The 81,980-nt window shown below is 38.6% G+C and carries 61 protein-coding genes, 4 pseudogenes and 2 riboswitches (1 of these 67 cut by a window edge); of the genes and pseudogenes, 8 read left to right on the top strand and 57 right to left on the bottom strand.

Features of this window, described 5'->3' with window-relative positions; translation table 11 throughout:
- From ACFPQ3_RS05395 to ACFPQ3_RS05270, 26 genes and pseudogenes are all read right to left on the bottom strand, one after another.
- Positions 1 to 430 (bottom strand): annotated as a pseudogene (locus ACFPQ3_RS05395) (transposase); the annotation flags it as partial.
- A gap of 91 nt (positions 431 to 521) precedes the next feature.
- On the bottom strand, positions 522 to 1,148 hold the full coding sequence (nth, locus tag ACFPQ3_RS05390; RefSeq protein ID WP_156805377.1) for an endonuclease III: 627 nt from the start codon (positions 1,146 to 1,148) through the stop codon (positions 522 to 524).
- 209 nt (positions 1,149 to 1,357) lie between these two features.
- Positions 1,358 to 2,707 carry a DUF1266 domain-containing protein gene (locus ACFPQ3_RS05385; RefSeq protein ID WP_156805378.1) on the bottom strand — a complete coding sequence of 450 codons (1,350 nt, stop codon included), beginning with the start codon at positions 2,705 to 2,707 and terminating at the stop codon, positions 1,358 to 1,360.
- 92 nt (positions 2,708 to 2,799) lie between these two features.
- Positions 2,800 to 3,642 carry an SDR family oxidoreductase gene (locus ACFPQ3_RS05380; RefSeq protein ID WP_156805379.1) on the bottom strand — a complete coding sequence of 281 codons (843 nt, stop codon included), beginning with the start codon at positions 3,640 to 3,642 and terminating at the stop codon, positions 2,800 to 2,802.
- A 9-nt stretch (positions 3,643 to 3,651) separates the two neighbouring features.
- Positions 3,652 to 4,173 carry a DinB family protein gene (locus ACFPQ3_RS05375; protein ID WP_156805380.1) on the bottom strand — a complete coding sequence of 174 codons (522 nt, stop codon included), beginning with the start codon at positions 4,171 to 4,173 and terminating at the stop codon, positions 3,652 to 3,654.
- An 11-nt stretch (positions 4,174 to 4,184) separates the two neighbouring features.
- Positions 4,185 to 5,711, bottom strand: a complete 1,527-nt coding sequence (locus ACFPQ3_RS05370; protein WP_156805381.1) for an ABC transporter permease/substrate-binding protein — start codon at positions 5,709 to 5,711, stop codon at positions 4,185 to 4,187.
- Positions 5,704 to 6,432 carry an ATP-binding cassette domain-containing protein gene (locus tag ACFPQ3_RS05365; protein WP_156805382.1) on the bottom strand — a complete coding sequence of 243 codons (729 nt, stop codon included), beginning with the start codon at positions 6,430 to 6,432 and terminating at the stop codon, positions 5,704 to 5,706. The genes ACFPQ3_RS05370 and ACFPQ3_RS05365 overlap by 8 nt, the downstream gene beginning before the upstream one ends.
- Entirely contained in the window at positions 6,419 to 6,880 is a 462-nt protein-coding gene (locus ACFPQ3_RS05360; protein ID WP_156805383.1) for a MarR family winged helix-turn-helix transcriptional regulator, read from the bottom strand. Before ACFPQ3_RS05360 ends, ACFPQ3_RS05365 begins: the two co-directional genes overlap by 14 nt.
- Positions 6,870 to 7,831 (bottom strand): annotated as a pseudogene (locus tag ACFPQ3_RS05355) (alcohol dehydrogenase catalytic domain-containing protein). Before ACFPQ3_RS05355 ends, ACFPQ3_RS05360 begins: the two are co-directional and overlap by 11 nt.
- Positions 7,832 to 7,969: 138 nt before the next feature.
- Positions 7,970 to 9,703 (bottom strand): phosphoenolpyruvate--protein phosphotransferase, encoded by a 1,734-nt coding sequence (ptsP, locus tag ACFPQ3_RS05350; RefSeq protein ID WP_156805521.1) that lies wholly within the window; start codon positions 9,701 to 9,703, stop codon positions 7,970 to 7,972.
- A 4-nt stretch (positions 9,704 to 9,707) separates the two neighbouring features.
- Positions 9,708 to 9,971: a phosphocarrier protein HPr gene (locus tag ACFPQ3_RS05345; RefSeq protein ID WP_156805384.1), complete on the bottom strand. Its 264-nt coding sequence runs from the start codon at positions 9,969 to 9,971 to the stop codon at positions 9,708 to 9,710.
- A 104-nt stretch (positions 9,972 to 10,075) separates the two neighbouring features.
- Positions 10,076 to 10,690 carry a YpmS family protein gene (locus ACFPQ3_RS05340; protein ID WP_156805385.1) on the bottom strand — a complete coding sequence of 205 codons (615 nt, stop codon included), beginning with the start codon at positions 10,688 to 10,690 and terminating at the stop codon, positions 10,076 to 10,078.
- Positions 10,665 to 11,504, bottom strand: a complete 840-nt coding sequence (locus ACFPQ3_RS05335) for an SGNH/GDSL hydrolase family protein (RefSeq protein ID WP_156805386.1) — start codon at positions 11,502 to 11,504, stop codon at positions 10,665 to 10,667. Before ACFPQ3_RS05335 ends, ACFPQ3_RS05340 begins: the two co-directional genes overlap by 26 nt.
- Complete coding sequence (locus ACFPQ3_RS05330; RefSeq protein ID WP_156805387.1) at positions 11,497 to 12,333, bottom strand: DegV family protein; 837 nt, start codon at positions 12,331 to 12,333, stop codon at positions 11,497 to 11,499. The genes ACFPQ3_RS05335 and ACFPQ3_RS05330 overlap by 8 nt, the downstream gene beginning before the upstream one ends.
- Positions 12,334 to 12,475: 142 nt before the next feature.
- Positions 12,476 to 14,140, bottom strand: a complete 1,665-nt coding sequence (recN, locus tag ACFPQ3_RS05325; protein WP_156805388.1) for a DNA repair protein RecN — start codon at positions 14,138 to 14,140, stop codon at positions 12,476 to 12,478.
- Between the two features lie 15 nt (positions 14,141 to 14,155).
- A complete protein-coding gene (locus ACFPQ3_RS05320; protein WP_156805389.1) occupies positions 14,156 to 14,602 on the bottom strand; it encodes an arginine repressor in 447 nt (148 codons plus the stop codon).
- Positions 14,589 to 15,416, bottom strand: coding sequence for a TlyA family RNA methyltransferase (locus tag ACFPQ3_RS05315; protein WP_156805390.1), 828 nt, complete (start codon positions 15,414 to 15,416; stop codon positions 14,589 to 14,591). Before ACFPQ3_RS05315 ends, ACFPQ3_RS05320 begins: the two co-directional genes overlap by 14 nt.
- On the bottom strand, positions 15,409 to 16,278 hold the full coding sequence (locus ACFPQ3_RS05310; protein ID WP_156805391.1) for a polyprenyl synthetase family protein: 870 nt from the start codon (positions 16,276 to 16,278) through the stop codon (positions 15,409 to 15,411). The genes ACFPQ3_RS05315 and ACFPQ3_RS05310 overlap by 8 nt, the downstream gene beginning before the upstream one ends.
- Positions 16,278 to 16,496: an exodeoxyribonuclease VII small subunit gene (locus ACFPQ3_RS05305; RefSeq protein ID WP_121834413.1), complete on the bottom strand. Its 219-nt coding sequence runs from the start codon at positions 16,494 to 16,496 to the stop codon at positions 16,278 to 16,280. The genes ACFPQ3_RS05310 and ACFPQ3_RS05305 overlap by 1 nt, the downstream gene beginning before the upstream one ends.
- A 148-nt stretch (positions 16,497 to 16,644) precedes the next feature.
- Positions 16,645 to 17,124 carry a GNAT family N-acetyltransferase gene (locus tag ACFPQ3_RS05300; RefSeq protein ID WP_156805392.1) on the bottom strand — a complete coding sequence of 160 codons (480 nt, stop codon included), beginning with the start codon at positions 17,122 to 17,124 and terminating at the stop codon, positions 16,645 to 16,647.
- Complete coding sequence (gene xseA, locus ACFPQ3_RS05295; protein ID WP_156805393.1) at positions 17,117 to 18,445, bottom strand: exodeoxyribonuclease VII large subunit; 1,329 nt, start codon at positions 18,443 to 18,445, stop codon at positions 17,117 to 17,119. The genes ACFPQ3_RS05300 and xseA overlap by 8 nt, the downstream gene beginning before the upstream one ends.
- Positions 18,446 to 18,811: 366 nt before the next feature.
- Positions 18,812 to 19,615: an MBL fold metallo-hydrolase gene (locus ACFPQ3_RS05290; protein ID WP_156805522.1), complete on the bottom strand. Its 804-nt coding sequence runs from the start codon at positions 19,613 to 19,615 to the stop codon at positions 18,812 to 18,814.
- The gene (gene vicK / locus ACFPQ3_RS05285; RefSeq protein ID WP_156805394.1) at positions 19,596 to 20,966 is read right to left on the bottom strand and encodes a cell wall metabolism sensor histidine kinase VicK; all 1,371 of its coding nucleotides are present in this window, start codon (positions 20,964 to 20,966) and stop codon (positions 19,596 to 19,598) included. Before vicK ends, ACFPQ3_RS05290 begins: the two co-directional genes overlap by 20 nt.
- On the bottom strand, positions 20,959 to 21,669 hold the full coding sequence (gene yycF, locus ACFPQ3_RS05280; RefSeq protein WP_156805395.1) for a response regulator YycF: 711 nt from the start codon (positions 21,667 to 21,669) through the stop codon (positions 20,959 to 20,961). Before yycF ends, vicK begins: the two co-directional genes overlap by 8 nt.
- A gap of 461 nt (positions 21,670 to 22,130) precedes the next feature.
- Positions 22,131 to 23,879: an ABC transporter ATP-binding protein gene (locus ACFPQ3_RS05275; RefSeq protein ID WP_156805396.1), complete on the bottom strand. Its 1,749-nt coding sequence runs from the start codon at positions 23,877 to 23,879 to the stop codon at positions 22,131 to 22,133.
- 10 nt (positions 23,880 to 23,889) lie between these two features.
- Complete coding sequence (locus ACFPQ3_RS05270; protein WP_156805397.1) at positions 23,890 to 25,614, bottom strand: ABC transporter ATP-binding protein; 1,725 nt, start codon at positions 25,612 to 25,614, stop codon at positions 23,890 to 23,892.
- A 519-nt stretch (positions 25,615 to 26,133) separates the two neighbouring features.
- On the opposite strand from ACFPQ3_RS05270, the pseudogene ACFPQ3_RS11815 reads away from it, so the two are divergent.
- A pseudogene (locus tag ACFPQ3_RS11815) lies at positions 26,134 to 26,580 on the top strand (transposase); the annotation flags it as partial.
- A 114-nt stretch (positions 26,581 to 26,694) separates the two neighbouring features.
- Here the strand turns inward: ACFPQ3_RS11815 and ACFPQ3_RS05260 are convergent.
- The 17 genes from ACFPQ3_RS05260 to ACFPQ3_RS05180 form a co-directional block, all read right to left on the bottom strand.
- Positions 26,695 to 27,432, bottom strand: a complete 738-nt coding sequence (locus tag ACFPQ3_RS05260) for a glucosaminidase domain-containing protein (RefSeq protein ID WP_232323170.1) — start codon at positions 27,430 to 27,432, stop codon at positions 26,695 to 26,697.
- Between the two features lie 120 nt (positions 27,433 to 27,552).
- Complete coding sequence (locus tag ACFPQ3_RS05255; RefSeq protein WP_156805398.1) at positions 27,553 to 28,167, bottom strand: TIGR01906 family membrane protein; 615 nt, start codon at positions 28,165 to 28,167, stop codon at positions 27,553 to 27,555.
- On the bottom strand, positions 28,157 to 28,930 hold the full coding sequence (locus tag ACFPQ3_RS05250; protein WP_156805399.1) for a TIGR01457 family HAD-type hydrolase: 774 nt from the start codon (positions 28,928 to 28,930) through the stop codon (positions 28,157 to 28,159). Before ACFPQ3_RS05250 ends, ACFPQ3_RS05255 begins: the two co-directional genes overlap by 11 nt.
- 10 nt (positions 28,931 to 28,940) lie before the next feature.
- Positions 28,941 to 29,393, bottom strand: a complete 453-nt coding sequence (locus ACFPQ3_RS05245; protein ID WP_156805400.1) for an 8-oxo-dGTP diphosphatase — start codon at positions 29,391 to 29,393, stop codon at positions 28,941 to 28,943.
- A 627-nt stretch (positions 29,394 to 30,020) separates the two neighbouring features.
- Positions 30,021 to 31,808, bottom strand: coding sequence for a glycoside hydrolase family 3 protein (locus ACFPQ3_RS05240; protein ID WP_156805401.1), 1,788 nt, complete (start codon positions 31,806 to 31,808; stop codon positions 30,021 to 30,023).
- Between the two features lie 9 nt (positions 31,809 to 31,817).
- Positions 31,818 to 32,621 carry an HAD family hydrolase gene (locus ACFPQ3_RS05235; RefSeq protein WP_156805402.1) on the bottom strand — a complete coding sequence of 268 codons (804 nt, stop codon included), beginning with the start codon at positions 32,619 to 32,621 and terminating at the stop codon, positions 31,818 to 31,820.
- 117 nt (positions 32,622 to 32,738) lie between these two features.
- On the bottom strand, positions 32,739 to 34,265 hold the full coding sequence (locus ACFPQ3_RS05230; protein WP_380433715.1) for a beta-glucuronidase: 1,527 nt from the start codon (positions 34,263 to 34,265) through the stop codon (positions 32,739 to 32,741).
- A 483-nt stretch (positions 34,266 to 34,748) separates the two neighbouring features.
- Complete coding sequence (locus ACFPQ3_RS05225; protein WP_156805403.1) at positions 34,749 to 35,588, bottom strand: SDR family oxidoreductase; 840 nt, start codon at positions 35,586 to 35,588, stop codon at positions 34,749 to 34,751.
- 16 nt (positions 35,589 to 35,604) lie between these two features.
- Positions 35,605 to 36,699, bottom strand: coding sequence for a mannonate dehydratase (locus ACFPQ3_RS05220; protein WP_156805404.1), 1,095 nt, complete (start codon positions 36,697 to 36,699; stop codon positions 35,605 to 35,607).
- Positions 36,700 to 36,746: 47 nt separating this feature from the next.
- Positions 36,747 to 38,144: a glucuronate isomerase gene (gene uxaC, locus ACFPQ3_RS05215; protein ID WP_156805405.1), complete on the bottom strand. Its 1,398-nt coding sequence runs from the start codon at positions 38,142 to 38,144 to the stop codon at positions 36,747 to 36,749.
- A gap of 4 nt (positions 38,145 to 38,148) precedes the next feature.
- The gene (locus ACFPQ3_RS05210) at positions 38,149 to 38,769 is read right to left on the bottom strand and encodes a bifunctional 4-hydroxy-2-oxoglutarate aldolase/2-dehydro-3-deoxy-phosphogluconate aldolase (RefSeq protein WP_121834282.1); all 621 of its coding nucleotides are present in this window, start codon (positions 38,767 to 38,769) and stop codon (positions 38,149 to 38,151) included.
- Positions 38,770 to 38,913: 144 nt separating this feature from the next.
- Positions 38,914 to 39,624 carry a FadR/GntR family transcriptional regulator gene (locus ACFPQ3_RS05205; RefSeq protein WP_156805406.1) on the bottom strand — a complete coding sequence of 237 codons (711 nt, stop codon included), beginning with the start codon at positions 39,622 to 39,624 and terminating at the stop codon, positions 38,914 to 38,916.
- A gap of 38 nt (positions 39,625 to 39,662) precedes the next feature.
- Positions 39,663 to 41,462, bottom strand: coding sequence for a beta-glucuronidase (uidA, locus tag ACFPQ3_RS05200; protein ID WP_156805407.1), 1,800 nt, complete (start codon positions 41,460 to 41,462; stop codon positions 39,663 to 39,665).
- Positions 41,463 to 41,471: 9 nt separating this feature from the next.
- Complete coding sequence (locus tag ACFPQ3_RS05195; RefSeq protein ID WP_156805408.1) at positions 41,472 to 42,503, bottom strand: sugar kinase; 1,032 nt, start codon at positions 42,501 to 42,503, stop codon at positions 41,472 to 41,474.
- 153 nt (positions 42,504 to 42,656) lie between these two features.
- The gene (locus ACFPQ3_RS05190; RefSeq protein ID WP_161980266.1) at positions 42,657 to 44,867 is read right to left on the bottom strand and encodes a glycoside hydrolase family 2 protein; all 2,211 of its coding nucleotides are present in this window, start codon (positions 44,865 to 44,867) and stop codon (positions 42,657 to 42,659) included.
- A 45-nt stretch (positions 44,868 to 44,912) separates the two neighbouring features.
- A complete protein-coding gene (locus ACFPQ3_RS05185) occupies positions 44,913 to 46,208 on the bottom strand; it encodes a carboxylesterase family protein (protein ID WP_156805410.1) in 1,296 nt (431 codons plus the stop codon).
- Positions 46,208 to 47,590 carry an MFS transporter gene (locus ACFPQ3_RS05180; protein WP_156805411.1) on the bottom strand — a complete coding sequence of 461 codons (1,383 nt, stop codon included), beginning with the start codon at positions 47,588 to 47,590 and terminating at the stop codon, positions 46,208 to 46,210. Before ACFPQ3_RS05180 ends, ACFPQ3_RS05185 begins: the two co-directional genes overlap by 1 nt.
- A 182-nt stretch (positions 47,591 to 47,772) precedes the next feature.
- Here ACFPQ3_RS05180 and ACFPQ3_RS05175 point away from each other — a divergent pair, with 182 nt between their 5' ends.
- Positions 47,773 to 48,921 (top strand): helix-turn-helix transcriptional regulator, encoded by a 1,149-nt coding sequence (locus tag ACFPQ3_RS05175; protein WP_156805412.1) that lies wholly within the window; start codon positions 47,773 to 47,775, stop codon positions 48,919 to 48,921.
- 43 nt (positions 48,922 to 48,964) lie between these two features.
- Here ACFPQ3_RS05175 and ACFPQ3_RS05170 read toward each other — a convergent pair whose 3' ends face one another.
- From ACFPQ3_RS05170 to ACFPQ3_RS05155, 4 genes are all read right to left on the bottom strand, one after another.
- Positions 48,965 to 50,518: an MFS transporter gene (locus ACFPQ3_RS05170; protein ID WP_156805413.1), complete on the bottom strand. Its 1,554-nt coding sequence runs from the start codon at positions 50,516 to 50,518 to the stop codon at positions 48,965 to 48,967.
- A gap of 443 nt (positions 50,519 to 50,961) precedes the next feature.
- A complete protein-coding gene (gene pcrA / locus ACFPQ3_RS05165) occupies positions 50,962 to 53,265 on the bottom strand; it encodes a DNA helicase PcrA (RefSeq protein WP_156805414.1) in 2,304 nt (767 codons plus the stop codon).
- 72 nt (positions 53,266 to 53,337) lie between these two features.
- The gene (locus ACFPQ3_RS05160; protein ID WP_156805415.1) at positions 53,338 to 54,090 is read right to left on the bottom strand and encodes a class I SAM-dependent methyltransferase; all 753 of its coding nucleotides are present in this window, start codon (positions 54,088 to 54,090) and stop codon (positions 53,338 to 53,340) included.
- Positions 54,091 to 54,205: 115 nt separating this feature from the next.
- A complete protein-coding gene (locus tag ACFPQ3_RS05155) occupies positions 54,206 to 55,522 on the bottom strand; it encodes an FAD-containing oxidoreductase (RefSeq protein ID WP_156805416.1) in 1,317 nt (438 codons plus the stop codon).
- 275 nt (positions 55,523 to 55,797) lie between these two features.
- Positions 55,798 to 55,892: riboswitch (glycine riboswitch) on the top strand.
- Positions 55,893 to 56,188: 296 nt separating this feature from the next.
- Here ACFPQ3_RS05155 and ACFPQ3_RS05150 point away from each other — a divergent pair.
- Both ACFPQ3_RS05150 and ACFPQ3_RS05145 read left to right on the top strand, forming a co-directional pair.
- The gene (locus ACFPQ3_RS05150; protein WP_156805417.1) at positions 56,189 to 57,541 is read left to right on the top strand and encodes an alanine/glycine:cation symporter family protein; all 1,353 of its coding nucleotides are present in this window, start codon (positions 56,189 to 56,191) and stop codon (positions 57,539 to 57,541) included.
- Between the two features lie 383 nt (positions 57,542 to 57,924).
- A complete protein-coding gene (locus ACFPQ3_RS05145; protein ID WP_156805418.1) occupies positions 57,925 to 59,115 on the top strand; it encodes a cation diffusion facilitator family transporter in 1,191 nt (396 codons plus the stop codon).
- Between the two features lie 313 nt (positions 59,116 to 59,428).
- Here ACFPQ3_RS05145 and pepF read toward each other — a convergent pair whose 3' ends face one another.
- Positions 59,429 to 61,231 (bottom strand): oligoendopeptidase F, encoded by a 1,803-nt coding sequence (pepF, locus tag ACFPQ3_RS05140; protein WP_156805419.1) that lies wholly within the window; start codon positions 61,229 to 61,231, stop codon positions 59,429 to 59,431.
- 312 nt (positions 61,232 to 61,543) lie between these two features.
- Here pepF and trmL point away from each other — a divergent pair, with 312 nt between their 5' ends.
- From trmL to ACFPQ3_RS05125, 3 genes are all read left to right on the top strand, one after another.
- Entirely contained in the window at positions 61,544 to 62,053 is a 510-nt protein-coding gene (gene trmL / locus ACFPQ3_RS05135; RefSeq protein WP_156805420.1) for a tRNA (uridine(34)/cytosine(34)/5-carboxymethylaminomethyluridine(34)-2'-O)-methyltransferase TrmL, read from the top strand.
- A 135-nt stretch (positions 62,054 to 62,188) separates the two neighbouring features.
- Positions 62,189 to 62,387: riboswitch (FMN riboswitch) on the top strand.
- A gap of 74 nt (positions 62,388 to 62,461) precedes the next feature.
- Positions 62,462 to 63,031 (top strand): ECF transporter S component, encoded by a 570-nt coding sequence (locus ACFPQ3_RS05130; protein WP_156805421.1) that lies wholly within the window; start codon positions 62,462 to 62,464, stop codon positions 63,029 to 63,031.
- 22 nt (positions 63,032 to 63,053) lie between these two features.
- Positions 63,054 to 63,704: a phosphatase PAP2 family protein gene (locus ACFPQ3_RS05125; RefSeq protein WP_156805422.1), complete on the top strand. Its 651-nt coding sequence runs from the start codon at positions 63,054 to 63,056 to the stop codon at positions 63,702 to 63,704.
- Positions 63,705 to 63,757: 53 nt separating this feature from the next.
- Here ACFPQ3_RS05125 and ACFPQ3_RS05120 read toward each other — a convergent pair whose 3' ends face one another.
- On the bottom strand, positions 63,758 to 70,354 hold the full coding sequence (locus ACFPQ3_RS05120; protein ID WP_156805423.1) for a pullulanase: 6,597 nt from the start codon (positions 70,352 to 70,354) through the stop codon (positions 63,758 to 63,760).
- Positions 70,355 to 70,543: 189 nt separating this feature from the next.
- Positions 70,544 to 71,446: an HAD family hydrolase gene (locus ACFPQ3_RS05115; protein ID WP_156805424.1), complete on the bottom strand. Its 903-nt coding sequence runs from the start codon at positions 71,444 to 71,446 to the stop codon at positions 70,544 to 70,546.
- Between the two features lie 162 nt (positions 71,447 to 71,608).
- Between ACFPQ3_RS05115 and lysS the strand changes: the two genes are divergently transcribed.
- Positions 71,609 to 73,099: a lysine--tRNA ligase gene (lysS, locus tag ACFPQ3_RS05110; protein WP_156805425.1), complete on the top strand. Its 1,491-nt coding sequence runs from the start codon at positions 71,609 to 71,611 to the stop codon at positions 73,097 to 73,099.
- A 669-nt stretch (positions 73,100 to 73,768) separates the two neighbouring features.
- On the opposite strand, the gene sstT is transcribed toward lysS, so the two are convergent.
- From sstT to ACFPQ3_RS05075, 7 genes and pseudogenes are all read right to left on the bottom strand, one after another.
- Positions 73,769 to 74,977, bottom strand: a complete 1,209-nt coding sequence (gene sstT, locus ACFPQ3_RS05105; RefSeq protein WP_156805426.1) for a serine/threonine transporter SstT — start codon at positions 74,975 to 74,977, stop codon at positions 73,769 to 73,771.
- Positions 74,978 to 75,798: 821 nt separating this feature from the next.
- Positions 75,799 to 77,040: a CapA family protein gene (locus ACFPQ3_RS05100; RefSeq protein ID WP_156805427.1), complete on the bottom strand. Its 1,242-nt coding sequence runs from the start codon at positions 77,038 to 77,040 to the stop codon at positions 75,799 to 75,801.
- Between the two features lie 153 nt (positions 77,041 to 77,193).
- Positions 77,194 to 79,617 (bottom strand): LD-carboxypeptidase LdcB/DacB, encoded by a 2,424-nt coding sequence (gene ldcB / locus ACFPQ3_RS05095; protein WP_156805428.1) that lies wholly within the window; start codon positions 79,615 to 79,617, stop codon positions 77,194 to 77,196.
- Between the two features lie 461 nt (positions 79,618 to 80,078).
- Positions 80,079 to 80,372: pseudogene (locus ACFPQ3_RS05090) on the bottom strand (helix-turn-helix domain-containing protein); the annotation flags it as partial.
- A 200-nt stretch (positions 80,373 to 80,572) separates the two neighbouring features.
- Positions 80,573 to 81,241, bottom strand: coding sequence for an ABC-2 family transporter permease (locus tag ACFPQ3_RS05085; RefSeq protein ID WP_156805429.1), 669 nt, complete (start codon positions 81,239 to 81,241; stop codon positions 80,573 to 80,575).
- Positions 81,219 to 81,956 (bottom strand): lantibiotic immunity ABC transporter MutE/EpiE family permease subunit, encoded by a 738-nt coding sequence (locus ACFPQ3_RS05080; protein WP_156805430.1) that lies wholly within the window; start codon positions 81,954 to 81,956, stop codon positions 81,219 to 81,221. Before ACFPQ3_RS05080 ends, ACFPQ3_RS05085 begins: the two co-directional genes overlap by 23 nt.
- 1 nt (position 81,957) lies before the next feature.
- Positions 81,958 to 81,980, bottom strand: the 3' portion of a protein-coding gene (locus ACFPQ3_RS05075) for an ATP-binding cassette domain-containing protein (RefSeq protein ID WP_156805431.1). 664 nt of this gene lie beyond the right edge of the window; only the last 23 of its 687 coding nucleotides appear in the window; its start codon lies off the right edge, out of view — the gene reads right to left on this strand; it ends in the stop codon at positions 81,958 to 81,960.

Raw genomic sequence — 81,980 nt, 5'->3', positions numbered from 1 at the left:
ATGAGTAATGGTGAAGTTGACAATCTCCACACGTTCTTCAAAAGTGGTTTTACGTCCCTGTTTCATACGACTTAATCCTTTACTAGTTGGTTTGATTTCTTTACCACTAGTATACCGTTTGTTTTAGCCACGTTTCGAGAACACTTCTAGAGGATAGTTGATACCTGTCACAAATAGTATACGTTGACCCTGTTCCATTAAGATAATCTTGTACGGCTTGTTCTTTGATTTCTTTTTAGTACCTCGTCCAAGTTTTACTTTCTCTTAGTCCTGCTATACCTAGCTGTTGGTATTTACGAACCCAAGTTCTAATGGTGGTATCACTAACGCCATATTCCCTTATTAAGCTTGAAATGGATTTCCCTTTTTCTAAATACAAGTTTACAATCTCTAGTTTTTCTTCTACTGATTTTGGACTTCTTTTTGACATACGAAAACTCCCCTTTTAGTTTCTAGTGAATTTTTATTTTTTTCACTGTCCACTATAAGGGGAGTATATCAGATATCTTAACCTCTTTTATTTATTTGGGAAAGTTATAAAGTTGTGGATATTCGTGACATTCTGGATTTTTGGGATGACAAATGGCACGCCCAAAGTAAATCATTGCTTGGTGCGCAGCCAACCATTTTTCAGGAGGTAAAATAGAGCACACATAATCTTCGACCTCACGAGGCGTCGCTGATTTTTTGACAATATCATGATGTTTGCAAATACGTTCGACGTGAGTATCAACCGCAAAAGCAGGGATACCAAAACCAACCGACATAACCACGTTGGCAGTCTTGCGTCCTACTCCTGCTAGACTTTCCAATTCTTGACGTGTTTGCGGAACCACACCACCAAAATCATTAACAAGTTGCTGAGCACATTTTTTCATAAACTTCGCCTTATTACGATAGAGTCCTAAGCGCGAAATGTACTGAGCAAGATCACTTTCAGAAGCTACTGCCATTTCCTCTGGCGTCGGAAAAGCTTCAAACAGAGCAGGCGTTACCTGATTGACAGCCTTATCTGTCGTCTGAGCTGATAAGAGTACAGCAATGACTAACTCAAAATGATTTTTAAAATCAAGGCTTGGTTCAGCATCAGGGAAAAGGGCAATAATTTCTTCGAGGACATGCCTCGCACGTTTCTTTGATAATACCATGTTTTTATTATATCAAAAAGCTCTACTATTGCTTAACATTATGATTTAATAAGACAAAAATATGATATTTGTGATAAACTCGATCTGTATTATAGCTCACTATTGCCGATTTATAAAGCTTTCTACCATTAGTTTTCTCTTATTTATGTTTAATAAAGTATCAAAACATCTAGTGTTCTCTTTTCAAATAATGGACTTTTCCCATTCCATTACTTTTTACCTGTAAATTCAAAAAGTCGTGTTGGAATCCCCGCGAGCACTTCTGTTAATTGCTGAGAGAGTTCTGTTTCTAAAGCCTTGCGTACCTTATTATCCATCTGGTTGAGTTCTTCCTCGGTCATGCCGATCAGCGTATAGTCTGGTGCCTTTAGGGTGTCAAACACTTTCTTACCGTTCAAGGTCATCGTCACCCCAAAATCAAGGTCAACTGTTGCTACCAATCTGACCTCTTTCCACGGAATTGGCACGGTCACCTTTTTAAACAAGAATTTTTTATCAATACGATACACTTCTTTTTCAGTCAACAAAACCTTGAGGCCTACGGTTCCATTAATCATACCAAAGATATTCTTATCATAAAGGTCTTTATAGTCTTCATAGCAGACCCAATACAATTGCGCTGCCTGTAGGCCGGTAAATTCTTTCGGCATCAGAAGGGAATCCTGCTCCCCCTTTTTCAACTTAAAAAGCCACTCCAGACCACTGTCCACAATCGGTTGCCACAAAACAGTTTCGGCCAACTGAGTAAGGTAATCATAACGGTCTAAATCCAAATCGGATGGCATAAAATTCAGTTTTGACATTTTTTCAACGAGTTCCTCTGAAAGCAGCTCAACATGGTCATAGCTGGAAGTATCTACCTGCTGAGCTTGCACCTCTGCACGGTCCTGATGGTAGTCCATACCCAAAAGCTCTGCTAAGAGTAGTCCTAACTTCTCCAATTGATGGTCTGGCCAAAATGTTGACTGCGCAAACACATTCATTGGGGCAATACAGTAACCATAAATCGCCATCACAAATTCTTCCTGAGTTGTCACCGTGAAAGATGGCTGAGCTACTTGGACCAATTTCCCAAGAACACATGACGCCAAATACTGCTCCCAGCTATCGTAGCTTGCCTGAATTCGTTCTGTCTGTTGGTCAAACAGCTCTTGAAATTCCGTCTCTGTAAGCAATTTTCCAGTGTAAGCCTTTGTCAACGTATCAATGATTCGGCAATCGTCAAATCCTTGAACCCCTCTGCCTTTTGTCATGTCAAACAATTTCTGATAAAGAGACTGTATGTGAGTATCTTCCACATTCGCAATAACCGCCTCAACATCAGAGAAATTCTGATACTTTCCTTCCTGCAAGTTTGTGACTTCTCTAAGTAGACTGTCTTTATCCACAATGTCAAAATTATTCCTTAGCCCTAATTTAATCATAGGACGAGTCACTACCGTAACACCTGACATAATCGCACTATAAAGCTCTTTTTCGATACGACGCTGACTAAGCTTCATCAAAAAATTATCCTCAAATCGGTAAGGAGCACACAATAAAACGTATTCCGATAACATATTTACCTCTTTCTCTAAGAAATTCGTTAACGCTTACATCATTCATTATACCAAAAATACAGAAACGGTTAATCATTTCTGTATCCTATTCGTTAATTCTCTTCTGATAATTTGGCTAAAAGCGTTTCTAAACGGGTTGCCGGACGTCCCAAGATACGCTCAATATCAGTTGAGACAACAGATAGCTCATCATTGGCAATGGCTGTATAAGTTGATACCCAGCTGTCGTACTCCCATTGCTCTGCTGGCCAGGCTTTTCGAGAGGCGTAGGCTTCGTCAACCGTTTCTTCGATGTAAGTAATCGGTTTTCCCCAGACTTTTCCAATTCGTTCTGCTATGTCGCCTAAAGTCAACGCTTCTGGTCCAGTCATGTCCAAAACCTGATTGTCATAATGTTCAGGATTTTGTAAAATAGCTAGCGCAACGCTTGCCACATCGTCTCGAACCACAGCCGATACCTTTCCGCTACCCGCAGGCCCCTTAATCTCCCCGTACTCACGCGCCAACTCCACAAAGAAATCCATGTAGAAATTATCCCGAATAAAGGTATAGGTAAACCCATTTTCTTTGATATAATCTTCCGTTGCGGCATGGTCACGAGCGAGCGTGAACGTGCTGTCTAAAGCAGCGTTAAAAAAGCTAGTATAGATAATATGGCGAACACCTGCTAGCTTAGCAGCATCAATGAAGGCCTTGTGTTCAGCCACGCGATGCTCTGATTCTCGCCCAGAAACCATAAAAAGAATATCGACACCAGTGAGCGCCTCCACCGTCACCTGACTCTGGTCATAATACGCTTCATAAATGCTTGTGTGTGGGAGCTTTTCCACTGCCTCTGGCCGGCGAGCTAGTAATCTAGCCTCTATCCCTGTCTCTGACAAGTCACGCGCCAATTGTCCGCCTAGTTTTCCTGTTACTCCTGTTAATGCAATCATTTGTCACTCCTAATCTGTCAACCCAAGTAAACGTCTCGCATAAAAGACTTGCCCAGAATGCATGGTAATGTCATCCAGTGTTGAAACCAGACGAACCCCACGAGTCACCGCAGGCGTCCAAGACTCATCAACAATATCAGAAAGACTATCTTCAGTCAAGCTATTAATATAAGCAACAGCTTGATCACGCGCAGCAGCAAAGTAATCAAAGAGATTATCAAAGCTATCAACTGTGATGGACTGGGCTTCTTCTAAAGTGTGAAGCCAGCTTGGCTTTTGCGTTTTGTTTTCTGGCAATTTTTCTTGCCAGCCTCGGTGATAAAGCCAGTCAGTTCCTGCTAATTCAGCAATCTGCACATCCAAAACCATAGCGGTGTGCCAAAGTAACCAAGTCATGGATTTTATTTGCGGTGCCATATTCGCTGCTGGAAAGGCGTTTGCCTGCTCGACTGTCACCCCTTCAAAAGCACGCTCAAAACGCTTGTAAGCACGGATAAGATCATCAATGAGTAAGTCTTTATAAGTTGTCATCGTCTTATCTCCTATTCTTTCACAAGTTCTTCGCCGACCAAGTAATCATGTGCGACATCTTTGGCTGACTTACCTTCGACATCAACTTGATAGTTCATGGCTGACATTTCCTCAGCTGTAATTTTTCCTGCCAGTTGATTAAGCATCTTCTCCAATTCTGGGTGTTTGTTGAGAAGTTTTTGGGACAATAGCGGAGCTCCCTGATAAGGTGGGAAAAGCTGTCTATCATCTTCTAAGACCACTAAGTCATATTGTTTGAGTTGACTGTCTGTCGAGTAAGCATCAATGAGATTGACATCTCCAGTCTGAATAGCTTGGTAACGTAGGCTCGGTTCCATCGTATTCACTGTAAAATCAAGCCCATAAAGCTTTTGTATGCCAAGATAACCATCCGCACGGTCCTTAAATTCTAAAGAGAAACCTGCCACCAGCTGATCTTGCACCTTAGTTAAATCTGAGATGGTTTTCAAACCATGTTCATCAGCAAAAGCGCGCGTTACAGCAAGGGCGTAAGTATTTTGATAAGCCATTGGTTTTAACATGACTAAGTTGTCCTGAGCTAAAATACCTTCACGCGCCACTTCGTAAACCTGTTCAGGATCTGTTGATACCTGAGGTGGATCGGTTAAGAGCGAGCCTGTTACAGTTCCTGTAAACTCAGGGTAAATATCAATTTGACCAGCTTTTAAGGCTTCATAAAGGAAACTCGTTTTTCCAAAGGATGGCTTCAACTCAACCGTCATGTCCGTCTCCTGTTCAATCAGCTCCTGATACATATTGATGAGAATTTCAGGCTCAGCACCGAGCTTTCCTGCAATCACAAGACGTTCACTTGCCATGCCACTCGTTTTAAGAATAGCTGGCGCATAGGAGCCTAAAAGTCCAACTAACATCAGACTGACGGTTACTAAAATAGTTCTCTGCTTTGCCTTTTCCAAAACCTTCAGCAACCAGTTAATGAGAACGGCTAAAACAGCAGAAGATAGCGCACCAATCAAAATGAGCGAGCTATTGTTACGGTCAATGCCTAGCATGATAAAGCTACCAAGCCCCCCTGCCCCTATGAGAGCTGCTAGAGTTGCGGTCCCGATAATCATCACCGCAGAGGTACGGATACCTGCCATAATGATGGGCATACTAATCGGAATGATAAAGGTTTTCAAGCGTTCCCAGCGGTTCATACCGAAAGCCGTCCCCGCCTCAATTAGGCTAGGGTCAATGCTATCAAGCGCTGTGATGCTACTCTGCATGATGGGAAAAAGAGCGTAAATAACAAGCGCCACGACTGCTGGTAAGGTACCAATCCCCATAAATGGAATAAATAATCCTAGCAATGCCAAAGAGGGGATGGTCTGAAAAATACCCGTGACTTGAAGAGCCAGCTCCGCTAAGCGTTTATTTTTGGAGAAAAAGATGGCTAGCGGTACAGCACAGATAATGGCCAACAAAAGGGACAGCAGAGAAATCTGCAAATGCTCGACGAGTGCCGTTGTCCAATCTCCAAAGCGATTCTGAAAAGTCGTTACCAAATCAGTCATGAGCCACACCTCCAAACAAGTCAACCACAAAATCATCTGTAGGTTCTTCCAAAATCGTTTTTGGACTGGCTAACTGAACGATTTCTCCTTGATTAAGTACCGCGATACGGTCCGCCAAAAGCAGGGCCTCCCTCACATCATGGGTGACAAAAATAGTCGTCATACCAAACTCTTGATGAAGTTCCTTGGTCAAACCCTGAAGTTGCTCACGACTAATTGGATCGAGAGCAGAAAAAGGTTCATCCATTAACAAATATTTGGGTTCGTGGATAATCGCACGTAAAATGCCAATCCGCTGTTGCTCTCCTCCAGATAGAGCATTTGGATAACGATGAAGATACTGCTCAGCAGGTAATCCCACCTTGTCCAGTAACTCAGCAGTTCGTTTAGCAATCTTCTCTTTGGACCAGCCTTTCATCTTGGGAATGACCGCAATATTCTCAGCCACGGTTAAATTAGGAAATAGGGCAATTTGTTGCAAGACATATCCCATTGAAAGCCGCAAGGCACGCAAATCTAACTGATTCTGAGCTTGCCCATCAATCATGATGCGACCTTCTGTCAGGTCAACTAAGCGATTCAGCAATTTTAATAAGGTTGTCTTTCCAGAACCCGATGGTCCTACCAAGACTAAAAATTCACCATCCGAAATCTCAAACGATTGTTTGTTGAGAACCGTCTTGGTTTCAAAGATTTTGGTCACCTCTTCAAAGGTTATCATATACCGTCTCCATTTCTCGTTTAAAAGCTGCATTATATTTGAGGGTTAAGCGCGCTAGCAGGTCCTGCTCATCAGTCGTCAAGGTCGCTGTCGCTTGTGTTTCCATCTGCGTTAACTTTTGGTAAATGGTTGTCGCAAAAACCTCACCTTCCTCCGTCAGACGAATCCATTTGTGTCGCTTATCATCTGGATTTTCCACCAATTCAACAAATCCTTTAGTCTTCCAAGATTTAATGGTAGCATTCACCACCTGCTTAGAAGAGTATGTTTTTTGTGTCAAGACTTTTTGTGTCACATACCGTCCGGTCATAGCAGGGTAGTTTTTCACCCAAAACAAAATCTGCATTGACTTCCACTGCAAGCCATACTGCCTCGCAAACCACTCATACAAGCTGTATTGTTCATCCATAGAACGCACATAAGCATTCAAAACTAGGTCATCCTTCATTTACAATCACCACTTTCCCAAAAGCCTGCGAACTCTCCAAGTAGTCGTGGGCTTTTCTAATCTCCTCAATCCTATAACATTTTTCTGGGCTAACATCAACCTGATAGGTCTCAAGAAAGTCAAATAAGCTCTGCCATTGCTCCCTCGACACATTCCCAGAATAAAAGGTGGTTAAATACCCATTATTTGCCAAATCAAACGTCGGGTCAAAGGATTCTAAAAACCACTGTCCTCCTAGAAGCCCTGTGCAACAAATAATCCCTGAATTGGCTAGGTGGCTAATGGAATCCTTAATCACGCTAGGACCGACCAATTCCAGAATCTTAGTAAAGGTTTTCTCAGTCTCTAATGTCCCATCGGTCTCCAGAATAACCCCATCATAGCCTACGGCTAAAAGCTGCGCTTCTTTGACGAGATGTCGTACCGAGCCATAGACGTTAAGATTAGGGTAAGCTGCTTTAACCAACTTGGTAAAACTGATTCCTACTCCGGAAGCTGCACCACGAACCAGCACAGTGTCATTTGAGGTCAACTGTAACTGTAACATAGAACCATAGGCTGTGTAAAAGGTCTCAGGAACCGCAGCAAATGAGGTCCAATCCAAGGCCGTTTCAATCGGAAAAATCTGTTCATTCGGTAAAAGAACATATTCCGCATAACTCCCATCAAAAGCACGTCCCATCTCGCCCATCGTGGACAGCACTTTCTGTCCCAAAGGCGCAATCGGTCCTCATCAGTCGTCTCTACAATTACACCGACACATTCAATACCAAGCACTCTCGGAAAAGTTACCCGAGGTGAATGCCCTTGCCGCGTAAAAATCTCAGAACGATTGACCCCAAACCCTTTGACTTGAATCAAAGACCACCCTTCTCTCACCTGAGGGATCGGTCTCTCCACAACTTCTAACACCTCGGAACCTCCGGGGCAATTAACCACAACTGCTTTCATCCTTATCTCCTAAATAGTCAAATCATTTTACTATTTGATAATCAGTATAGCACTCCTAAATGATTTGGTCAAATATTTTGACTAAAATCAGAATAAAAAAACTAGTCATTTTTAAAATAACTAGTTTTCCTTGTTCAATTAATCAAAATCGACATACTCTTTAGCAAGTTCAAGAACTTCTTCTGCTGTTGAGCATTCAGTAAGGGCACGATTTGCGTACTCTTGCATCTTAGCAGTGTCAAGTTTCTTCATCAAGCTACGTGTACGAAGAACTGATGTTGCTGACATAGAGAACTCATCAAGTCCCATTCCGACAAGAAGCGGAACAGCCTGTTGGTCACCAGCCATCTCACCACACATCCCAGCCCATTTACCTTCAGCGTGTGCTGCTTTGATCACATTGTTAATCAAACGAAGTATTGATGGGTTATATGGTTGATAGAGGTATGATACTTGTTCGTTCATACGGTCAGCAGCCATTGTGTACTGGATAAGGTCGTTTGTACCAATTGAGAAGAAGTCAACCTCTTTTGCAAATTGGTCAGCAAGCATCGCTGCTGCTGGGATTTCAATCATGATACCTACTTGGATATCATCCGCAACAGCTACACCTTCCGCCAACAAGTTTGCTTTTTCTTCATCGAAGACTTTCTTCGCTGCACGGAACTCAGTGAGTAATGCAACCATTGGGAACATGATACGAAGTTGACCATGAACTGAGGCACGAAGAAGAGCACGAATCTGTGTACGGAACATCGCATCACCAGTCTCAGAGATAGAAATACGAAGCGCACGGAAACCAAGGAATGGATTCATTTCGTGTGGCATGTCAAAGTATGGAAGTTCTTTATCACCACCGATATCCATTGTACGGACAACGACAGGTTTACCATTCATACCTTCAAGAACAGCCTTATATGCTTCATACTGTTCATCTTCTGTTGGGAAGTCTTGTGAATCCATGTAAAGGAATTCTGTACGGTAAAGACCTACGGCCTCAGCACCGTTATCATTAACTCCCTCAACATCTTTTGGTGTACCAATGTTTGCTGCTAATTCAAAATGCTTACCGTCAGCTGTAACTGTTTGAGCATCTTTAAGAAGCGCCCACTCAGCTTTTTGTTTAGCATACGCTTCACCAGCTGCTTTAAATTCTGCGATAATGTCATCTGATGGGTTGATAACAACTTCACCAGTAATACCGTTAACTGCTAGAACATCACCATCTTTTACAATTTCAGTAATATTGTTAGTTCCAAGTACTGCTGCAATTTCAAGCGTACGTGCCATGATTGCAGAGTGACTTGTACGTCCACCAATGTTTGTCACAAAGGCTTTTACAAATTTCTTATCCAATTGAGCAGTATCAGATGGAGTCAAGTCATGTGCAATGACAATTGATTCTTCATCGATAGTTGCTGGATTTGGAAGTTTTACACCAAGAAGATGTGCAAGAACACGTTTTGCTACATCACGGATATCAGCTGCACGCTCTTGCATGTATGGGTTGTCTTCCATGCCTTCAAAGATCGTGATAAACATATCAGTCACTTCTTTCAAACCAGTTTCTGCATTGGTTTGTTTTGCACGAATTGTTTCTTTAATTTGGCTAATCATCTCTGGGTCAGCCAATACCATGAGGTGAGCATCAAAAACTGCTGCTGCCTCTTCACCGAGCGTACCTACTGCTTTTTCACGGATAACAGAAAGCTCGTCTTGTGACGCTGCTAGAGCAGCATCTAGACGAGCTTCTTCCGCAGTTGTATCTTCAACTGTGATTGTCTCAAATGACAAGTCTGGTTGAACCAGTAGATATGCTTTAGCAACAGCAACACCATCAGATGCTGCGATTCCTTTAAGCATTTCTGTCATCATCTTAAGCCAATCCTTCTTTAGTCATTGTTTCTTCAATTGCTGCAAGTGCATCCGCTTCGTCCGCACCTTCAGCAGAGATAGTTACGTCTGCACCTTGACCAACACCAAGAGACATAACACCCATGATAGATTTAAGGTTTACTGATTTACCTTTGTAATCCAAAGTGATGTCTGATGCAAATTTGCTAGCTGTTTGAACAAGCAAAGTCGCTGGACGTGCGTGGATACCTGTTTCTGCAACAATGTGGAATTCTTTAGAAGCCATGTGGTTTCTCCTTTGTAGTTTTTGAATTTCTGAGTCATCCGTTGATAACCCTTACAATCGTTAATTATAGCATATTTGTAAGCTCTTTTCAAGTTTTGAGACAGTTATTTTCTATTTTTCTTGTAAATCTCGAAAGTAATAACGTCATTTTTCAAATCTATTTTTTTCGCCTTGACATAAATATTTTGAGAATTCTTGATTTTAGTCACATCAATTGTAATAAGAGAATTCTCAGTATCTACGGTCACTAATTCAGGAAATTTATAGGCTTTTTTCAAATATTTTAGCACTTCCCCTTCTGGCAACGAAAGAGTACCTGCTGAAAAAGAAGTTAATTTGAGTTGCACTGCTCCTTTTTCAGAAACATAAGGCTCGAAATAAATATATAACGGAACTTCATATCCTAAAAACGTATAGGATCCTTCAAAAAGCATAGTTGTTGAACTAGCATAAAATTCAAAGGTAAGGTTTTTAGCCTTTAAATCTGATAAATATGAAGCCAATGTTGTATTTAGTTGTTCTTTAGTTGTCGTGATTGTTCCGATACTAATACTTTTATCTTTAGACTTAGTCGAAACAGACTCCGTTATCGGTTCACGAACTTCAATCAAGCGACTTGCAATGACTGAGAATAGTGCAAACTGTGCTGATAGAAGCAAAATAAATGCCCATTTCCAACCGTTGATGCGTCTCTTATTTCCATTTTTTCTTTGTGTCACGTATTTCCTCCGTCACGGCTTCAGCCATCAGTTGATAACCGGTATTATTGGGATGAAAAAGATCATCAGCAAAAAGTGCATCATTGATAACAGTTGTTTGTTTTCCAGATGTTTGGACAATCCCTTCTTCCCCATTAATCCCCTTATAAAGTAGATCATTAATAGGTACAAAATAAACATTTCGGTATTCATTGGTAACTTTTTGAGTTGCCTTATTCCAATTCTCCACAACAGTTTGCATTTCAGTTACCTCAGGAAAATTGAGATAAAACGGATTATAAATACCTAAAATATAGATTGGAAGATTTTTATTATTTTCTCTAGCTAATTCAATAATCTCTCTCAGACGTTTTTGATAATCTTTAGATGGTTTTTTAAAAGTATCTACATCTAAATCAGCTAAATTTTTTCGAATGACAGCCATGACATCATTACCGCCAACTGTCAAGGTCATTAAGTCAGCTTTTTCCAAACTTTCTTTAATGTCTTTATCGTCTTTCATACGATTTAAAATCTGGTTACTCGTATTTCCTGCAACCCCATAATTATGACTATCAATCTCATAACCATAAGTAGCATTAAGGTTATTTCCAAGCAAGGGAATAAAACCTCCCTGACCTGTTGTATCACCTATCCCTTCAGTAAGTGAATCACCAACTGCAACATAAGAAAAGGTTTGAACTTTTTGAGATAAAAAATCTTTTTTGGTTAACCTACTATCTGATTTTGGAACGATCAGGTTAAAGAGAGCCAAGAAAAAGATATAAGCCATTAGAAATCCTATAACTCCCAACAAAAACCGTCGTTTATTCATAACGCACCATCACTGCAAATGCCCCTTCTCCAGTATGTGTCTGGATAATAGAACCTGTCTCTAATACTGAAATTTTTGACTCTTCAACCACTTCAAGAAGGCTACTTTTTAAAGTATTTGCAAGTTCCATCGTCCCGGAATATGAAATACCAATCTCTGCAATCTTACGATTTCCGATTTGTAATTTCCAACTATCTAACCATTTGCTAAAGGTTTTCGTCCCCCTCCCTTTAGAAATTGGCGTTAGTTCATGGTTTCTAAGTTCCATAACAACTTTTATATTTAATAACGAACTAAGCATGCCCGTAACACGACCAATACGGCCACCTTTAACTAGATTTTCCAACGTTGAAACACCAATAAAGAGCTCTGATTTAGTTCGAATTTCTTCAATTCGAGCTAAAATCGTTTCTAAATCAGCACCTGATTTAGCTAATCTAGCAGCTTCTACAACTTGAAACTTCATCGCTTGATCTGTGAATGTGGAGTCAATAATCGTGACAGGTGCTTCTGAAATAACGGCTCCTTGGCGAGAGGCTTCCATAGTGCCTGATAAAGCATGTGTCAAATGGATGGCAATAATATGCTCTGCTCCGCTTTTCACCAAATTATCATAGGTTTCTGAAAAAAGCCCCACTGAAGGTTGGCTTGTTTTCGGAAGATTTTTACTAATCTGCATCAAACGGCGAAACTTACCAACGTCTTTGAGTTCAGCATCAGAATACAAGATTCCATCAACCATAACTGACAAGGGAACAACCGTAATGCCAAGTTCTTCGACAAGTTCGGGCTCAATGGTTACAGAAGAATCTGTTAAAATTTTAATCATAGTATGTGATACCAAAAACGTGCACCGATTATTCTCATCAATCGTACACGTTATCCTTTTTTAATTTAATGTCCTTATTATAGCAAAATTGCTTTCAAAAATGGTAAGAAAGGTATGGATGCATTTATTCATTCACTCTCTTTTATTGATCATTTTTTAGCAATTCTCTAGCTTGACTTCGAGCGGCATCTGTAACATCGCTACCTGCTAACATTTTAGCGATTTCTTCCACACGTTCCTCGGTGCTAAGAAGTCGTACAGTTGAAACTGTTTTAGTCGTATCGCTCTGCTTTTCAATAAAGAACTGATAATCGGCAATAGCAATAACTTGTGGTAAATGTGAAATAGCCAGAACTTGACCATGTCGGCCAATTTTATGAATTTTTTGGGCAATAGCTTGCGCCACACGACCTGACACTCCGGTATCCACTTCATCAAAAACAATACTAGTCTTATCTTCTCTACGCGAAAAGGCTGATTTAATTGCTAACATGAGGCGAGATAATTCACCACCAGAAGCCACTTTAACCAATGGTTTAAAGCCTTCACCTGGATTTGTTGAAATATAAAATTCTACCGTCTCATTTCCTTCGCGGTTAAATTTACTTTTGGTAAATTTAACCTGAAATTCTGCTTTGTCCATATAAAGGTCTTTCAGCTCAGATTTGATTTCATCTTGTAAAACGACTGCTATTTGATGACGAGTTTGACTTAATTCAGTCGCTTTTTGCACCAATTTTTTTTCTAACGTTTTAAGGTCACGTTCCATATCATCCGACGACTGCCCCTGTCCTGTTAAATGATTGTACTCCGAACTGATATTGGCAAAATAGTCAAGAACATCATCAACTGAACCACCGTATTTTCTAGTAATACTATAAATAACATCTAAACGTTGCTCTATGACTTGCAAACGATTACCATCAAAATCTAAATCATCAATAATTCCACCTAAGCGCTTAGTCACTTCTTCCATGACATAGTACGCTTCAGAAAGACTGGTAGAAAGTTCTTTGTATTCTAAATCAAATTCTTCCAAACTCATTAAGTCATTCATTGCTGAACGCACATTAGATAGACTTGAAAAATCGTCATTGTCTAGCATAACAAAAGCATTTGTCAAAGTATCTGCAATATTTTTATGGTTAAGTAATTTATCACGTTCTTGATTAAGGGATACCTCTTCACCTGAAACGAGATTTGCAGCCTCTAGCTCAGCTAATTGAAATTCTAACATTTCAATTCGAGCCTTGTGTTCTTGTTCATTTTTTTGTTTGGTAGCAACAGCTTTACGAAGTATTCGATAATGGTCAAAGGTTTCCTGATACGATTTTTTCAAAGCAACAAACTCATCTTCTCCAAAAGCATCTAAGAGCCGACCATGAAGGGCAGGTCTCATCAATTCTTCTTGATCGTGTTGACCATGAATATCCACCAAATGTTGCCCAACCGCTTTCAGCGTTGTTAAATTAACCATTGAACCATTGATACGACTAACGCTCCGACCATTTTGCAAAATCTCACGACGAATAATAAGTTCATCAGTCACTTCAATGCCATTATCTTCCAAAATTTGTGTCAGCACAGCATTTTTTTCAACAGAAAATAATCCTTCAATCTCAGCCTTAGGAGCTCCGTAGCGAATAATATCAGTATTAGCACGCGCACCCAACATCAGATTCATCGCATCAATAATGATAGACTTCCCTGCTCCAGTTTCTCCCGTCAAGACCGTCATTCCTGTGTCAAAATTAAGAGAAATCTCTTCAATAATGGCAAAATTTTTAATGGCAATTTCTAATAGCATAGCCACTCCTGTTTGTTATGTCCAACGATTAATCCGTGATAATAAAGCTTCTGCAGTAGCCTCTGTCGGAGCTACGAGAAGCAAGCTGTCATCATCTGCAATTAAACTAAAAATTTGATCTGAGAACTCACTCACGATATGACGCTTCAAAAAGCGACTGTTCCCTGGAATAACATCGATATGTAACATATTTTTTAAGCGTGAGATTCCTACAATAATCGAAGAAATATTCAACGGTTGTGGTACGATAATTGCCGATTTATTTTTAGATAATCCGTAGATATAGCGACCTGATTTTGAAGGAACCTTAACTATACCAATTTCATTCATGTCACGAGAAATAGTTGCCTGGGTTGGCGTCAATCCTTCTTTTTTCAAATAATCTAACAATTCATTTTGAGTTTCAACTTCATGAGACAATATAATTTTTTTAATTAATTCTAAACGTTCATTTTTCTTCATTTTTTTCAAATTCCTTATGTGCTTTTTCAATGATTTGAGTAATGGCAGAGCTAACTAAATTATCAGCAACCGCCGCTTTTTCTAAATGTATTAAAAATTCAATATTACCATGACCACCCTGAATCGGTGAAAAATCTAGCTTCTTAGCTGTAAATCCATAATTCACAGCAAACTGTGTCACGGTTTCTAACACTTTTTTATGTATCGCTTGATCTTTGACGATACCATTTTTTCCAATTTGATCACGCCCTGCTTCAAACTGAGGTTTGATAAGAGCAACAACTTGACCACCATCTGCCAATACCTTATGAAGAGCTGGCAAAATCAAATTCAGTGAAATAAAACTAACATCTATTGAAGCAAAACTTGGTTGACCTTCTGTAAAGTCCGCTAGCTCAGCGTAACGAAAATTGTACTGCTCCATTGAACGTACTCTATCATCATTACGCAACTTCCAAGCCAGTTGGTTGGTTCCAACATCAACTGCATAAACCAGCTTAGCACCACTTTGAAGCATGACATCTGTAAATCCTCCAGTTGACGCGCCGATATCAATAGTCGTTAAATTTTCAACTGAAATGTCAAAAACTTCTAAAGCTTTTTCGAGTTTTAAACCACCTCTACTAACGTATTTTAGTTTTTCTCCTTTGAGTTTTAGCTCTATACCATCATCAATTTTTTCACCTGGCTTATCGTAACGTTCGCCATTAATGACATTAATGACAAGGCCTGCCATAACACCTCTTTTAGCCTGTTCTCTCGTTTCAAAAAGACCTTGTTTATACGCCAGTACATCCACACGTTCTTTAGCCATTTAAACGCAACCTTTCTATAACTTCCACGATTTTATGTGACTTGAATCCCTGTTCTTCTTGAAGTTTTTGAAAAATAGCTGTCGCTTTATCCAGAGAATCATTCAACACCTGATGAGATTGTTTCAAACCTAAAAGTGATGGATAAGTTGATTTTTCTGCAATCAAATCTTTTTGAGGCGTTTTACCAAGTTCTTCAAAAGTTGCAGTCACATCTAAAATATCATCACGTACTTGAAAAGCCAAACCAATAAGCTCACCAGCAACTCGTAAGTCAGAAACAGTAGCCTCTGATTGCTCTGCTATAATTCCTGCAGCCACGAAAGGAAAGGTAAGCAGTTTACCAGTCTTATTAGCATGAACCTTTTGGATCTCTTTCAACGTTAGCTCCGCTTCTTCCCCATTAATGTCTAGCATCTGTCCACCAACCATGCCATATGTTCCTGCGCTAAAAGATAGCTCTGAAATGACCTTTATTTTGATATCAGATGATAGATCGGTCTTTGCAACGAGACCAAAAGGATCCAAAAAGAGAGAATCACCTGCCAAGATAGCTGTGGCTTCATTAAACTTTTTATGATTAGTTAGTCTACCTCGACGGTAATCGTCATTATCCATCGCCGGTAAGTCATCATGAATCAACGAGCCTGTGTGAATCATCTCTAGTGCCGCTGCCACATCGAAATGACTATTGGTTAACTCAAGTCCAAATCCCTCTAAAATATCTAGTAGAATCATTGGACGAATACGTTTACCCCCAGCAGTCACCGAATAAAGAATACTCTCTATTAAATCAGCCGAAATTGTCTTTTGACTGTAATAGTAACGACGAATAGCTTGATCGATCTCATGCAACTTATCCATTAGGCATCAAATTCCTTTTCTGAGCCATCAGCCTGCATGACCTTGACCAAGGTTTTTTCAGCCTGAGCAAGCGTCTGTTGTAAATCCTTTGACAAGACCATTCCTTTTTGAAACTCGGCGATAGCCTCTTCCAAGGCGACATCACCATTTTCTAGCTTGGCCACAATAGCTTCTAATTCTTGTAAATTTTCTTCAAATGTTTTTTTCTTGCTTGGCATTATTTACAATCTCGGGTATTGTCAACAAAAATGAAATCCATAACACATCGCATTAAGCACATATGGTATTTCATCATTGAGAAACTTACCCATGTTCAGTTTAGATGACTAAACTGACATTTCCTTTCTAATAATTCTATCGAAATCCTTAATCATTATCTTTTTCCATAATGATTAAGTTTCCAAAGCGACCTGGAAAATCTTCCCGCAATCGTTTAAATCCTAACTTCTCATACATCGCTTGAGCTGGTATATTAGCCACATTGACAGCTAAAATAAGACTATCACACACCTTACCTAAAACGTCTTCAATAAAATCAAAAATCAGTAACATGGCTTGACTGCTGTAACCCTTACGACGGTATCTATCATCAATGGACAAGGCTCTTAAAAGCACTCGCTTAGCGCTGTCATATCCGTAAGTTTCCGGACCACCCTCAAAATGCAAGGTAAAATAACCCACAATCTGATTTTCATTAAGCACGATAACAGGTTGACGTGACGACTCCATGAAACAATCTTCAATTGCCTCTCTTGGATGAGCTGTAAAGGTCGTATCACAAAGCTGATAATCCGATAAGTCTCCATGACTATTGATATCATATCTTTCTAAATGAATCTTAGACAATATTAACAACCTCAACTTCTAGCTTCCCATCTTTCATGAAAACACTAAGTTTGTCGCCTTTATCAACGTTTTGGGTACTGGCGACAATCTGGTTATTTTTTTGGACCATAGCATAGCCACGCGCAATAATTCTATTGGTATCCAGTGACAAAAGCGCATCTTGTGCCTTTTCAAATCGAGATAACTTGCTATCGTACTGGTTGGTCATGTGAGACTTAAGAAGTCGTTCCTGAACAGCCAAGCGCTCATAATAAGTGGTGAGTCTACCTTTCAAGTCCACCGCCAATAAACGCTGGTTTATCAAAGCTGATTTCTGCTGAGCTTGGCTCAATTGATTTTCAGTTTTTGTGACTAATCTCGTCGTTAATTTATCCAATTTCTGCACATAGCCATCGTAAAGACGTTCTGGCTGTCTAAAAATAACAGAATTTGAAAGTTTAAACACACGCTCTTGATTAAATTGAATACGCCGTAGTGTCGCTTGATAAGCCCTATTTTGTCGCTCTGCAAGCCATGATACAATATCCGATTTTGTTACAGGGGTTGCTAGCTCGGCTGCTGCTGTTGGAGTAGCTGCTCTGCGATCGGCGACGAAGTCTGCCAAAGTCGTATCAGTCTCGTGACCCACAGAAGATATCACTGGCAATCTGGACTCAAAAATCGCTTGAACGACTATCTCTTCATTGAAAGACCAGAGATCTTCAATGGAGCCACCACCACGACCAACAATCAGCAAGTCAAGGTCACTTCGTTCATTTGCCTTAGCAATATTTGTTGCCACTTCATAGGCACTTCCCTCCCCTTGAACCTTGGTTGGAAAAAGTAAAATCTCAACACCTGGGAACCGTCTGCTTACTGTCGTAATGATATCTCGGATTACAGCACCACTTGGACTGGTAATGACACCAATTTTTTTGACAAATTGTGGCAGAGCTTGTTTATGGCGATCATCAAAATAGCCAGCTTCAGATAATTTTTTCTTGAGTTGCTCAAATTGAACAGCTAAAGCACCAACACCATCAGGCTCTGCCTTTTCAATAATAATGGAGTAAGAGCCGCTTGGCGGATAAAGCTCAATGCGACCAATAACATTGACTTTCATGCCTTCTTCAAGGTCAAAGCCAAGTTTTTTGTAAATGCCACCCCACATAGTCGCTTGAATAACTGCTCCCTCATCCTTGAGTGAAAAATACTGATGGTTAGGACGACGGCGAAAGTTTGAGACCTCTCCTGTCAGATAGACACGCTCTAAATAAGGGTCACGGTCAATTTTCATTTTAAGATACTTAGTCAAACTTGTAACCGATAAATAATCCGACAACTTTCTCCCTTTCTAATACATCTTTTTTTGATAATACTGGAGTCATCCATCATGCTATAGTTAACTTGTTACGCCTATTCTTTTCTGAACGTATCCCCTCTAATTATGGTAGGAAGTCATGTTGATCAGTTATGTTCTAGAATTACTTTTTAAATCATTGGACCTCAACTAGGATTTAAAAAGAGGTCGCTAAAAGACTAGGTAAAGCAAACTAACTAGGGCAACTAATTTAATATCTTAACAATTATACCAAAAATAGTCTAAAATAGTTATCTAGAAGTTGTTTTGTTTTTACGTTTTTTCTAATAAAAAGAGGATGGAATCTTAACTGCCCAATCCTCAATTAGTTATATCGTGTAAAAAAATCTAAATCTGAGTCAACGGAGTTGCTGTATCTGGAGAGGTCTCTAAAATTTTAACCGTACGTTCAACATCAATATCTGCCTGTGCAAGATTGTTTTTAACAGTCAGGTGAGCTAATTCTTTGATATTATTTTCTTTAGATAAATGTCCCAGATAAATTTTTTGCGTTCTGTTACCCAAACTATCAATCATAGCCTGTGCTCCAGCTTCATTTGATAAATGCCCATAATCTGATAAGATGCGCTGTTTTGTTGACCAAGGATAAGAGCCTGCTCTCAAAATTTCAATATCATGATTGGCTTCAATAAGATAGGCGTCAGCATTTTCAATAATCCCTGACATCCGATCAGAAACATAGCCAGTATCTGTCAACATGACAAAACTCTTATCATCTTTCATGAAACGGTAAAATTGCGGAGCTACAGCATCATGACTAACCGCAAAACTCTCGATATCTATATCGTCAAAAGTGAGCACCTTTCCTGTCTCAAAAATATGTTTTTGACTCACATCCAGTTTACCTAGCATCTTGTCCATAGCTTGCCAAGTCTTACTATTAGCATAAACGTCTAAATTGTATTTACGGGCTAAAACACCGACACCGTGGATATGATCTTTGTGCTCATGGGTAACCAAAATAGCATCTAAATCCTCTGGTTTTCGATCAATTTCATCAAGTAAACTCACAATTTTCTTACCAGATAGACCCGCATCAACTAAAATACGTTTCTTTGGGGTTTCTAAGTAAAAGGAATTCCCGCTAGAGCCTGAAGCAAGGATACTATACTTAAACCCCTTTTCCGTCAGCATTGTCTTCGTAATCCTCCCAATCATCTAATTCTAGAACTTCTTTGTCATAAGGCAAAACAATTGTAAAGGTTGAACCCTTACCTTCCTCACTTTTAGCCCAAATGAAACCTTGGTGCTGTTTCACAATCTCTTTAGCAATTGATAGGCCTAAGCCTGTTCCACCTTGTGCACGACTTCTGGCTTTATCAACTCGATAAAAGCGGTCAAAAATCATCGGCAAATCCTTTTTAGGAATTCCTAATCCTTGGTCTGTAATAGAAACGATTAACTGACTATCCGTGGTTTTCATACTCACCTTAATCTGCCCACCATCAGGTGAATACTTGATTGCATTATTTAAAATATTTTCAATGACCTGTGTCATTTTATCATTATCAATTTCCATCCAAACAGATGTCAAGGGATAGTCACGAACAATCTCAAAATTCTTATCAGATGTTGTGTGTTGACTTTTAACTTTATCAAAGCGATTCAAAATAGACGTCATAAAAGCTGTAAAATTTGTCATTTCTACTTCTAACTGCACCGCTCCATTATCAATACGAGAGAGGTTAAGAAGGTCGGTAATCATACGCATCATGCGATTAGTCTCGTCTAAGGATACTTTGATAAATTGCGGAGCAACATCATCTTTTAGAGCCCCTTCATCAAGAGCCTCTAAATACGATTTTACCGAAGTTAATGGCGTGCGCAACTCGTGACTAACATTTGATACAAAAAGACGACGTTCACGCTCTTCTTTTTCTTGTTCTGTAACGTCATGCAATACCACAACCAATCCTGAAATAAAACCGGACTCACGACGATTAAGGGCAAAGCGAAAACGTAAAGTGATGAATTCACCAAACTCATCACGTCGATTCACTAAAATATTAGGTGTTTTTGCAACTAAATCATGGTAAGAATAAGGATTATCACTGCCAAGGATATCCAAAATAGTCATTTTTAATGCTTGGTCCTTGGTCAAATTCAATTGCTTTTGGGCAGTCTCATTGATTGTAATAACGTTCCCACCACGATCTGTCGCTATAACCCCATCTGTCATATAAGCTAAAAGACTGGTCAATCGATCTTTTTCTTGCGATAAATTACCATGTGTTAGGCGTACCACCTCTGACAAATCACTAAGACTATTAGCTAAATCCTCTAAATCTGAATCAGCCTCAACCTCTAAAAGATCTGAGTAGTCTCCGTCAATCAGTGCATAAACGTTCTCAGTCAACTTCCGAATAACTTTGGATTGCCTATAATCACGGTAGGCGCCATAGAGAAGGTAGATGGCAGCAACTGCTAAAAGTAATAAAAGGAAACGTTCAAAAATGCCAAAATTATCTGTTAAATTAGTCATATGCTTTCATATAATAGCCGACACCTCGACGGGTTAGAATGTACTCTGGACGACTAGGAATATCCTCTATTTTTTCACGAAGACGTCGTACGGTTACGTCAACAGTACGCACATCTCCAAAATAATCGTAGCCCCAAACGGTCTCCAGAAGATGCTCTCGTGTCATAACTTGTCCAATATGAGTTGCCAAGTGAAATAATAATTCGAACTCACGGTGAGTTAACTCCAGTTCTTGACCACGCTTATGTGCCACATAGGCATCTGGTAAAATTTCTAGCTCACCAATTTTCAAGAGACTCGATTTTTCCGAAGCATTTTCATCAGCAATTGCCAATTCAATATTTTCTGTTCGACGTAGGTGAGCTTTTACACGTGCCAAAAGTTCTCGATTTGAAAATGGCTTTGTCACATAATCATCCGCCCCAATTTCAAGACCAATGACTTTATCAAACTCACTATCCTTCGCAGAAAGCATGATAATAGGAATATGACTTGTTTTACGCACTTCTTTGGCTACTTCAAGTCCATCCAGCTCTGGCAACATTAAGTCCAAAATAATTAAATCAGGATCTTCCGTTGCAAATTGTGTAAGGGCCTCTCGTCCATCAAAAGCCGTGACAACTTCATACCCCTCCTTTGATAAATTAAATTTAATGATGTCTGAAATTGGTTTTTCATCATCAACAATAAGAATTTTTTTCATTAGTTACATTGACCTTTCTTTTAGGTTTGTTCTCATATCTGCGACTATTATAGCAAATTTGTCCATAAATAGAAACTTTCCGCTTTGAATCAAAACAATGAATCAAATGATACTCATTAAAAATCAAAATTTGATAACTTAATTTACAATTTTTGGGGACAATTAGACTTATGTGGCAGGGACACAAGTGGCCTCCTAACGGAGTTCCATTGCTCATTTTCAAGCCTAAAATCTTGAAAATCCCCTCAACGACTGCTATATAGGGCCAATCGTCTTTTTACCAAAGCGGCACTGTTTGTAACACATTCCCTAGGCCTACTCTTATCGTTTTACATCACATGAGGTAAGGTACCTATTTTCAGATTTTGAAATGGATTCAGTATTATCATAGTATGGTTATCACTTCATAATCCAAAAAAGCAGATTCCAACGATAGAATCTGCTTCTATAAAATAAATGGATTAAACTGATACTCTTTGTTGGATTTTATGCATTTCGGCATAACGTCCACCTAATGCCAAGAGTTCTGCATGTGTTCCACGTTCAATAATCTGACCTGCATCCAAGACAAGAATTTGGTCTGCATTTTGAATGGTCGAAAGCCGGTGGGCGATAATAAAGGTTGTCCGCCCTTCTTTCACCACATCCATGGCACGCTGAATGATTTCTTCTGTCTCGGTATCAATGTGCGAGGTCGCTTCATCTAAGATTAAAATTTTAGGATCTGTAATCAAAGTTCTAGCAAAAGCAATCAACTGACGCTCTCCTGATGAGAAGGCGGAGCCTTTTTCAACTACTGGTTCATGGATACCTTTATCTAATCGCTCCACCATGTCTTTGGCTCCAACCTTTTCAAGACTGGTTAAAATCGCTTCATCAGATAACCCTTTATTTTCCATAGACACATTACTAGCAATGGTTCCTGTGAAAAGGTACGGGTCCTGCAACACAATCCCCATATAGCTCCTGAGACTTTCACGTGAAAAATGACGAATATCCTGTCCGTCAATCAGAACCTTTCCCTCTTGTGGGTCATAAAAACGATAGAGGAGATTCATGATAGACGATTTTCCTGAGCCTGTGTGTCCAACCAAGGCAACTGTCTCACCCGCCTTAACATGAATGGCAATATCACGAAGCACCGCTTTTCCTTCCTCATAAGCAAAGGTTACACGGTCAAAGACGACATCACCATCTTCAACAAATAGCTGAGCGTCACCATCTGCTTCTTCTTGTTCTTCCAATAAATCAAGGACACGGCGTCCTGTCTCAAGTGAACGATGGATGTTTGGTAGCTGTCTTACCAACATTCCCAACAAATCAAATAAGGTCGTGATATAGTTGATATAGACAAAGAGACGACCTGGGGTGACTCCTAGATTTCCACCTAAAAATTGATAGCCAACCACTGTTAGAACACCTGAAATCACCATGTACTTGGCAAATTCTGTCAAAGTCCAAGAAGCGGTTGAATTGATTAAATGCATGCGATTATCTGCCGCCAACATTTTCCCAGAAGTCTTGTTAAAATCTTCCAAAACCTTTTCTTCTTGGTGGTAAAGTTGAATGAGACTCGCTCCGTTCATCGTTTCGTTGACTTGGGTATTGACCTCACTTCTGGCATCATAAAAGTCCTTCATCGGTTTATTAGTTGCTCGCCCGTACAACACCTGTAACCCATAAAAAAGAGGAATTAAAATAAGCATGTAAAGACCGATTGTCACATCCAATCGAATTAAAATCACGTAAATGGCAATAATCCGAATGATATTAAGAAAAATCATGGTCAACAGATTGCTATAGAATTGATTGCGTAGCGTCTCGGTATCATTGACAATCCGTGTCGCGATTTTCCCAGCAGGCTTGTCATCAAAATAAGAAATCGGTAGCCGCTGCATTTTATCAAAAGCTTGATTACGCAAGTAAGCCGTCACTAAAAAGGCACAGCGACTAAAAATGTATCGATCAAAATAGTAAAGAAATAACGACAGCACTGTCAGACCAGTATAGAGACTCATGTACTTCATAAAAAGCGCTTGGTTGATAACCTTACCTTGGTCAAGAACTGTTAAACTACTATCAATGACTTGTTGCAAAACTAGGGGTGATAATTGACTGACTGCGGTTGCTAGCAAAAGCATAACAACACCAAGTGTAAAAAGACCTTTCACAACAGTTAATTGCTTCATTAAGTTTAATATTGTCTTCATTTTACACCTCCTATTCTGTTCCTTGTGCTTGCTGACGTTGGTATTGTTCAAAGTACCAGCCACCTAATTGAATAAGGTCATCAGGGGTCCCTTCTTCGACAATACGTCCATCATCCAAAACTAGAACCCAATCAGCATGTTGTATCGCAGATAGTCGGTGGGTAACGATAATATTTGTCTTACCAGCACGCTCTCTCTGGATATTTTGAATAATTTTCTTCTCCGTTCTGGCATCAACCGCTGATAACGAATCGTCTAATATCAAGAGTTCTGGGTCCTTGATAAAAGCACGCGCTAGGGAAATCCGTTGTTTCTGACCACCTGATATAGACACCCCACGTTCACCAATAGTTGTGGCTAGACCATTTGACATACGCTCCAAATCCTCTGTAAAGGCTGCGGTTTCAATAGCCTGATGAATAGTCATTTCGCCTGCATTTGTTTTTCCCATAGCAATGTTTTCACCAACAGAACGCGAAAAGAGGATGTGTTCCTGTGGCACATAGCCAATCAGACTCTCTACACTTTTCCGAGCGTACTCTGTGATTGCTCTGCCATTTAACCTAAAACCACTAGAACCAGCAGGGTACTGACGAAGAAACTGGCGCACAAGGGTTGTCTTACCTGATCCCGTCTTTCCGACAATCCCAAGGGTATGCCCTTTTTTAAGAGAAAAGCTGACGCTGTTAAGACTAGCATGTGTTGCCTGAGGATAGGTAAAACTGTAATCTTTAAAGTGAGCCACTTCAAAGGCTTGCGCTTCTAACTCACCATCCACTTCCATATCGTCACTGGTCTCAATCAAGCCCTGTAATTTCTCAAAAGAGGTCCGTCCCGTCTGGTAAACCAGAACAAGCTCTGAAAGCATAGAAATCGGTTCTGTCAATGAGACCGTATAAAGCTGCATCGCCAATACTTGACCAACCGTCATACTGCCGTCTGCGACAAATTGTGTTCCCAAAAGCAAGGTAATCAAAGTCGTTGCCCCAAACATGAGGGTATAGATAGGATTGTAAAGTGCCGTCACTCGCACCAAGCGATTTTCTCTGTCAACCAAATCCTGAGTTTTCTGACGAAAACGGGCAGCCTGCAAGTCCTTACGACTGTAAGCACGCATGACACGCACTCCTTCGATGGCCTCCACGACCTCATTACTGAGATTGGCCACAGCCTCACGATTATCATCAAAAAGGCTATCTGTTTTCCGACTGATAAAATAAATGACTGATGATAAGACAATGACTGGTAAGAGGGCAGCTAAAGTAATTTGCCAAGACATGGCAAACATGACTGGAATGATAAAAAGCAACATCCCTCCAGCATACAAGACCGTCATCAAACCATAGCCCACCAAATCCTGCAACATCTCCACATCAGACGAGAAGCGTGTCATCATATCACCTGAGCGAAATTTTTCATAAAATGGCGTCCGCATGGAAACCAATTTTTTAAAGGCATTTTGCTGCAAATCAAACTTAAATCGACTGGCCTGCTGAAAGATTTTCAAACTCCAAAAGAAGGCTGTCACATAACTTACCACTGTGGCTCCAACCAAAATCCCGATATTCAACCAAAGATTACTTTTTGTCAGACTCCCTGTCGTCATCAAATCAATCAATCGTTGAATAATCTGAGTCGGAACCACCAAACTGGCATCGTAAATAATCAAGACAAGACCTACTAAGACATATAGCCATTTGTGGTCTTTAATATATTTTCCAACTAATTTAAACATCCTATCTCCAAAAACATTTTTCTTTTTATAGACTAACTATTTTTCTAACCCAACAATTCTATATACTACATTTTCTCCACCTACATCATTTTTCTTTCTTCGTATTGGTTTCAGGACACACAAAAAACCTATGGACATACTCCTTCCATAGGCCTTTAGTCTTTTTTACAACAAAAAATAAACTAACGAGACTGACTAGAAAGGAGAGATTTATTAACTTTTTGTGTGAATACGTTGTTCATTGTTAAGTTCTCCTTTCATAAATATGTTATCAGTTTAGCATGAATTTATATTTTTGTAAAGATGGTTTTTATTTTTTTGACAAAATAAGACTAGGCAACTAGGCTAAATCGAATAATTACCATTTTTTATCATTCCATTCTGCCCGACCCCAATCAAATTCATTGTGACGAACACCATCATCTTCCCAATCTGCAAATAACTCCTGTATTGTTGTTGGCTTTTGAATGTCAGGAGTTAAACTAATTGATTTATCTTTTACAGATACAGAAAACTTTTGGCTATCATGCGACTAAAATCCATTATTATAGCTTGAAATTTTCAATTCTTGTCAGCGATAGTAGGTTTCCTATTGATTATGTTGTCACACCCGCATCTATTTATGATGGCGATGTTGCTTTGGAGCTACTTGAAAATAGCCTCTTTCCAATCATTTATGGAGATAAAGGCAGAGTTAGCAGACTGCGGTATCCAGTTAATTTCTCAACTCAGAAAAAACATGATGGGTTATTCATGGCTAGAAAATTATAAAATCAGTAGATTGAAGAAACCATCAGAGACCGTATTTTCTAGTTTAGAGCAGTTTGGAATTGAATCTTTACGTTGCCGAAACATTCAAGCGCTCAAATTTAAGACAGAGGCAATATTACTTATCTATTCTCTTTTGCTCAAAAGCAGTCATATTGATTTTGGGATCAGTCTAACTATTCCCTTGCTTACGCTTGATTAACTAGAACAACGGATATTAATAAGTTTTAGTGACTTCCAAAAGTGAGCTAGCTGAATTTCTAATTCAAAAAGAGAGTGACTTCCCACTCTCTTTTGGATTTATGTTATGTTTTATTGCGCTTGACCAATGTGAATCGCCCAAGCGTGATCAATATCAAGGGTTTCTTGAGTGGTGTATTGACGACGGTAGTTGTTCCATACTAAGCCACCAGCAACCACACTACTTTCACCATTTGACGCTTGCATAGTATCATATTGTGTCAGATTGTGCAGTTCAATAATAGCATTCAACTTGTTTGCATAACTTGTATCAGTCGCATAAGTTCCTGTTAGGGCTTGCGTTGCGTCAGCATAGCTCAATGTATTTGAACGCCACGCTCCACTAAAGTAATCTTGTTTGACAACACCAACATAATCCTGCAAGGATTCATGATAGCTTGGATAGCTACGGAAATGAGATAAAATCGTATAAGCATTTCCTGCACCATCATCTTCCCAAGTCTCCATTTGGACAGCTTGACCTTGGTAACTTCCTTTTATTCCAAAAAGATTGTGATGCGGAGAAGCACCTAACCCTGATAACCCATAGTTACTTTCATGAATCGCTTGCGCAATCATAACAGATGGGTATAAATCATTAGCATTTGCTAGTACTTGAGCTGAACCTGCGATAGAATCAATAAATTGTTGTCTATAGTCAACGACACCATATTCATTTGCCTCTGAGTTTTGAGTAAGACTCTTACCAAAAGCGAAAAGACACACGGCTAAAATACCTAATGTCAACGCCATGATTACTGGTACAGGGTCTTTCTTACTCGCCTTACGGGCTTTATTTTTTAAATACATTTTTTTCTCCTTATCGTCCATATTGGTATTATAAAACACCTTTCTCAAACAAACAAGACACTTAATGTTACAAATTAGAGACAAATGTTGACTAAATCAAGACAACTCAAATATAAAGGGTCAAAAATTAGTGATTTTCCGACACCAAAAATAGGTTCCTAACATGATGCCTTCATACAGCGCAAAAAAGAGGATGAAGCAATGCAAAAAGAACGTTTCTGGTAGAACCCAAATGATAGGGTCAGTTGCTGGATTGAAAAGCCATGAGCTATCTCCTGGGAACAGAACCTGATGAAACAGTGTAAAGAAATTCTCAAACCCAATCATCACTCCCATCAGACCAACAACTACTGGCACAAGTGCTGCTCCTAAAAAGACTTTTTGATGGAAAACTTTGTCTTTACCTTTGAAAAATAGCAGAGCAGGGACGATTGTCAATACCGCAATGATTTGAGCCAGATGAAAAAGCAGTTTCACATCTGCAAAGTGCTTGAGCCCACTCGCTGATGACGGAAAATCTGGCATAGCTAGCACCTGTGAAAAGGGACTAGTCAGATAAACCATAAGAACATTAAAATTATGCAACAGCTCTGCTTTAGTGATGATGACTTGATTCGTCAGTTTCATCCAATCAACTTCCAAGGGATAAAGGAGCCAGGCTCCGTAAATCGTCCCCAGCACTGCCATTGCCAAAAGCCAAATAACAGTAAGATAAGCGTAGAATCTAGTTTTCATCAAATGACCACTCCGCTAGGCTTTCTAAGACATGGGTCGGTGCAGTCGGTAAGGTCGGCACGTCTTCTTTTGCCGTAAACCCTGTCAAGACAAGGAGGGTATCAATGCCGTTTTGGATGCCAGCCATGATGTCTGTTAGGTAATTGTCACCAACCATAATGGCTTCTGCCTTTTCAACACCAAGACGAGCTAATGCTTTGTCCATAATGATGGCTTCTGGTTTTCCAATAATAGCTGGTTTGACACGGGTCGCTGCTTCAAGTAGAGCGATTAACGAACCCGCTCCCGGTAAAAGACCACGCTCTGTTGGAATATTGAGGTCAGGATTGGTACCAATAAAATGCGCCCCTTTTTGTATAGCGAGGGTCGCCGTTACAAATTTTTCATAATCAACTGACCAGTCCAGACCAACCACAACATAGGCTGGATTTTCAGTATCTTCTACAAAACCAGCTTCATAGATGGCTGATTTTAGCCCTTCTTCGCCGATGATATAGACGGTAGTACCCAGATTGGCATCTTTCATGTAATCAACCGTCGCTAGCGTCGCCGTATAAACCGTTTCAAGTGGTGTCTCAATCTCAAACTTGTCACGGAGCATGGCTTGCACCTGCTCTGGCGTACGCGTGGTATTATTGGTCACCAGCATGTAAGGAAGCTCACGCGCCTGCAAGTCACGGATAAACTGCTCCCCAGCAGGAATACGGTCACTCCCCTTATAAATCGTTCCATCTAAATCAATTAAATAACCTTTGTATGACACAGTTGCTCCTTTATAAATTTTTCCATTTCCAGTTGTCATTTTCAATATAATAATAATTCTCAGAAAGCGCCTCATCTTCAAAAATTGACAGCATCACATCGAAACCATCTGCCAACTGATACTGCTCCAATTCAGAACGTTTTACCCAGAAAACGTCACCTTCCTCAGAGGACTTAAGTTGTCCAGAAAAAGTATCCGTTTTGTACAAGAAAACAATATAACGATAACCTTCCGGCATGGTGAACTGCTGATGTCCACACAGTTTAAGATCAGAAACGACTAAACCCGTCTCTTCATAAACTTCACGGACTGTTGAAGCAACAAAAGACTCATTTGGTTCAATATGGCCTCCAGGAAAACAAATCCCTGGCCAATCATCCGATTTTCTAGCCATTACCAATATCTTATCATCATCGCTAACCATACACATATTAGCCAGAATCACACGTTCCTCTCTGGACATTCTTGCTCCTTTTTATCAATTACATAGATTTCTGTAGAACCATCCGCCCAACCAATAATGGTTGCTCTGGCTATTTTTCGCTTGTTCTTTTTAATGCGTTTTGTCATCTTAGTCAAATACCGTTTCCAAACGTGTTGATTCTACTACTGTACAGCTTCTATTTTGTAGTCATAACCGTTTGGCGTAGCAGTTTCTTAAAATGGTTACGAGTCAATTATACCATAAGAGCTAGAAACAACAAAGGTAGCTTGCTCTAACATCTAGGATACACAACACATGAAGAAAAGGCATGTACTCATTTTCTGACTACATACCTTTTTAAAATATTTTTACACTTTCGACATTTCAAGATGAATAATTCCCCGTTTTCATCATTAATTATAGCAAATATCGCTATAAAAGTTCCAGCCTAAGCTTAGAAAACGGAGAGTTATGGGAAATCAATACTTCTAAATTTCAACTTCTGTCTAATCTCAGATAATATTTTCCTTTGCTCCGACAATCAACTAAAAAACGAATAAATGATTAAAAGTTTTCAATATCTAGGTATCATCACTCGTTTTTTTACTATTATTTTTATCATTCATACCTTCTAAATAACTTTTCCAAAAAAAGCTTGTTAGAATATTATTTTCTCCAAATATGCGTGTCAATCAAGCCACAATAAGCATCAACTGGTGATACACCTGTAAAGTCGGATTCCCCCGATAATTTCTTAACTAAGGCTTCCATTGTACTTGGCATACCATCGTAAGCATTGATATAAGTTCCAACTTGTGGCATATCTGCAAGGGCAAATGGATGTTGCACTGAAACAACAATGGTTGGGACTTCGTGAACATAGAATGGCTGGTCTGGCGTTCCTTTAGCAGCTGGCCAAATGATACGCTGTGTTGTTCCACCAGAATTGACATCCACAAGGTTGATAATCAAATCATAGTTATCGGTGATTTGTGAAATAGGACGTTTAGACGCATAAACATTTTGAATGGCTGCCGGACGTTCTTCTTCTGGCAGTTTTTTGATGCGTTCTTCGGTATTTTCCCAGATAGAAACCTCATGTCCACGCGCTTCAAGAAACTCTTTAAGTGTATCTGATGCCCGTTTTTTACCTGAATTAATTAGGGCTCCAAAGCCACCTTTATAACCGTCCACTTCTACTAACAAGATACGTTTGTAGCGTTCTAGAGTCACTGGAAAAATACCTTCTTGTTTTGCTTTAACAAGCGTAATTGCTTTATCAGAAACCTCTGAAGCAATCGTCTTAGCTTCATCAGTACCAATCAATGCCAACGCTTCTTCCCTTGGAAGCATGATATCTTCACGACGACCTTCAAAGGTATGAAGCCCCAATTTTGCCTTGAGACCTAGTGTACGACGAAGAGCATCATGAAGGCGTTCATCTGTCAACAAACCATTTTCATAGCCTTCTTTCATCCACTGCAAATCTTCATCTGGATCATTAAAGAATAAGAAGAGGTCACAACCTGCTTCAATAGCTGTAGGCAATAGTTCGCGACGTGGTAAGGACGCCGTCATCCCAACCATGTGCGAGGCATCCGTAACGATTGCTCCATTGTAGCCTAACTCTCCACGCAAAAGTTCATCAAGAAGCGTTTTATTAAGCGAAGCAGGGAGCATATCATCCAAGTCACGTTCTGGGTGCATTTCCTTTTCAACATTAGGCAAGTGAATATGCCCAGCCATGATTCCTGGAAGTCCCGCTTCTGCCATTTCACCATAAATACGACCAAAGGTTTCCATCCATTCTGCTTTGGTCATCGGATTTGCCGCATAAGAAAGGTGATGATCACGCTCATCAATACCGTCACCTGGGAAATGTTTGGCAAACGGCATAATACCATGTTCCATGATACCACGCATGTATTCCTTAGAAAGTGTCAACACTTGTTCAACATCTGCCCCCCAAGTACGGTTAGCAATAATAGGATTACGCCAGTTTCGACTTAAATCCATAATCGGTGCAAACGACGCATTGCAGCCAACCGCTGAGGCTTCAAGCCCTGCAATACGACCAAGTTCGTAAGCGTACTTTGGATCGTTAGTAGCAGCAATTTTCACTTCATCACCAATTTTTGTACCATCTGTTATAGCACCATTACCACCAGACTCCGTGTTCGCTGCAATAAGCAATGGAATTTTTGACTTGGTTTGTAAAATGTAGTTTTGGTCCCAAATATCTGCCGCAGGTCCAGGTGCATAACGTACTGCCCCAATCTTATAGTCATTAAGCACACCCGTCAAATATTCTTCGGTACGTAATCCCCCCATGTTGACAAAAAGCTGACCAATTTTTTCATCCAAGGTCATATTAGCAATGGTTTCTTCCACCCATGCAATAGCTTTTTCATCTAAGTTATAAGGTTTTTTTGTTAAATCTACTAAATGTGTCATAATATTCTCCTATGCTAAATTATTCCAAAAATTAGAATGATACATTTCTTGGTCTACAGATGTCAATTTCCCTTCAGCAAAAGCATCTGCTACTTCATCAGCTAAAAGTTTCCAAGACTCAGCTTCTTTTCCAACAAGAATCGGATAAAACGCAACGCCATTTTGTTCAGCAGCCGCCAAATCTCCCGGAGAATCACCAATCATCATCATGCGACTCGGATCATACCCTTGATTGATGAGTTCAGCAATCACATCCTCTTTCTTACCTCGATCCTGACAATACAAATCATCTATATGGGGCATTAGGCCCTGTTCAACCCACTCTTCTTCAACTGCTTCCTTATTAGCTGAGCTAACCACAAAAACACGACCTAATGCGTGTAATTTTTGTAAGCCTGCAAGAGTTCCTTCAAATGCCAAAGCATCACCATCATAGGATTTGATTTGACGATTGACTTCATTAGACCATTCTAAAGCTTTTTCCAAATCATCTGACGGATTCTGAGCAAGCACTGCTTCTAAGCTAGCATTTGAGAGCGAACTCGTCGTCTCTACCCATTGTTTCAAGTGTTCAATATTTCCAACACCTGCAAATTCAAGCCCCATAACAAGTCCAACAAAACGGTTTACACCTCTCGTTTTAGAAAAAAGGTTAACGCGATCCCACTCTGTTAAAAAGACATCTCGCTCTTTCACCTTAAAAACATCCGCTGCAATCGGACCAAAAAAAAGCTGGTGCTTATAAGTCATGGTATCCATTGCACAACCATCAGAATCTACACAAAAAACAATAGTCTCTAATTTACTTGACATCAAATCCCTCCTAAACAAAATCATCTGATGATTTGATTATATCAAAACAAGAAAACGCTGTCAATATAAAACATTATATAAAAAAGGTTAAAAGTCATATGACCTTTAACCTGATATTTAAAGTATGATAAATGCACAAGAGGTTTTAGGGATAACAATTTCTCCAGCCTCCACTTTATTAGCTACAATTTCTGGTAATTGATTTTCTGATGTTAGTTCTAAAACCTTACCATTTAAAGTCATTCGCCTTGCACGTTTGTCCTTGTTCTCACCTTCTAGTAAATAAAGCTCTGCTTCTTTGTCCAGCTTAATAACCGTATCATTGACTTCTGAATTATTGACAATCAGATAAGCCTTACCTTGTCTACCATCTTTTCTCGAATGTGCAAAAACATGTGCCCCTTCTTGAATCTTAAAGCCGCTATCAAAAACTTCTGTTCCCATCAATCGGTTCCAAAGAAGAACAGCAAAATAGTTTGGACGAGGATCAAACACCTCACGAGCAAGGTAACCATAATCAGACGAAGCTAAAGTATTGTGGAAAATAACGCCATTTGCAAGAGTAGCAAAGCTACCTAATTCATTAAGAGTACGGAAAACATCTAAGAAAGTCGAAGCCCAAGTATTGCCACCACCACCAGCATCTCCAGATTCAGTGACCCACATTTCTGCATTAGGGACATATCTATCTCTTAAAGGAAGGTAGGTCCTACAAAAATCAGAAGCAACTTCTAAATAATCTTCAGTGAGTGCCTCCTCAGGTGACCAATGCCCACTAGGTATAACAGAAGCCAAACGTTCAGAAACACCATTGTAATAGTGGTATGAAAAGATATCGAGTGGTACTTGAGTCCCTTCCATCAAATCAGAGCAATTAACAATTTGTCGCGCAACTTGTTCAATACCACCTGCTCCTTGTTCATCTTTTTTACCAAAAACAACATTGTCTCCACCAGTAGTACTTGGACCGACCTTTAAACAATCTGGATAATTAACATCCAACCAACTAAAGAAAATATCTTGGTCACGGCGATAATGCTCCGCAGTGTACCCCTCTGGAAAACCTGTATCTTCCAACATATTAGGTTCATTAGCAAATTCAACAGCTTCGATAGGTACACCATAAGATTGGCTAAGCGAAAAGATTTTCTCAGCTTCCGCAGGATGCCAAGGTTCCTCTGTCGAATGTACTCCTGGACAATTAGCCATCGAAATCATGAGTCTGCCGTTGATGGATTTCACAAAATCAAGAACGCCAATCCACTGCTCTTTGGTTAAAACATTGAGATAGCCTTTCGGAACTTCCCCCTGATACTGCCCTTCAAAATCATAATAGGTTTTAGTAGACCAGGTACCAGAAACACGAACCCAAGCTTGTCCCAACTCCTTAGACAAATAGCGAAGCTTTTCATCATACAGATTAATTGGTGAATAAACCTGCATCAAATCCTTGTACATAGCTGCAATACCATCTTCTGATGGCTCTACGTAAAATTCTTCTTCGCCAGAAATCTGTTTATCAGAATAAGCTTTCCAAAATGTTCCACCTGTTACCTCTGCAAACTCAACATTATAAGAGACCAAGAGTGGGTTGATATCTCGAAGTTTTTTTAAACTGTCTGGCTTAAGTGCAATTATTTCCATTATGTAACCCCTTTTATTCTGTGTGATCATTTCGATTTTATTTAGTGATTTTTTTCCTAATGTGGTGTGGGAGCCCTTTGGAGGCGGGAAATTAAGTTAACAAAGTCAGTGTCAAGGCCTCCTACCGAGTTCCATTTCTTCTTGGCAATCCTAATTCTCCTCGCGCTCTCATTTTAAGCTCCGACTGAAAACTGTCCACTGGACATTTTCACTCTCTCGAACAATTAAAACTTAACCATTTTAGTGTTTTCACCATTACGGAAAGTGCTAGTTGTTGCGACTTCATCGCTCGTAAGGATTGCAGAAAATATAGTATATGATACATGATGAAGCAATCATATGTAAATGAGAAATAAAATGTAACTAATCTTAGGGTTGCTGACTATTTTTAAACTAAATGACTATATTGTAAAAAGAGCGAGAAAAACGACTGAACCTGTTCATTGTTATCTCCCGCTCTAACAGCGGATGAGTTACCCTAAATTACACCCCTGAATAAGCTGAGAAGCCTCCATCAATTGGCAGAACAACTCCATTCACGAAACTAGCAAGATTTTCATCAGCTAAGAAGAAGATTCCCCCAACCAATTCTTCTGCTTCTCCGAAACGTCCCATTGGTGTATTGCGCAAAATTTTCTCCGCACGGGCTGATGGTGTGCCATCTTCATTAAATAGCAGAGCGCGATTTTGATTACTTACTAAGAAACCTGGTGCAATGGCATTGCAACGAATACCAACTTGCGAGAAGTGAACCGCTAACCATTGGGTAAAGTTAGAAATTGCAGCTTTCGCTCCTGAATAAGCTGGAATTTTTGTCAATGGTGTGTAAGCATTCATACTTGAAATATTGATGATGTTTGCGCCAGGGCGGCCAACCATATCTTGCGCAAATACTTGTGTTGGTAAAAGCGTTCCAAGGTAATTGAGATTGAAAACAAATTCAATTCCAGACTTATCTAAATCAAAGAAAGTTTTGGTTCCTTCTGGCAAGTCTGTAGCATGAAATTCATTATCCGTTGTTGCTTTTGGATTATTTCCGCCAGCACCGTTGATCAGAATATCTGTAGGTCCGAGGTCTGCAAGCACAGCTTTACGCACTTCTTCCAAGTTTTCTTTCTCAAGAACGTTAGCTTTATAGGCTTTAGCTATACCTCCTTCAGCATTAATCTCATCTGCAAATTTTTGAGCTGCTTCTTGATTAAGGTCAAGCAGAGCAACTTTAGCGCCAGCTTTGGCAAATTCTTTAGCAAAGAAGCCACAAAGTACACCACCAGCTCCTGTTACAACAACGACCTTATCTTTAAATTCAATCACTTTAGACATAACATTCCCTTTCTTATTACTTATCACCTACAGTTTTGACACGGGTACCAAAATCTGGTGTCTTTCCAGCTGCACGCATATTTGCTTCATAAAGACCGTTGAAATACGTCGCTCCTAAGGCCCGGTCAAATAGACCATAACCTGGTGTCTTCGTTTGGTCCCCCCAGATACGACGACCATGGTCAGGTCTCAAGCTACCTTGCCAATCATAATCCACAAGTAACTTCACAATGGCATTCATGTCAATGTCACCTGCTTCAGACAAGTGCGCTGTTTCTTGGAATCCCCAATCTCCTGCAGTCACATTACGTGTGTGCATGAAGTTAATGCGGTTACGCTTCAATGCGTATTCTGTCATCGCAATCACATCATTTTTAGGATCAGAAGCATAAGAACCAACACACATGGTAATTCCGTTATTTTCAGAATCATAGATATCAAGGAAGCGTTCAACTGCCTCTTGACCAGTGATAATGCGTGGCAATCCAAAGATACCATACGGTGGATCATCTGGGTGAATCGCCATTTTAACACCTGCCGCCTCTGCAGTTGGCATAATCGCTTTAATGAAATAGTCTAAGTTTGACCAAAGATCTTCCTCAGAAATATTTTCGCGATAGTTTTCAATGATAGCTTTCATTTCTTCTTTTGAATAAGAAGAATCCCAACCTGGTAAATTCAAATCATCCGCAACAGGATCAACACCTTCTAAATCAGATTTTAAGAAAGCAAGTGACGTCGATCCATCTGGTAGGGGATGATTTAGGTCAGAACGTGTCCAGTCAAAAACTGGCATAAAGTTATAACAAACCACTGGAATCCCAGCTGCTCCAACATTTTTAATGGAGGTCTTGTAGTTTTCAATTAATTCGTCACGGTTAGGTTTACCTTGTTTTATATCCTCATGAACAGGGATAGATTCAATCACTGTAATTTCAAGACCGGCATCTTCTACCATCTTTTTAAGTTCGAGAATATTTTCCAATGGCCAAGCTTGACCAACTGGCACATCATAAACAGCTGTTACAATTCCTTGCATGCCAGGGATTGCTTTGATTTCCTCTAGGGTAACAGGATCTTTTTTCCCGTACCAACGAAATGACATTTTCATTTTTTAATCTCCAATTCTTTTTTCTCATTGATGTTCTATCATGAACATTATGCAAAATAAGCTACTGCATTGTGATATGAAATGTTCTTAGCTACTTGACCAAGCGCTTCATAGTCTTCTGGTACTTCCCCATCAACAATCCATTCACCTAGACAATTAGATAAAATGCGTCTGAAATAATCATGACGTTGATAAGATAAGAAGCTGCGCGAATCCGTCAACATACCAACAAAATTAGAAAGCATACCTTGCTCAGCTAATGCGTTCATCTGACTAATCATGCCAAGTTTGGTATCAGCAAACCACCAACCAGCACCAAATTGTAGATAACCAGGCACACCATCTTCATTAGCTTGGAAATTTTGAAGGGTGTTGGCAACCGCAATATTATAGGCTGGATTCAAGTTATACCAAATCATTTTTGGTAACGCTTCTTTTTGTACCAAGTCATCCAAAAGACGGTTCATACTGATAGCAAGTGCTGTCTGATCACCAAGCGAATCAACACCGACGTCTGCTCCAAGCTTATTGAAAATACCTGAGTGGTTATTGCGTAGCGCCCCAAAATGAACCTGAGTCACAAAGCCATATTGCTTATAAAGACGGCATAATTCTGCAAACACAGCTGTCTGCCATTGTTTGATTTCCAAAAGATTAGGCGTATCACCCGCTTTAACTTTTCCAAAAAGTTGATCCAATTCAGCTTTCGTCGCTGGCTCAAAAACAATTTCTGTAAAGCTGATATCACTTGCCTTACAACCATGTTCTGCAAAATAAGCGATTCGTTTTTCAAGCGCTCTGACAAAGGAGCTAAAATCAGTAATTTCAAGAGCTGTCTTATCACTGAGACGGTTAACAAAATTGACGAAATTACGATGTTCAATAAACGCTTCATCAGGTCGGAAGGTAGGAGCAACCACAGTTTCAAAACTACTATCTGCTGCCAATTTTTGGTGCCACTCCAAATCATCTAAGGGATGATCTGTCGTACCGATAAATGTAACTTTACTATCAGCGATAAGCTTACGTGGGCTAATTTGATGTTCCACCAAGTAATCATTCAACTGATGATAAAGTCTTTCAGCATTGCTTTCTGTCAAAGTCTCTTCAACGCCAAAAACATTTTTTAGCTCCATCGCTGACCAGTGATAAACAGGGTTCCCATAGGCTTTTTCAAGAGTACGGGCAAAGGCTTTGAATTTATCTAGCTTTGATGCAGAACCAGTAATTTCCTCTTCTGAAACACCATTAGCACGCATCAAGCGCCATTTATAATGATCTCCCCCCAACCAAAGGTCAACGATATTGTCATAAACCTTGTCTTCAAAAATCTCTTTTGGATCAAGGTGACAGTGGTAGTCAAAAATTGGTTGATCCTTAATTTGTTCATAAATTTTTTGTGCTGGCTCATTTTTGAGCATAAAATTACGATCATTAAAAGTCATACGATTATTCTCCTGCTGCTTCAATAAATGCTTTTGCTATCTCTGTGACACTTTCATAACCATCAGTAGCGACTTTGCTTGCAAGAGCAGATCCGATACCAACTGCACAAGCACCAGCTTTTTTCCAAGCAGCAATATTATCAATAGATACACCACCAGAAGGCATCAAATCCACTTGTGGAATTGGGCCATGAACATCCTTGATAAAACCAGGACCAAGTACCCCACCAGGGAATAGTTTGATAATCTGACATCCAGCTTCCATTGCTGAAACAATTTCAGTTACTGTCGCACAACCTGGGAAATAAAGGTTATCAGCTTTCTTTGCAACTTCTTGAATAGCTGGTGAAAAATGAGGACTGACTAAAAATTTCGCCCCTGCCGCTATCGCTTCTTGAGCTAACTCTGTGGTCATAACTGTACCAGCCCCCACAACAACATCATCCCTATCTGAAAATTCATCTGATAATTCACGGATGACTTTGGCAGCATTTGGAGTGGAGAATGTAATTTCAATGTTTCGAATACCACCTTTTATGGCATAACGAGAAATTTCTTTAGCGTCTTCCTCTGTCTTTCCGCGAACTACTGCAAAAAAGTAATTTTGTTTCAACGTTTCTAACATAACAACCTCCATTTGTAATCGTTATCATAGTTATATTATATAATTCATCAGATGATTTGTCAATGATAAAGCACTGCGTCAATCTGTTATTACTATAAAAAAAGAAGGTTGAGATATTTATATTGTCCCAACCTTTTCAATTTATTATCGACGCATGCCATGCAATGGAATATCCTTATTAAACCACTCAGCTAAGACTGTCTGTCGCACTTCTAAAATATGTCCCAGCATACTATCATATGCAGCGATAGGATGTCTCGTTTTAATAGCGTAAAGAATATTACGATGTGCTTTTAAACTAGAATCCTTCATCTGACGACTTGTATAATCTTCATTGATTAAATGAATGGACTCATTAATGACAGGCGATAAACTAGTCATCGCAATATTCCCACTCATTTCAGCTAACATAGTGTGGAATTTGACATCTAAGTCTAAATGAACTGGGTCACCCTTTTCAACAGCTTCTTCAATGGCAATAACCACTTTTTCAAGGTTTTCAATATCTTCATCAGTGGCAAATTGAGCTGCTCGCTCTGCAATTCTTGGCTCTAACAAATAACGCAATTCAAATAAATCTGTCGTTAATTTGACACGGTCTTTGACTAGCGAAAATCCTAGTGGATCCTCAGCAATCCCTTTTTTGCTACTAATATATGTCCCAGAACCTTGACGAACTTCTAAGATATTACGCCCAGCAAGCGCTCTAACTGCTTCACGAACGGTTGAGCGTCCTACTTCTAAAACTGTTGCTAGCTCGTATTCATTTGGAAGCTTTGTCCCAACTTCCAATTCATTGTCCACAATATATTTCCAAAGTCGTTCTGCTGCTTGTTCCACACGTGGTTTCGCCATAGTCTTTACCCCTCTATTAATTTCTTAATATTAGTATATCATTTTTTCTTTGAGAAATAGTGAGGAATCTCTGTCCAGCGTTTCTTAATGTCATGGACAATCATCTTAGGTTCACGATTACGTGAGAAAAGCCCTTTGTGATTCCCTTTGACACGGATTAACATCACATTGGTTTCAAAATCAGCAAAATTCCATACTTGCTCACCAATAAGATTAGGAATCGTATCAAAAACCTTGTGATTCATTTCGTAGTAGTCTCGTTGATATTCCTCTGTGTAAGGAATATCCCACATACTGTGCAATCCAGGAAGTGTGTCAGCACCGTATTCTGTGATAAGAATTGGTTTGTCTGGGTAAAGATTTTGCCACGTTTCTAATTCTTTTTGAAGTCCTAGCTCTGCTTTTTTCAAATCGCCATGAGCCACATACCAACCATAATAGCGATTTAAACAAACCACATCAACCAAATCTAGCACTTGGTCTTTATCAGGTGTAGCATTCATAATGTTGACCAAGGTAACAGGACGTTTTTGAGGGTCATTGTCACGATAGCGTTCAATTAATGGTTTGAAATAGTCACGCGCACCATCCTCATGGCTTGCAGGTTCATTTGCCACAACCCACATGACAACACAAGCGTGGTTTTTATCACGTGCCACCAGTTCATCAATCACTCGTTCGTGAGCTGCTTTAGTCTGCATCACTTCCCAAGTATTTTTTGGTTTTTCGCCATCTCCTAAAATATCCAAAGCAGCGCTGAAGTTTTGGAACAGTCCAACTGCTGGCACTTCATCAATCACCAAAACACCCATTCGGTCTGCCAAACGCATCATTTCTTCAGAATATGGATAATGAGAGGTACGGAAAGAATTGGCTCCCATTTCTTTGAGAAGGTTCAAGTCCATAAGGTTAGCTGCTTCGTTCAACCCACGGCCATTGATAAAAGTATCTTCATGTTTGCCAAAGCCTTTGAAATAAACTGGTTTTTCGTTGACCAAAAATTGTCCTTCAGCGACACGGACACTTCTAACCCCAAACGGTTCTGAATAGGTATCAACAAGCTCGCCACCTTTATAAACTTCTACCTGCGCCGTATAAAGATAGGCATCTAGAACTTCCCAAAGGCGGACATTTGGAATCACCGCTCTGCCATTTTCAGCAGTCGCAACAACATTTCTCTCTTCATCCAAAATCGTCACACGAACCTCATCAGCTGCTTCGGATGTTGCCACAGTTACAGCTACGTCAGCTGTTTGCAAATCGTTTGACAAAGTCGACACAATCACGATGTCTGAGATATGTGTTTTAGGACGTACCACTAATTTCACTGGTCGATGAATCCCAGCATAATTGAAGAAGTCAAAATTCTCTTTCACAACTTTTTTGACTGAACCATCTTCTTGCACTTCTTCAAAATAATTTCCGACTGGCAAGGTGGTATAGTTGAGCTCATTATTGGCACATACTGAGATTTTTAGCGTCTGCTCTTGATAATAATTTTCTGGAACAATGATTTCAAACGGTGTAAAACCACCTTCATGCTCTCCAAGAAATTCTCCATTGACATACACTTTGGCACGGTGAGTTACAGAACCAAAGCGTATCACTAATTCTTCGTCACGACTAACTTTTGGAATCTCAACTTCACGCTCATACCAAAAGTCTCCGATGTAGTTACGAATGTCCTTATCAACTGAAACATCATTAAATGAAGTCGGAACAACCATAACAGTTTCAGAACTGAGCTTTTCTTGAGGATTGTGGTCACCCAATTTAAAGTTCCAAACGCCGTTCAAATCATAAAGGTTGCGTGTTTTTGTTAATTGTGGGTATAGCATATATTTCTCCTAACGTTTAATATCCTGAGCCCCTTTTTTCATCAGTTGCTCAATATCCTTCTTGGTTACAATATTAATATCACCTTCAATAGTGTGTTTAAACTTAAAGCTTGCCATCGCAATATCCAAAACATCCTGCATTGGTACCTTTTCAATCAAGCCGTAGATAATGCCTGCAGTATAAGCATCTCCCGTCCCAACACGATCCAGACCTTGAATGGATTCACGATCTGTTTCATACAACGTTTCCATCTCGCCATCGTAAAGATAGGCTTTTAACACATACTCATTCGTTGCACCAATTTCACGCTCAGTAAAGGCGATTGTTTTCAACTCATAGCGTTTCGCCATTTCTTTTAGGACTAATAGCAGAGCTTCTCGATCACGATAAGGTCTTGTGAACCCTATCTCATCCTTTAAGTCTGTCCCTTTGTCAGTCAATAGCGAAATTGGCTCAAGTCCAATACAGACATCTGCTAAGGAAACCAGTTTAGACAACTCAACCCTAGCCTGTTCAAAAGACTCCCAAAGGCTTTCGCGATAGTTTAAATCAAAAGAAATTGGAATCCCCTTTGCCTTTGCACGCTCCATTAAAGCTAATGAAATTTTATAGATTTCAGGATTAAGAGCAACCGTTATCCCACTGACATGGAGCCACTCCATATCATCACAGATAGCATCTAAGTCATAATCTGATAATGTTGATTCATAAAATGAAGAGTATTTTCTATCGTAAAGAACACGACTAGAACGCAGTGAGAAACCTTTTTGATAGTAATATATCCCCAACCTCTCACCGGATTTGACCAGATGTTCTTGTCCAATCTGATGAGCAAAAAGAAAAGATTCTGCCATATGGCCAATGTCATTATCTGGAATCGCTGATATCATTGACACCTGATGACCTAGTTGTCCAAGTGTCGACAACACATTTAATTCTGACCCGCCAAATTGACAGTCAAAAGTCGTTGCCTGCGTCATCGTCTGATGTTGTGGAGGGGATAAACGAAGCATGATTTCCCCAAATGCTTTAATTTTCAAAAAGACACACCTCCAATTTTGAAAACGTTTTACATGTTATATTCTACAATTCATCTGATGATTTGTCAATTATTTGCTCATAAATTATACCAAAAAACACCTTCAAACGTTTAGCGTCGAAAGGTGTAGTTATTCTGTTAGAATGAAACTAAGTTATTTTTTTATCTTTTTCAGACCTTCATTAATTTTCTGAACATCTTCTTCTGAATAAGCTTCTCTCATATAAAAGATGACACGGTGCAAAGGCATATTTCCACCTCGTTCAATCATACTAGCAATATGTTTAGGCATTAATTTTTCTAATACTGACAGCGTTTCTGCATTGGATAATAAGACTGCTGTAGAGTCCATAATGGAATAAACATCTTCTGGGAAAAGCTTCTCCTTCTCCTCATCTGTTTCAAACCAATTTTGAACATTAACACCTGGATGAGCATCTTTATACGTGTATTCTTCAGGTAATTCTGTCACTTTTGTAAATACTGACCAGTCAGATACTGTACCAGCCGTTACCCTCACTGTAAGTTCTTGTTCAGTAAATGGAATTTCAATTGTAAAGACTCCAGTCTTGGAAGCGACAGAATAATGTTGTCCCATGACTTCAAAAATAATTTGCTTCTGATTTGAGTATGCTTTCAGTACCAGAACATCTCCTATACGTTTTGAAAAATCTTTTCCTGCTAGATGTACAAATGGCTGCTTAGCCCATTTGGCCTTGTAGTAATAAAATGCATCTTTCTTGTTCTGACGATCATAAGTCACTAGACCTTTCAAATTACGGTACTTAATACCACCTTCATCTCTATGACTACTTGAGAAATCAAACATATTCCAGATGAAACTTCCCCAAAGATAGTCACGCGCTTCAATTTGTGGGTAAACCGTCTCGTGATAAAGCGCCTGAAATTCTTCTGTGTAGTCTCGCACCTTTGGATCTAAGCTATGAAAGGCTTTATTTGCATCCACACCATATTCTGAAACTCCTAAAGCAACTGCTGGCAACTTCTCGTGACAATCGTCCAAAAAAGTGCCGTAATCTTGCATTTTGCCATAATACCAGCCAAAATAAATGTTATAACCAACCATTTTTGTAGTTTGATTTAAGGGACTTTCTGGTCTAACACTAAAAAGATTAGCCACAGTAAAGATACGCGTTTGGTCCAAGCTCTCAGCATAGGCTTTTACCTCTTCGACAAAAGGAGTCGCTACGTCATCCACAGTATAGATGGCAACTTCATTTTGCACACCCCAGAAACAAATACTTGGATGATTAGCATTTTGTAACAATAACTCAGCCATCTGCTGCTTAGCGTTAGCTTTAGCCTCCTCAGTAAAATGCACTTTCAGCAAAGGAATCTCAGCCCAGACAAGGTATCCCTCTTCATCTGACTTTTGATACACTTCTGTAGGATGCTGGTAGTGCGATAAACGGATTGCATTTGCGCCAATTTCTTTAATCAATTCAAAGTCACGAGTAATCTCCTCATCTGTTATTGCTGAATACACAACCGCACTATCGTTATGACGAGCAACCCCATTTAATCTCACTTTTTGATCATTCAGATAAAACCCAGATGACGAAGATAGCTGAACCTGTCTAAAACCGACTGACTTTGTGACACTATCCAAAATTGCTTCTGGGGTTTCATAAGTTACAGTAACGGTATACAGATACGGATTTTCAAGACCATTCCATAATATAGGATGATTGATTATCACATCAAGTTCTTCATTAAAAAACCAACTATCAACTATATTACCGTCTACATCTTGTAACACAGCTTTAAAATAACTCCCCGCTGGGGCATTTTTTATCACTTTAGGAGCTATCACAAGATGACCTTGTTCCAAAGAATCCTCTAGAGAGGTTTTGACAATAACACCATCGGTTCCAAAATAAGTCACATCAAAATAATCGTCTGTATCAAATTGTAGCCATTCGACACGGCGATGAATACCACCAAATACGGTAAAATCTCCCGCTGCTGGTGAAATCTCATCACTCACAATATTAGACACAAAAACCTCAAGAAGATTTTCCTCTTGCAAGTTATCTGTCGGTAAAGCCACTGTAAAAGCAGAATACCCACCTTCATGGTAACCTATTTTTTGACCATTAAATAAGACGGTCGCGATAAGACTAACTGCTTGGAAGCGGATGAAATGATACCCAGATGCCAAATCATCTTTCTGTAATACCGTTCTGTAATAACCATATCCCGTATTGTCACCACCCCCCTCTTCATACCACGTGTGAGGGATGGTAACACTTTGAGTAGTCACAGGCTGACTTTGATTGTCGTATTCTTTTTTTGATAGTCTATCAAACTGCCAGTTATCATTTAACAATGTTATCTTTCTCATGTCCCACCTAATTAAGAACCTGCAATTCATTACAGGTTCTTTAATTTACCTTTCTAACGTAGTGTAAGCTATCGTATAATCATCAATGATTAGTATTTTCTCATCATCACTGCCCCACTTAGGAAGCTCTGGAGAATTAGGATTACCCGTTGTCACAAATTGGATAATATATTTTTGTAACACATTTGAAATGTGATAATCCCACTCTGTAAATGGGCGCCAGCATTTTTCCAAATTGCCAATAGTATACCACAAATCACTCGAATGCCAAGTCCCTGCCTCATCACCTGGTAGGTTTCTAGCGAGATAAAATTGATATGCTGAGTTAGAAACCATCTGATTACGACGTTTTCTCCAAGAAGAAGCCATTTCAAGTAACGTATCCGATAACATATCATCCTTTGTTGTCCCAAGAAGGTAAGGAATATCAGTCTCAGCAAAGGCTGTCATCAATTCGTCTGAGCTATATGGAACCAGTTTCCTATCAATGCAAGGTGATAAAAAATCAATAGCGGTTTTATCTTTCGGCAACAATTCATTTACCATATCAAACAGTTCCTGACAAGGTACTGTGCACCAATCTTTTCCCTCTTGTGAAAAAGCGTCACTCACAGATTCCCAAAAAGGAGCTACCTTTTCGATTGGTTGAGCTTTGGCAAACTCTCTTCCTAGCCCTCCTCCACTTGTCATGATTGCTTTAGAAATATAGGACTTAGCTAGAGGCGAGCAAACCAACTGCTGGATACTCATAGCACCGGCAGACTGCCCCATTAAAGTTATGTTATCTGGATCACCTCCAAATGAGACAATATTATGAGATAACCATTTAAGGGCAGTTAATTGATCATACAAACCAAAGTTAGCTCTTTTGCCATCTTCATCGTCAATACTTGCAAAACCTAATGGTCCTAAACGATAATTGCAGGTGGCAAATATAATCCCTTTTTTAGCAAAATGCGTACCATCAAAAGGCAATTCATTACCAGCACCAGATTGAAAAGCTCCGCCATGGATATACAATATTACTGGGCAATTATCAGCATTTTGAGGAGTCCAAATATTGAGAAACTGGCAATCTTCACTATAGTTAAATGATAGTCCTTTGCGAAATTCATTATAGTAGAAAGAATCGTCTACCTCCGGTGCAAATGTTCGTCGTTGAACACAGGCTGTACCAAAATCTGTAGCGTTATATTCACCTTCCCAATGAATCATTTCTGTTGGTAATTCAAAACGTTTTGCTTTAGCATAAGGAATTCCTAGAAAACAGCGAACACCATCTTCAGAAATACCTAGTAAGTCACCACAATTTGTTTTTATTTTAATAGTTTTCATTTCCATTAAACTACCTCTTTACTCGCTTTACGAGATGCTAACTCGTCATGAATAATCTCTGTTTTCTCACGAGTCAAATTGTAGATTAGTCCCATACCAATAAACTGAATCACACAAGCAAGAACCGGTGCCAATGTTACCAATGTACGAATACCATCACCAACGCCTGGAGCTTGTTCAGGTATACCAGATACAAAACCAATAACACCTAGCAAGAAAGTCATCAATGTACTTGATAATGAGCTACCAATTTTACGACTAAACGTATAGATCGAATAAAGTGTTCCGTCTGCACGACGACCTGTTTTAAACTCTTGGTAGTCAATAACATCTGTTACAAATGCCCATGTTAAAATCATAAAAACAAGAGAACCTGCAGAAGCAATATTTGACAAGATCAGATAGGCCATAGCATCTTTAATTGGGAAAAGGTACAGACAAAGTGAGAAAATCATATTGTATCCCAAACCAACAAGAACAATATTCTTTTTACCAAATTTCTTAGCTAATTTTGGAACCGCAAAGAAACAAAGCATTGTAATTGGCAAACTCACCAATGAACTGACAGACATGATACGTGGGTTGTGATAATATTCTCTGTAAAGATACATTGAAAGGGTACCAGCTGCTGAAGAACCAATCAAACCACCAATTGTTGTTAACATAATACCAAATAAAGGACGGTTACGGAGTGCATCACGCATAACTTCCTTAAAACTATAATCTTTAGCGAGTTTTGCTTTTTGTGAACTTGGTGTTTTAAGACGTTCTGTGCTTGTTGCAAGCATGATAGTATAGAAAATAAGTGATCCTACAGCTGCGCCTACTGCTACAAGAAAATAATTCTTAACATTTGGTGTACGATCTGCATTCCAAACCATCATATTAATAATTGGCATGAAAAGGACGCCGACTGCGATGCCACCCAAACTACGTGCACGTGACAACTTCATGCGTTCCTCTGATTTATCAGTGATAACTGAAGCCATCGCACCATAAGGCATTGAAGTGCCTGTATAAGACAAATCATAGAAAAGATAAGCAAAGGCTACCCAGATTTGTTTACTGGTCATAGTCCATCCAGAAACATCCGCAAAGCAAATCAAAACTGAAAGAGCCAATGGGACCATAGCTAATTTAATATATGGTTTAAAGCGATCCCCAGACTTACCAATCATAAATTTATCTGGAATAGAACCAATCAATGGGTCATTAACTGCATCCCAAACCTTCGCAAATAGGAAGAGACCAGCCATATATTGTGGACTAATCCCTAAAACATAGGTACAAAATGTTAGAAAGAACATACTAACATAAGTGGTTACCATACTACCAGCTAAATCCCCAAAGATATAGCCAATTTGATCTTTAATACCAAATTTTTTCATTTGAGTATTCTCCTTAATTTTTTATGTATCCGTTTACATTTATAGTATATTCTCTTTTGACAATAGATACCACATACCATATACGTCATAATTTGATTTTTCTTAATATCCTAGCATTCTTATTGTTTTTTTCGGATAAATCGTAACATATTATGGTAAAATACCCTTAATGAGGTAATTTTATGGAAAATAATATTGTATTATTCAAAAAAACACTTGAGTTATTAAAACTTCCTTATCATCACTTGACACATCATTTTTCGACGATTGAAGACATAGACTTTGGATTTCGGAAAACCTTCTATGATGCTAAGGGTTATGACCGATTTATTGTTGTGTTGCAACGGTTTATCACACCTACACAACTCGCACGTATCACAGATCATTTTGGGTTAACCTACTATCTCTTCTACTTTCTTACAGACGATTCCTATATCACCGTTGGACCTATTGGCACTAAAAAACTACATACAACTAATCAAGAAAAAAATACTTTTCTAAAGCAAGTCACCATATTTTCCGACTTAGGACACCTTGATTACATTTTATTAAGCCTTTTTAGTACCCTTAGTGATCGTAAACTGAAACTCTCTATTTTACCCAAGCAATATTTAGAGAGGTCACAATCGCAAAAAGATTTGAAGCATTATAGCGATACGATTGAAGGGTACTACGCTATTGAAAATGATATCCTCACAGCAGTTGCCAACGCTGATTCCGAACAAGCAGTCTATCTCAAAACACTCCAAAATAGTCTGTCCTTCAAATCACGTTCAGAAAATTTATTAGAAGTTACAAAATTACGTTTTAGTACCTTTAATACCCTATGCCGCAAGGCCGTAGAAAGTCAGCACATCCCACCTTTCTACATTGATAAGTTATCCTCTCAGATTGCAAAGACCATTTGGCAAGCTGCATCAAATGATGACCTCATTAACTTTGATCACACCATTATCTTTTTCTACTGTGATTTAGTTAAAAGCTATCGCAATACCTCTAACTATTCACCAATCATTCAAAATGCCTTACTCTATATTGACCAACATTATCAAAGCAATATAAAGCTTAATCAATTAGCAGAGCATTGCCACATTTCGAAAAATTATCTCAGCAGTCTCTTTCACAAAGAAGTCAACATGTCATTGTCTGATTATCTCCAGAAATACCGCATCGAAAAAGCTTGTGAATTACTCTCCAATAAAAACTTGTCAATATTAGAAATTTCTGAACGCTGTGGCTTCCAATCCAGCGATTATTTCTCAAAAGTCTTTAAAGAACTTAAGCAAATGACACCAAGTCAATATCGTAAAACCAATCACCATCTTCCCTAACAGACACAAAAAACATGGACAAGCGCCATGTTTTTTGTCTATCTTATTTTTCGTCGTATTGATCAACTTTATATTTTGTAACGTCAACGTAATCCATATCAGTTAGAGGAACATTTTTCGCAATCGCACGAACACGTTCTTCATCATCTGCCGCTTTCATGACATGAATTTTTTCTTGAATACGTGCCATTTCTTCACGGTCAAGTTTATAGAATTTCATCAAGAATAGTGACACTAAAAGAACAACAATTGGAATAATAGCAAATAAAGTAATCAATGCCATCTTCAAATCATTTGAAAAAGGTGTCTCAACTGTTGGAAATTCTTTTCCAAAACCAATAGCTGCGAGTACGAAACCAACTACCATAGGAGCCAATGATGAAGCAATCGAGTCAGTCAAAGAGAAGATTGTTCCAATCATACCAGAAAGGTAACGACCTGACACAGAAGTTTCGTAGTCTGTAATATCAGCTCCCATGGTCAATACAAGACTAGATGGTGCTGTTGAAGCATAACGTGCAATGATGAAGGTGATAAAGAAAGCTATTGTATAAAGATTCCATGCTTTCAAGTCAAGCATACCAGGTTTTGCAATTGTTAAAAGACCAGAAAAAGCAATTAAACCAATAATCCCAATTTGTAGAGCCGTTACATAGGCAAAACGAAGGCCTTTACGACGAGCTATTTGTGCAGCACCTACTGTTACAATAATTCCTGGAATGATAACAAGAAATGACATCTGTCCTGATAGAGCATAGTTACCAAAAATAATACCATAAAGCATTACACCTACAACTGAGTCACCAAATAATTGTGCGACGAACTTAACAAGAGCTGCTGAGATTGAAAGAACTTGAAGTGGTTTGTTTCCCTTAATAACTTTCCAGTAATCACGCAATTTTGTTTCTTGTGTTTTTTCTCCAAGACCAAAATATTTTTTATTATCTTTTTCCCAAATACCAATAATAGCAAGAACACCAAGGACAGCAGATATAGTAATCACCGTTAAGAAAAGCTCTTGGAAGAAACTTGGTGTAAAGCCGCCGTGTTTAGGAACCAAGGTACCAGATACATACATTTGGCTACCAGAGAACATCACTGTCGTTGCAATACCATCAACAATGTTAAAAATCGGACGTTGTTTCGGATCGTTAGTCAACGCAACTTGTCCTGCTTTAGTAATCGTCTGTTGCAGTGAGTAACCAATTTTATGAATAATTAAAACAAGGATAAACAATGAAAAACGTAATCCCTCACTAACTTGACTCAACCCAAGCATCATTAAGAGTGAACTAGCAGTTATGAGATTACCAATGACCAAAATTGGACGATATTTACCAAATGCAGTTTCTGTTTTATCAATGATAACACCAATTGTTGGATCAATAAAACCATCAAAAATACGAATATAGCCCATTAATTGACTAACAAATATCGCTGCCAAACCAAGAACACCTGTTGATAGATACGTTACAAACGTAAAAGCAACTAAATAAATATTTGTTGAAGTATTGTTCATAGCAAAAAGAATAATTTGCCATACTTTAGCACGGTTATACGTTACATCTTCGGTACGTTTTTCCAATGATTTTTCCATTTTGGAAACCTCCATAAAAATTAGTATCTGAACGCTTTTTGTGTAAGCGTTTTATTTACGTGTTTTATTCTACAATACATCAGATGAATTGTCAACATATTTTTCTATTTTGAACTATTTTTTCAAAATTAGTCTGATGATTTAAAAATCATAGATACAATTTACTGATTCTACCTTTATTTTCTCTAAAGATTTGGTGAATACAAAAAGCCCTAGAATCATCAAATTACTAAATTGTTGATTCTAAGACTATTTATAACAGATATCTATCCATCTCCAGCATAGTCAATTAATCTTAAGCATCACCAATTGATCATAAAGACTATTACCAGATAAAAATTTAGTATCAAACTTGTTGCACTTGACTTTACAATACGTCGCTAAAAATAAGTCAATATTTCTCTACTTCTTACTGGTATCAAAGTAGCACTTCACAGCTATCATTAGCCTTTCTTTGTGATAGGCGCCACACTAGCTAGCAGTTTTTTTAGACCGACTTCTGAGAATTTTATTTTCAATTCTTGTGTTGTTCCGCTACCAGATACTTCTAGAACAATGCCTTCTCCCCACTTACGGTGGACAGCGATGTCACCAACTTGCCAGTCTGCACTTGCGTTATCATTGGTTTTACCAAACGGCGTGCCTCCTTTGATAAAAGGCTGTGCGGTACTTGTTTGTCGTGGTTGCGCTTGCGCTTTACGGGCTTGAATGGCTTGTGAGAGGCTCATTCCTTGACCAAATTGAGTTGCACTGCTATTTGACGATGTTGCCATAAATGACGTATTGGCTGGTCGTGCCAAACCTTGATAAGCTAATAAGTCATCTGAAATTTCACGAAGGAAGCGAGTTGGACGGTTATAGCTAGTCTTACCAAAGAGGGTACGGGTATTGGCGTTAGTCATAAAGAGAATTTCTTCGGCACGGGTAATACCAACATAGGCTAGACGGCGCTCCTCTTCCAATTCATCTGGTTCCTCGGCAGTACGCGATAAGGGAAAGACCCCTTCTTCCATACCGATTAAGAAAACAACCGGGAACTCCAACCCTTTAGCAGCATGGAGAGTCATTAGGGTCACCTCTGCCGACTCCACATTGCCATCGTCTGTGTCTGCAATCAGTGCCAAATCATTCAAGAAACGGCTAAGACGGTCTAAGCCTGTTTCATCAGGAATACCGTCGTCATTATTCTCATCAAAGTTTTTCGTTACCGAAAGAAACTCTTCAATATTTTCCACACGCGCTTGACTTTCTAATGTGTTTTGTAGACGTAAGGCTTCTAGGTAACCTGATTTAGCCAGAACCGTTTCAACTAGTTCTGTCACTGAAAATTTATCCAAGTCTGCTCGCAAATCGAGAATAAGGTTTGCCAAATCCCAGACCGCCTGTGCAGCTTTTCCCTTAATCGAAGATAACATGATATTAGCCGACGCATCTAGTAAGCTCAGCTCACGCTCATAGGCAAAGGTACGGATTTTTTCAAGAGTTCCTGGTCCCACACCACGTTTTGGTTCATTGACAATCCGTTCAAAACTAATGTTGTCTGCCGTGTTGGCAATGATATTGAGGTAAGAAATGACATCACGAATTTCCTTACGGCTATAGAACTTAGTTCCCCCAACCATGGTATATGGAATGTTGGATTTCAAGAGAGCTTCCTCAATGGTACGAGATTGTGCGTTGGTACGATAAAGAACCGCAAAATCTTTGAAATTTTTAGCTGTTTCGCTCACCATATTGCTGATGGTTGAGGCTACAAATACTGCCTCATCGCGCTCATCATTAGCACGATAGTAAACCAATTGTTCACCGTCGTCATTTTGGGTCCATAATTTTTTAGGACGGCGATTTTTATTATTGCTAATCACCTCATTTGCCGCTTGCAAGATTTTTTTCGTTGAGCGATAGTTTTCCTCCAAGAGAACCACTTTAGCCTCTGGATAGTCCTTTTCAAAATCAAGGATGTTTTGCATATCAGCCCCGCGCCAGCCGTAGATAGATTGGTCCGCATCACCCACGACACAGATATTTTTGAAACGAGAAGCTAATAATTTCACCAACTGGTACTGGGCATGGTTGGTATCCTGGTATTCATCCACATGAATATACTGGTAACGTTGTTGGTAGTAAGCCAAAACATCTGGATTTTTATCGAAAAGGCGAAGCGTCATCATGATTAAATCATCAAAGTCCATAGCCTCACTACGACGCAATTCTTCTTGATAAGCCTTGTAACACTTGGCTACAATCTGAGTGTACATCTCCCCAGCCATATGCTCATAGGCCACTTCATCCAGCAAATCATTTTTGGCATTGGAAATGGTCCCCAAAATTGACCGTTCACTCCATTTTTTCGGATCCAAATTCATATTTTTCAAAATCCGTTTCATTAGCGTGCGTTGCTCACCCGGATCAACGATAGTAAAGTTACGGTTGTAGCCAATATGGTCGGCTTCACGACGCAAAATACGGACACACATGCTGTGGAAAGTCGCAATTAAAGTGTCTGCCGTCGCTGGATTTAAAGCCATAGCACGCTCCCGCATTTCACGCGCAGCCTTATTGGTAAAGGTGATGGCCAAAATATTCCAAGGATTAACCATCTTCTCATCAATGAGGTAGGCAATTCGGTGCGTCAACACACGCGTCTTACCAGACCCCGCTCCTGCCATAATCAGCAAGGGGCCTTCTGTCGTCTCTACCGCTTCCGCCTGACGATCATTCATTCCATTTAAAAGGGGATTTCCCATTTTAATCTCTCCATTCACAAAAATAAGCCCTACTATTTTACCATTTTTTAGGGAAAATAGCAGAGCTAAACCTTAATCTTTCTTTTTTAGTTTTTGAGCTTTCACAACCAAGAAATCGGGCTTATGTAGTAAATCCCTATACTCAGGATATTCTTCTAGTATCTTATTCTCTGGGAGAGGTTCAATCATTTTATCAATAGTAAATCCAGCAGATATTAAGATATTTATAATCTCTGAAAATGTTCGATGATACTTTTTAACATTGTCCACAAACCAAACTGACTCACGTTCTCCTGAGACGCTGTAATGAGCCAAATTCAAATGCAGACGATTTCCATCAGCATCTCTAGTCCACCGATCACCACCTGCATGGCAGGTATTGATTGGATGTTCCTGTGAAAATACTAGGGAGCCATTATCATTTAGTCTATCATAGATTTTAGTAATCAAATCCGAAAAATCTTTCACATAGTGAAAAGCCAGAGAACTGATAACTAAGTCAAAGTTCCCCTCCAGTTGATCAATATCCTCCATTGGTAGGTTGAGATAAGTGATATTTGTATGGCTATTTTCAATTTCAGCTACTGCTAACATTTTCTCTGAAATATCAATCCCCAATACATGATTGGCCCCTGCCTCAGCAAATTTTCGACAATGGACACCGAATCCACAACCTAAATCAAGAATAGTTTTACCTTTCAAATCAGGTAACAGGGAAAACAATGCAGGAATTTCAAAAAGATTGTTGGCATTGCGTTCATTTTTTCTAATGGCTTGATATCCTTCAAAAAAAGTATCATTATCATAGATATTTTGCTTAGACATTAACTACCTCCAAACCCATTTTTCATCTTAAAGTCATACCCATTATAGCATTTTTTAGTCATAGACTTAAAAGCGGCAGAAACACCTTGGTTTCTACCACCTGCAAAATGAGAAACTAAAAATTAAAAACATCATTCAAATTTTCTGCCATAGTTGGATGAGTGAAGATTTGATTTTTGAGATAAGTATATGGAATTTTGTTATCCATAGCCATTTTGATGAGGTTAATGATTTCATGACTTCCTGATCCAAAGAGGGTTGCTCCTAGAATTTCATTTGTTTCAGTATTGACAATCACTTTATAAACACCTCGAAGGTCATTATTGACATGGGCTCTTGGCATATTGGCTACCAACAATTCATTGGCTTTGTATGGTAGTCCTGCTTCTTGCGCAGCTTTTTCCGTCAAACCAACTTGAGATAGAGCTGGTTCAATAAAGAGGGAATTTGGCACATTTTGACGACTTTGAAGATTATAATGACCATAGTCAGTCAATTTCCCAAAAACGATTCGGAAATCATCAAGAGAAGTGTAAGTGAACTGAAGTCCACCATTAACATCACCAACAGCATAGACCCCTGGAACAGTTGTCTCACAGTAGTCATCAACCTGTACTGCACCACGGTCAGCCACCACGATATCAGTATTTTCAAGACCTAACCCTTCAGTAGCTGGTTTACGTCCCATAGCATACATGACAGTATCAAAAACATACTCTTTACCACTTTCAGTAACAACCACTTCTTCACCACGGTTGGCAACTGCTTCAACTTGACTTCCAAGAACAAAGCTGACGCCATCTTCTTCAAGGTACTGTTGAGCTAGTTTTGCAGCAACTTCTTCATAACGCCCCAAAATGACTGGCGAATTTTCAAAGACAGTAACTTGGCTACCTAGACGAGCATAAAGTGACGCAAACTCAAGACCAATATTACCGCCACCAATGATACCAAGCCGTTTTGGTTGCTCGGGCAAGTTTTGAATCCCTGTACTATCAACCACATTTTTACTCTCCAAGAGACCTGGAATTGGAAAGACATTTGATACAGCACCAGTATTGATAATAATGGTTTCAGCTGTTAAATGCTCTGTCTCATCACCAGCTGAAACTTCAATCACTTTGTTAGAAATAAATTTAGCATGAGCATTGATGAGATCAGCTCCGCTATTTTCCAAAACCATCTGATTTTTATTGCGAAGACGAGTCGTCACAGTCTCTTTGAGCGTCATTGCCTGTTCAAAAGTTAAATTGTTTTCTGCTGCCTGTATCAAAGTTTTAGTTGGAATACATCCAATATTGATACAAGTTCCACCGTAATTAGCCGCATTTTGCTCAACCAATGCTACTTTTTTACCTATTGCAGCCATTTTCCCAGCAAGCGTTTTTCCCGCCTTACCAAATCCAATCACGATAATATCATATGATTTCATAAACGATTCTCCATATCTTTTTTCTTTAGTTTAACAAACTTTAACCGTACTGTCACAAATTTGCTACGGAAAAACCACTAAGCTATTTCCGAACGTTATTGTCATTTTTAGAGAATTTTATAGTTTTTACCAATAAATCACTTGACATTTGCTTCATTATACCTTAAAATAAGCACAATTAAATAAAACACCAACCGATTGACGTCATTCTGGAGAAGATTTGATCTACCGAAGGAATTATACTCTCAGGTGCCTTAGGGCAAGGACAGGATGACTGACGGACTTCTGGAGAGATTCTGCAAGACAGAACACCGAAGGGGCAAGGCGATTTTTCGCTCAATCTCTCAGGTAAAAGGACAGAAGGAAAATGATGCACTTGTTAAAAAGGGAATATTGCCATTTTAACAGGATTTTTTGCGACATTCTCCACCTCCAGGACTGTGATTTTTCTCAGTCCTTTTTGTGTTCCGTGTGGGTGTTTGGCATTTATTATTGTTATCAAATAAATGCCCCTACTCAAAAGAAATTCAAAAGAATCATGAAAAACGTAATCTATTCAATAGGTGTTTTAACTAATATTAACACCGAAAAATAAATAAAAAACAGTCTATCAGATATCATTTTGATTTTTCAAAGAGTATCACATCATATTTTAAGGAGTTTGATATGTCTACTTTTTTCACACGTCTTGAAAACATTCTTTCAACTGTTAATAATTTGGTTTGGGGAGCACCACTTCTTATTCTCTTAGTAGGAACTGGAATCTACCTTACAATACGTCTTGGTCTTTTACAAATTTTAAAATTACCAAAAGCCTTTCGTCTAATTTTTGTTCACGATGAAGAACACCACGGTGATATTTCAAGTTTTGCGGCTCTTGCAACAGCACTTGCTGCAACTGTCGGTACAGGAAATATCGTTGGAGTGGCCACAGCCATCCAATCAGGCGGACCAGGTGCCCTCTTCTGGATGTGGGTTGCAGCCTTCTTTGGAATGGCTACTAAATATGCCGAAGGTCTTTTAGCTATCAAATACCGTACAAAGGATGATAACGATGAAATCTCTGGTGGACCTATGTACTATATCTTGAATGGTATGGGAGAAAAATGGCGACCACTCGCTGTATTTTTCGCCTTAGCAGGTATTTTAGTCGCGTGGCTTGGAATAGGGACCTTCTCACAAGTAAATTCAATTACAGGCTCCCTAAAATCTAGTTTTGGTCTTGCTCCACAGATGGTCAGCATCTTTATTGCAATCATCGTTGCTTTCATTATCTTCGGAGGCATTAAATCCATTTCAAAAGTGGCTGAAAAAGTTGTTCCATTTATGGCAGTTTTATATATTCTTGCAGCCATTACTGTCATCCTCTTAAATCTAAATCTCATTTTACCTACTATCGGATTGGTTCTTGAATCGGCCTTTACCGAATCTGCTGCAATTGGCGGTTTTTTAGGTGCTAGTGTTCAAAAAGCTATGCAAATGGGGATTGCCCGTGGAGTTTTCTCAAATGAATCTGGTCTTGGTTCTGCACCGATTGCAGCGGCCGCTGCTAAAACGAATGAACCTGTAGAACAAGGACTTATTTCTATGACCGGAACATTTATTGATACGATTATTATCTGTACCTTGACAGGTTTAATAATTCTTATTACAGGGGTTTGGACAAGCGATACCCTTAAGGGAGCTGATGTCACACAAGCTGCTTTTAATGGAACATTCAGCTCTATCGGAAGTTTTGTATTAACTATTTCACTTGTTCTCTTCGCTTTCACTACTATTCTTGGCTGGTCTTATTATGGTGAGCGATGTTTTGAGTTTTTATTTGGAACAAAACATATCCGTATTTACCGTATTATTTTCGTTCTTATGGTTGCACTGGGTGGTTTTCTCAGCCTTCACATCGTTTGGACGATTGCTGATATCGTAAATGGGCTAATGGCTATTCCTAACTTGATCGCACTCTTAGCCCTGTCACCGGTCATTATCAAAGAAAGCAGAGCCTATTTTGATAAACTATAAACTAAACTCAGTCAAATTCAAAAATTTCTTTTAGTGCTTCCTTCTAAAAAAATTGGATCTAAACATCTAATTTTGATTTTAAAAGAATATCAAATAGATACTTAAAACAGTTTGAACAACAAAATATAAAAAAGAAAAGATATTATCTCTTTAAATGTCTAATACTAGTGACTTTTTCAAAACGTTTGAGATAAAATAGCTCAGTTTTTGTGTTAAATAAATCTTCTCTCAAGAAGAAAACGGTTTAGACTAGAAACAGAGTAAATCTATCAAATACGATATATCCAGACTCAACTAAGTAACCATGATTTTCTACGACACACTCTTTTACACCTAACAAATCATGTGCTATAATACTTAGACATTATGATTTGGGAGGGATTATGACAACTGCACTTGAAAAACTTCAACTGGCTAAGCGTGGCCCCATTGTTTCTATTACAGCCTATCTGATATTAACCACTACGAAGCTCGTATCAGGTTATTTGCTCAATTCAAGTTCTCTTATCGCGGATGGTTTTAACAATCTTTCTGATATTGTTGGAAACCTTGCTTTACTTATCGGACTTCACTTAGCAAGCCGTCCGGCAGATAACGATCATAAATTTGGACACTGGAAAATTGAAGATCTCTCTAGTCTAATGACTTCATTCATCATGTTCACTGTTGGATTTCAAGTATTGCTTCAAACGATTAGAAAAATTCTTTCTGGCCAAAGCTCTGCTATTAACTTAGAAGGTGCTATTATTGGAATCTTATCGGGGATAGTCATGTACGGTGTGTACCTTTACAATAAAAGATTATCAAAAAAAGTCCAATCATCTGCACTAGCAGCTTCTGCTAAAGATAACCTTTCAGATGCCGTAACGTCCATCGGTACCTCTTTTGCTATCGTAGCAAGTTCTTTTCATCTCGTTTGGCTTGACAATCTCTTCGCCTTACTCATTGCTTATTTTATCTTGAAAACAGCCTACGATATCTTTATTGAGGCCACCTTTAGCCTATCTGACGGTTTTGATGACAAACATCTAAAAGCTTACGAGAAAGCTATCTTAGAAATTCCTAAAATTTATGCGGTCAAATCACAACGAGGTCGAACCTATGGTAGTAATATTTACCTAGATATCATCCTTGAAATGAACCCAGATCTCTCCGTTTATGAAAGTCATGAAATCACCGAACAAGTAGAAAATCTTTTACGTGAACGTTTTGAAGTCTACGACATTGATATTCACGTTGAACCCGCACCAATTCCAGAGGATGAAATTTTTGAAAATGTTTATCATAAACTCTACAAAAACGAAAAAATTATCCTATCAAAAATCCCAGATTATGAAGAATACCTCTCCGACAATTTTAGCATGATTGACAGCGATGGAAACCATTTAACAAAAGAAGACGTCATCAAACAAGATAAACATTATCTCAACAACTTCCAATATTTCAAAGTAACTTCTATTAGTCAAAAAACAAAGCTAATCACTTATCAATTAGAAAATCATCAACACACTAGCCTCTGGAGACGGCATGAAAAATGGTTCTTAATCTATCACCAAATCACAAAAATAATGTAAAAAAGACCGAGACAAACCATCACGATGGCGGAGCCCACACCCACAAAACAATGAAAACCAATAGGCAAAGCCCTCGCTAAGTGCTATACTCTTAGTGAGGGCTTTTTGAAGTTTTCGTATAAATAAAACCGAAAACGAACAAAGATTATCTCCTATACATTGAAAGAGCATCTTTGTTCGTTTTTATGGCTCTATAATTTCTGTAATGGGTAACTCCACTATGGAGATTATGGGGCTTTTTGAGTACCAAAAAAAGCTACATACATTTTTCGATCTATGCTCCCTTATTTAGAGGGGTGTACAAATCTTTATATTATAAATGAACCCCTTTTTCAACTAAGGCTTCAAGTTCAGTCAAGCGTTCTTCAAAGACTTTGAAAGCTGCGTTGAGGTAGTCAACTTGTGTCATATCAACACCTGCTTTTGCAATCACATTAAGGGCATAGTCTGAATTACCTGCTTTGAGGTAGTCAAGGTATTTATCCTTATCTTCTTGCGTACCGTGAACAATTTTATCTGCTAAGAAGTTGGCAGCCGCAAATCCTGTTGCATACTGATAAACATAATAATTATAGTAGAAGTGTGGAATACGAGCCCACTCATATTGAATTTCTGGATTATCTTCCGCTGATATGCCATAATATTTCTCATTAAGAGTCGCATAAAGATTATTGAGGTAATCACTTGTTAATACGTCACCTTTTTGATCAGCCACATGAATAGCGTGTTCAAATTCAGCAAATTGTGTTTGACGGAAGATTGTTCCTCTGAAACCATCAAGGTAGTGATTTAAAATGGCAAAGCGTTGTTTATCATCCTCAACTTCTGCCAATAAAGCTTCTGTCATGATGTTTTCGTTAGTTGTTGAAGCAATCTCCGCTAAGAAAATACTGTAATCACCGTAAACGTATGGTTGGTTTTCACGAGTATAAGCCGAATGCATACTGTGTCCTGTTTCATGGACAAGTGTATAGAGATTATCAAGTGTATCTTGCCAGTTCAATAGCATAAAGGCATTGGTATCATATGAACCACCTGAATAAGCACCTGAACGTTTTCCTTTATTAACATGAACATCAATCCAACGCTCTGTAAAGGCACGTTTCACACGCGCAGCATAATCTTCTCCCAAAACTGATAGAACCTGCTCTGCTTTTACCAAAGCCTCATCATAAGTAATAGCCATATCCACTTCTGAAAGCGCTGTGTACATGTCATACATTTTCAAATCGTCTAAACCAAGAACTTTTTGACGTAATTTAACGTAACGATGTAAGAGTGGCAAATGGGCATTTACTGCCTCAAGAAGAGTATCATAAACTGCTTCTGGAATAAAATTGTTAGACATCGCTGCTTCACGCGCAGATTTGAAACGGCGCACTTTGGCTTTAAAGTTATGAACTTTAACATTTGTTTGAAGTGTTTTCGCATAAGTGTGCTGGAATTGCTCGTAAGTTCCATACATTGCTTCATAAGCACCTTGGCGAACGTCACGATTTTTTGATTCCATCAAACTGATGTAATTACCGTGCGTCAATTCTTCAACCTCACCCTTATCATTTGTTACCCAAGGAAAGGCAATATCCGCATTATCAAGAACAGAGAAAGTTTCGCTAGCACCTGAGAAAATTTCTTGAGCTCCAGCTAATAATTCTTCCGCTTCTTGTGACAACACATGCTCTCTTGTTTTGAAAAGGCGCTCAAAGTGATGGTTGTAAAGTTCGAGTTCTGGCGTTTCTTTTAAAAATTCAGCATAGGCTTCTTCAGATAAAGCCATAAATTCAGGTTCGTAGAAAGCAAAGGTTTCACTGAGTTTCGCATAGAGAGCGCCTGCTTTAGCCTGAAGCTCTTGGTAATAGGCTACAGTAGTATCCTCGTCATTTTTCATAGAGGCATAAACATAGAGCTTCTCTAAACGACGCAAAAGCCCCATATAAGTTTCTGTTGTATTAAAAAGACTAGCACTGCTGTCCAAAAGATGACCAGCCAATCCTTTAGCAACTTCTACTTCGCCAGTTAAGGAAGTTAGTTCCTCTTCCCAAGCACTATCTGTTGGGAAAATAGTGGATAAATCCCAAGTATACTTTTCGTCTAAATGACTACGATTTTCTGACATGTCATTCCTCCTAAATATGTAATAAGATTATTTTATCATAAAACCTTGTCTTTCAACATTCAAAACTGGATTATCAATATATTTTCAAATTTTTCAAAAAAAAATTCAACTATTTTCAATAACTTCAACAACTTTTTTCTTAAAATAAGCTAAAACCGTTGACATCTCTTGCTAAAGTGCTATACTAGAAAACAAGAATTCGTTGGTTTAACTCAAACCTGTTATGAGTTAAGTTAATGAGTCGCCATAACCAGGTTATCTGCCGAGACTAAACTCCGGGTAACCTGGTATTTTTTGTACTTGGAGAAAATTATGACTAATCACATCGTTCTTTTTCAACCACAAATTCCACAAAATACTGGTAACATTGCCCGTACCTGTGCTGCAACTAATGCTCCTTTACATATTATCCGTCCAATGGGATTTCCTATCGACGATAAAAAGATGAAGCGAGCTGGACTTGATTACTGGGATAAGCTTGACGTCCATTACTACGATTCATTAGAGGAGTTTTTAGAAAAAATGGCTAACGCTTCTAAACTTCATTTAGTCACCAAATTTGCAAATAAAACCTACTCAGATGAGAGTTATAACGATGGACTAACGCATTATTTCATGTTTGGTCGTGAAGATACAGGACTTCCAGAAGAATTCATGAGAAAAAATCCTGAAAAAGCTATCCGTATTCCTATGAATGATGAACACGTCAGAAGCCTCAACGTTTCTAATACGGTTTGTATGATTGTCTACGAAGCTCTTCGCCAACAACAATTTTCAGGACTTGAATTGACCCATACCTATGCGAAAGATAAACTCAAATAATTAGCATTTGTAACCATATTTCAAGGTAATTCCCTTCCTTGTGGCTGGCAAAATAGTGATACCAACTTTCAAAAACACTAATTAGTTATTTTACGTGAAAAGTCTTGCAATGTTAAGACTTTTTTGTTATGATGAAATTGTCTTCAGGGCAGGGTGTGATTCCCGACCGGCGGTGACAAGCACAACTATTTTCCTTGAAACTAGTTAGCGATGAGTATATCGAGATAAGCTAATAACCTATGAGAGAAAAAGAGATTGTTTGAAGTCCGTGAGCGCAAGCTGATGTGGTGCGATTCCACAACCGACAGTAAAGTCTGGATGGGAGAAGACCAATGCTTTTTGTGCTACTTTTTGGGTGCAAAAATACTTGGAACTTCTTTCAAATTGTAAAATTTGGAGGAATTTTTTATGTCTACACAGGCAAAGCAAACGCGTCGTTTGGTGTATATCGCCATTTTATCTGCACTGTCATTCTTACTTCTGTATGTACAGTTTCCACTGATTCCAGGAGCAGATTTTTTAAAAATTGATTTTTCAATTTTACCACTTCTAGTTGTTATGCTAGTCTTTGATCTTAAAAGTGCTTGGCTAGCTCTTATTCTACGAAGTGTTTTAACATTGATTCTCAACAATAGTGGTCCTACTACACTCATCGGTATTCCAATGAACATTATGGCCCTTGGTGTATTTATCACTACCTTGGCCTTTCTTTGGAAAAAAGAGCAGAGCCTAAAAAATTATGTCATCGCTTCAATTATTGGAACCTTACTTCTAACACTCGTAATGGTTGTACTAAATATCTTCTATGCAGTACCAGCCTATGCAGCCTTTGCAAACTTTGACATCAACAAATTTATTGGTCTATCAAAATATATTTTTGCCATGGTTATTCCATTTAACATTGCTGAAGGAACTATCTTCGCAATTTCTTTCTATCTTGTTCATCTTACAATGAAACCATTAATTACAAAATTATAAATGATTATGTTATAATCAATACATGAAACAAAAACAAACTTATTTTGTGAAAGCTAGTTTTGCTATTCTAGTTTTCGTCATGTTGGGCTATGTTGTTAAATTCTATCCTGAAGTTCTTACTGGATTTGACAGCTCTATTCAATCTACTATTCGAGGACAGTTACCACAACTAGCGACTCACTTTTTTTCAGCAATTACGTTTATTGGCAATGCATCAACACAGATTGCCCTTGTGATCATCACTTTTGCATTGTTACTGAACCAAAAATGGTATGCAGAAAGTGGATTTGTAGCTATCAGCGGGATTTTAGCTGCTATCGTCATTGCAGGGTTCAAAAACATCTACCAACGTCCTAGGCCTAGTCTCGAACACCTTGTTCATGCAGGAGGATTTTCATTTCCAAGTGGTCATTCCTTAGGGACTATGCTTATTATCGGTAGTTTAATTGTTATCCTAAGTCAAAGAATTAAACAGCAACAATTAAAACTAGTCCTTCAAATCATTTTAGAATTGACTATCTTACTCGTTGGACTTTCTCGGATTTACCTAGGTGTTCATTACCCAACTGATGTGATAGCTGGCTTCACTCTAGGATATGGGCTTTTAAATCTTCTCTATCCTATTTATGATCAAAAACGTTTTGAATGGCGTTTTCAAAATAAACAAAAATGAAGTTGGAATAATCCAGCTTCATTTTTGTTTATAGTCACTGAGACATTTCATTTTTAGCCTTGGTGATATTTTTGGGTTAGTACACCACCAAGTGCTAGCAACTGTACCAAACCAGCCAAAGCAAGATAAACACTATCATCATCTCCCGTGTCTGGCAAAGTTTGTGAATCTGAATGTGACGTTTGATTAGCAACTTTATGAAAAACATTATTAGAAACTTGATTTAGAACAAGCTGTGAACTATTATATGACAGCTCTTTCTCTAAATCCTGCTTCAATGGGTTTTCTTTCTGAGTTACAGACGTGTTACTCATCATCTGATAAATGATACCATAGTGGCTAAAATGCTCCGCAGTAAAGACCACACCAATTTGATTATCATAGACAGTCTCTGTAAACTTAAGTTTCTCAGCTGTTTGCCCATTTGGCAAATAAACAACTGCCTTGACTTTTTTACCAGAGTCAGTTGGTAAGAAAACTTGAGCAGGGGCCGTTAACTCTAAAACACGACCAGCGGCATCTACCACTTCAATATCATAAAGATCAAAATCTATGCCTTCTAAGATTTGGGGAATCTGATCTGATGTTGGCTCTAAGTGAATAATCTTAAGACCCGCAACAGGAACACTTTCCTTCTTATCCACCAAAACACGTACTCCCGTAGCAGCATCTGTTAATTCAAGAGAGGTTTTTTCATCATTTTTAGCTTTCAGGCGTAAAATGGTTGCTGTTAGAGCATTCAAGCGAATTCCTTTTTCTGTCCATGCAATACCAATAGGATTTTCAATAGCAATAATACCTGCTTGTTCAGCATCGGCAAGTACCTCTGCTCCTCTCAAAGCCTTGAAATCATCCGCCAAGGTAATCACTCGTTCTTTATCATCAGCATTTATCAAAACAGCATAGGTATCACCATTACTTGCTTTTACTTGATAGCCAATAACCAAATCATTTTCTGCTACGCCATTTTCCCCAGGAATTGTTAACAAAGTAACCTGTTTATTAACACTTGCCAAATCTTTGAGACGGAAAGCATCTGTTGATTTCCTTAAGGCAATCACCCCTTTTGTATATGCTTGGCTTTTTGTATTTTCAGGGAAAAGCTGAGCATCGGTTGCTTTTGCCCAGTCAAAATGGTTAATAGCGTCCGTTGAATCATAAGAGTCATGGATAAAGTAAGGATATACAAATGGTTTGCCATCCTTATCAGTCAATAGATGTGATTTATTTGGTACCAGTTCTGCTGAGACAGGCGTTTTATAAGCCTCATCTTTAAATTGCTTGGTTCTTCCGTACTCTTGACCAGAGTGGATAAATGGTGTTCCTTGAGATGTCAAAATTAAAAGGTTTCCTAAACGCAAACGACGGTGAATTTCAGCATTATTCTCAGGAATTGATGGATCTTTCTTAATAGATTGTGCAATAATGTCAAACAAGGTCAAATTGTCATGTGCTGCAATATATTGAATCACATCACCTGGATCATCTGCGGTGAAATTCGTTGGTTGTGCCTTAATATTTTTGAAGATTGTTCTAATATCACGCGCACCTCCTGTCAGAAAGGCAGGCGTTCCTTCATTTGGATAACCTGATTTTAGCTGGTTACGAATATCATCAGAGAAAGATGCTACAGTATCTGTTAATTTCATCCATGTTTGATCTGCTGGTTGACGCTCATCATTAGCATCACCTGTGTAAGTTACCCAACCCTCACCCAGCATCAAGATATTTGGATTGATGGCTTGCGCAGCTTTAAAGGCTAGTTCAATGCTTTCAGCATCATGATCCCCCATCATATCAAAACGGAAACCATCTACTTTATACTCAGATACTAAATACTTAATCGAATCAATCAGAACTCTGCGACTCATGTGATGCGTTGTTCCAAGTCGACCACCGCCAAAACTTGATTTTGCCTTACCTTCACCATCCATAAAGTGGTAATAATTTGGTTCTAAATCTTCAAAGAGATCGACTTTTGCCGTGTGATTGTAAACGACATCTAAGATAACCCCCATCCCCCGCTCGTGAATGGCATTCACTAATTCTTTAAATTCAGCAATGCGCTTCTCAGGATTTTGAGGTTCTGTTGAATAGGCTCCTGTCAAGGCAAAATAACTTTGTGGATCATATCCCCAGTTATAGTTGGTATCACTAGAATCATAACCTGTCATACGTTCACGTGTTGACAGTTCATTGATAAAATAATAACTCATCACTGGTAGAAGTTGAATGTGGGTAACACCAAGGTCTTTAAGGTAATCCAATTTTTCGATAAAGGCTGAGAAGGTGCCAAATGGATGTGATAATTTTCCTTCAAGAGCTTGATCTGATGTAAAGTCACGCACATGTGCTTCATAAATAATAGCATCTTCACGACTAGTATATCCTTTTATCTTAGCTTCGCTAACTTTTGGCCCAATTGAACTTGGATCTACAAATGCTGCTTTAGCAACTTTAGAAGCAGGATTATCATCACTAACTAAATCACTGTTCCAAGCCGCTAAAGATTTGGCATATGGATCTAACACGAGAACCTCTTTGCCATCTCGGTTAATCTTGTAATGGTAATAATAGCCACGATAATCTGAAATTCCCAAATCATTTTGGTCAGTCAATGATAATTGCCAAACCCCCTTTTCAGAAGCAACCATGGCCACTTCACCCAGCATCTTAGTTTGGTCACCTTTGTCATAAATAACCACAGAGATGCTATCTGCACTCGGTGACCACAAGGTCATCTCAACTGTTTTACCACCATTTTTAACTCGTGAACCCAACTCACCATCATAGGCATAAAGAGAGTCTTTGTACTGCCAACTTTGGCGTGTCATCACGCTATCAGAATGGTAGGACACTTTAAACGGTGCCAATGTTTCCTTGAAATCACCAGTCAAAATAACTTTTTTACCTGCTGTATCCAGTTCAACATCTGTAACAGCAATTGTTTTACCAGCTTGATCTGTTACTTTAAGCTCTTGCAACAAGCTTGCGCTATCAATCTCAGCTAGAGTGCTAAAGTTTGCTTCAATTTTACTTTGGCTTAATTGAATGGCACCAGTTACACGAACTAGGTTTGTAAAATATGGATTAGTATAAATGGTTGGATCCTCATTTCTTAAGAAAATTTGTGTGTGGTTTTGTAAATCCTTAAAACTGTAATTATTAGGATTGATTTTTGCAGCATCACCATCCTTACTTTCATCAAGAAGTAAGAAACCAAGTTCATCAAAATTAGCCAACGGCACATCGATATAGACACCATATTTTCCTTTGTTTTCAAAGTCAACACCATTCGGCCAAGTGCCTAATTTATTTGTTATGGATGACTCAGCGCTTCCCCATAACCATAGAGCTTTCTTATCATAATTACCATCTGTACGGAAATAATTGATACGGATGGTTCCCTTAGCTTGTGGACGATAATAGTGGGCTTTGAACTCCTCATCCAACCAAACTTCATTCATCTCTTGACTAATAATATCAATAGATTTATCACCAGTCAGATTAGTGCCACCCACATTATTGATTAAATAAGAAATCTTTGATCGGTTGGTATCAATCAGTTTGACATCTAGATAGTAACCGTAATCATCTTCTTTAGCATCTGCGAAACTTGTCGCACCTGTTGGCCAACCTGCTACCTTTTCAGAAGGTGTTTCCACATCACCCCAAGTCCATAAGCCAAGTGATTTCACATCTTCACTTGCTAATTTCTTAAAGTGCATACGAAGGGTATTCTCAGCAATTGGAGCCTCATCGGTCGTCGGACTAGTCACACCGACAATGTTTCCAGCGCTTGTGGTCAAAAGCATCGTACCACCATCTGAAAGACTTGGAACTTCTACCGTAACAAACCATTTTCCTGAGCTATCTTGAGTCGTTTGATAAGATTTCTGACTATAGGCATCTGTGACTATTGCTTGTTCACTGACTTCTAACTGCAAGGTTTGTACTTGGTCTTTTAATTGGTAGAGCATGTAGGCAGAGTCTTTATCTATCTCACGTTTTGCTAAAAGCCATTGCTGGCTATCATTGGCAGCAACCGTGGAACGATTACCTCTCGCCATCAACTCACTATGCGCATTTCGAAAGGCAAGAAGTTTTTGGTAATGGCTGAGCACTGAGCTTGTTGCGACCTTATCCCAATCAAAAAGATAACGATTATCATAAACTGGCCAGTTATTAGCTCCGCTTTGTCCCAACTCTTCCCCATAATAAATCACAGGTTGACCTTTAGCTGTCAATAAAAGGCTTGCAGCTAGTTTTAGCTTTCCTTCATCTCCGCCAATACTGTACAAGAACCCGTCTTCATCATGACTTCCTAGAAATTGTGCTAGAGTATAATTGCTAGAAAGAACATCATTTCTAGCTACTAACTCTTCATTAGCAGCTTTTAGACGTCCACCAACAGCTAATTTAGCGATCTCTTTAAAACCAAAGTCAAGAAGACTATCCATGGTTCCTGTTCCTAGATCCCCCTTGGTATCTTTATAGTTTGCTCCCCAAGATTCCCCAACTAAATGGAAGTCTGGATCTTTCAGAGCCAATTCATTTTTAAAATGTTGCCAGGTCACATCATCAACATGCTTCACCGTGTCAACACGAAAACCATAGATACTATTTCCTTTTGGTGTCGTTGCTGTTTTTAACCATGCGGTTTGCCAGTTGACCAACTGTTGACGCACAGTCATTTCCTCTGTTTTAAAATCAGGAAGATTTGATAAGGAGCCTTTTTGGTCATCTCCTAAAATTTCTTCTTCTGGTTTTCTAACTAACCCTGAGAACTGATCGGTTGTTCCGTAACCAGAATGATTCAATACCACATCAACGATAATATTTATACCACGCGCTGCAGCTTCATCAATCAAGGTGTGAAAGTCTTTTAAAGTCCCTAGATGTGGGTTCAATTTTTCAAAATTTTTAGCCCAGTAACCATGATAAGCATAGTATTCACCATCTTTTTCTGTTCCAAAATTATCAGAAACATTTTCAACAATTGGCGTAATCCAAATTGACGATACCCCTAGTTGCTTCAAATAATCTAACTTATTCGTAACACCTTTAAAATCGCCACCTTGATAAGCACCCGCTTTATTTTTTACGGATGACAGCACTTTAGCATCATCATTAGAAGAATCCCCATTGTTAAAACGATCCGTCACCATAAAATAGATCACTTGCTCGTCCCAGTCACGCTCACCTTTTACTTTGTTACGCTCTTTCACAGTCACAGTTACCTTGGTATCGTAGTGACCATTATTTTCGTCATAGACTCGAACTGGTAACTCATAATTACCTGCTGCGGTAGTTGAAGAGGCCGTAATCGTAACGCGATTAAGTTCACTTGATATTTCAATCACACCACCACCAATAGCTTTTGTATCAACCTCCATGCGTGTTACTTTTACCTGATTAGGATTGATAACGGAAAGGTCAATGAGACCTGTTTCATTGTAGTGGAATGGTCGGTAACTACTAGCTGAGACTGTGATGCCACCTTGACCAGGTGTTGCCTTGCTGAAATCTTGTGTAGTCTGTGTTGCAACACCATACGGATTTGTATAGACAGCATCATCACCTGCTGTAATAAAGACATGACTGTGATTTTCACGGTCAGCAAATGCTAGGTCTTTTGTTTTATTTCCCGGTGCTTGATCATCCTTTTGATTAACGAGTAAAAAGCCAATATTTGAAGCTTTGCCTTTTGAAAGAGGAATATCTAGATAAACACCTTTATCATCACGTCCAGTGAAATCTAAAGCATCGCTCGGCCATTTTTCAAATGAAGCTGATGTATCACCCCAAGCCCAAACACCCCAACCATCATATTTTCCATCCTCTCGTTTGTAGTGCAAGCGAAGTATGTTTTCATTCATTAGCGGTTTATAGCTGTAGGTCGTAAAATCTGAACGAATCCAAACCTCATTCATTTCTGGGGTTAACGGTATAAGCTCACGATCATCTTCACCTACTTTTTCACCATTTTTTAGAAGAAGATAACCAATTTTCCCCAGCGATTCACTTTGTTTAACATCAATGTAGTAACCAAAATCATCTTTTTGAGATTCGACAAATGGTTTAACATCCGTTGGCCATTTGTTACCATCTGATGGCTCTGCAACTGCTCCCCACATCCAAAGTCCGTAAGAGGAAATATTATCCTCTTCCAAGCCTTCAAAGTGCAAACGGATACGCTGCTTTTCAATTGGAGTTGCCTTTTCTTGATCTGTCTCACTAGCCGTGTTTAATGGAGTGGCTGAAACTGTCTCAGAAGTTTTAGCAGGTACCGCTTCTAACTCTTCAGGAGTTGTCACTGCAACTGGTTCCTCTATAGAGGTTGCACTAGCTTCCACAGGAGATACTTGCTCATCAACTGTTTCAGATGTAATGGGTTGCAATGTCTCATTACCTGTCTGATTTGAAGTCTTCGTATCAGTTGTTACTGGTATTTCCTTCTTCGGTACAATAACAGTCTCAGTGTCTTCGACTAAAACATCTGCCGATACAGTTCTATTTCCGACTGTTGTTCCTAGAAAAAGAGCTGAGGCAATCGTGACAGAAGCGACGCCTACTTTTAAACGACGAATGCTGAAAACAACTCGTTTTTCTGAGTAGGAACGTCCTTGTTTTTTAGGATTGAAAAACATATTAACTCTCCTTAAAGTAAATGTTATGATAGTACATACATTATAGCATTCATTTCAAATTATGCAATCGCTTTCTGTTGTTTTTATAATTTTATTTTCACTTTTTAAACTATTTATTTAGAAAAATCAATTCAAAATAAAACAATCGATTGCTTTAAAAATATGGAAAAAGCCTAGCATTGCTAGACCTTATTTCACATATTTCAATCGCAAAATTTTCTCTTGACTTTTTGTCAAGCGTAATAAGATAACAACCTTGTCAATAGACATATTACTTTCCAAAAGACGTTCTGCTGCCATCATGAGACCGTTATTGATTCCCATTTCAAGAACAGGATTCTTCTTATCATTAACATCAAAGATAAATTTATTATCTGGTAAGTCGAAAAGGACCTTGACTGCACCAAAGAGTTGTTCAAAGTTATCAATCGCCACATCATAAACCGGTTTTGTCCCAGGCTTTAAAGTACGTCCACGATGGTTAAACCACATTGAGTGCCAACCACCATTATGCGCTCCCATAATGTCATTATCGTAAGAATCACCAACATAAAGGGTTGTCTGTGGATTCATATCAAACTGCTCTGCTGCAAGGTTAAAAATCTCTTTTTCTGGTTTTTGGAAACCCGTTGCTTGACTAACAATAACACGTTTAGGATCTACATAATCATAGAGACCCAACTTCTTAACTTTTTTTAGTTGATGCTCAGTTGGTCCGTTAGTAATAATTCCCATCGGAACACCTTTTGACTTAAGGAAATCTAAAGTCATGCGCATTTCATCAAGCATGGTAATATTTTCAAGCTCACGCTCATAAACCTCTTGGAAATGATTTCCTTCTTCTTCCGTAATGTCATGATGTCCAAATTCTAAAAGGGTCTCTTTACAACGCCAAAAACGGAAATACTCAGTCGTCCACTCTCCAGCCATTACACGTGGGAAACCAACATCAGAATAATGACGAAAACGAATGTAGGCTTGTTTGATATAACTCATGTCAAACTCAGGAAAACATTTTTTCATCGCAATACGATAAGGTGCCTGCTGATCGTAAATTGTATCATCAACGTCAAAAACAATTGAAGTTATCATTACAGTCTCTTTTCTTCAAGATTTTTCAATACAGCTTAATTATACATTGTTTCAGAACTTTTTTCAATCTTTCCTCCATTTTCAAAACTAGAACTGTTAAAAATACGTGTATTCTCTTAATTTTTATGGTAGAATAGATAAGAATATCTATTGGAGGATAACATGTCAAACGAACATATTGAAGAATTAAATGATCAACAGATTGTTCGCCGTGAAAAAATGGCGGCCCTTGCTGAACAAGGTATTGATCCTTTTGGAAAACGTTTCGAACGTAGCCACAATTCCGCGAAATTAAAAGAACTCTACGCAGATAAAGATAAGGATCAATTGCATGACCTTGGTGAAACGGCTACGATTGCTGGTCGTATAATGACCAAGCGTGGTAAGGGGAAAGTTGGTTTTGCCCACATCCAAGACCGCGAAGGCCAAATTCAAATTTACGTGCGTAAAGACGCTGTTGGTGAAGAAAATTACGAAATCTTCAAAAAAGCAGATCTTGGGGACTTCCTTGGTGTTGAAGGTGAAGTGATGCGTACCGATATGGGTGAGCTTTCTATCAAAGCGACAAAACTCACCCACTTGTCTAAAGCTCTTCGCCCACTTCCTGAAAAATTCCACGGTTTAACTGACGTTGAAACCATTTACCGTAAACGTCATCTTGACTTAATTTCAAATCGTGAAAGCTTTGAACGTTTTGTAACTCGTTCAAAAGTGATTTCTGAAATGCGTCGTTACCTTGACGGACTTGGTTTCCTAGAAGTGGAAACACCTGTCCTTCACAATGAAGCTGGTGGTGCTGCTGCTCGTCCATTTATCACTCACCACAATGCTCAAAATATTGACATGGTGCTTCGTATTGCACTTGAATTGCACTTGAAACGCCTAATCGTTGGTGGTATGGAACGCGTCTATGAAATCGGACGTATCTTCCGTAACGAAGGAATGGATGCAACTCATAATCCTGAGTTTACCATGATTGAACTTTATCAAGCCTATGCTGATTTCCAAGATATTATGAACTTAACTGAAGGTGTCATTCAACATGTTGCTAAAGCAGTTAAGGGAGATGAACCAGTTATCTATCAAGGAACTAAAATCAACATCCACGAACCATTCAAACGCGTTCACATGGTCGATGCAGTTAAAGAAATCGCAGGTGTTGACTTCTGGCAAGAAATGACTGTTGAAGAAGCTATCGCTATTGCCAAAGAAAAACATGTTCCAGTTGAAAAACACTTCACTTCTGTTGGCCATATTATCAACGCTTTCTTTGAAGAATTCGTTGAAGAAACTCTAATCCAACCAACTTTCGTCTACGGGCATCCTGTTGAAGTCTCACCACTCGCTAAGAAAAATGATAAAGACCCACGCTTCACAGATCGCTTTGAACTCTTTATCATGACTAAAGAATACGGTAATGCATATTCTGAGTTGAATGATCCAATAGACCAATTGTCACGCTTTGAAGCACAAGCAGCAGCTAAAGAACTCGGTGACGATGAAGCCACAGGTATTGACTACGACTACGTTGAAGCCCTCGAATACGGTATGCCACCAACAGGTGGACTTGGTATCGGTATCGACCGCCTCTGCATGCTCCTAACTGATACTACAACTATTCGTGATGTGCTGCTTTTCCCTACTATGAAGTAAGAATGAGCTAACATCTTGCTGAAGGATTCACGTATAAACCATGGCTCTCTTGTTTTCAAGCCATAGGCTGAAACAGTGCACTGTACTGTTTCACTCCATACGATAAAATAAGTTGGACTGATTTGCTCGTATCTACTTCACAGTGTGCTCCACTCACTCTTGTGTTTTCAAGCGAGTGGCTGAGGTTGGGACAAAAATATCTCAACCTTTTTTTGATAGCAATAACAGATTGACGCAGCGGTTGATTGGAGGTCTCCAACTGGACACCTCTTCGTTTTCAAGTGTCCACCTAAAACATCCACTAGACTATTTTAGTACTACGCAATCATTAGCGGCCATCCTATACGAATGTGATGAACGTCGTTCATCTTATTTCCAACCTCCAAAAGTCTTCCAGACCTTTGGAGCTGTGCGGAGGTGGGAGTGAAAGTGTCCAGTGGACAGTTTCAGACTGAGCTTAGAGACCAGAGAGCGAGGGAAAGTCAAGACTTCGAAATCATAACTTCTGTCTCACTCTCACTCCTTACCACGAAGTAATTGACATTAAAAAACGTTGATTCAAAAAAATTAAAAAACAGAACTCTCTCAACCATAGAAACGAATTTCTAAGTGAGATGTTCGTTTTTTTTTATAAACACAAACTCACCTCGAACCTGAGGTGAGCTTCTTTTATTTCTTCCAAGCCGATTTTTCTGCGACTGCTGTAAATAAAACATCGGTTGAAGAGTTAAGGGCTGTCTCACAAGAATCTTGAACAACACCAACAACAAACCCTACTCCTACAACCTGCATTGCAATATCATTCGGAATTCCAAAGAGGCTACATGCTACAGGAATCAAAAGAAGTGACCCACCAGCTACACCTGAAGCTCCTGCCGCTGACAGAGCTGCTACAATTGATAGAAGAAAAGCTGACCCAAAATCAACCTGAACTCCTAAAGTATGAACTGCTGCCATTGTCAGCACATTTATCGTAATTGCTGCACCTGCCATATTAATAGTAGCTCCAAGTGGAATAGATACTGAATAAGTATCTGAATCCAGCCCTAGCTTTTCACACAATTTCATATTAACTGGAATATTTGCAGCCGAACTTCGAGTGAAGAAGGCAGTTACTCCACTTTCACGCAAACATTGAAAAACTAATGGGTAAGGATTTGTTCTCATCACCAGCAAAGCGATAATAGGATTAATAACTAGGGCAACAAAAGCCATACTTCCTACCAAAACAAACAAAAGCAAGCCGTAATTTTTTAACGCAGAAAGGCCATTGTCTGACACTGTTGAAAAAACAAGTCCCATAATTCCAAACGGAGCCATGCCAATAACCCAAGTCACCACCTTCGAGGTAACTTCTGCCGCTGATTTCAGCAAATCTTTTGTTGAATTACTAACATGTCGAAGAGCTAATCCAAAAATAACAGCCCAAGATAAAACACCAATATAGTTAGCCGTTGCAAGAGCGTTAATCGGATTATCCACGACATTCAAAAGAAGGGTTTGAAAGACTTGCCCCACACCCTGAGGAGGTGTAATGTCTGTCTTTGCTGTAACGTCTGATAATATCAAATTGATTGGGAAAAGGTAGCTTGCCATAACCGCTACAAGTGCTGCCGCAAAGGTTCCTAACAGGTATAAAAAAACAATCATTTTCATATTAGTTTTTTGACCTTTTTGGGTTTGAGATAAAGCATGCGCTACTAAGGAAAAAACTAGAAGCGGAGCAACTGCTTTTAAAGCACCCACAAATAATGTTCCCAAAAGACCAATTACCTTTACATTAGGCATAACAATACCTAAAATCCCCCCCAAAACAATGCCTAAAAATATCTTTTTAATCAAATCTATTTTTTTCCAAATCGTTATCATAACCAACATTTCCTTATATTTCTAAATAATTATCTGACTATTATAATAATTTTATATTTTATTGTCAATTAATACGAAATTTAAAAAGGTAAAAAAATCATAATTTCCTATGGTTATAGCTTTTAGAGCTTAGTAAAACAGCAGCTTTCCAAAATCTATAGAAAGGATAGTACTACTTTTTAACCTCATCACACACTTAAAAAGTTCTTTGACTCCTTATAGTGTCCCATACACAATAAGAATAAATACCAATAATCAATTGAGAAATGAATAATTATAGCATATTAATAAATAAAATAGGCTGCAAAATATGTCCCACTCCTTAAAATATAAAGTAACAACAATTCTATCCAACGAATAGCCAGAAGCCTATCACTGAACACTTCTTCATTTTTAAACATCCATATTAAATAATCCTCTTAACTATCCTCCCTCTTTAGTTTTCAAACCCGAACCTAAAACAGTCCGCACACGATTTTAGTACCACGTGTAATTAATGGTTTGCTTATCCTAGTGCCATGAACTCAAGTCTCATTGATGCTGGCTTTATCACTTCAAAAAAAAAAAAAAAAACTGAGACAAAAATTTTTAGTTTAGAAAAATCTATATCATTAAATATAATTTTCTTATAAAATGTATATAAAACCGAACAAAGATGCTCTTTAAATATATAAGATACAACCTTTGTTCGGTTTCAGTGCCAAGAATTTTCTCCAAGACTCTTTGAGTAGTGCAGAGGTATTTAGTGGATTATTTCATCCAGAGCTTACAATTAAATTGCCAAAGAAAGTATTGAACTTAAAACAGTGACTTCTGTATCACTCTCTAAATCATTTCCAATGCAATCCGACCAACTCATTCATTTCAGTGTAAGCAATATCAACTTTCTCTTGAATATTAACTGGTATTTCAGAGCGGTATTTACCACCTTCAAGAAAATCTTCCAAAATCATCACTCGGTAATCAAAATTAGGGTAATTATAGTCAAGATTATAAGTTCCTTTATTCCAAGCCCAGACCATTGTTGGATGTGCCTCGGCTGTTTTAATAACCGTCTTATCTCCTTTTTTCTCAAAAGTAACATCCATGAGAAGACCTCTCTCTGTCCAATAATTTCCCAGCATTTCATAGGTCTGATTAGAAATAAAGTTTCCCATTGAGTAGATAATCAACTTTTTGTCACCTTTATGTTCAACAATTTCTGACGGCTCTGCCACATGAGGATGTCCCCCAAACACAACGTCTGCCCCCCAATCAATCATCTTATGATATAAGTCTACCTGCTCTGCTGTTGGCTCCAAGGCATACTCAACCCCCATCTGAGGCATGACAAGCGTCACATCCGCCAATTTCTCAGCTTTTTTAAGCTCCTTTTTAATCTTAGCTTCATCCAAATCAGACATATGCTTCTGGTACTCTTCATCGGTAAGGGTAGTCTCCATGCCATTGTAACCATAAGAATATCCTAAAATAGCAATTTTAATCCCATTGACTTCTTTGATAAGAAAATCTTGTTTTTCCCGATTTTTGGTATAAATACCAATGGTATCAATCCCAAGGGCATTGAAAGTTTCAACCGTATTTAAAGCTCCAGATAAATGTGAATCTAAAATATGATTGTGTGCCAAATCAACAACGTCATATCCTGTCTTTTTAATGGTTTGTGCAATTTCTGACGGCGCATTGAACAAAGGATAACCAGCTAATGGAAAATCTGGGCTTATCGTCCCCTCGTAGTCACCAATTGCTAAGTCAGCAGACTGAATCCACTCCTTAACATAAGTAAAATAAGGATCAAAATGGTAAGAACCATCCTCTTGAGCAGCTGAGGTGTAAAGAATGTCGTGAATCAAAATATCACCATTAGCGACTACACGTGCAGTTTGAACCTTATGTTCCTTAGTTTTTTCCTGTTCTAAACTTGTTTTAATCGTATTGTTTAAAACAAAGTCACCCGTGCTTAGACGTCTTTCGAGTAAAAATGCTAAAAAAAGCACTAATACCAGCAGACTAACTAGCAAGCCCAAACGACGATCTTTTTTTCGTTGTCTCTCTACGTGTCTTTTATCCATTCTTGGTCCTCCTTTGCGACCATTATAACATTTTATCAAAAGATAAGAAAGCGGTTTATAGAAGCATTAAGAACACCCAAATATAAAAAGAGTGAACAAAGAAGTCAATATTTCATAGAAATAGCTTCTCGTTCACTCTCTAACTCAAGCTTGCTAACTAATTGCGATGTATCTTCTATTGCCGCTGTAACTGATGTAAGAAATCCATCGACGCCCTTCAGAGGTTAACACGCTATCATAATTAACGGTTTCTCCAGCATCATAGTAAGCTAATTCTAAACTGGACATCTTTGGCTCTGCTTTGATTGAAGAACGTTTGGTAAAGGTATAAACACCCTTTGGAGCGATTGAAGTGGGACTTGGCTGTAATGTGGTTGCTAATTTCTCATAATCTCCGCCATCAAATCCATAATACTCTTCTAAGGTCTTTCTAGAAGCATAGATTTCCTCAGCTTCTTTACCAATATACCTCACATGCCAAGGTTCATCCATATAACCTGTCACAGCTTCTTTTCCTGGTAAATATCTAATCACAAAACCATATTTATGAGCATTGTGAGACAACCAATCTGCCGCTGCTTTATCCTCAAGTAAACGTCCAGATTTATCTGTAAAATCATAAGCTAAACCTGTCTGATGTTCACTATGCCCAGCACGTGCAGAATAACGATCCGCAGCTGCGTGACCATCACTATTGGCATACGTTTGATAGAGTGAGCGTTGCGTCTCATAACTTCTAAATCCGCTATAGGTTTTCCCAACATTGAATCCTTGATTAATCATATCGTTGCGCAAGCGGATAAATGCTTCCCTAGCTTCTGGTTGCTCGCCAGGGTTATAAGTTGATGCCAAAGGATACTTTTTATTGGCAATGATAATCTCATCATATTTCCCTTGAATGCTATAATATGAACCGTTGTAGGTCACTTCCCTAGTAGCTATAGAATCTGTAGCTTTCACATCTGCTGTCGTTTGGCTAACAAATTTTAACTGACCATCATTTTGACGATAGTATAAATGAATATTGTATTCACCACTATTATTTTTATGGTTGCTAACCTTCACAGAAACCTTGTAATTGCCCTGAGTTTGTTTAACAGCTTGATACCACTGAATATCATCTTGACCAGCTGAAGTAGACCATATAGGAACTAACACTTCCTTGATGCCTTGCGAAATCCCTACATTAGAAATAACCACATCGAATCCTTCTGTAGTCATATGTTCAACGGTAAGATTTCCTGTGACAACATCTTCCTGTGGCATTTCTACTGTCACTTTTTCTTTAGCGACAAACTTCTGAGTTCCATCTAATAAGGTGTAATAAAGATGAATATGATAATCATCAAAATCATTTTTGTGCTGTTTAATATCTACTCTCGTCTTATAACTACCATCTAGTTGTTTTTCAGCACTATACCAGATAAGATCATCCTGTCCTTCCTTATCTGACCAGATAGGAAGCCTAACTGCTGAAATTTTTTCAGAACTCTTAACATCATTAATGATAACATCAAATCCCTTGTCAGATTTATTTTCAATTTGCATGTGCCCAGAAACTGTAATCTCTTTTGTCTCAGATACAGGTTTGTCAGTTTCTTTTACCTGAGTTGACGAATCATTCTTGACAACTTCCTTTGTCACAACCTGACCTAAATCTACATAGCGTCGAATACCACTATAACTGATATAAGAAATCCAGTTATGATTATCATTGGTTAAAACCTTATCGTAGTTGACACTCTCCCCCTTATCGAAATTAAACTGAACAGGCGCCCCCATACTAGCTTCATTTCTAACATCTGCTGCCTTGTCAAAATGATATGTTCCTTTTTCAGGAATATTTAATTTGACAGTCTCTTTTACAACTGATTTGATTTCTGTCTTTGAAGTATCCTGAGCTGTCGTTTTTGTTTCAACCTTCCCCAAATCTGCGTAGCGACGCATGCCGTTGTAGCTGATGTAAGATAGCCATTGGTGACCATCGTTTACCAAGACTTTATCATAATTAACCTTGTCACCTTTTGGATAATAGAATTCTACTGGTGCTGAAACTTTGGCTTCGTTTTTGACATCCGTGTTTTCTGTGAAGGTGTAACTACCTTGAGGAGCTAGTGTTGGAACAACTGGTTGAACTTCAATTTTATCTTCTGAAGCCTGTGCTTCAACTATTTTAACATCTGCCATTACAGTAGCATTATTGACTACTGGCGCTGGTTCTTTTTCAGGTGTAAGTTGTCCTGTTGTAATATTTTCAGAAGATGTCAAAGCATTATCCACCAGCAGTTCTGAATTAACTTCATTACCTTCATTCGCTTGTGTAGCTTCTTCTGATATAGAAATTTCTCCCCCACTGCCAGTTTTCTCTAGCGATTGATCTACTGGAGTTGTTGGACTTGTTTCTGCAACCACTTGATTTTTCGGTTGACACCCACAGCAACAATGAGACACCTCATCTGCCATAGCAACCTTATGACCAAATATTAACATACTACCAAGTAATACCGAAGCAGCTCCAAAGGAATATTTTCGAATAGAAAAACGTTGTTTTTGATGTCCAAAAAGTTCTTGTTTCATGACTACTTCCTCACTATTCTTTTTTTCACCTTCATTATAATCCTTTATATTTCCATCATCAACACATAATTGTAATTTTTGTCATTTATTTGTAACATTGGTAACTATAAAGAAACTAAAATACTCTAGAATAGATAATTAATTAAACACAAACTCAAACTGGATCGTTTTTTAAGTAATCAAACACTACTCTGCCATTTAATAATGATATAAGTATAAAGCTGAGATTCTCTTTCTCAGCTTCATATTATTATTCGATTTTTATGATATTTTTCTAACTAATTATTAATGATTATATTATTTTTTAATAACTAATTTATAAAAAATGGATGTCAATCAGCATCCTCTCCCTGGCCAATCACTATACTATCAGGTTGTTTAGGGCTACCAATATGCGGATTAGGTACTCCACTTGGAACAACCAATAAAAGATGCATTATCATATTCTGACTTTGAATTATAAATAGTTGTATAATAACAATCCATGACAAGTACAATTGATCAGAAAGAGGGAGTTTTTGTTTTTTCTCAATTTCTAATTCATATAGATACTTTAACGATTCGTAGTCCCTATCAGCTAATAATTTATTGGAGAGTATCTTGAAATTCTGAATCGTACTATCTTCTTTTATAACACTCTCATCAAAAAAATAATTCATAGGAACATTCAATTTCAGTGACAATTTATACAATAATTCTGCCCCTGGATTATATTTCCCTTTTTCAATTCTACTAATTTGGCCTTGCTCACAAATTCCTTCTGCTAATTCAGCCTAAGATAAATTTAATTCTAACCTTCTAGCTCTTAAACGAGTTGGTAATAATGTCATTTGTCACCTTCCAAATATCTTTTCATAGTAGAGATTCTAACACGACTTTATTTACTATTCAAGTAAAAATTATCACTATAGTTATTATTTTACTCTGATATATGGACAATTCTCTGCTAGTAATTTCAATAGCGCTTGATGTTTGATTTGCTAATCACTATCAACTGACCAATTAGTGATAAAATAATAAAACAAACCAATGCTATAATATACTTTTCATTTCCATATAATAAAATAGCATTTACCGGCAAAGCAATTGGCATCCAAATGACATCTAAAAAGGTTTTATTGGTCGCAAAAATAATGAATAAACACTCAACAAATGATAGGAGAAGATTTCCTCCTTTACCTATAAAAAGGATCAAAAACATGTGGAAATGGTTCAAGAATATGGCCAATAACCATGTGACAACGCCTACAAACATATAATAGGGCACCTTATGTAATTCTAGCCCAATGATTAGCCAAACAATCAAACTTGGTAAGGCTAACAACAAATCAGCTGAAATGATTTTCATTCCCCAGATGACAACTCGATTTTTATCACTCTTGATATGTTGAAAATGATTGGCTTGTTCTTCTTGTTCCTGAACAAGAATGGAAATAATAGCCACAAATACACAATAACCAAGCATTGATAAAAAGATCATATTTTCCAATATAATAGGATTATGGCTAATAACCAAGATATATGGGACTATGGTTATTAGCTGTAACAGAGATATGGTAATAATGAGATAAAAACTATAAGACCCTTTCCATTTCAAGAGTTCACTTTTTAAATACTTGCTCATGAGACAATCTCCATTTCAATAAAGCTAAAAAAACTATAAATACAATGACTGATAGTACCACAGCTAGTATTGGTGTTGCCATATCAACTCCACGAATCACTGACTCTAAATCACCGGAAGGTTTTAAATGAAGTAGGCCTTGAGCTACTTTGTAATGATAGGTATAAGGAAAGAGATACCAAACATTAGTTTGAGCAATAAAAGGCGCTACCAATAAACAAACTAGTGAATTCACGACTAAAAGAAGATAAGGATTCAACCAGGTAGATAATACATACAAAAATGGTAATACCCAAATAGACGCTAATAACATAAGCAAAAGACATACCAAATCATTGAACAGATTGACATCTATCATACCTTCAAATAAGTGGATTTCTAAGTAAAAAATTCCTAAAAAACATAGACTAGCAATAACCATATCTTTAATTTTTAATAACATTTTAGCGATATAAACCTTAATGGTATCTTTTCCTAGAGAAATGTTTTGAAAATGCCCTGCTTTTTCTTCTACTTTGTAATCATGTAAAAAGAGTAAACCAATAAGTGTGACTAAAAAGATAGCTTCCCACCAATAAATGGAAAAGCTTTCGATTAATGTTGGTCCCACCAATAAAAAGGCCACAAAAATAGCTAAAAACGGTACAAAAACTAATTGTTTTTTATCGGCACTAGCTTTTTGTTTGAGCCACTCTGATTGTAAAATTTTAATCATACTAAATACCACCGTGTACAATGT

Source organism: Streptococcus caledonicus (genome assembly GCF_042656225.1).
GTDB lineage: Bacteria > Bacillota > Bacilli > Lactobacillales > Streptococcaceae > Streptococcus > Streptococcus caledonicus.
The sequence above is the reverse complement of the archived record's forward strand: the minus strand, read 5'-3'. Positions and strand labels throughout refer to the sequence as shown.

Excerpts from the sequence above, each read along its gene's own strand:
- trmL (WP_156805420.1), top strand. The coding sequence starts at position 61,544 with ATGACTAATCACATCGTTCTTTTTCAACCACAAATTCCACAAAATACT.
- ACFPQ3_RS05385 (WP_156805378.1), bottom strand. The coding sequence starts at position 2,707 with ATGTTATCGGAATACGTTTTATTGTGTGCTCCTTACCGATTTGAGGAT.
- ACFPQ3_RS05245 (WP_156805400.1), bottom strand. The coding sequence starts at position 29,393 with ATGTCCAGAGAGGAACGTGTGATTCTGGCTAATATGTGTATGGTTAGC.
- ACFPQ3_RS05235 (WP_156805402.1), bottom strand. The coding sequence starts at position 32,621 with ATGTCAAGTAAATTAGAGACTATTGTTTTTTGTGTAGATTCTGATGGT.
- ACFPQ3_RS05155 (WP_156805416.1), bottom strand. The coding sequence starts at position 55,522 with ATGAAATCATATGATATTATCGTGATTGGATTTGGTAAGGCGGGAAAA.
- ACFPQ3_RS05160 (WP_156805415.1), bottom strand. The coding sequence starts at position 54,090 with ATGTCTAAGCAAAATATCTATGATAATGATACTTTTTTTGAAGGATAT.
- pepF (WP_156805419.1), bottom strand. The coding sequence starts at position 61,231 with ATGTCAGAAAATCGTAGTCATTTAGACGAAAAGTATACTTGGGATTTA.
- ACFPQ3_RS05145 (WP_156805418.1), top strand. The coding sequence starts at position 57,925 with ATGACAACTGCACTTGAAAAACTTCAACTGGCTAAGCGTGGCCCCATT.
- ACFPQ3_RS05225 (WP_156805403.1), bottom strand. The coding sequence starts at position 35,588 with ATGTCTAAAGTGATTGAATTTAAAGATAAGGTCGTTGTTGTAACAGGA.
- ACFPQ3_RS05365 (WP_156805382.1), bottom strand. The coding sequence starts at position 6,432 with ATGATAACCTTTGAAGAGGTGACCAAAATCTTTGAAACCAAGACGGTT.
- ACFPQ3_RS05080 (WP_156805430.1), bottom strand. The coding sequence starts at position 81,956 with ATGATTAAAATTTTACAATCAGAGTGGCTCAAACAAAAAGCTAGTGCC.
- yycF (WP_156805395.1), bottom strand. The coding sequence starts at position 21,669 with ATGAAAAAAATTCTTATTGTTGATGATGAAAAACCAATTTCAGACATC.
- ACFPQ3_RS05275 (WP_156805396.1), bottom strand. The coding sequence starts at position 23,879 with ATGAAGACAATATTAAACTTAATGAAGCAATTAACTGTTGTGAAAGGT.
- ACFPQ3_RS05255 (WP_156805398.1), bottom strand. The coding sequence starts at position 28,167 with ATGAAAACTAGATTCTACGCTTATCTTACTGTTATTTGGCTTTTGGCA.
- ACFPQ3_RS05375 (WP_156805380.1), bottom strand. The coding sequence starts at position 4,173 with ATGACAACTTATAAAGACTTACTCATTGATGATCTTATCCGTGCTTAC.
- nth (WP_156805377.1), bottom strand. The coding sequence starts at position 1,148 with ATGGTATTATCAAAGAAACGTGCGAGGCATGTCCTCGAAGAAATTATT.
- ACFPQ3_RS05185 (WP_156805410.1), bottom strand. The coding sequence starts at position 46,208 with ATGGAAATGAAAACTATTAAAATAAAAACAAATTGTGGTGACTTACTA.
- ACFPQ3_RS05270 (WP_156805397.1), bottom strand. The coding sequence starts at position 25,614 with ATGTTTAAATTAGTTGGAAAATATATTAAAGACCACAAATGGCTATAT.
- ACFPQ3_RS05240 (WP_156805401.1), bottom strand. The coding sequence starts at position 31,808 with ATGACACATTTAGTAGATTTAACAAAAAAACCTTATAACTTAGATGAA.
- ACFPQ3_RS05100 (WP_156805427.1), bottom strand. The coding sequence starts at position 77,040 with ATGGATAAAAGACACGTAGAGAGACAACGAAAAAAAGATCGTCGTTTG.
- ACFPQ3_RS05305 (WP_121834413.1), bottom strand. The coding sequence starts at position 16,496 with ATGCCAAGCAAGAAAAAAACATTTGAAGAAAATTTACAAGAATTAGAA.
- ACFPQ3_RS05130 (WP_156805421.1), top strand. The coding sequence starts at position 62,462 with ATGTCTACACAGGCAAAGCAAACGCGTCGTTTGGTGTATATCGCCATT.
- ACFPQ3_RS05175 (WP_156805412.1), top strand. The coding sequence starts at position 47,773 with ATGGAAAATAATATTGTATTATTCAAAAAAACACTTGAGTTATTAAAA.
- ACFPQ3_RS05150 (WP_156805417.1), top strand. The coding sequence starts at position 56,189 with ATGTCTACTTTTTTCACACGTCTTGAAAACATTCTTTCAACTGTTAAT.
- ACFPQ3_RS05345 (WP_156805384.1), bottom strand. The coding sequence starts at position 9,971 with ATGGCTTCTAAAGAATTCCACATTGTTGCAGAAACAGGTATCCACGCA.
- ACFPQ3_RS05335 (WP_156805386.1), bottom strand. The coding sequence starts at position 11,504 with ATGAATAAACGACGGTTTTTGTTGGGAGTTATAGGATTTCTAATGGCT.
- recN (WP_156805388.1), bottom strand. The coding sequence starts at position 14,140 with ATGCTATTAGAAATTGCCATTAAAAATTTTGCCATTATTGAAGAGATT.
- ACFPQ3_RS05380 (WP_156805379.1), bottom strand. The coding sequence starts at position 3,642 with ATGATTGCATTAACAGGAGTAACAGGAAAACTAGGCGGACAATTGGCG.
- pcrA (WP_156805414.1), bottom strand. The coding sequence starts at position 53,265 with ATGGGAAATCCCCTTTTAAATGGAATGAATGATCGTCAGGCGGAAGCG.
- ptsP (WP_156805521.1), bottom strand. The coding sequence starts at position 9,703 with ATGACAGAAATGCTTAAAGGAATCGCAGCATCTGATGGTGTTGCTGTT.
- lysS (WP_156805425.1), top strand. The coding sequence starts at position 71,609 with ATGTCAAACGAACATATTGAAGAATTAAATGATCAACAGATTGTTCGC.
- uxaC (WP_156805405.1), bottom strand. The coding sequence starts at position 38,144 with ATGACTTTTAATGATCGTAATTTTATGCTCAAAAATGAGCCAGCACAA.
- ACFPQ3_RS05085 (WP_156805429.1), bottom strand. The coding sequence starts at position 81,241 with ATGAGCAAGTATTTAAAAAGTGAACTCTTGAAATGGAAAGGGTCTTAT.
- vicK (WP_156805394.1), bottom strand. The coding sequence starts at position 20,966 with ATGACTAATTTAACAGATAATTTTGGCATTTTTGAACGTTTCCTTTTA.
- ACFPQ3_RS05310 (WP_156805391.1), bottom strand. The coding sequence starts at position 16,278 with ATGGATAAGTTGCATGAGATCGATCAAGCTATTCGTCGTTACTATTAC.
- ACFPQ3_RS05360 (WP_156805383.1), bottom strand. The coding sequence starts at position 6,880 with ATGAAGGATGACCTAGTTTTGAATGCTTATGTGCGTTCTATGGATGAA.
- ACFPQ3_RS05220 (WP_156805404.1), bottom strand. The coding sequence starts at position 36,699 with ATGAAAATGTCATTTCGTTGGTACGGGAAAAAAGATCCTGTTACCCTA.
- ACFPQ3_RS05180 (WP_156805411.1), bottom strand. The coding sequence starts at position 47,590 with ATGAAAAAATTTGGTATTAAAGATCAAATTGGCTATATCTTTGGGGAT.
- ACFPQ3_RS05210 (WP_121834282.1), bottom strand. The coding sequence starts at position 38,769 with ATGTTAGAAACGTTGAAACAAAATTACTTTTTTGCAGTAGTTCGCGGA.
- ACFPQ3_RS05125 (WP_156805422.1), top strand. The coding sequence starts at position 63,054 with ATGAAACAAAAACAAACTTATTTTGTGAAAGCTAGTTTTGCTATTCTA.
- ACFPQ3_RS05170 (WP_156805413.1), bottom strand. The coding sequence starts at position 50,518 with ATGGAAAAATCATTGGAAAAACGTACCGAAGATGTAACGTATAACCGT.
- ACFPQ3_RS05205 (WP_156805406.1), bottom strand. The coding sequence starts at position 39,624 with ATGGCGAAACCACGTGTGGAACAAGCAGCAGAACGACTTTGGAAATAT.
- ACFPQ3_RS05370 (WP_156805381.1), bottom strand. The coding sequence starts at position 5,711 with ATGACTGATTTGGTAACGACTTTTCAGAATCGCTTTGGAGATTGGACA.
- sstT (WP_156805426.1), bottom strand. The coding sequence starts at position 74,977 with ATGTTGGTTATGATAACGATTTGGAAAAAAATAGATTTGATTAAAAAG.
- ACFPQ3_RS05120 (WP_156805423.1), bottom strand. The coding sequence starts at position 70,354 with ATGTTTTTCAATCCTAAAAAACAAGGACGTTCCTACTCAGAAAAACGA.
- ACFPQ3_RS05260 (WP_232323170.1), bottom strand. The coding sequence starts at position 27,432 with ATGTATTTAAAAAATAAAGCCCGTAAGGCGAGTAAGAAAGACCCTGTA.
- ACFPQ3_RS05320 (WP_156805389.1), bottom strand. The coding sequence starts at position 14,602 with ATGAAGAAAAATGAACGTTTAGAATTAATTAAAAAAATTATATTGTCT.
- ACFPQ3_RS05315 (WP_156805390.1), bottom strand. The coding sequence starts at position 15,416 with ATGGCTAAAGAACGTGTGGATGTACTGGCGTATAAACAAGGTCTTTTT.
- ACFPQ3_RS05330 (WP_156805387.1), bottom strand. The coding sequence starts at position 12,333 with ATGATTAAAATTTTAACAGATTCTTCTGTAACCATTGAGCCCGAACTT.
- uidA (WP_156805407.1), bottom strand. The coding sequence starts at position 41,462 with ATGCTATACCCACAATTAACAAAAACACGCAACCTTTATGATTTGAAC.
- ACFPQ3_RS05230 (WP_380433715.1), bottom strand. The coding sequence starts at position 34,265 with ATGGAAATAATTGCACTTAAGCCAGACAGTTTAAAAAAACTTCGAGAT.
- ACFPQ3_RS05115 (WP_156805424.1), bottom strand. The coding sequence starts at position 71,446 with ATGATAACTTCAATTGTTTTTGACGTTGATGATACAATTTACGATCAG.
- ldcB (WP_156805428.1), bottom strand. The coding sequence starts at position 79,617 with ATGAAACAAGAACTTTTTGGACATCAAAAACAACGTTTTTCTATTCGA.
- ACFPQ3_RS05190 (WP_161980266.1), bottom strand. The coding sequence starts at position 44,867 with ATGAGAAAGATAACATTGTTAAATGATAACTGGCAGTTTGATAGACTA.